78 protein-coding genes and 3 pseudogenes are annotated in these 84,837 nt (G+C 41.5%); 11 read left to right on the plus strand and 70 right to left on the minus strand.

What is annotated here, in order from left to right; genetic code table 11:
* Positions 1 to 5: 5 nt before the first annotated feature.
* The 24 genes and pseudogenes from ACTNES_RS02140 to ACTNES_RS02255 all read right to left on the minus strand — a co-directional run.
* A pseudogene (locus tag ACTNES_RS02140) lies at positions 6 to 95 on the minus strand (Maff2 family mobile element protein); the annotation flags it as partial.
* 206 nt (positions 96 to 301) lie between these two features.
* A complete protein-coding gene (locus ACTNES_RS02145) occupies positions 302 to 2,059 on the minus strand; it encodes a VirD4-like conjugal transfer protein, CD1115 family (RefSeq protein ID WP_441038432.1) in 1,758 nt (585 codons plus the stop codon).
* Positions 2,056 to 2,538 (minus strand): PcfB family protein, encoded by a 483-nt coding sequence (locus ACTNES_RS02150; protein ID WP_227147443.1) that lies wholly within the window; start codon positions 2,536 to 2,538, stop codon positions 2,056 to 2,058. Before ACTNES_RS02150 ends, ACTNES_RS02145 begins: the two co-directional genes overlap by 4 nt.
* A gap of 18 nt (positions 2,539 to 2,556) precedes the next feature.
* Positions 2,557 to 3,192 carry a DUF3846 domain-containing protein gene (locus ACTNES_RS02155; protein WP_441038433.1) on the minus strand — a complete coding sequence of 212 codons (636 nt, stop codon included), beginning with the start codon at positions 3,190 to 3,192 and terminating at the stop codon, positions 2,557 to 2,559.
* 10 nt (positions 3,193 to 3,202) lie between these two features.
* Complete coding sequence (locus ACTNES_RS02160; protein ID WP_195230505.1) at positions 3,203 to 3,709, minus strand: hypothetical protein; 507 nt, start codon at positions 3,707 to 3,709, stop codon at positions 3,203 to 3,205.
* Positions 3,710 to 3,722: 13 nt separating this feature from the next.
* Complete coding sequence (locus tag ACTNES_RS02165; RefSeq protein WP_441038434.1) at positions 3,723 to 4,631, minus strand: ParB/RepB/Spo0J family partition protein; 909 nt, start codon at positions 4,629 to 4,631, stop codon at positions 3,723 to 3,725.
* Complete coding sequence (locus ACTNES_RS02170; RefSeq protein ID WP_158574624.1) at positions 4,564 to 4,710, minus strand: hypothetical protein; 147 nt, start codon at positions 4,708 to 4,710, stop codon at positions 4,564 to 4,566. The genes ACTNES_RS02165 and ACTNES_RS02170 overlap by 68 nt, the downstream gene beginning before the upstream one ends.
* Positions 4,707 to 5,552 (minus strand): ATP-binding protein, encoded by an 846-nt coding sequence (locus ACTNES_RS02175; RefSeq protein WP_227147434.1) that lies wholly within the window; start codon positions 5,550 to 5,552, stop codon positions 4,707 to 4,709. The genes ACTNES_RS02170 and ACTNES_RS02175 overlap by 4 nt, the downstream gene beginning before the upstream one ends.
* Positions 5,549 to 6,223, minus strand: a complete 675-nt coding sequence (locus tag ACTNES_RS02180) for a helix-turn-helix domain-containing protein (RefSeq protein WP_227147431.1) — start codon at positions 6,221 to 6,223, stop codon at positions 5,549 to 5,551. The genes ACTNES_RS02175 and ACTNES_RS02180 overlap by 4 nt, the downstream gene beginning before the upstream one ends.
* Positions 6,204 to 6,371 carry a hypothetical protein gene (locus tag ACTNES_RS02185; RefSeq protein ID WP_227147426.1) on the minus strand — a complete coding sequence of 56 codons (168 nt, stop codon included), beginning with the start codon at positions 6,369 to 6,371 and terminating at the stop codon, positions 6,204 to 6,206. The genes ACTNES_RS02180 and ACTNES_RS02185 overlap by 20 nt, the downstream gene beginning before the upstream one ends.
* A complete protein-coding gene (locus ACTNES_RS02190) occupies positions 6,368 to 7,198 on the minus strand; it encodes a phage antirepressor KilAC domain-containing protein (protein WP_227147424.1) in 831 nt (276 codons plus the stop codon). Before ACTNES_RS02190 ends, ACTNES_RS02185 begins: the two co-directional genes overlap by 4 nt.
* 357 nt (positions 7,199 to 7,555) lie before the next feature.
* Positions 7,556 to 7,948 (minus strand): 30S ribosomal protein S9, encoded by a 393-nt coding sequence (rpsI, locus tag ACTNES_RS02195; RefSeq protein ID WP_008705974.1) that lies wholly within the window; start codon positions 7,946 to 7,948, stop codon positions 7,556 to 7,558.
* Between the two features lie 17 nt (positions 7,949 to 7,965).
* Positions 7,966 to 8,394, minus strand: a complete 429-nt coding sequence (gene rplM, locus ACTNES_RS02200; protein WP_291804602.1) for a 50S ribosomal protein L13 — start codon at positions 8,392 to 8,394, stop codon at positions 7,966 to 7,968.
* A gap of 490 nt (positions 8,395 to 8,884) precedes the next feature.
* Positions 8,885 to 9,625 carry a tRNA pseudouridine(38-40) synthase TruA gene (gene truA, locus ACTNES_RS02205; protein ID WP_291804600.1) on the minus strand — a complete coding sequence of 247 codons (741 nt, stop codon included), beginning with the start codon at positions 9,623 to 9,625 and terminating at the stop codon, positions 8,885 to 8,887.
* Positions 9,626 to 9,898: 273 nt separating this feature from the next.
* The gene (locus ACTNES_RS02210) at positions 9,899 to 10,702 is read right to left on the minus strand and encodes an energy-coupling factor transporter transmembrane component T family protein (RefSeq protein WP_291804598.1); all 804 of its coding nucleotides are present in this window, start codon (positions 10,700 to 10,702) and stop codon (positions 9,899 to 9,901) included.
* A 233-nt stretch (positions 10,703 to 10,935) separates the two neighbouring features.
* A pseudogene (locus ACTNES_RS02215) lies at positions 10,936 to 11,781 on the minus strand (energy-coupling factor transporter ATPase); the annotation flags it as partial.
* Complete coding sequence (locus ACTNES_RS02220; RefSeq protein ID WP_441038435.1) at positions 11,772 to 12,617, minus strand: energy-coupling factor transporter ATPase; 846 nt, start codon at positions 12,615 to 12,617, stop codon at positions 11,772 to 11,774. The gene ACTNES_RS02220 and the pseudogene ACTNES_RS02215, both read right to left, overlap by 10 nt.
* Before the next feature lie 27 nt (positions 12,618 to 12,644).
* A complete protein-coding gene (gene yihA, locus ACTNES_RS02225; protein ID WP_008705985.1) occupies positions 12,645 to 13,250 on the minus strand; it encodes a ribosome biogenesis GTP-binding protein YihA/YsxC in 606 nt (201 codons plus the stop codon).
* 63 nt (positions 13,251 to 13,313) lie between these two features.
* The gene (gene lon / locus ACTNES_RS02230; RefSeq protein WP_291804592.1) at positions 13,314 to 15,629 is read right to left on the minus strand and encodes an endopeptidase La; all 2,316 of its coding nucleotides are present in this window, start codon (positions 15,627 to 15,629) and stop codon (positions 13,314 to 13,316) included.
* A 20-nt stretch (positions 15,630 to 15,649) separates the two neighbouring features.
* Positions 15,650 to 16,966: an ATP-dependent Clp protease ATP-binding subunit ClpX gene (gene clpX, locus ACTNES_RS02235; protein ID WP_026649519.1), complete on the minus strand. Its 1,317-nt coding sequence runs from the start codon at positions 16,964 to 16,966 to the stop codon at positions 15,650 to 15,652.
* 75 nt (positions 16,967 to 17,041) lie between these two features.
* Entirely contained in the window at positions 17,042 to 17,623 is a 582-nt protein-coding gene (gene clpP / locus ACTNES_RS02240) for an ATP-dependent Clp endopeptidase proteolytic subunit ClpP (RefSeq protein WP_008705991.1), read from the minus strand.
* 95 nt (positions 17,624 to 17,718) lie between these two features.
* A complete protein-coding gene (gene tig, locus ACTNES_RS02245) occupies positions 17,719 to 19,005 on the minus strand; it encodes a trigger factor (RefSeq protein ID WP_291804574.1) in 1,287 nt (428 codons plus the stop codon).
* 252 nt (positions 19,006 to 19,257) lie between these two features.
* On the minus strand, positions 19,258 to 19,818 hold the full coding sequence (locus ACTNES_RS02250) for a DJ-1 family glyoxalase III (protein ID WP_441038436.1): 561 nt from the start codon (positions 19,816 to 19,818) through the stop codon (positions 19,258 to 19,260).
* A 169-nt stretch (positions 19,819 to 19,987) separates the two neighbouring features.
* A complete protein-coding gene (locus ACTNES_RS02255) occupies positions 19,988 to 21,499 on the minus strand; it encodes a M20 family metallopeptidase (RefSeq protein ID WP_291811137.1) in 1,512 nt (503 codons plus the stop codon).
* Positions 21,500 to 21,689: 190 nt separating this feature from the next.
* On the opposite strand from ACTNES_RS02255, the gene ACTNES_RS02260 reads away from it, so the two are divergent.
* Positions 21,690 to 22,145, plus strand: coding sequence for a CYTH domain-containing protein (locus ACTNES_RS02260; protein WP_279206742.1), 456 nt, complete (start codon positions 21,690 to 21,692; stop codon positions 22,143 to 22,145).
* Positions 22,146 to 22,343: 198 nt separating this feature from the next.
* Here ACTNES_RS02260 and ACTNES_RS02265 read toward each other — a convergent pair whose 3' ends face one another.
* The 7 genes and pseudogenes from ACTNES_RS02265 to ACTNES_RS02295 form a co-directional block, all read right to left on the minus strand.
* Positions 22,344 to 22,847, minus strand: a complete 504-nt coding sequence (locus ACTNES_RS02265; RefSeq protein WP_441038437.1) for a heme-binding protein — start codon at positions 22,845 to 22,847, stop codon at positions 22,344 to 22,346.
* 14 nt (positions 22,848 to 22,861) lie between these two features.
* Entirely contained in the window at positions 22,862 to 23,839 is a 978-nt protein-coding gene (locus ACTNES_RS02270) for an aldo/keto reductase family protein (RefSeq protein WP_279206739.1), read from the minus strand.
* Between the two features lie 119 nt (positions 23,840 to 23,958).
* Positions 23,959 to 24,966, minus strand: coding sequence for a LacI family DNA-binding transcriptional regulator (locus ACTNES_RS02275; RefSeq protein WP_279206738.1), 1,008 nt, complete (start codon positions 24,964 to 24,966; stop codon positions 23,959 to 23,961).
* 475 nt (positions 24,967 to 25,441) lie between these two features.
* Positions 25,442 to 26,236, minus strand: coding sequence for a pyrroline-5-carboxylate reductase (proC, locus tag ACTNES_RS02280; RefSeq protein WP_279206737.1), 795 nt, complete (start codon positions 26,234 to 26,236; stop codon positions 25,442 to 25,444).
* Between the two features lie 236 nt (positions 26,237 to 26,472).
* Complete coding sequence (locus ACTNES_RS02285) at positions 26,473 to 27,309, minus strand: YitT family protein (RefSeq protein ID WP_294649372.1); 837 nt, start codon at positions 27,307 to 27,309, stop codon at positions 26,473 to 26,475.
* Between the two features lie 145 nt (positions 27,310 to 27,454).
* Positions 27,455 to 28,030: a Na+/H+ antiporter NhaC family protein gene (locus ACTNES_RS02290; protein WP_441038438.1), complete on the minus strand. Its 576-nt coding sequence runs from the start codon at positions 28,028 to 28,030 to the stop codon at positions 27,455 to 27,457.
* A gap of 374 nt (positions 28,031 to 28,404) precedes the next feature.
* A pseudogene (locus tag ACTNES_RS02295) lies at positions 28,405 to 29,556 on the minus strand (MATE family efflux transporter); the annotation flags it as partial.
* 80 nt (positions 29,557 to 29,636) lie between these two features.
* On the opposite strand from ACTNES_RS02295, the gene ACTNES_RS02300 reads away from it, so the two are divergent.
* Positions 29,637 to 30,542 (plus strand): AraC family transcriptional regulator, encoded by a 906-nt coding sequence (locus ACTNES_RS02300; protein WP_291808961.1) that lies wholly within the window; start codon positions 29,637 to 29,639, stop codon positions 30,540 to 30,542.
* A gap of 289 nt (positions 30,543 to 30,831) precedes the next feature.
* Here ACTNES_RS02300 and ACTNES_RS02305 read toward each other — a convergent pair whose 3' ends face one another.
* Positions 30,832 to 33,993 (minus strand): glycoside hydrolase family 2 TIM barrel-domain containing protein, encoded by a 3,162-nt coding sequence (locus ACTNES_RS02305; protein ID WP_441038439.1) that lies wholly within the window; start codon positions 33,991 to 33,993, stop codon positions 30,832 to 30,834.
* A 206-nt stretch (positions 33,994 to 34,199) separates the two neighbouring features.
* Between ACTNES_RS02305 and ACTNES_RS02310 the strand changes: the two genes are divergently transcribed.
* On the plus strand, positions 34,200 to 35,075 hold the full coding sequence (locus tag ACTNES_RS02310; protein WP_441038440.1) for an AraC family transcriptional regulator: 876 nt from the start codon (positions 34,200 to 34,202) through the stop codon (positions 35,073 to 35,075).
* A gap of 239 nt (positions 35,076 to 35,314) precedes the next feature.
* Here the strand turns inward: ACTNES_RS02310 and ACTNES_RS02315 are convergent, their stop codons facing one another.
* The 17 genes from ACTNES_RS02315 to ACTNES_RS02395 form a co-directional block, all read right to left on the minus strand.
* Entirely contained in the window at positions 35,315 to 37,342 is a 2,028-nt protein-coding gene (locus ACTNES_RS02315; protein WP_300335381.1) for a beta-galactosidase, read from the minus strand.
* 132 nt (positions 37,343 to 37,474) lie between these two features.
* Positions 37,475 to 38,470, minus strand: coding sequence for a LacI family DNA-binding transcriptional regulator (locus ACTNES_RS02320; protein WP_300335379.1), 996 nt, complete (start codon positions 38,468 to 38,470; stop codon positions 37,475 to 37,477).
* A gap of 23 nt (positions 38,471 to 38,493) precedes the next feature.
* Complete coding sequence (locus ACTNES_RS02325; protein WP_330687408.1) at positions 38,494 to 39,303, minus strand: carbohydrate ABC transporter permease; 810 nt, start codon at positions 39,301 to 39,303, stop codon at positions 38,494 to 38,496.
* Entirely contained in the window at positions 39,296 to 40,186 is an 891-nt protein-coding gene (locus ACTNES_RS02330; RefSeq protein ID WP_216459197.1) for a carbohydrate ABC transporter permease, read from the minus strand. The genes ACTNES_RS02325 and ACTNES_RS02330 overlap by 8 nt, the downstream gene beginning before the upstream one ends.
* 126 nt (positions 40,187 to 40,312) lie before the next feature.
* Complete coding sequence (locus tag ACTNES_RS02335; RefSeq protein ID WP_441038441.1) at positions 40,313 to 41,674, minus strand: ABC transporter substrate-binding protein; 1,362 nt, start codon at positions 41,672 to 41,674, stop codon at positions 40,313 to 40,315.
* A gap of 199 nt (positions 41,675 to 41,873) precedes the next feature.
* Positions 41,874 to 42,815 carry an AraC family transcriptional regulator gene (locus ACTNES_RS02340; protein ID WP_291817024.1) on the minus strand — a complete coding sequence of 314 codons (942 nt, stop codon included), beginning with the start codon at positions 42,813 to 42,815 and terminating at the stop codon, positions 41,874 to 41,876.
* A gap of 150 nt (positions 42,816 to 42,965) precedes the next feature.
* Positions 42,966 to 44,333, minus strand: a complete 1,368-nt coding sequence (locus ACTNES_RS02345; protein WP_441038442.1) for an MFS transporter — start codon at positions 44,331 to 44,333, stop codon at positions 42,966 to 42,968.
* 281 nt (positions 44,334 to 44,614) lie between these two features.
* A complete protein-coding gene (locus tag ACTNES_RS02350; RefSeq protein WP_441038443.1) occupies positions 44,615 to 45,445 on the minus strand; it encodes a helix-turn-helix domain-containing protein in 831 nt (276 codons plus the stop codon).
* Positions 45,446 to 45,915: 470 nt separating this feature from the next.
* Positions 45,916 to 47,064 carry a DUF6034 family protein gene (locus tag ACTNES_RS02355; protein ID WP_441038444.1) on the minus strand — a complete coding sequence of 383 codons (1,149 nt, stop codon included), beginning with the start codon at positions 47,062 to 47,064 and terminating at the stop codon, positions 45,916 to 45,918.
* 43 nt (positions 47,065 to 47,107) lie between these two features.
* Positions 47,108 to 47,656 (minus strand): response regulator transcription factor, encoded by a 549-nt coding sequence (locus ACTNES_RS02360; protein WP_441038445.1) that lies wholly within the window; start codon positions 47,654 to 47,656, stop codon positions 47,108 to 47,110.
* A gap of 134 nt (positions 47,657 to 47,790) precedes the next feature.
* Positions 47,791 to 48,066 carry a DUF2442 domain-containing protein gene (locus ACTNES_RS02365; RefSeq protein WP_291808924.1) on the minus strand — a complete coding sequence of 92 codons (276 nt, stop codon included), beginning with the start codon at positions 48,064 to 48,066 and terminating at the stop codon, positions 47,791 to 47,793.
* Between the two features lie 17 nt (positions 48,067 to 48,083).
* Complete coding sequence (locus tag ACTNES_RS02370) at positions 48,084 to 48,344, minus strand: DUF4160 domain-containing protein (protein WP_291808923.1); 261 nt, start codon at positions 48,342 to 48,344, stop codon at positions 48,084 to 48,086.
* A gap of 88 nt (positions 48,345 to 48,432) precedes the next feature.
* A complete protein-coding gene (locus ACTNES_RS02375) occupies positions 48,433 to 49,566 on the minus strand; it encodes a DUF4179 domain-containing protein (RefSeq protein ID WP_441038446.1) in 1,134 nt (377 codons plus the stop codon).
* The gene (locus tag ACTNES_RS02380) at positions 49,550 to 50,116 is read right to left on the minus strand and encodes an RNA polymerase sigma factor (protein WP_441038447.1); all 567 of its coding nucleotides are present in this window, start codon (positions 50,114 to 50,116) and stop codon (positions 49,550 to 49,552) included. Before ACTNES_RS02380 ends, ACTNES_RS02375 begins: the two co-directional genes overlap by 17 nt.
* Before the next feature lie 457 nt (positions 50,117 to 50,573).
* Positions 50,574 to 51,632 carry a helix-turn-helix domain-containing protein gene (locus ACTNES_RS02385; protein ID WP_441038448.1) on the minus strand — a complete coding sequence of 353 codons (1,059 nt, stop codon included), beginning with the start codon at positions 51,630 to 51,632 and terminating at the stop codon, positions 50,574 to 50,576.
* 137 nt (positions 51,633 to 51,769) lie between these two features.
* Entirely contained in the window at positions 51,770 to 52,669 is a 900-nt protein-coding gene (locus tag ACTNES_RS02390) for a hypothetical protein (protein ID WP_441038449.1), read from the minus strand.
* On the minus strand, positions 52,669 to 52,854 hold the full coding sequence (locus tag ACTNES_RS02395) for a hypothetical protein (RefSeq protein ID WP_441038450.1): 186 nt from the start codon (positions 52,852 to 52,854) through the stop codon (positions 52,669 to 52,671). The genes ACTNES_RS02390 and ACTNES_RS02395 overlap by 1 nt, the downstream gene beginning before the upstream one ends.
* A 211-nt stretch (positions 52,855 to 53,065) precedes the next feature.
* On the opposite strand from ACTNES_RS02395, the gene ACTNES_RS02400 reads away from it, so the two are divergent.
* The gene (locus ACTNES_RS02400) at positions 53,066 to 53,239 is read left to right on the plus strand and encodes a hypothetical protein (RefSeq protein ID WP_062807378.1); all 174 of its coding nucleotides are present in this window, start codon (positions 53,066 to 53,068) and stop codon (positions 53,237 to 53,239) included.
* Positions 53,240 to 53,370: 131 nt separating this feature from the next.
* Here ACTNES_RS02400 and ACTNES_RS02405 read toward each other — a convergent pair whose 3' ends face one another.
* The 12 genes from ACTNES_RS02405 to ACTNES_RS02460 form a co-directional block, all read right to left on the minus strand.
* On the minus strand, positions 53,371 to 53,925 hold the full coding sequence (locus ACTNES_RS02405; RefSeq protein ID WP_441038451.1) for an alpha/beta hydrolase: 555 nt from the start codon (positions 53,923 to 53,925) through the stop codon (positions 53,371 to 53,373).
* An 80-nt stretch (positions 53,926 to 54,005) separates the two neighbouring features.
* Positions 54,006 to 56,126 carry a glycoside hydrolase family 3 C-terminal domain-containing protein gene (locus ACTNES_RS02410; protein ID WP_441038452.1) on the minus strand — a complete coding sequence of 707 codons (2,121 nt, stop codon included), beginning with the start codon at positions 56,124 to 56,126 and terminating at the stop codon, positions 54,006 to 54,008.
* A gap of 37 nt (positions 56,127 to 56,163) precedes the next feature.
* Positions 56,164 to 57,054: an alpha/beta hydrolase gene (locus tag ACTNES_RS02415; protein ID WP_119245243.1), complete on the minus strand. Its 891-nt coding sequence runs from the start codon at positions 57,052 to 57,054 to the stop codon at positions 56,164 to 56,166.
* A 2-nt stretch (positions 57,055 to 57,056) separates the two neighbouring features.
* The gene (locus tag ACTNES_RS02420) at positions 57,057 to 58,436 is read right to left on the minus strand and encodes a carboxylesterase/lipase family protein (protein ID WP_441038453.1); all 1,380 of its coding nucleotides are present in this window, start codon (positions 58,434 to 58,436) and stop codon (positions 57,057 to 57,059) included.
* A 4-nt stretch (positions 58,437 to 58,440) separates the two neighbouring features.
* Positions 58,441 to 59,973 (minus strand): alpha-L-arabinofuranosidase C-terminal domain-containing protein, encoded by a 1,533-nt coding sequence (locus tag ACTNES_RS02425; RefSeq protein WP_291816801.1) that lies wholly within the window; start codon positions 59,971 to 59,973, stop codon positions 58,441 to 58,443.
* A gap of 7 nt (positions 59,974 to 59,980) precedes the next feature.
* On the minus strand, positions 59,981 to 60,820 hold the full coding sequence (locus tag ACTNES_RS02430; protein ID WP_118330968.1) for a carbohydrate ABC transporter permease: 840 nt from the start codon (positions 60,818 to 60,820) through the stop codon (positions 59,981 to 59,983).
* Positions 60,821 to 60,822: 2 nt separating this feature from the next.
* On the minus strand, positions 60,823 to 61,695 hold the full coding sequence (locus ACTNES_RS02435; RefSeq protein WP_118330967.1) for a carbohydrate ABC transporter permease: 873 nt from the start codon (positions 61,693 to 61,695) through the stop codon (positions 60,823 to 60,825).
* Between the two features lie 70 nt (positions 61,696 to 61,765).
* Positions 61,766 to 63,082, minus strand: a complete 1,317-nt coding sequence (locus ACTNES_RS02440; RefSeq protein WP_300333423.1) for an extracellular solute-binding protein — start codon at positions 63,080 to 63,082, stop codon at positions 61,766 to 61,768.
* A gap of 124 nt (positions 63,083 to 63,206) precedes the next feature.
* Positions 63,207 to 64,724 carry a response regulator transcription factor gene (locus ACTNES_RS02445; protein ID WP_291816798.1) on the minus strand — a complete coding sequence of 506 codons (1,518 nt, stop codon included), beginning with the start codon at positions 64,722 to 64,724 and terminating at the stop codon, positions 63,207 to 63,209.
* A 1-nt stretch (position 64,725) separates the two neighbouring features.
* On the minus strand, positions 64,726 to 66,321 hold the full coding sequence (locus ACTNES_RS02450; protein WP_441038454.1) for a cache domain-containing sensor histidine kinase: 1,596 nt from the start codon (positions 66,319 to 66,321) through the stop codon (positions 64,726 to 64,728).
* A 393-nt stretch (positions 66,322 to 66,714) separates the two neighbouring features.
* Positions 66,715 to 68,073, minus strand: coding sequence for a M20 family metallopeptidase (locus ACTNES_RS02455; protein ID WP_291816794.1), 1,359 nt, complete (start codon positions 68,071 to 68,073; stop codon positions 66,715 to 66,717).
* Positions 68,074 to 68,177: 104 nt separating this feature from the next.
* Entirely contained in the window at positions 68,178 to 68,357 is a 180-nt protein-coding gene (locus tag ACTNES_RS02460) for a DUF6440 family protein (protein ID WP_291809957.1), read from the minus strand.
* Between the two features lie 306 nt (positions 68,358 to 68,663).
* On the opposite strand from ACTNES_RS02460, the gene ACTNES_RS02465 reads away from it, so the two are divergent.
* Both ACTNES_RS02465 and ACTNES_RS02470 read left to right on the plus strand, forming a co-directional pair.
* On the plus strand, positions 68,664 to 68,945 hold the full coding sequence (locus tag ACTNES_RS02465) for a hypothetical protein (RefSeq protein ID WP_291809960.1): 282 nt from the start codon (positions 68,664 to 68,666) through the stop codon (positions 68,943 to 68,945).
* On the plus strand, positions 68,932 to 69,123 hold the full coding sequence (locus ACTNES_RS02470) for a hypothetical protein (protein WP_291809962.1): 192 nt from the start codon (positions 68,932 to 68,934) through the stop codon (positions 69,121 to 69,123). Before ACTNES_RS02465 ends, ACTNES_RS02470 begins: the two co-directional genes overlap by 14 nt.
* Positions 69,124 to 69,196: 73 nt before the next feature.
* Here the strand turns inward: ACTNES_RS02470 and ACTNES_RS02475 are convergent, their stop codons facing one another.
* From ACTNES_RS02475 to ACTNES_RS02485, 3 genes are all read right to left on the minus strand, one after another.
* Complete coding sequence (locus tag ACTNES_RS02475) at positions 69,197 to 69,355, minus strand: helix-turn-helix domain-containing protein (protein ID WP_291816792.1); 159 nt, start codon at positions 69,353 to 69,355, stop codon at positions 69,197 to 69,199.
* A 95-nt stretch (positions 69,356 to 69,450) separates the two neighbouring features.
* Positions 69,451 to 70,140, minus strand: a complete 690-nt coding sequence (locus tag ACTNES_RS02480; RefSeq protein WP_441038455.1) for a TMEM165/GDT1 family protein — start codon at positions 70,138 to 70,140, stop codon at positions 69,451 to 69,453.
* A 16-nt stretch (positions 70,141 to 70,156) separates the two neighbouring features.
* Complete coding sequence (locus ACTNES_RS02485; protein WP_441038456.1) at positions 70,157 to 71,158, minus strand: calcium/sodium antiporter; 1,002 nt, start codon at positions 71,156 to 71,158, stop codon at positions 70,157 to 70,159.
* Between the two features lie 420 nt (positions 71,159 to 71,578).
* Between ACTNES_RS02485 and ACTNES_RS02490 the strand changes: the two genes are divergently transcribed.
* The 3 genes from ACTNES_RS02490 (at position 71,579) to ACTNES_RS02500 (ending at position 75,366) form a co-directional block, all read left to right on the plus strand.
* On the plus strand, positions 71,579 to 72,598 hold the full coding sequence (locus ACTNES_RS02490; protein ID WP_441038457.1) for an ABC transporter substrate-binding protein: 1,020 nt from the start codon (positions 71,579 to 71,581) through the stop codon (positions 72,596 to 72,598).
* A 417-nt stretch (positions 72,599 to 73,015) separates the two neighbouring features.
* Entirely contained in the window at positions 73,016 to 74,128 is a 1,113-nt protein-coding gene (locus ACTNES_RS02495) for an ABC transporter ATP-binding protein (protein WP_441038458.1), read from the plus strand.
* A gap of 149 nt (positions 74,129 to 74,277) precedes the next feature.
* A complete protein-coding gene (locus tag ACTNES_RS02500; protein WP_291805202.1) occupies positions 74,278 to 75,366 on the plus strand; it encodes a PucR family transcriptional regulator in 1,089 nt (362 codons plus the stop codon).
* Positions 75,367 to 75,555: 189 nt separating this feature from the next.
* Here ACTNES_RS02500 and ACTNES_RS02505 read toward each other — a convergent pair whose 3' ends face one another.
* From ACTNES_RS02505 to modA, 3 genes are read right to left on the minus strand one after another with little or no spacing between them, the layout of a single operon-like run.
* Positions 75,556 to 76,614, minus strand: coding sequence for a sulfate/molybdate ABC transporter ATP-binding protein (locus ACTNES_RS02505; RefSeq protein WP_291817697.1), 1,059 nt, complete (start codon positions 76,612 to 76,614; stop codon positions 75,556 to 75,558).
* Positions 76,614 to 77,309 carry a molybdate ABC transporter permease subunit gene (gene modB, locus ACTNES_RS02510; protein WP_441038459.1) on the minus strand — a complete coding sequence of 232 codons (696 nt, stop codon included), beginning with the start codon at positions 77,307 to 77,309 and terminating at the stop codon, positions 76,614 to 76,616. Before modB ends, ACTNES_RS02505 begins: the two co-directional genes overlap by 1 nt.
* Positions 77,310 to 77,311: 2 nt before the next feature.
* Entirely contained in the window at positions 77,312 to 78,211 is a 900-nt protein-coding gene (gene modA, locus ACTNES_RS02515; RefSeq protein WP_441038460.1) for a molybdate ABC transporter substrate-binding protein, read from the minus strand.
* 378 nt (positions 78,212 to 78,589) lie between these two features.
* Between modA and ACTNES_RS02520 the strand changes: the two genes are divergently transcribed.
* Together ACTNES_RS02520 and ACTNES_RS02525 are read left to right on the plus strand one after the other, a co-directional pair.
* The gene (locus tag ACTNES_RS02520) at positions 78,590 to 78,802 is read left to right on the plus strand and encodes a TOBE domain-containing protein (protein WP_008706085.1); all 213 of its coding nucleotides are present in this window, start codon (positions 78,590 to 78,592) and stop codon (positions 78,800 to 78,802) included.
* Complete coding sequence (locus tag ACTNES_RS02525; protein WP_291805227.1) at positions 78,795 to 79,733, plus strand: helix-turn-helix transcriptional regulator; 939 nt, start codon at positions 78,795 to 78,797, stop codon at positions 79,731 to 79,733. The genes ACTNES_RS02520 and ACTNES_RS02525 overlap by 8 nt, the downstream gene beginning before the upstream one ends.
* A 129-nt stretch (positions 79,734 to 79,862) precedes the next feature.
* Here the strand turns inward: ACTNES_RS02525 and ACTNES_RS02530 are convergent, their stop codons facing one another.
* The 3 genes from ACTNES_RS02530 to ACTNES_RS02540 form a co-directional block, all read right to left on the minus strand.
* Positions 79,863 to 80,765, minus strand: a complete 903-nt coding sequence (locus ACTNES_RS02530) for an undecaprenyl-diphosphate phosphatase (protein ID WP_291805230.1) — start codon at positions 80,763 to 80,765, stop codon at positions 79,863 to 79,865.
* Positions 80,766 to 81,105: 340 nt separating this feature from the next.
* Positions 81,106 to 84,321: a carbamoyl-phosphate synthase large subunit gene (carB, locus tag ACTNES_RS02535; protein WP_300334138.1), complete on the minus strand. Its 3,216-nt coding sequence runs from the start codon at positions 84,319 to 84,321 to the stop codon at positions 81,106 to 81,108.
* Positions 84,321 to 84,837: carbamoyl phosphate synthase small subunit (locus ACTNES_RS02540; RefSeq protein WP_441038461.1), on the minus strand; the 517-nt coding region annotated here is incomplete at its 5' end. The genes carB and ACTNES_RS02540, both read right to left, overlap by 1 nt.

Consider the following 84,837-nt stretch of genomic DNA (forward strand, 5'->3'; position numbering starts at 1 on the left):
CGTCAGATGTGTATAAGAGACAGGATACCGAGACCGGCACCCAGTGCGATGACGAGGGTCTGAAGAACGGTTACTGCGCTGTTGAAAAATGCCATAAATGTGTACCTCCTTGTACGCTGCGCCCTTGTGGGCTGATGAATAGTGATTTTCCATCTGCATGTGCACCTGCAAATGGGCAAACATATAGCCAGGTCTCCAATTTCAATCAGGAACCTGGCTATGTAAAGAGGCGGCAGCTCGCCGCCCCTTCTTATTCTGTTGTCAGCAGCGCGCCCATGACACCTTCGTCACTGGAACAGCCTTACTTCACACGATCTGCATCAACCACTTCATACTTATCACCGGGCTTGAGCTTCAGCCGATGGTCGAGAAACGCCTCGATGCTGAACGTGTTTTTCTTATCAGCACCGGCAGTGAGCTTGTAGTTCGGATGTTGGGTCAGATCGTATTTATCTGACTTAAACGGCCTGACACCGCGCAGCTGCAAAATGCACTTTCCGCCATCCAACACAGCCAGTTCATCCACCGAAGCCAGGTCATGCCCAACCTTCTGATAATTGGTGCCGTAGGATGGGCTGTTGCCTCTGGTATCGGAAGTGTTGTACAGATCAATCGTTTCTTTCCCCAGTGCCTGATTCAATTCTTTTAGCGTAGTCGGCTCTGAACCACCAAGAAAAATACGGGAATCCATATTGCCGATGATGGTATCGGCATTGTCCTTGTAGATTGCCTTCAACTGGCTCTGTGCCTGAAGTACCAGACATGCCGAGATTTCTCTTGATCGGATGGTGGCTACCAGCTTTTCCAGATTCGGAATCTGACCAATGTTCGCACACTCATCAATCAGGCAGCGCACATGCACCGGCAATCTGCCGCCGTAAACATCATCCGCTTTCTCGCACAGCAGGTTAAACAGCTGTGTATAGATCATCGAAATCAGGAAATTAAAAGTCGGGTCTGTATCGCTCATAATGAGGAACAGAGCCGTTTTCTTGTCTCCCACCGTATCCAGCGACAGCTCATCGTACATGGTGATATCGCGGACTTCCTCAATATCAAAGGGAGCCAGACGTGCACCGCAGCTCACAAGAATCGACTTTAAGGTCTTGCCCGCCGCCAGCTTGAACTTGGCATATTGACGGACAGCAAAGTGGTTCGGCTTCTTCTTTTTCAATGCTTCAAACATCTGATCCACTGGATTCTGAAAGGTTTCATCATCCTCGCGCACTTCCATCGCATTCAGGAATTCAATCAACGTTGCAAAGTTCTGCTCTTCCAGCGGTGCCTCATAGTGGATATAACCAATCAAAGCACAATACAGCAAGGTCTCTGCCTTCGTCCAGAATTCGTCACCGGCCTTGCCGTCTCCCTTGGTGTTGGCAATGAGCGTTGTGGTCAGCTTCAAAATATCCTTTTCGCTGTGAATATACGCGAAGGGATTATAATGCATCGACTTTCTGAAATTGATGGTGTTAAAGATCCGGATGCTGTATCCATTCTTCAAAAGGGCTTGTCCGCAGTCGATTACGATATCGCCTTTCGGGTCAGTGACCACGTAGGAACTGTGACATTGTAAAAGGTTGGGTTTAAGCCAAAACCTCGTCTTGCCGCTGCCGGAACCGCCGACCACCAGCACATTTTTGTTTCTGGCATTTGCCGGATTCTTCGGACGATTTCCCATCATCAGCCGCTCCGTCCGGGTCAGAATCACATTGTTTGCGAACACCGGATCTTCAAACGGCTCGATGTCTTTCTGCGTACCCCACCGGGCAGAGCCATACTCCATGCCATGACGATATTTCTTGGCATTTTTGCCTTTCAGATACACAGCAAGCCGCAGACCCGCTCCGCAGCACACACCAATCAGCAAATCCAGCGGATGCAGACTTGGCATCGGGTTGGAAAATGCTGCACCCAGGGCAGAAAGAAAGCCGAGGAGCTTTTCATACATGTCTGCGCCCTCGGCAATTCTCCACGCTTCTCCCAGATTGGTACATACAAGACCGGCAATGAAGTACGGCAGGTTCAGGATCAGCAGCTTTTTGGTCTTATTACTCATAGATCACGCTCCTGACTTTTGTGGCGAACCTTATCCGGCAGAATTGTAGCAACCAGCTCTTTGAGCTTGTTAAGCTGCTCCAGAACACTCGGTTTTTCCTTTGCTTTCAGCTTGCGGTTGGTGAATTCCTCAAAAGCGGAAGTCAGTGCATCCGCATCCTTCGCCTTAAAGAACACCGTGTACTTGGGTGGAATCACATTTTGGTCTTTCGTAATGGCATAATCCACACCGTATTTCCGCGCCACCTGCTCAAATCCTTTCAAATCCGTTTTCTCAATGGGGATACTGCTGACTCCCTGATTCTGACCGATCAGTTCTTTGATGCTCTGCTTTCCAACCGGCAACTGCGATGTTTTCTGAGCCACCTTCGCCTGATGGTGCCGTTTCCAGGCATTATAGCCATTCACGATGGTGCGAAAGGTCAGTTTCGTGGTGCTGATTGCCAGATTGACTGTACGATTTTCAACTTCTTCCTGCATGAATATCCGCCTCCTTCCTTACAAACTATCCAGGTCCGGTGCCAGTTTGCTCTTTTCCTGGGGCTTTGCAGCCTTTTCCTCCATCTTCTTCACCATGTCATCCGGAACCGGAATCGCCATGATGCTGCGCCCCATACGAACGAACATCTGGGGCTGATGGAACTGCTCCTCAAATTTCTGCATTTGCTCCGAAGTCAGAGAACTAAAGTCATCCTCTGTCAGCCCAACCACCAGAAAATCACCGGCATAAATGTCCTGCATATCCCCGTCTTCGGTGTAAATAGCACGGTTCAGCGGGAGGCCATTGATTTTGCCGGATTCATTCAGAATAATGGCCACTTCATCCTCAAATGGATAGGTTACTTCAATATCCCCGCCAACCATTGCCTGCAAATCTTCCAGCTCCGTGCCAACACTGATTTTCTTCGGATAGGCATTGGGCTGTACCAGCAACACATCCATTGTCCTGGTCTCTGCCAATTCATGTTCTCCCACGGTCTTGAAGTCCACACCGGTGAAATCGCTGGAATCCAGAACATAGTCCTGGTTATTCCACGCCTGCGTCACCATGCGTTCCGCGTCTTCCTGTGAGGCAGCTTCCACGGAAACCTTTCTCTGGAGAGTTTCTGTAATCTCCACATCAAATTTCTTCATAGGCACCTCCTTAGATCAGGCGCAATGCCGGAACCAACTCGCCGCCAATGGAAACCACCGTCAGGTTTTCGTTCACATAGTCGATGGTACGTTCCAGCGTAAACAGATTGATGCTGCATTCGTTGCCGTTCTGGTCGATTTCCGAAACTTCCGCAGCTCCCAGCAGATAGCGGGTTCTGTCAGTCTCGATCACATCGCTCTTATCATAATGGAGAAGCAGTTCCCCATCTGCCACCAGATCAGCCTCCATCTCATCGTAAACATCCTCAAAGATGTCTCGACTGCCGTCCTCGGTCAGAAGCTCGCCGCCAGCCCCCGGCAGGATCACCATCACAATGCGCTCCTTCGGGTGATCTTCACGGATTGCCTCCAGCATCACCCAGTTATGAAGCATCGCAATGGACTTCTCAAACATGGGATCATCCATCGGATTCGGCTGCGATGCACCATTCGGGCAGTTCTTGCAATCCATGCTGCACACTGCGTTGTTCTGATTCTTCTTAAAGTTCATCATCATAAAAGTCTCCTTTTTATCGTTCCATATCTCGTTGTTTACTTCGCTGCCATTTTTCCAGCAGCCGGATAATCGTGTCCTGCATCTGCTTCGGCGTATAGGATTTCGGGAAATACTTCCGAAGAACCTCGTTTTTTATCGTCACATGGTCAAGCTCATCCTTTTTGATTTCATTCATCACTTCACACATGGCATCCAAGGTACAGCCGCCCTCCTGCGAGAGCTTTTTCAGCCGCTGTGCCTGCGACAGAGATGGAGATGCCTGTGCATAGTCCATTGCTTCCAGAAATTCTTTCTGTTCAGACGGTTTCAGATAGGAAAGCTCTACCGCCGGATTGAAGGCGATTTTCTTCTCATCCACCATATCCAGAATTTCGGGAATCAGGTTGGTAAGGCGGATATAGCGTTTAACCGTATCCTTACTCATTCCAACAGCTTCGCCAATAACCTCCGTAGACAACTTCGGTGCAAATTGCTCCGAAGTCAAATCTTTTCTCTGACCTTGATGCTTCATCGCTTCCAACTTCATCTTGTAGGAAAATGCTCTCTCACTGGGAAGGATATTCTCCCGCTGCAAGTTGCTGTCCACCATAAAGATGATTGCCGCATCATCGTCCATTTCCTTGACGATGACCGGCACTGTCTCCAAACCTGCCAGCTGCGCTGCATGAAGCCTGCGGTGTCCTGAAAGAATTTCAAATCCGCCTTCCGGATCAGGCCGGACAATCAGCGGTGATACCACACCGATCTGCTTGATGCTCTCCACGGTCTGTTCCATCAGCTCATCGTCCAGCACCTTAAAGGGATGACCTTCAAAGGGATGCAGGTCAGAAAGCGGCATCTCCGTCCGTTGCTCCTTAGCCGCAGCGTCGGCAGCTGAGCCACTGCGGTTTTCTGTTGTAATACTGGTTTTTGCTTTTGCCATTCAGCTTCTTAACCTCCTTCCAGCGGTGATAGATGTCATTCTTGCCTGCGAAAAACGCCTTTTTTGCCTTGCACTTCATAGATCAAGTACCTCCTTAACGATCTGCTGTTTTTCTTTTCCAATACTTTTTCTGCGGTCTTCTCCGCTGATTCGCACCGGCGTACACATTTCCAGAATCCTGCTGTAAATCCGGGCATATGCCACATCCTGCGGATTGCGGATTTCAGCAATCTTCAGATTGGTTGTGATAATGACCGGAAGCCCGGACTTATACCGCTCATCAATAACAGCGTAGACCTGCTCCAGCGCATATTCGGTGCTGCGCTCAATTCCCAGATCATCCAGAATCAACAAAGAATAGTTGGAAAACGAAGCGATATACCGGTATCGCTCTTCCGAATACATGGCACCCATCTGGTTCAGGATCTTGGAGAAGTTCGTCATCAAAACCGGAATGCCCTGCTCCAGCAGCGCATTGGCAATACATGCCGCCACAAAGGACTTTCCGGTTCCGACATCTCCCCATAACAAAAGGCCAAGGTTTTCAGCCTTGACCTTTTTCCACTGCTCCACATAGCGTTTTGCCATCTGGATATCCTTGTTGTCTTCTGCAACGGCAAAATTCCATTCCAGAAGATGCTTTTCCTGAATCCCCGTTGCTTTCAGCTGTCTGATTTTACGCTGCCGCTCCACCCACTCATCCTGGCGTTTCTTTTCCGCCATTGCCTCTTGCTGGCATCTGCAAAGGCAGGGAACAATCTTGTCTCTACCCCAGAGCTTTACCCTGCACTGCACCGGCGTGTGGCAGTTCCGGCAATACAGCAGTCCGTCCTCGCCCTGGTATTCCCGCTCTCCGGGTTCTTTCGGCGTAAAGAGCGAATCCAACGCTGCATTCAAAACTTCAGGCACCATGTCGCTCATAGGCTGTCTCCTTCCTCAAATGTGTAGTCTGCCGGGTTATACTTCGGCTTTTCTCTCTTCGCCCAACTCCGGATTGTGGCAAGGTGATTTTTGTATCTCCTGCCGGTGGAGGCCATATACTCAGAGAGCCGCTCCACCCGCATCTGATAATCTCCTGGGAACTCCTGCCTGAGCTTGCCGTATTCCGTATCGGAGAGAAGAACATTTCCGTATGAGCCATACCGATGCTGGATTTCCTTCTTCTCTCTTTTATTGATTGTTTCAGTACTTGTTCTATTAGTACTTAATTGCGCGGGATTTTCCGTAACCGGTGTGTCCGTATCCGGATTTACCGTATACGGCTTTTCCGTACACGGTGATTCCGAACACGGCTTTTTCCTTGGCATCTCATAAATCACATACTCCGCTCTGCCCATCCGACCGTTGCTCTCACGCTGCTGGTTCCTTTCCAGATACCCAAGACGCTCCAGCTCCTTCAGAGCCGTAAGCACTCCATCTACGCCATCCGGCGTAATCGAAGATAACCCCCGTACCGAATAGTTCCATGTGTCTGGCAAACTGAGCAGCATGGAGAGAAGTCCTTTTCCTTTCAGGCTGAGACCCTGATCCCGCAGGTGGTAATTGCACATCGTTGTGTAATTGCTGTTTTTCTCAACCCTGAATACCGGCATGGTGCTCACCATCCTTTTTCGCAGGCTCCGCTTTCTTCTTCGGACATTTGCGCGGACGAGCTTCGCTGTCCTCCCGGCGATGGTATTTGCCGGTATCCTGCATCATGCGTTCAAACGCCTGAAGGCGTCCCTCTGTAAAAAGCGTCATTCGATCACACCCCATTTCTTAAACAACTTGAAGAGATGATTCTTTCCCTTGCAGGTCACTCTCGTCTGCTGCACCAGCTTTCCGCTTCTGCCGTAGCAATCCCGGACAATAAAATAGCCCCTTGCAGATTTGTCTGCAAAAGGCATCAGCCAGCCGCTTGGACTGCGGTACAGATAGCGATGATCCAGTAAGAGAGCCACTGCCGTCTTCTCCGGGATTCCGATTTCCTTACAGAAATTCCGGATGCAGGTACAATCCTCCGAGTTCACAAAGGTGTCGAAGTAGTCTGCCTTGGGCTGTGCCGCATCCAGCTGTTTGCGGATACCCTCAAGCTGCTCCCTCTCGGCTACAAGCTCCTGTGCCAGGGTGTAGATGACCTCCGGATGCTGAATCACCTGATCCAAAATGAAATCGCTCATATACACACCATGCTTGCGGATAGAAGGGAGAACTTCATCAAACACCCAGTGTTCAAATCGTTCTGCCGATGGCAGCTTGCTGTGAACGATCAGCCGGTAAACATCACCTTCTGTGATAAAGGCGATTTCAACGACCTGCTCTCCAGCATCCCCATACTGATTCACCTTCTGAACGACCCCCTCGCGTTTCGTTAGGGGGCCTCTGCAATGGCGTTTCACTGCGGCGTAGGGATTCACATACCCCAACGCTTTCGCCACGTCGCTTGCACAGAAGAAGGTCTTGCCTGCCTCCTGTAACAAACGGATCGAACCAAACTCCTGGTTCTCAAACACCTCCATCATCTGCCTCGACTGTCCGCCATGACTGCCCACATCGGTGTCATGGGTCTTCTGATTGAAATCCGTCATACCTGTTACCTCCTACTCAAATTTGTCTCGCCGGATTTCGGGCAAAAAAAATAGAGCCTCGACCCATTCTCGTTTTCAAAGAATGAGCCAAGGCTCTATGTAAATCAGTCAAGTATGTGTTCGTCCGTCGATGGCAAAATTGGACTTCATTTGCTCCTATTGTCCACCAGTAATTTAACCCATAAGAGGTCAAAATGGGCTTGTCCACCAGTAATTTGACCACTATAAACCCATAAATTTCCGTTCAAATTCCATCAAAACCGAACAGTCCAGGCAGAATTTTGGGTATAGAAAAAGCCCGGAAAATAGCGTATTTCCGGGCTTTTTGAAGCATTTTGATACAGTTTGAACAGCTGATTATCTCTTGCTGAACTGAGGAGCACGACGTGCTGCCTTGAGGCCGTACTTCTTACGTTCTTTCATACGTGGGTCACGTGTTAAGAATCCAGCAGCTTTCAGAACTGGTCTGTAGTCGTTGTCTGCCTGAAGAAGGGCTCTTGCAACGCCGTGTCTGATAGCACCAGCCTGTCCTGTGTATCCACCACCGTGAACGTTAACTAATACGTCGAATTTGCCTTCTGTTTCTGTTGCAGCTAAAGGCTGACGAACGATAACTTTCAGTGTATCTAATCCAAAATATTCATCGATATCTCTTTTATTGATTGTGATCTTACCGGTTCCAGGTACAAGATAAACTCTTGCGATTGATTTTTTTCTTCTTCCTGTTCCGTAGAATTTTGCGCTAGCCAATGTTTTCTACCTCCTAATTAAAATGTTAAAGCTTCTGGTTTCTGAGCTTCATGTTTGTGTTCCGGTCCTGCATATACGAAAAGTTTCTTGTACATGCTTCTTCCTAAAGGTCCTTTTGGAAGCATACCTTTAACTGCGAGCTCGATAACTCTCTCAGGTTTCTTTGCTAACATTTCTTTTAATGTGGTTTCTCTCATTCCACCTACATAATCGGAGTGATTGTAGTAGATTTTCTGGTCTAATTTCTTACCTGTAACTTTAATCTTGTCAGCGTTAACGATAATTACATAATCACCTGTGTCTACGTGTGGTGTAAACTGTGGTTTGTTCTTTCCTCTTAAAACGCTTGCTACTCCGGAAGCCAGACGGCCAAGAGTACATCCATCAGCGTCAACTACATACCATTTTCTTTCGATTTTATCTGGATTAGCCATATAAGTCTGCATGGTTTTACCTCCTGTTATTTATCAACGATAGTTTAATTAACCGCGGAATTTCCCGCGAATATAAGTTATTGGAAACGCCGGTGCTAAAAATGCGGAAATGTCCGAAACCGCTGATAAATACTTTCGCCTGGGCTATTTGGCTTAAGCATCTCGCACTACGTCACATTTGGTTATTATATTATAAGGGTTCTGTTCTGTCAATAGTTTTTGTGTCGTTTTTTCAACTTTTTTCGTTACTCCCCCGTTTTCATTTTCCATATCCATTGTTGTAAAAAAATTGCATGCAATATCTCAGTCACTCGGTCTGAAAAAATACAGCATGCAATAATTTTTATATTTTGTTTCAGTCAGGCAAGTCCTATGCTTCAATAAAAAAGCAATGAACAGAGACCTGCTTGTATCGGGAGGAGTGCAATCTTATCCTGATATACTGTCGGACAATTATTCGGTTATACGCAAGCAGCAAAGCGAATAATCATCTGCTTAACTATCAATCAAAAAATTCAATCCCCATCAATGTCAGTCCCTGTGCCGGAGCCGTCGGACCTGCCATTTCACGGTTGCAGGCTTCCAGGATTGTCTTTACTCTCTCCGGTGGATACTGGCCGTTTCCTACTTCGATCAGAGTTCCGGAAATGATGCGGACCATGTTGTAGAGAAATCCTGTTCCTGTTACGCGAATGGTTACGATATCTCCGTCACGCCATACGTCTATTCCCGTTACTGTACGGATAGTTGTTTTTACCTGCGCTTTTGCACCGCAGAATGAAGCAAAATCATGCTGTCCAATCAGGTATGAGGTTGCTACTTTCATCTTATCTACGTCCAGTTTATAGTGGTAGAAATATGTGTATAAGCGCTCTGTCGGAACCGGGAATTTGCGGTTCAGGATGCGGTATTCGTATGTTTTCTCACTGTCGCAGTAGCGTGGATGGAAATCCGGCTCTACTTCTTCGGAGAGTTGAATGCGGATATCTTCCGGAAGACGCTGGTTCAGTGCATAGGAGATCTTTTCTCCCGGGATGCGTGTGTTGGTGTCAAATACTGCCACGTTTCCCATAGCATGAACCCCTGCGTCTGTACGGCTTGCACCGATAGTTTCTATTTTCTCGCCGAGAAGCTCAGACAGTGTATCATTTAATACCCCCTGTACGGTAATTCCGTTTGGCTGCGTCTGCCAGCCGCAGTAGTTTGTGCCGTCATATGCAACTACAAGGCCAATTCTTTTCATCTGTTTTCCTCCATAAAATATTGAAAAACTTGTCTATAAAAACTCCATAAATAATGCAAGCGAAGCAGTTCAGCAGAATGTAAAAAAGAAAAGTATCTCTAGGCATGATAATGTGTAACAGCCAAAAGTACACCACGTAGTCACACTCTGCTGAACCGACCTACAGTATTTTATGAAATTGCTATACTAAAATAAACAATATGCTGTAACCCATTTACTCCGGATTACAGCATATAAAATATCATTATAAATCAGTAACTGTTCAGTCCCTTCTTAGATTCCCACGATTCTGAAAATAATGGCAATCGCCAGATAAGCAAACATCACCACATACGCAATATAATCTCTCGACTGATACTGCAGTGGTTTCATCTGGGTTCTGTTGTCGCCGCCGTGGTAACATCTTGCTTCCATTGCCATTGCCAGATCGTTGGCTCTTCGGAAAGCTGAGATGAACAGCGGTACCAAAAGCGGAATCATGTTCTTGGCTTTCTGGACCAGATTTCCGTTTTCAAAGTCTGCTCCACGGGCGATCTGTGCTTTCATGATCTTGTCGGTTTCTTCCAGCAGGATCGGGATGAATCTTAATGCGATGGACATCATCATGGCAATCTCATGGATCGGTACATGAAGCTTATTCAGTGGTCTGAGAAGTCGTTCCAGACCGTCTGTGAGCTGATTTGGTGTTGTTGTCAGCGTCATGATCGAGGAACCGATCACAAGATAAGTCAGGCGGATTGCCATTCTTCCTGCCAGTTTCAGGCCCTCTTCTGTGACATGCAGGATTCCCCACTGCCAGAGGACTTTTCCCGGAGTCAGCAGAATGTTGAATACTACTGTGATCATAAGCAACATTACAATTGCTTTCAGTCCCTTGAACATGAATTTCGGCGGGACTTTAGAGATAATGATCATACCTGCCAGAAATAAAGTTGCTACTGCATATCCTGGAAATGTATGGAATACAAATACGGAGATAATAAATACCATTGTACCCACCAGTTTTGCTCTTGGGTCCATTTTGTGGAGAATAGAGTCGGCAGGATAATACTGTCCTAATGTAATGTCTCGGATCATGCTTCCTCTCCTCCCTTATTCTCTTCTGGTGCAGCATACATTTTATCTGAAGCTTCATTTTCAGCATTTAAAACTTCATTTTCAGCTTCTGAATGAGCATCTTTCTTCTCATCCTCTGTCAGATCTGTTTCCATCTCACTGATCAAAGTCTCTGTTTCTACAGTTACTGTATCTGATGATTTCTCATTCAAATGCGTCTGTTTCTCAGAATGCTTCAATTTCTCTGGTGCTGTTTTTCTCAACACTTCCAGAATATTCTCTTTTGCTTCCTCCACCGTAGTCGCAGTCACATCCACATCAAGCCCCTTTTCCTTCAATGCATGCATGATATAAGTGATCTGCGGTGCTGCAAGTCCCATGGCTTCCAGCTCTCTATAATGGGCAAATACAGCCTTCGGAGCGTCATCATATGCAATCTCTCCGTCGTTGACTACGATCAGTCTCTCCGCATATTTCGCGATATCTTCCATACTGTGGGATACAAGGATAATGGTAATTCCTCTTACTTTATGAAGCTCTGCGATCTGGTCAAGGATGTCATCGCGTCCTTTCGGATCCAGACCCGCTGTCGGTTCATCAAGGATCAGGATCTTCGGGTTCATCGCCAGAACTCCGGCAATGGCAACTCGTTTCTTCTGTCCGCCGGAAAGCTCAAATGGAGATTTGCTGTAGTTCTCTTCCTTAAACCCTACATGCTCCAGGGCTTTCTTCGCTTCCACTTCTGCCTCTTCTCTGGATAATCCCTGATTCATCGGTCCGAAGCAGACGTCAGAGAGCACGTCATTCTCAAAAAGCTGATGCTCCGGATACTGGAACACCAGGCCTACCTCGCTTCTCAGAGCACGGCGGTCATATTTTTCTCCCCAGATATCCTCTCCGTTATAGGTAATGGTACCGGAAGTCGGTCGAATCAGTGCATTGAAATGCTGGATCAGAGTGGATTTTCCACTTCCTGTATGCCCGATGATTCCGATAAACTGTCCATCCGGAATCGTAAGATTTACGTCTTTCAACGCATGGATCTCATATGCAGTTCCCGGACTGTAGGTATAAGTTACGTTCTTTAATTCTATAGACATAAGGCATTCACCAGCTCCTCTGTAGTCAGTATTCCTTCCGGAATATCCACTCCGGCTTTATGAAGTTCATGTGCCAGAAGTGTTACCTGCGGCACATCCAGTCTGTATTCTTTCAGAGTTTCCACCTGGGAAAATATCTCCCTTGGTGTTCCCTGCATCACCACTTCTCCGCTGTCCATAACATAAACCTTGTCTGCACGGACAACCTCTTCCATATAATGTGTGATCAGAATGACTGTTACTCCCTCCTGTTTGTTAAGGTCACTGACTGCCTCGAGAACTTCCTTTCGTCCATTCGGGTCCAGCATGGCAGTTGGCTCATCCAGGATGATGCACTTCGGGCGCATTGCCATGACACCGGCAATGGCAACCCTCTGCTTCTGTCCGCCGGAAAGTTTATTCGGAGAATGATAACGGTAGGAGGCCATGCCTGTTTTCTTCAGGCTCTCATCTACACGTTCCCAGATTTTCTCTGTAGGTACGCCCATGTTCTCCGGTCCGAAACCTACGTCTTCTTCTACTACAGTTCCTATGATCTGATTGTCAGGATTCTGAAAAACCATGCCCGCTTTCTGGCGGACTTTCCATAGTTCCGGCTCTTTAGACGTGTCAATCCCATCTACCCATAATGTACCTTCTGTCGGAAGCAAAAGTGCATTCAAATGCTTGGCAAGAGTAGATTTTCCGGAACCATTATGTCCCAGAACAGCCACGAATTGTCCGGCTTCAATGTCCAGGTTTACATCATTGACGGCACGCTGCGTATCCTGCACGTTGCCGTCTTCATCATACTTGAGATAGTCAAATCCCAGCTTGAATGCCTTGATAATTCCCATAATATTTTTTGTCCTCGTATATTTTTCTCAGGCTTCTTCGGTAGCTGCCAGTCCGGTCAATTCGTCAATCAGAGCCCAGATTTCATCTCTTCCCTGCTTTGTCTCAGCGGAGAAAGGAATAATAATGCCATCTTTGCTCAGCTTCAGCCCTTCCTTGATTGCTTTGATATTCTTCTGAACCTGGCTTCGTTTGAGCTTGTCAAGCTTGGTCGCTATGATGATTGGCTCATAACCATTGTTCAGGATCCAATCATACATCATCTTATCATTTGCAGATGGATCATGACGGATGTCAATGAGAAGAAAAACTGCCTTAAGATTTTTGGATGTATGAAGATATCTCTCAATCATCTTGCCCCATTTTTCTTTCTCAGACTGTGAAACCTTTGCGTATCCATAGCCCGGGAGGTCTACCAGATACATGGCCTCATTAATATTATAAAAGTTAATGGTCTGTGTTTTTCCCGGCTGTGCACTTGTTCTGGCAAGAGATTTCCGGTTCATCAGCCCGTTGATCAGAGATGATTTTCCTACATTTGATTTTCCTGCAAATGCAACCTCCGGTCTGTTAGTATCCGGGAGTTTGCTGGTGATACCGCATACGATATCTAATGATACATTCTTAATAACCATTGATTTCCTCTCTTTTTTCACAACAAAGAGTCAATCCTGATCCAGACTGACTCTTTATTCTTTTTATGATACAAGTGCCTTATTCAGTACTTCTTTCATAGAACTTACAAATGTGATCGTAAGTCCGTCTGTGATTTCCTTATCTAATTCCTGAATATCCGGCTTATTCTCTGCCGGTACTAATACTTCTTTGATCTTTGCATATTTTGCTGCAAGAAGTTTCTCTTTTAAACCGCCGATCGGAAGAACTCTTCCTCTCAGTGTGATCTCACCGGTCATTGCAAGGTCTGCCCTTACCGGCTTCTTAATAATTGCGGAAAGGATTGCAGTTGCCATGGTAATACCTGCGGATGGTCCGTCTTTTGGTACTGCCCCTTCCGGAATATGCACATGAATATCGTTTTCCTGAAAAAATTCCGGCTCAACTTTATAGTCAGAGGCAATGGAACGAATGTAAGTAATACCTGCCTGTGCAGACTCTTTCATAACATCTCCCAACTGTCCGGTAAGCATCAGCTCACCTTTTCCGGGCATTACATTGACTTCAATCTGCAGTGTATCGCCGCCCACCTGTGTCCAGGCAAGCCCGCGGGAAATACCAATCTCATCTTTCTTATTTGCCATAAGATAGTTAAAATGCTCTTTTCCAAGAAAATCTGACAGATTCTTTGAAGTCACTGTAACTTTCTTTTTATCTTCTTCCATGATCAGACGTGCAGTTTTTCTGCATATCTGTCCGATGGTTCTCTCCAGGTTTCGAACTCCGGCTTCTTTTGTATAATTGTTGATGATCTTCTTAAGAGCCGCTGACTGGATTGTCAGTTTACCTTTCTCGATACCGTTCTCTTCCATCTGCTTCGGAATCAGATGTTCCTTTGCAATATGTTCCTTCTCATTCTCAGTATAACCTGCGATCTCGATCAGTTCCATACGGTCAAGAAGTGGTCTCGGAATGCCCTGAACATCGTTTGCAGTTGCAATAAACAGTACTTCTGAAAGATCCTGTGGAACCTCTATATAATGATCCATAAATCTACTGTTCTGTTCCGGATCAAGCACTTCAAGAAGTGCCGCAGAAGTATCTCCTTTATAATCACTGCTGGTCTTGTCAATCTCATCCAGAAGCATCAGAGGATTGCTCACTCCTGCCTGCTGCAATGCTGCAGTGATCCTTCCCGGCATTGCTCCTACATAAGTCTTTCTGTGGCCCCGGATCTCAGCCTCATCTCTCACACCGCCCAGACAGATACGTACATATTTCTTATGCATTGCTTCTGCAATCGATCGGGCAATGGAGGTTTTACCTGTTCCGGGAGGTCCTACCAGACAAAGGATCGGACTTTTTCCCTTATGTGTCAGTTTGCGGACGGAAAGGAACTCCATCACACGCTCCTTCACATCTTTCAGACCGTAATGACCTTCCTGAAGTACTTTCCATGCTTCTTTCAGATCATCAGAATCTGTGGATTTCTTCTCCCACGGAAGTGCCAGCATGGTCTCAATATAACCACGCAGTACTGCATTCTCGGATACATTGCTGTTGGTATTCTTAAATCTCTCGATTTCTTTGCTGATCTTCTCTTTTACCTCATCGCCGGCCTGAAGTTCCTGAAGTTTCTTCTTAAACTCCTCTGCGTCATCCGCAGTATTATCCTCACCCAGTTCCTCACGTATCAGTTTCAGCTGCTCTCTGAGAATATATTCTCTCTGATTATTATCAATTCTGGCCTTCACTTTTTTCTGGAGATCTCTGCCAATCTGCATGATCTCAATCTCATTTCCAAGGATTGCACCCAGAACTTCATAACGTTCCTCCAGTGTAAGTGCCTCCAGGATCTTCTGCTTATTCTGATAAGATAAAGGAATATTTACGGCAATCTGCTCAACCAGTTCCTCAACATTATCTATATTTAAAATCTGTGCTACCAGCTCTTTGCTGACTTTTCCATTTTCCATGCAGTATCTGTGGAATAATTCCTTAAGGCTTCTGTGCATGGCTTCCATCACTGGTTCCGGCATCTGCATTTCTTCTTCATCAACAGGTGTGATCTCACTTCTGATAAACGGAAACTCCTGCTCAAATTTCACAAGTGTGGCTCTTCCCGTTCCCTCTACAAGTACCCGCAAAAGGTTCTGCGGAAGTTTCACAACCTGTTTGATATAGGCAATGGTTCCTACATGATATACACCTGCCAGATCCGGTGATTCCACCTCAGGATCAATCTGAGTAACCAGAAAAATCTTCTGGTCATGAAGCATGGCAGCTTCAATCGCCTTGACAGAACGCTCCTTGCTCACATCAAAATGAACGATCATCCCGGGAAGGATGGTAGTCCCCCTGAGAGCGATCGCAGGCAGCACTATATTCTGATTTGTCATTTATTGTTCAGTCCCTTTCATCAGGCTGTTTCCGGTTTATCCTTCTTGTGTGTCCGGGACGTTCTTCTGCTTCCGGCTGTCTTCGCCTGTGCAGGAGCTTCTCCGCGGACGATCTCCGGCTCACCGGTGCCATCTACTACATCTTTGGTAATTGTACACTTGCGAATCGTGTCATCTGACGGAATCTTATACATCAGATCCATCAGTGAACCTTCCATGATCGCACGCAAACCTCTGGCTCCTGTCTTACGTTCCAGAGATTTCTTTGCGACCAGTTCAAGTGCATCATCTTCAAAATCAAGTTCAACACCATCCAGTTCAAATAATCTGTGATACTGTTTGGTAAGTGAGTTCTTCGGCTCTTTCAGAATACTGATCAGCGCATTCTCATCCAGCGCATCCAGAGTTACAACTACCGGCACACGACCGATAAACTCAGGAATCAGGCCGAATTTGATAAAGTCTTCTGGCATTACATCCTTCAGGATTTCACCCACATTTCTGTCTTCCTTAACAGAAACCTCTGCACCGAAACCGATGGACTTGGTATCCTGTCTGGACTCAATGATCTTCTCGATTCCGTCAAAAGCACCGCCGCAGATAAACAGAATATTTGTTGTATCAATCTGAAGAAACTCCTGATGAGGATGCTTGCGGCCGCCCTGAGGCGGAACACTTGCCACTGTACCTTCCAGAATCTTCAGAAGTGCCTGCTGCACACCTTCACCGGAAACATCGCGGGTTATGGATGGATTCTCAGATTTTCTTGTGATCTTATCAATCTCATCAATATAGATAATTCCGTACTGTGCACGTTCAATATCATAATCTGCTGCCTGAATGATCTTGAGAAGAATATTCTCAACATCCTCTCCTACATATCCGGCTTCTGTCAGTGTGGTAGCATCTGCAATAGCAAACGGTACATTCAGAAGTCTGGCAAGTGTCTGAGCCAGCAGAGTTTTACCTGAACCTGTAGGTCCAAGCATCAGAATATTACTCTTCTGAAGCTCTACATCAGAATTTTTTGACGCAAGAATTCTTTTATAGTGATTATAAACAGCAACGGAAAGAGCCTTTTTTGCTGCATCCTGACCAATTACATAATCATCCAGAACTGCATGGATCTCTTCCGGTTTTAACAGATTAATATCAGAATTCAAAACCTCGTCATCATAAGGATTTAATTCTTCCTCCATGATCTCTGAGCAGATGCCAATGCACTCGTCGCATATAAATACTTTACCATCCGGACCTGCGATCAGTTTTCTTACCTGATCTTCTGTCTTCTGGCAAAAGGAGCATCTTACTTTTCCTTCTCTCATTTTTTCTGCCATGAATTTATGTCTGTCCTTTCTCTATACTAACTAATAAGACTCCTGTGACGATTCACAGGAGTCTTATCTTTCGCATTATTTATGCATGACTACACCGTCAATCAGTCCATATGCCTTTGCTTCTTCAGCAGTCATATAGTTGTCCCGGTCTGTATCACGCTCAACAACTTCTATCGGCTGACCGGTATTTGCAGCCAATAACTCATTTAAAGTTCTCTTTGTCTGTGCGATATGATCTGCCACGATCTGGATCTCTGTTGCCTGTCCCTGCGCACCGCCGGATGGCTGATGGATCATGATAGTGGAATGCGGAAGAGCAAATCTCTTTCCTTTTGCACCGCCTGCCAGAAGAAAGGCACCCATGCTGGCAGCCATTCCAAGACAAATGGTAGAAACATCGCATTTAATATACTGCATGGTATCATAGATCGCCATGCCGGCTGTTACGGAACCGCCCGGGCTGTTGATATACAGCTGAATATCTTTACCGGGATCTTCTGCTTCCAGGAAAAGAAGCTGTGATACGATCAGTCCTGCACTCACATCATTTACTTCCTCACCAAGAAAAATGATTCTGTCCTTCAGAAGCCTTGAATAGATATCATAGCTTCTCTCTCCCCTGCTTGTCTGTTCAATGACATAAGGTACTAAACTCATATAAACGCCTCCATTTACGCGGCTGACTTTTTTCCGAAAGAGGTAGACATCTGAGCCTGTCTCTTTCCGGTTCTTAAAATTCGATTACTTTAAAATTAAACTTCCTTAGCAGCGTCAGCGATAACAGTAACTGCTTTCTGTACAGCCATGTCTTTCTTCATCTGCTCAAGTTCGCGCTCTCCAAGTAATTCTTTTAACTTGTCAGCTTCCATTTTGTATGCTTCAGCCATCTTGGAGATTTCTTCATTTACTTCTTCCTCTGTTGGCTGAATGTTCTCAACTTCTGCTACTTTCTCAAGAACCAGTCTTGTCTGGATTCTCTTTAATGCCTGTGGTTTCATGTCTTCCATCATCTTTTCAGCTGTCATGCCTGTGAACTGGAAGTACTGATCCATGGATAATCCCTGAGACTGCATTCTTCTGCTGAAGTCGTCAAGCATCTGACGGCACTGTGTCTGAAGCATAGCTTCCGGAATATCCATCTGTGCGTTTTCGATTGCTTTATCTACTGCTGCATCTTCTTTTGCACGTTTTGCTTCGTTTTCTTTTCTTTCTACGAGGTTTGTTTTAACGTGTTCTTTGTACTCTGCAAGTGTATCGAACTCAGAAACGTCTTTAGCAAAATCGTCATCCAGTTCTGGAAGTTCTTTTGCTTCGATCTTCTTAACTGCGCATTTGAAGATTGCTTCTTTGCCAGCAAGTTCTTTTGCCTGATATTCTTCTGGGAATGTAACTTTTACGTCTACATCATCGCCAACTTTAGCGCCAACAAGCTGATCTTCGAATCCTGGGATGAATGTGTTGGAACCAAGTGTCAGAGGATATTCTGTAGCCTGTCCGCCGTCGAAAGGTACTCCGTCAACAGATCCTTCGAAGTCGATTGTTACAACATCCTGTAACTGAGCTCCACGGTCTTCTACGTTGATTGTTCTGGAGTTCTTCTCCTGCTCTTTCTTAATCTCAGCGTCTACGTCTTCGTCTGTTACGTTGATCTCAGTCTTCGGTACTTCTACACCTTTGTAGTCACCTAATGTAACTTCTGGTTTAGTAGCTACCTCAGCTGTGAAGATGAGTGCTTTTCCCGGCTCAGCCTGTGTGATGTCGATTGTTGGCTGGGAAACGATCTCAAGTTCGCATTCTGCTAATGCTTTGCTGTAGTGTTCCGGGATCAGAGCGTTAACAGCATCTTCAAGGAATACTCCTTTTCCGTACATCTGCTCGATCATTTTTCTTGGAGCTTTTCCTTTACGGAATCCTGGGATGGAGATTCTTCCTTTAGCTTTCTGATATGCGTTCTGCATAGCTTTCTCTAAATCTTCAGCGGCAACTTCGATAGTAAGTTTAGCCATGTTTTTTTCCATTTTTTCCACCTGTAAACTCATGTTACAATGTTCCTCCTTAATTTTCAGGTTATATTTTGCGACTGGTTTTTCAGCTGCGTTATTTCATTCACAGTTTTTACCTATTTCTATATATTCAAGTCTAAGCTCCGCTCCCACTGTTTCCTTTTTTAGTAGAAGCGGGAGACCTCTCTATAACTTAATTATATATTTACAGTCATTGTAGCAGTATAGCACAAAAAATATAAAAGTGCTAGTGTTTTTTCGCATAAAAATAAGGGTTTTGGGGTGTTTTTAGCAGGAATACACTACTGATTCTGCGATTTCTTTTGCTTTTTCGTCATTTTCGAGCTGAGCGATCAGGGAAAGTGCGAAGTCTACGGCTGTTCCGAGGCCTCGGCTGGTGGTTATGTTTCCGTCAACCACTACGCTGTCTTCGCTGGTCTGAGCGCCGTCTTTGGCGATGACTTCCATGAAGGATGGGTAGGATGTGGCTTTTCTGCCTTTGAGGAATCCGAGTCCGGAGAATACGCTTGGTGCTGCGCAGATAGCGGCGATTTTTTTGCCTTTGTTGTTGAAGTCTGTCAGGAGGACGGTGAGAGGTTTGTAGGCTGCGAGGTATTTGGTTCCTGGCATTCCTCCCGGGAGGACAAGCATGTCGGCATCGGTGAAGTCAGTTTCAGCGAATGTGGTGTCGGTGAGCATGGTGATGCCGTGAGATGTCTGAATCTGGGTGGTTTCTTTGATGGATACGGTTTTGATGTCGATTCCGGCGCGGCGGAGAAGGTCTACTACGGTTAAGCCTTCGATGTCTTCGAAACCGTCGGCGAGGAAGATGTATACTTTTTTACTCATTTTTAGTGCCTCCTGATTGGTTTATTTTTGTAAGATTTTTATCTTGTTTTTCTGAAATGGATTATAGCATTTTTTCTGGATAGTTACAATGTTTGTTTGAGTTGCGTAGGGACGCGCGAAGCCCTCTGTCTCCTGGGGTTCACACTGGGAACTGGCAAAATGTTACTTTTTACCATATCTCTGGTTTCAAGTCTTTCGGCAATGGATTGGGATATGTTTCTCCGTCTAGTGTTTCTGTCAGTTCTTTTCTGGCTTCATCTGCCAGTTCTGGATTTTGCAGGAAATCCAGAGCGGTGAGGGCCATGATTTTGGCAGCGTAGAGCATTCCTTTATGTGCGATGGAGGATTTGCCCTGGGCTACTGCCTGCCAGGAGTGGAGGGTGGTTCCTGCTGCAAATGTGGGGATGTTGAGGTGGACGGTTGGGACGATCCAGCTTACATCTCCTACATCGGTGGAGTATTTGAGATCGCTGTACAGGTTTTGGTAGGCGATTGGTTCGAAGATTGGGGTTTTCATTACTTTCGGTGCTTGGGGACCAAAGTAGTCTCTGGCGATGGTCGGGAGTTGTTTTTTATCCTGGTCTGAGAGAGCCTGCTGGAATTTCTGAGCGTAGGCATATTCCTGCTCTGTATATGGAATCGGGCCGAGTTTTTCCAGGTATACGTTCATGTGGTCTGCAAGGATTTTGCTGGAGATCAGGTTGGAGTAGGCGGCTACCTGACGGATTTCTACGGTGGTTTCAGTCATTAGAGCGGCGCCTTTAGCTATGTTGCAGACGCGGTTGTAGAGTTCTTTTACCTGGGTGATCTTTGGAGCACGGATAGCGTAGAGGACCTGGGCTCTGGACTGGACTACATTTGGAGCGTCTCCACCTGTGTCGGTGATGGCATAGTGGATCCTGGCTTCGTCTATCATGTGCTCGCGCATGTAGTTTACGCCTACGTCCATTAATTCTACTGCGTCCAGTGCGGAGCGACCCAGTTCAGGGCACATGGATGCGTGAGCCGGAGTCCCGTGAAATGTGAAAAATACTCTGAAGTTTGCTTTGGTGCTTCCGTAGCATGCGCGTCGCCCTTGTTCCGGGTGCCAGCAGAGGGCAAGGTCGCAGTCATTGAAATAGCCATCACGTACAAGGAACGCTTTACCGCCTGCGTTTTCTTCGGCTGGGCAGCCATAGTAGCGGATTGTGCCTTTCAGGTTATGCTCTTTCATGAAGTCTTTTAATGCTATTACGGAGGCAAGGGTACCTGTTCCGATAAGCTGGTGACCGCAGCCGTGACCGCAATTATTCACATACTCTGAGCCTTGTTTTTGTTCCCTTTCTGATTTATTTTCGCATTTTAAATTTTGTGTCGGTTCTGCTGGAATTCGCTCTGTTGCATCTGCTTTTTGTGAAAGACCTGGCAATGCATCAAATTCTCCAAGAAAGCCTATAACTGGCTTTCCAGAACCGTATTCTGCGATAAATGCAGTTTCCTCTCCTGCAAGATTGGCTTTGATAGAAAAATCCTCTTCCTTTAATGATTGTTGGAGTAATTCAGAGGATTTATATTCCTGAAATCTCGGCTCTGCAAACTCCCAGATTTTATTGCTGATTTTGGCATAGTATTCTTTTTTACTGTCAATTTTTTCTGATATTTCTTTTATGTATTCATCCATATATTTTTCTTCCTGTTCCATGCTATTTTCTGCTTTCTTCTATGTTACCTGTAATATTTTTTTACCTATTTTACATCAAACAGATATTCACATTCTGTTCTGCTACCTGATTTAAATAAAATATGCGTTTTCATTATTTTTTATCTATGCTATTATCATTATAGCACAAACTAAAGGATTGACACATTTTAACTCAATGGAGGAAATTTAAATGGAAATCGAACGTAAATTTTTAATATCTAAAGAAAATCTGCCTGCAGATCTTGACTCTTATCCACACCACAAACTGGAACAGGGTTATTTATCCACCGCACCTGTAGTCCGTATCCGCAAAGAGGATGATAACTACTATCTCACCTATAAATCTAAAGGTCTTATGACTCGCGAAGAATATAATCTTCCACTTACAAAGGAATCTTATGAACATATGCGTCCAAAAGCCGATGGAATCCTTATTTCCAAAACCCGCTATCTTATTCCGGAAAAAGATGGACTTACCATAGAATTAGATGTATTTGATGCACCATATAAAGGACTTTATCTTGCAGAAGTGGAATTTTCTTCTGAAGACCAGGCACTCAGTTATAATCCACCTGCATGGTTCGGAGAAGATGTTACAAACTCCGGGAAATATCATAACAGCCGCTTAAGTCAGGGAAATTTGTAATTTTTCATAAACAATTCCATCCCCCATACTCTCAGATAATTAAGCCCAGATATAAAAACGGGAGGCCGTGTTCGAAACAGTCCACAGTCTCCCATTATTAGTCAAACAGATAAAAGCATTCACTTCGCTACTTTTCTATTCAGGTCAATCGAATATTCGCAATTGGAGTAAAAAATTTATCTGATCCGGTTAATACTATTATTTTCCCAAATATTCAGAAAGAACTCTCACAATAAATTTATGATCATCCATATGATGCAAATTAGAAACAGTAAGTACTGCCACCATCTCTCCTGTCTTTAAACGAATAGGGAATCCTCCGCCTACAAAAATAAATTTATCTTTTGCAAGTCCATGCACTTCCACAGTTTCTCCGGAAATAGCTTCCAATGCGCCTAATGATGATCTTTCAAAATAAGAAACGGTATTAAATTTCCGTTCCATCCAGTTCTGATTAATATGATTTGTACCATCTGTCAGATGCTGATATATAATCGTACCGTTCAATCTTCTGATTGCTACTGCAAGCTGCATGTTTTCTGCATGTTTTCTGCATGTTTTCTGCATGTTTTCTGCATATATTTTATCCGTAATAAAACGACCCAGATCCAGCGCATCTTTATTGGAAAAATGATCGAAACGCAGTTCTTTTTCCTGCTCTTCTGTCATCTTTTTTATTTCTTCATAATTAACTTCGCTCATCTTTCTGCCCCTTCTTATCCTACATGGCGCTCAAATCTATGGAACCCAAGAATCTCCTCAATTCTGTCCATCGCATCCTGCGGGATAACAAGACCGCTGGCTTTTAAATTATTTTCCAGCTGAGATGGCTTACTTGCTCCTGCAATAACACAGCTGATTTCCGGATGCTGCAGAATCCATGCCATTGCAAGGATTGCCAGGTTTGTTCCCAGATCATCTGCTACTTTTGTAAGTTCATCAACAATAGCCAGATTTTTGTCAGTCAGCAAGTCATTGATCTGTCTGTCGGCCTGGTGTGTTGCACGGGAACCTTCCGGATATGGCTGTCCTTTCTTATATTTACCTGTCAGAAGTCCCTGTGACAGCGGGGAAAATGATGTGATGCCGATTCCATATTTTCTGCATGTTCCCATAATCTCATGTTCGATATATCTGTCTACCATATTATACTGTGGCTGAATTACTGAAATCGGATAAAGTCCAAGTTTATCAATAATCTTCTGCGCTTCTTCTATTCTTGCGCTTCCCCATTCTTCACTGACACCATAATACAACACTTTTCCCTGAGCAACCAGATCACTCATTGCCCGAAGAGTTTCCTCCAGATCTGTATTTTCATCATAGCGGTGGCAATAATACAGATCCAGATAATCCAGATTCATATTCTTTAAAGACTGCTCACAGTTCTCCATGATATGTTTTCTGGAAAGCCCCCTGTCATTTACACCATCTCCTGTTGGAAAATATACTTTACTTGAAATTACGAGCTCTTTTCGTGGATAATCTTTCAGAACTTCTCCAAAAAATCTTTCTGCTGCGCCACCGGAATAAGCATCTGCACAGTCAAAAAAGTTAACTCCTTTTTCATAAGCAAGTTTCACCGTTTCCTTTGCAACATCTTCCTGTGCACTGCCTTTCAGATCTGTCATCCAGCTTCCCAGTGCAATCTCACTGATCTTAAGTCCTGATTTTCCTACGTTACGATAATTCATTGTTGTATCCTCCTTTAGGTAAATTTAGTTAAACGTTTTCATATTATTATAAAAATGCGTTTTCATTACTACGATGCAAAGAATGCACCATAACTTTTCACGCATTTTTATCAACATTTTTATACAGTACTTCTTTCCATAATCTCATAAGGAAGTACAATATCCGTCAAAGGTTCTTTCTGTTCAATGTGCCGGATCAGCATAAGTGCTGCCTGTTTTCCCATCTCATAAGCATCCTGTCTGACTGTAGTAATCTCCGGATTCAGATACTTTGAAATATAAATATCATCAAACCCCATAATCTTTATATCTTCCGGAATTTTCTTTCCCAGTTTCTGACAGATACTGACTGCTCCGATAGCCATAAGATCATTTCCACAGACAATGCAGTCTATTTCAGGATTTCTCTGAAGCAACGTCATTGCTCCAATCTGTCCTGTCTCCACTGAAAATGTTCCGGGATAATGAAGCTTTTTGTCAAAATCAATTCCGACTTCTTTCAGCCCATCTATAAATCCATCATATCTTTCTCTGCTGGGTGACATGGAAATATCTGCAGTAATATATGCAATCTTCTTACAGCCTTTATCTGTGACATATTTTGCCACTTCCTTCATCGCAGCATAATTATCAATCAAAACACTTCCCATATTTCGGTTCTTTTCTATTTTTCTGTCGATAAATACAACAGGAACCGATATATCTGAAAGCAGTTTCTTACTTGTTACCGGATCGGAGCTGACATATATAATCCCCTCTACCATCTTGGATTTCAGCGCATCCAGAAACTTCTCTTCCTGTATATAGTTATTATCTGTACTTCCAAACAATACTGTATACCCATGGGCAAAAGCCTCGTCCTGCGCACCTTTCGCCATTTCAGGAAAAGCATTTCCAATATCCGGTATCACAAGTCCCAGTGTTTTTGTATTTGATTCCTTCAGCCCCTTTGCCATACTGTTCTGAACATATCCCAAATGATCAATTACTTCAAAAACCTTCTGTCTGGTCGCCTCTGAAATATGTTCATCTTTTCCATTAATAATCTTGGAAACCGTAGCAATCGACACATCTGCCTGCCTGGCAACATCTTTAATCGTTACCCTGTGTTGATTTTTCTGAATCATTTATCTCACCTTTAAGTAAACGTTTACCTATATTGTAGCAGGTATATTTCTTTTGTCAATAACTTCTTTTGTTTTATACATATTCTAAGCAATTGAATATTTGTAATCCGCTTCGCTACCTGCTTATTGCCTTTTGCAATTGAAACAAAAAACTCACTTGATTTATTTAATTTTAATATCTGTTACACTATAAGTCAAATGGACATGCAAGCATGTCCGCTTGGCTCGTTGCTCGCGGGAATAAAACAGCCCCGAAATATTGTTCTGTTGATATGCATTTGCAGGAATCGTAGTAACTCTTAGGTTCTGGAAATTCGCGTTATAAAAAATCCGCCCACTGTCTGAGCCGCATAGCGGCGAGTTTGGGCGGATTTTTTATGGTTTTAGCGGATTTTCAGGGCCTTAGAGTTCCTAGATTCCGAAACCGCATATCAACAGAACAATATTTCGGAGCGTCCCTTTTATACAAACAAAATTACATTTTTTTACCTTTTTCAGCCGCCCCATTCAGAGCCTCGAAAACAGCGCTTCTGAATCCATTCTGTTCAAGGATTCGTACCCCCTCAATGGTAGTTCCTGCCGGGGAGCATACCATGTCTTTTAATTCGCCTGGATGCATTCCTGTTTCCAGTACCATTTTCGCACTTCCGAGTACTGACTGTGCAGCGAACTGATAAGCCTGTCTTCTTGGCATTCCCTGGGCTACTGCTGCGTCTGCCATTGCTTCTACGAACATGAACACATAAGCCGGGGAGCAGCCACTTACGGCTCCTACGGCATCCATCAGACGTTCCGGAACTACTTCTGTACGGCCGAAGCTGTTTGTGATCTCGCAGATCTGATCCAGTTCTTCTGCTGATACTTTTTCATTAGCGCACACACCTGTCATACCTTCACCAACCTGAGCAGGAGTGTTTGGCATCATTCTTACTACTTTCAGAGGTTGTCCACATTTCTCTTCTAACCACGCAAGAGTTTTCCCCGGTGCAATGCCTACGACTGTGTGTTCCGGTGTCAGTTCGTCTTTTACTTCGTTCAGTACTTCTTCATAAAACTGTGGCTTCACTGCCAGGAAAACTAGTTTTGTGTTTTTTACTACTTCGCGGTTATCCAGAGTTGTCACTACTCCAAGTTTTTCTTTGCTTCGTTTGCTTCCTTCTTCTGTAAGATTAGAAACAATAATCTCGTCTTTCTTATAGAGTCCTTTTTTCAACATCCCACTGATCATTGCTGAACCCATATTTCCACATCCGATAAATCCGATTTTCATAGTCCTGCTCCTCTCGTATAGTCTGACTTATTTATAATAGTAGTTATTTTATAGCTGCTTTTTCGCATATTATAGTACAGTCCTTTAGTAAAGTAAAGCGTCCCTTCATGGCATTTTTTATCAAAATCAATTAACCTAGCCCCTTCCATTTACAGCTACTAGAATAGTATTCATAATAAAAACCCTTTCTGTTGTTGCAGGTGGAAGCCCACTACTTTTAGGTTGTTGGTAGTTAGCTATCTTAAAATCTCTTCAATAGTTGAAACCGTACTGAATGTTCCTTTGTTCTGGGAAATGATTGTTTTCATTCTCTGCAGTTCAAAATAATTCACATAACAGATCAGTGTTTTGTTTTCCCCGGCGATCACTCCGGAAGATTTTAATATTGTACAGGTCTTATTCAGTTCTTCTTTTATCTGACGGATAATTGCATCTGGATCTTTTGTAATGATCGTAACCTGTTTGATCGCATCGAAATGATCCGTAAAATGATCAATGATCGCAGTAGCAATGACATATACCAGAAAACTCAGCATAGCAGAATCGCGGTTAATAAGAATAAATACTGCAATATATACAATGACATTGAACCCGATCAGAATATAGGAAATACTATAATCTTTTCCAGTCTTGTTAAATATTTTATTTACAATGATATTGGCAAAAATTTCAGAACCATCTATACAACCGCCATTTCGCAAAATCAGTGAAAGCCCGATTCCAAGAATCGCACCGCCAAAAGCCACCGCAAGAAAATGTTCCGTATTCAGTTCAAACGGAATTTTTTCAAAATAAGCAAGACCAATCGTATAGACAACAAATCCAATGAATACTCTGACAAAGAACTTTTTTCCCAGAAAGAAGATTCCGGCGATCAGAAACGGAAGGAAAACAAGAAGAACACATAATGAAAGATTATAGCCGGTAAGTTTGCTGATAATAATGGCAATTCCTGCCGTTCCGTAGTCAATGGCATCATTCGGAAGCAGAATGCAGGCGACAGAAAAACTCGCTAAAATTGCGCCAAGAACGATTGCCATATACGAGATAATTATCTGGATTTTCTTATTCAATACGTCTTTCCCTCCTCCATACTATAAAAACTGAAAAAAGGCACTTTGCATAATTGCAAAACGCCTTCGTTTCCAAATTCAATGGCTGTATTTTAACACGTTACTTCAACAGTGTCAAGAATACACTATCCTGGTTCTTCCCTACTTATTTTTTTCCTTTGTAATAAAGGTTTCTTTTATTCTGGCGGGTTAGAAAATGCCACACCGGAAGCAAATACAGATAAATCGCCGCGCACACACTCATTGTCGGTGCACCGACAAATGCCAGCGGTACCGCCGATGCAATTGACCAGGGGATCAGCGGTGCAACTACAACTGCTGAGTTTTCTAATGAAAGCGCAAATTCTTTTTTATCCGGGTTGTTTTCTCCGCAGAGCTGATTGGTGAGCATAATGGATAATGTCTGGTTACAGGATACCGCTGCTGTCACAACAGAAGTCAGCAGGGTTGTTCCAAATGGCGTGATTTTGCTGTTTAATCTTCCAACTAAATCTTTAATTCCATGGAGGAAATCTGTTCCCTTGAAAATGCCGGAATAGCAGGAGGAAATGCCTACGATCGCGATGACTTTCATATTGGAAAGGATTCCGCCTCCGCTCATCAGTCGGCTAATCTGCATGTCATCTGGCTGAAAACCTGAAATGCACAACGCGGGAAGTCCGGAAATTGGATATTTCTGTATCAGAACTGCAACAAATATTCCAAGTAATAATAATTCCATAATTCGCCTCCGTGAGTATTATACAGCAGACATCTTTCTTTTTCTATCATATTTCTTTTTTACACTGATTTATTTTGACATCAAAAAAACAGAAGTTATGTACAGTTTTACCCAGTACAATAGCTTCTGTTTTTTAATATTTTTCTTTTTAAATTTTTTCAGGCAGTTATCTTTACAGATACTCCCGACATTTTTGATGTTTTCATCATCTTATAATAAACCGGGATCAGCAGTGAGCAGGCTCCGATCCATGCCATTGGGCTGGCGATGCACACGGATGTGTAGCCAATCATTCCGGAAAGTCCTACAGTTGCGGCGATTCGCATTACCAGTTCGATCATACATGCCGCAAACGGTGCCCTTCCATTCTGCATACTCTGGATGGAAGTACGATATACTGCCAGCAAGCCAAGTATGAAGTAGCATGGAGCCACAACAGTCAGGTACATGTCTGAGTAGTAATAGATTTCCTTTGTCGGATCTGAAAGGAACATTCTTACGATCGGGTGTCTGAGTAAAAGGATCCCAATGCACATGATCAGATTGAATGTTTCTGTCTGGATCAGGCAGGCACGTACACCCTGACGGATACGATCTCTTCTTCCGGCTCCGAAGTTCTGGGCTACATAATTGGAAATTGCTGTCATCATCGCATTATTTACCAGTACAGAAAGCTGGTCTGCTTTAGATGCTGCGGTGTATCCTGCAACTGCTGCAGTCCCAAGTGAGTTTACGACTGTCTGCATGGCAAGCTGGCCGATACACATAACTGACATCTGGAATCCCATTGGAAATCCTGTCTTTAAATGCAGAATTGCCGCATCTTTTAAGTCTGTGAAATCTTCTCTGCGCAGATGCAGGATTGGGAAGTTCTTTAATCCTACCACCAGACTCAATACTGCTGAAAGGAACTGTGACAGGATGGTTGCCCATGCAGCACCTGCTACGCCCATATGTAACGGCACGATAAACAGGACATCAAGAAAAATATTCAGTACAGATGAAAATACAAGGAAATACAATGGTGTCTTGCTGTCGCCCAGTGCACGGAGCATATTGGAGATCATGTTATAGAAAACAGTAGCACCTGTACCAAGTAAAACTACAAACATATAGTCATATGCTTCACCGGAAATATCAGATGGGATTTGCATCCAACGCAGGATCTGGTGAGCAAGCAGACAGCAGATCAGTGTCAGAACTACTGTAAATGCAATACTCAGCAATGTTGAAACCGCAACACTCTTGCGCATTCCTTTTTCATCTTTTGCCCCGCATTTCTGTCCAAGACAGATACCGAACCCTCCTGTGAATCCATTGATAAAGCAGAATACAAAATAGATGATAATACTGGTAGAACCTACCGCTGCCAGGGAAGTTGCCCCCAGTGTTTTACCTACGATCACGGAATCCGCCAGTGTGTAGAATAGCTGAAACAGGTTTCCCAGAATTACAGGGATTGCGAATTTCAGCAGTGACCAGAACGGATTTCCTGTGGTCAGATCCATTTCTTTTGATCTTGCCATGTTTACTCCTCCTTGCGCGTTAATGTGTCTAACGCTATAATAAATTTATTACTTTTAAATCAGAATCGGAGAATTGTAAAATGGCTATGCGTAAAATTCTGGTGGATGACACCAACCGAGAACTTTGTGAACATGGAACTGCCGGCTTTCCCATGACCGTAAATCATGATGACCTCTGGGCTTTTGAGGGGAAAAGTGTTCCTATTCACTGGCATAACGACCTGGAGATCAGCGTTCCCAGAGAAGGGGCAGCGATTTATCAGGTTTACCAGAAAAGCTATACTGTCAGACCTGGGGAAGCTCTTGTACTGAACCGAAATGTACCGCACAGCTGCCATTCGCCCAATAACAGTCATGCGCGATACAGCACTTTCCTGGCACGTCCGGATTTCATATATGGCGAATTCGGAAGTGATGTGGAACGCAACTGTTTTCGGCCTTTTCTGCAGAATTCTGCGGTTCCCTGTATTCTGCTGAATGAAGAAAACGAATGTACTAAAAGCGTGTTACAGAAACTCAATGAAGTTGAGGAAATCTTTGATCAGAAGTCCTATTGTTATGAACTGAAGATCAAAGGTCTTCTCTGTGAAGTGTACAGTCTGATTCTTTGTGAGCATCAGAAAGAATTCACAAAATTCATTCCGTCTAACCAACTTGAACTGGAACGATTGGAGCAAATGTTGAATTATCTTAATACACATTTTGAGTCTGTAGTTTCTCTGCAGGAACTGGCTGATCAGGTTCATCTGTCCAGAGAGGTCTGCTGCCGTCTGTTTAAGAAAATGACTGGCAAGACAGTTACCGGATATCTGGAAGAATACCGTGTCAACCAGAGTCTGTCACTGGTACAGAGCAGTCAGTACTCTATGATCCAGATCGCAGACATGACAGGTTTCAGTAATGCAAGCCGATTTGCTCACGCATTCCGCAAGCAGTTCGGCTGCAATCCTGGTGAATACAATTCTCTTAAGCGGCAGAATGTCTGATAAATACTTCTATTTCTGCTGCATGGCTAATTATATTCGAAACCTGTCTGAAAGACGATTCTTGTATTGATTTACATGATACAGATATTGACTTTTTCAAATCTAATAAATCTATATTTCTTAATCCGCGCAATCAAACGCGATAAAATCATCCGCTTCGATACTTGCTCATAACCAAATAGCTTCGAAGTCTTCAGTTAAAATACCGCACATCAATCGTCAGGTTTTCCACTTAGCTTTTGATGTGCGGTATAAAAGTCAGTATATATTCCAGTCTTATCTGATAGATTTATTTTTTCTGAAAAACCAATTTCATATCAAACTCAAAGTTCTCCTGATCCAGGCGGTATTTCTTTGAGAGTTCCGGGCCGCAGCTGTTAGAGCCGATACCGTTCTGTGCATAGTCCAGGCATAATACTGTGCTGCCGCAGTTCTCAAGTTCATAGCTGTGTGCTTTGTTTGTGAGTTCTTCCTGTGTATAGACAGATGCATTGAATGAGAATGTCAGGTCACTGACTGCGTAGATGCTCTGATCTTTGTTGGAAAGTTTTACATAATCACAGTCTGTATGGCTTCCGTTTTCCTGTGGACGAAGATAGTCTTCATGCATTTCCTCAACTGCTGTCTGGAATACTCCATGGTATCCTGCCCGTCTTTTATCAACGTAACTCTCTGCAGGTCCGATTCCGGAATAGGTAACGTCTGTGAACTCTTTGTCCAGGAACAGGCGAAGCCCAAATCTTGGAAGCATTGGGAATTCCAGGTCTCTTTCTACCTGCATTTTTACTGACACTGCTCCGTCAGGAGTGATCTGCCAATCTGCTTTTACTTCAAGGATTTTCTGGACGGTAGGTGCCATCAGGCCAATCACACTGTGAATCAGGACTGTTCCCTCTGCCAATTCATAAGTCGTTTTGTATGCTCTTGCATAGCTCTGGTCGTAGTGTGCATTCATCCATTCCAGTTTAATCTTTCGGTCATTGTCTGTCGGTGCCCGCCAGATGTTTAATTCCATTGGCTGTGTGAAAAGCTGCTTATTTCCTGCATACATTTTCTCAAACAGGCCGGTCAGTTTATTGAATACATATACATAGCCCTGCTTCTTGCCAGTGATTTTCAGATATTTGTCTGTATCCTCGATTTCTGTAGTGCTTCTGTCTATAGATTCATTTTCTGTGGCGTTTCTGCCTGTTTCACTATCTCCGTCAGCACCGCCAGCATTTTCAGAATCATCATTACTCTGCATCTTACCTGCAAACAAGTTTGCAACAGTCTGATTTCTTCCATCTTTGTTTGTCAACAGGATTTCATCAAATCCCAGATCCTGGTCTTTTTCCTGAAGTGCTGTTTCATCTTTCAGATGGTAGTTGATTTTAAGGTAGCATTTTCCGGCATCTGGTGTCTGGGCTGGAATAATCACTTTTCCCTCTTCTCCGGCAGGTATACTCTCTTTCAGCTGTATTTCTCCTATCTGTACATTCTTTCCGTCGCAGCTTACTTCATAGGTCAGATACAGATAATCTTGTAAGTCTATGTAATTCATATAGTTGTGAAGTACAGTTTTTCCTGATCCCTGATCATAGGATACGACTCTTGCAGGACGATATACATTCTTGTACTCTTTCAGTCCGGTATGCGGTGTTCTGTCCGGGTATACCAGACCATCCATACAGAAGTTGCCGTCATGGATTTCTTCTCCATGATCACCGCCGTAGAAGTAGATTGGCTTTCCGTTTTCTGCATCTCCTTTGTAAATGGCGTGATCGCACCACTCCCATACAAATCCACCACAGAGAGAATCATATTTCTGAATATATTTAAAATAGTCCTCTAAATCTCCAGGACCATTTCCCATAGCGTGGCAGTATTCTACCAGTAACAGAGGTTTGTCCGGAGTTTTTTCCATATAGTCTTCGATTTCTTCAAATGCAGGATACATTCTGCCTACAATATCAATATTGGAATAATCATACTCTCTGTCTGTGCTCTTATAAAAGGCGCTCTCATAAGTAGTCAGACGAGTCGGGTCATAATCCTTTGTCCACTTCAGTGCTTCTTCAAAGGTGCATCCGTATCCGCATTCATTTCCCATTGACCAGATCACGATAGATGGACGGTTCTTCTCTCTGCATACGCAAAGTTTTGTACGATCCAGAGTGGCCGGAATGAAATCCGGATTGTTGGAAATTCGTTTGTTCCAGTGCTCCACTACATTGTCCCATTCTGAATTCTGCAGATACTGTGTCTGTGTTCCATGACTCTCATTGTCTGCTTCTGCAATCACAAAGAATCCATATTCATCACATAACTGATAGAAATACGGAGAGTTCGGATAATGGCTGCTGCGGACTGCATTAAAGTTATGCTGTTTCATCATTGTCAGGTCTTTATTTATCTTGTCAATGTTGATCACTGAACCTGTTACCGGGTCAGAGTCATGTCTGTTTACACCATTGAATTTAATCTTTGTGCCGTTTACATAGATTACACTTCCATTGCGGTGAATCTCACGGATACCGACGCGGTCAGTGATTACTTCCTGCTCTGATACAAATACGATTTCATACAGATATGGTTTTTCAGGTGTCCAAAGCTGCGGATCACTGAGGACAAATTCTGCTTTGTAATTATATCCGTCACTGCATTCTGCAGGAGTGAATTTCTCTGTGTCTACCAGATTTCCAGACATATCGCGAAGCAGGATCTCTGTGTCATCTGCGATGCATTTTTCTCCCATAAAGGATGCCTGGATTTCAATTTTGGCGCTGTTTTCCTGTGGTTCTGTTTTGATGAAATAATCATACAGAACGTATTCTGGTCTTTTCAGAATATATACGTCACGGAAGATTCCTGTCATTCTGAACTTGTCCTGGTCTTCCAGATAAGTTCCATCACACCATTTCAGAACCAACACTGCCAGTTTGTTTGTTCCCTCACGCATATAGGCAGTTACATCAAACTCGCTTGTCGCATGGGATACCTGGCTGTAACCCACAAAGAAGCCGTTCATCCACACATAGAAGCAGGAATCTACACCCTCGAAATTCAGAAATGCTTCCGGTGCATCTGCATCTTTATGATATTGGAATTCGTAAACATACGCTCCGCATGGATTCTCCTGCGGTACATATGGCGGGTCCAGTGGAATTGGATAACGGACATTGGTATACTGATGACTGTCATAGCCGAAATTCTGCCAGATACCTGGTACCGGAATCCGGTCAAAATTGTCTGTGTCAGCTCCATCTTCATAGAATTTATTCTGCAGGTCGTAAATGCTCTTGTAGAATTTGAATTTCCATACGTCATTCAGAAGTTGCATTCTGTCTGATTTTTCTCTGTCATGGACCAGCGGTCCCATCTCTTTTGATGCCGGCATATAATATGCACGATATGGCATAGTGTTCTCATGTAACACGTTCAGGTTTTCGTAATATTTTGGTACAATCATGTGGCTTCCTCCCAATACTTTTTCTCATTATATTCTGCGTGAAATCCCTTATATTTTCACGCCCGGATCAAAGTTTTCCATTCACCCCGTGAATACTGTTATTATAGTATTTGGGAGCCGGAAAACATATAAACTCTATTCGACAAAACATGCACAAAATGATATAATTTTAAATATCAGATTCGAATTTTACAGGAGGTTTTCCTATGTACACAAACTCCGCATACTGGCATCAGTCCCGTGTTGATTTTAAAGATAAAAAGCATTCTCTATTTGTCGGAAGCTGCGGTACTTACCGTCTCTATACAGTAAAAAAACTTCCCACTCACCGTCCCCGCGGGCGTGTAGATTATCAGCTTTTATACATTGCTTCCGGTAAAGCTCACTTCTATTTTAATGGAAAAGAGCAGGTCGTATCTGCCGGAAACATGGTACTGTACCGTCCGAAAGAAGAACAGCGCTACTATTATTATGGAGCGGAGCATCCGGAAGTGTACTGGGTTCATTTCACAGGAAATAATGTAAAGAATATCCTGCGTAAATACGGGATTGCAGATGATGTGCATGTAATCTGCTCTGGTATTTCTATGGAATATAAACAACTATATCAAAACATGATTCAGGAACTGCAGCTTAAGCAGGAAGACTATGAAGAATTACTGGTCAATTATCTGCGTCAGCTTTTTATTCTGATTCACCGCCAGTTTCTTACCAAACCGAGAAAAAAGAATCCAATGATCATGGATGACATGGCTCAGGCTGTGGAATATTTTCGGACACATTATAATAAACCTGTGAGTATTGAAGATTATGCTGCTTCCCACAATATCAGCGTCAGCTGGTTTATCCAGAATTTCAAGCAATATACAAATACTACGCCGGCTCAGTATGTCCAGCTTTTGCGAACCACCAATGCCAAATCTCTGCTGGAAACAACTAATTATAATATTTCAGAGATTTCCAATCTGGTAGGATATGAGAATCCTCTTTATTTCAGTCGTTTTTTCAAAAAACAGTTTGGAGTTTCTCCCTCACAGTTTCGTAAGCAGCTGTTGATCAATGAAGAAATTCATTCTAAATAGAATTTCATGTCTGTCATTTGGTTATGAACAGACAGTGAAACGAATATTTCTCCATTTGACTATATTAGTACTTCTAATGATCTTTTTAACCGAAAAGGTGACCGTCTGAAAATCCATTCAGCTGTCACCTTTTTTCATTTATTTATATAACATTTTGTTAGCTGCAATTGTCAAGCGGATAAAATCATCCGCTTCACTACGTGGCTCTACACCAAATAACTGCTCCGCAGTTTATTTAGTTAAACTATTTTTATCTTTGCAACCGCAAGTCCATAAACTTTCAGTCGTTCTTCTCCGCTGCCGTAAACCCATTCTATCTCTCCCTCCGGCAATGGAAGCTCAACTGCATCTGTTCCGAAGTTCTGATAAATATAATATTTTGCATCGTCATTTTCTCTTACTGTAATTTCCAGTGTATCCGGGATTTCGCCTTTTATTCCACAGGAAATACCACTGTCAGCAACTACTTTTCCAATAAAATCATCATAGAAATCTCTGTCAGCATCAGCAGCTACATACCATGCTTTTCCTTTTCCGTACTCATTGACTGTCAGGCAGGAACAGCCTTTGTAGAAGTCCTCTCCATAAGTCATCAGCGAACGCGCACCGCGAAGTTCCACCAGATCGCACAGATATTTACAGGTATAGGTTCTGTTCAGTCCAAGTTCATTATTGTGTACAGGAACCAGTCTGTTTTCTTCCCAGTCATAAAGAGCATCAAGCTCTGTACTTCTGATTCCCAGGACATCCATCAGTCCGTGAGGAGTCCCCTCCAGATAACATCTGTCTGTATCATCCACAATTCCTGACCAGTAACTTGTGATCAGATAACCGCCATTTTCCACAAAAGCACGGACTTTCTCTGTAAATCCTTCTTTAAACATATATACCATAGGCAGTGCCAGTATCTTATATTTGTCCAGATTACAGGTCATATCTATCAGATCTACATTCAGTCCCTGTCTGCGGAAACCTCTGTAAAATTTTCTCAGCGCTTCCATATAGTGAAGTCCTTTGTTTCTCGGTCCCTGACTGTCTTCCATTGCCCACTGGCTGTCCCAGTCATAGATGATCGCTGCTTTACTGTTTACGATCGTTCCGGCCAGTTCTTTTATCTTTTTCAGGGCTTCTCCGGTTTCAGAAACCTCTTTAAATACTCTTGTATCTTTTCCGCCATAATGATCGATCACTGCTCCATGGAACTTCTCAGAAGCTCCACGGCTCTGACGGATCTGGAAATAAAGCGCCCCCTCACTTCCATGTGCGATTGCTTCCATAGACTGTGCAAAGAGAACTCCCGGCTTCTTCAGTTTACTTACACCCTGCCAGTTAGTAGCTGCCGGGCAGGATTCCATCTGGATAAATGGTTTTCCCTTCAGAGACCGCATCAGATCATGATACAATCCATTATCATCAGCTGTGTCGATCGCATCTTCTTTATGCCATGTAGGGTAAGTATCCCAGGAAACGACATCAATTTCTTTTGCAATCTTAAAATAGTCCAGCCCTTTATAATGATACATGAGATTTGCTGTTGTAGGAAGATTGCTTCCACCATCCCTCACTGCCTGAATTTCATGATGGAGGAAATCCGCAGTCTGATGGGTAACAAATCGTTTCCAGTCCAGATTTAATGCATGAAGCTGAGTTTCTCCGATCCTTGACGGACTCTCAATCTGATCAAAGCTGTTATAGTTATGGCTCCAGAATGTAGTGCACCACTGATCATTCAGATTTTCGATCGTCTGGTATTTTTCTTTCAGCCATTTGCGGAATGCATCCTGGCAGAGCGGGCAATGGCACTCTCCGCCGTATTCATTAGAAATATGCCATAAAATTACGCCCGGATGTACGGCCACTTCTTCTGCCAGCTTTTTGTTTATGATATGTACTTTTTCTCTGTATACAGGAGATGTATAACAGTGATTATGTCTGAACCCGAAGAGATTTCTGTGTCGTGTTTCATCTACACGGAGAACCTCAGGATATTTATCTGCCATCCATTTCGGTCTCGCACCTGACGGAGTTGCCAGAATTGTGTAAATTCCTCTTTTATAAAGCTTATCAATAATCTCCTGCAGCCATCCAAAGTTAAAAACTCCCTCTTCCGGTTCCAGTGTTGCCCAGGAAAAAATCCCAAGGCTTACCACATTGCATCCTGATTCTGAAAGCATTTCTATATCTTTTTCAAGAATATCAGGTCTCTTTAACCACTGTTCCGGATTATAGTCGCCGCCATGAAGCAGCATGTCTGTTTTAAACTCCATAAAAACCTCCTTAACATAAATATACTTATATGGAAAAACGATGTCAGATCATGAACACCTCTTGGGATCTGACATCGTTTTTTCTATCCGGCAAATAAGCCTTTTTTTACATCCGGTTTATATTTTTACCGGCTAATTTGTAGAAGCCTTCATTTGCAGTTCATAGCCTAATATAGATTTCGGCAGTCTCTTATTTTCTGTAAGATATACATACAAAATCCTGCTTGCCTCTTTTCCAAGCTCATCCACATCAAAGTGAACACAGCTGACAGGTGGATACCATTCATCCAGCAGATTACTGTTATGAAGAGAAGCCACTTTTATTCTTTCAGGAACCGGAATTCCCTTTTTGCGCAGAATTCTTAAGATCACCAAACAGATATTGTCATCCATACACAGAATACAGTTTACATCAGATGCCAGCACCTTCTCTATCGCCATTTCCGCTATATTCTCGAATTCTGTATCATAAAAAACATATCTGCGGTCAAGCAACATGTAACTTTCCATGTAGGCTTTCAATATTCCCTGAAATCTCTTTCTGTTAATGTAATGTTCCTGTTTCGCACACATAACTGCCATTTTGTCCAGACCTTTCTGAAGCAGTACATTCGTAATATCACAGCATGCAGCTTCATTATCTGTATCCACCTGAAGTACAGATGGATCATCATAAGGCCCGATTACTACAAATGGAACACCGGCCTGCTTCAGATAAACAATCTCGTCGTTGTTTTCCACCATACGTGTAAGGATCACGCCATCCATGACATGTTCTTCCACCGCATGTGTCAGATTGGAAATATCTGTTGGTGTCACCTTGATCAGATTTACCTGGTAGCCACGGATGGAAAAATAATCATATACACTCAGCAAAATGTTTAAAAAATATGGCATAGAGGCAAAGTTTTCTTCTCCGGGTAACACCACAGATATCATCTTCGTAACAATGTCTGTATAACGTTTTTCCCTTGTGTTAGGAATTAGCTGCTTTTCTGAAAGATAGCTGTTGATTTTCTCTCTTGTAGATTCTGAGATCCGCCCTTTGCCGGACAAAGCTCTCGAAACTGTCGAAACTGATACACCTACATCCTTGGCCACCTGGCTGATATTTACTTTATTATCCATGTATGTGCATCCTCTCGTCTGTCTTATTTTACTGATCCTGTAATACCTTCTACGAAGTTCTTCTGCAGTAAGAAGAATACGATCGCTGTCGGAATTGTCGTGATAAGAACTGACAGCATAACCATACCGTAGTCAGTCACATATCCTGATGTCAGGTTGGAGATCAGCATAGGCATTGTCTGAGTTGTATTATCAGACATGATTACCTTCGCCCATAAGTAGTTATTCCATGCATTCATAAATGTAACCACACCAGCTGCCGCAAAAATGGATTTCATGGATGGGATATACATGCGGAAGAAAATTCCAAATTCGCTAAGACCGTCAATACGTGCAGCTTCGATAATGTCTACCGGAAATGCTTTGGCATTAGTTCTGAACATCATGATCAGAAGCGGTGTTGCCAGAGACGGAAGCATAAAGCCTACTGCTGTATTTAAGAGTCCCAGACGGGAATACATTCTGAATAACGGTACCATCAGTGCAACAAACGGAATCATCATGGACATCAATACGATGGCATACATTTTCTCTTTTGCCTTGTCACGGTAAATCTCAAAAGCATAACCTGCCAGAGAGCTTACAATCAGGGAGAAAGCAGTTACAAGAATCGTATATTTACAGGAATTGAGGAAGTTTCCCCACAATGGCTGCTGACTGATCAGATTTCTGTAGTTCTCCATCAGGTAAGAACCGAAAGTAAGCTTACCTGCGATAACATCCACGCTCTTGTTTGTTGCTGCAATGATCATCCATAATAACGGGAATACAGAAATTACTGTACAGATTCCGAGGAAAATATACATAAGAGTCATTTTTACTTTATTATTCACGATCATCACCTACTTTCATCTGTACAAGTGCCAGGATTGCCACCATGATCAGGATAATAAATGACATTGCTGAAGTGTATCCGAAATTCGGTACGCCCTTGAATGACATATTATAAATATAATGAGACATGGTAATGGAAGCATTTCCAGGACCGCCGTGTGTCAGGTTCATAGATTCATCGAATAACTGCAATGTACCATTTGTGGACATGATGGCAGTCATCAGGATTGTAGGTTTCAGTAAAGGTACTGTGATCTTAAAGAAAGTCTGGATTGCAGAAGCGCCGTCAATCTTGGCTGCTTCATAAACAGAATATTCAATATTCTGAAGTCCTGCCAGATAGAATACCATATTATATCCTGTCCATCTCCATACCAGCGCAATAATGATAACGATCTTTGCACTTAATGGGTTTGCCAGGAAATTATATGCGCTGTCAAGAATTCCAAGTTTTACAGCAATGGTGTTAATAAATCCGTCTGTTGCAAATAAAGAACGGAAAATGATCGCATAGGCAACCAGAGAAGTTGCACATGGGAGGAAAATCGCTGTTCTGAAGAACCCTCTTGCTTTGATCTTTGGATTATTCAGAATAGATGCCAGAGCCAATGCCAGGATCAGCATGACCGGAACCTGAATGATCAGATAGAAAAAGCAGTTCTTCAGAGACTGAATAAATACATCATCTTTGAAACATCTTATGTAGTTTGTAAGTCCGGTAAATGTCATATTTGTACCGGTTCCTGTTTTGAAAGAAGTGATCAGGGCACTGATCATCGGATAGATACTGAATCCACAGATCAGTATGATCGCAGGAACCAGGAATAACCATCCGGTTGCATTCTGTTTCTGTCTCATACTGAGACCTTTCTTTTTATTCATAGATTTACACCAGCTTTCATTACGATATTCTTTCACACTTATATGATCAGAAAAATTGTTATGGGAAAGATGATATGGAAAGAGATGCTCATGCACTTTTTATACAGGAGCATCTCTCTGTCTGAATTACTGTCCCATATTAAATTCTACTGTATCCTGTGCTGTCTTCAGTTCAGAATCAATGTCTGATCCGCCGGATACATTTGCCACTGCTGTAGCAAGTGCCTGATTTGCCTCAGTGTAATATACGCCCAGATCTACAGTTGGTGTCTTGGAAGCAAAGTCGGAAATCTGTTTGTAAATTGCCTGTCCGCCGAAGAATTCCTGCGGCTCACTGTAAACTTCACTCTCACTTGCCGGGAGCCATGTAGCAAGTGCTCCGGAGCTTGGAAGAATGGTGTCATACAGTTCTACACTTCCTGCAAATGTTTTTGCAAGGAAATCTTCTGCAAGTTCTGTATTCTTGCAGTTTGTAGTGATTGCCCATGTGGAGCCACCCTGGTTTGAATAGTTGGTAGCGGTTTCTGCATCCGGAATTGCCGGCATATCTGTCAGTCCCCAGTTTCCGGACTGGTCTTCTGCTGTCTGGATAGATGCAAGAATCCAGCATCCATTGATAACACCTGCTGTTTTTCCACTAGTAAAGGTTGCTACATATTCATCCCAGCTGTTTACAACTGCAAGGACATGAGCTTCGACCATTTCCTGATAAATCTCAATGCACTGTTTAATATGTTCGTTTCCGGCAATATCAGGAGTACCGTCGTCCTTCCATGTTCCAAATCCTGCTGACTGCATCATCTGATAGATCAGGTCTGAGCTTCCTGCCTGAACAGAAAGTAAGGAGTAACCTGTTTTTTCATAAACATCAGATCCGATTTCAATAAATTTGTTCCAGTCGATATCCGTCAGATCATCCAGTGTATAACCTGCCTGGTCAAGAATATCTGTTCTGTAACATGCAACCTCAGCACCATTATCAAATGGAACACCATAATTCTTTCCATCAATTGTTGATGCTGCCAGTTTACTCTCGGCAAACTGTGAAAGATCAATTCCTGAATCTGTAATATCCTGATACAGATCCGGATAAGTAGTTACATATTTCTGGAATGCGAAATCCTGCATCAGACAGATATCAGGAAGCTGAGAATAATTTCCTGAGCCAACAATTGTTCCCAGCTGAGTCTGCATGTCATCCCATGGAGTTTCTACAATATTAAGCTTGAAATCCGGATGATCTTTCTGATAGATCTTCTCTGCCTCTTTCATTGCGTAAATATTAAATGACTGGTCCCATGCCCATACAGTTAGAGTCTGGTCATCACCATCTGAAGATGTCTTCTCCGCACTGTCTGATTTCTCTGTATCAGAAGAACTGTCTGATTTTGATGATTTTGTATCCGTTCCTGCTCCACATCCAGCTAAAAGACTGCTGCCTACGATAGTCGCCATAAAAAGAGCAATCATTTTTGTTCGCTTCTTCACTCTCATTCCTCCTATATTTTGCGCATTATTTTTTGGTTATTATGTACAATTTTCTCTGTTAAACCGATTCAACTTGTATAAATTATACCTAATTTCTTGTTCAAAAAGTTATTGTTTTCGCTACAATAAGTAAATATTTCATTCTCTTGTGCAAATCTATTTTCAGTTTTTGCTCACATCTTTTGCTTTTTTCTCCGATTTACTGTTTATATGTATTTTCTTCTATGCTTTTATGCATATTTTTTATCCACTGTCCGGGTGTCTGGTTTTTTACTTTTCTGAAATTTGTTATAAATGTAGACATATTATTGAATCCTACTTTTTGTGCCGCTTCACTGATATTAAATTTTTTATTTTTTAACAGCTTACAGGCTTCCTGTATCCGGATATAATTTACATACTGAACGGGAGTCATATTATATTTTTCGGAAAATAACCTTCTAAGATAGCTTTCACTGATGAATGTTGCTTCCGCAATATCAGATATCTTGATGTCTTCCGCAAAATGTTCCTCTACAAATGAAAGTGCAAGCTGTAGCTTTCCGGACTTATCATCATTTACATATTCCATTGTGTCCTGGCGCTTCTCATTTACAAATTCATCCGAGTTAATTTTCACAATTTCCATAAGCACCGTAAATAGAAGTCCTTTTACACAATTTCTGTACCCATAATCCTGTATTCTGATCTGATCCATAAGGCAGTCAAGTTCACGCACAAGCAGCGGTACTTCTTCCTTCTGCCTTTTGATCGGGCCGCTTTCAATCCGGTTTCGGAAACGCTGAGCATCTCTTTTTCTGAATTTTGCACTTAATAAAAATTCCATGGTATCAACATAAATGAATTCCCAGAAGCTTTTCTCTCCCTCCGCATTAATAATATTATGAGGAAAATTTGCAGGAATAATGATCACTGAATTCTCTGTATAAAATCTTCTGTCATTATTAAATACTATCGTTCCTCTGCCCCTTCTGCAAATTCCAATCTCCAGTAAATTATGAAAATGATTTGGCAGAACGGTTCTTCTCACCTCATCCAGACCATATGTTTTGATTCCTGCACTTCCCAGCACTGCCAGCAGATCCTCTCCGTCCGGGATCTGGCAATATTTAAATTTGGCTTCTCTTCTCCTGTTTGACATTTGCTCACCCCATATATTACTTTCTTATAACAATATTTTCCGGCATTGTTATAGTACAAAATTCCCATTTATCTCTATTTAATAATTCCCCTCTGTTTTTATCAAAACGGAGGGGAATTATCTTTTTAGTCTTTATATAATTTTTATTTATTATCCGTTTAATCTTCTTCCGGATACCAGCTCTTTGTTTGCTTTCTCTACATTCATTCTTGACATGATAAATGTGATAATGATGCAGATAGCAAACGGTACCCAGAGATACATAATATGAAGCATGCTAATACAGGAAGCTGGCTGTGTTGTCAGATTCTGATCAAATTTACTGAATGCCAGAAGCCATCCTGTGATAGCTGTTCCAAGTCCGCCTCCAAGCTTGATGCCAAGAGATGTGCAGGAATACATCGTTCCATCTACACGTTTGCCTTTTGTAAGGTATGTATATTCAGAACAATTGGCAATTACCGCATTCATGTCTCCCTGCCATGGTCCCATACCAAAAGCTGCAACTGCTGTAAACGCCAGCATAAGCGGAACACTGTGCATATATGCGGCAACGATTACAAGTCCTCTTCCAATAGTTCCGATCGCATAGCCGGTAACATTTAACTTATATAATCCCTGCCATTTTGCCACCAGTGATGGTGTGATCAGAAGAGCAATGATCAGTGGAATGTTGATCGCCCATGAGAATACAGGGAATAAGTCTTCATTTAACAGAACATACATCATATAGTAAATACCCATATTCAGCATAGCTGAGTAAATCTGCTGAAGAATATAAGTAACACAGATCATAATGTAATATTTATTTGCAAACAGCAGTTTTGCTGCTTCAACAAGAGAGTATTTCTCATCTGCGGAATTATCCACACCGTCATTTAATTCTTCTTCCGGAAGTTCTTTAACAGATAATGCGGAAATTGTATTAACGACCAGACCGATGATCGCGTAAATGATGGCTACAGTTCTCCATCCTGCTGCTCCGCCACCCATGATCTCTACAAATTTAATTGTAACAGACTGGATCAGAAGACTGGTAGAGAATGCAAAGATGAAACGGTAAGATCCCATTTCCACACGTTCTTTGCTGTTCTTTGTGATCAGTGCTGTCAGCGCTGAATATGCGATGTTGTTTGCTGTATAGAAAACTGCGTTCAGTAAGGAATATGCAATAAAGAACCATGCATACTGTGCTGTTTTTCCAAGACTTTCCGGGATTGCAAAGATACCGATCAGGGTTACCGCGCATCCGATATAGCCGTAAAGCATCCATGGTTTTGCTTTTCCCATTCTTGTGTGAGTCTTATCAATCATGGAACCAAAGAAGATATCTGTTACACCGTCAAATAACTTTGACAATGCAATCAGGGTTCCGACGATACCTGCATTCAATCCAACCGTGTTGGTCAGATACAGCATGACAAAGGAGGATAAGAACGCGTACACAACATTACCTGCCACATCACCCGAGCCATATCCGACTTTGTTATACCATTTTAAGTACTTTTTTTCTTCCATTTTCTACTTCCTCTCATAGTTTATACCGATTTCTCCGTTCAGGCGGTTTTCGCCTTTGTTCGGTGATTATTATAAAATAAAAGAAATCGAAACTATATAAACCGAATGAGACAAAATATGCACAAAATTAAAGAGTTTTTAACTTACTCTTTACGCAAAATCTGCGCAACAATAAATATATACAATTTTGCATCATGAATATTGTGCACATTGCCTATATTTCTCTGATATGGGGCAATCGGATATTTTATCCCCTGTGTTTTACTTTTATATTTCACATATTACTTATTACTATTCTGAGACTGAACTCTATATTGTTCCCTGTAAAGATTCCTGTACTCTCTCGGAGTTACTTTATATCTTTCAAGAAAAACCCTGTTAAAGGTTCTCTGACTTTCAAATCCTGCATCCAGACAAATATCTGTAATGCTTTTATCCGTACATTCCAGATGCACACAGACATAGTTTAATCTTTGCTCATTCAAATACTGCTTAAAATTACGGTGAAAAGTTCCCGAAAATACTCTGGACAGTGCGTATTTGCTGATTCCCAGATCTCTGGCTATTGTTTCCAGAGAAATCTCTTCCTTATAATGTTTGGCAATGTAAGATACCGTCTGATAAATGATATCATTGCTCTCCACATTCTTTTTCTCTGTCAAAGTAAAACAGGGGATACTTCTAGCCAGTAAAATCTGTACATACGCCTGTTCAACGACTGCATTTCTCTTTTTCTGTTTCTTGTTTTCCCTCAGACAGTGGATCGCATTTACAATGTCCGGCGATACTTCTTCCTTCTTTATCACTGGATTCACCGGACAAAAGTTCTGCATTGTAGCAGCAAACTGTTCTCCAAGGGACGGCTGCGCCCAAAGATAGCATGCCTTATTCACTCCGCCTGAAAAGACCTGGTAATGATGAATCACATCTGGAAATATAACTGCAAAATCCCCTGTCTCCATATGAAATAATTCCTGACCCATTCCCAGTTCCAGCGTACCTTCTGTCACATAAATAAACTCAATTGAATTGTGCAGATGAGGAGAAGCATGTCCGGATGCCATTAACCTCAAATGCAGATTTTCCTTTTTTTCTTCATATACCGGAAACATACTATTTAATCTCCTGCAAGTTTTGTCTACTTTTTCCTTTCATTTGGCAGGTAATCTTCTCTTTCCTATACTATAATGTGCCTGTAAGATAAAGAAAAGGAGGAAAACCAAATGAAAAAATTTGTATCCTACATTCATTACGTTATGAACTTTTACGCTAACTACTTTAAAATCTGCCGTTATATGTAAAAGACATTTCTGCCATCACAGAAATGTCCATTACGGAAACCTGATTTCAGTGGTTTCCCTTATTATACTTTTGACCTGTTTGGGTTGTACATGAACAGGATTTTTGAAAATATAAACAAAATTATAGCAAAACCAGAAAATATTCTATATTCTAATCATTCTATGGAATTGCTATAAGCAACTAACTGATAAAGTGTACGCCACATTGTCCCATTATAAGGCAATGTGGCGATATTTTTTATCTCATGCCATAAGGAGATGTCATTTCTTATTTATTCATTTTATTCGCACTCTCCAACACCACCAGGAAATGTACCTGATGATGGTCCATTCTGTACTCTTTGTACGACACTGCCATCTCGTGCATCAATTGTGAGAAGTGGTACCCCGATGCGATCCATAGTAACGCTGTCTATAACCATTTCATTACTGCCATCCGCGTAACCCGGTTCCTGGGAATTCCAGTTTCCGTAGAAATCCCATACCGGTATCAGGCTTCCCTCTGTACTGCTGCTGCCCTTCCGCACACGCATATATCCAAGCTGAACTTTTGTTATCGTCATCTCAACTGTCTGTGCATCAATGGATGGATAACGGGTAAAACTTATGGTAATATGACCTCCTGCTTCTGTAGCACGGAAAGCGTTATCTATCAGATTTACAAGAAGACTTTCCATTAATTCATCATCCATTTTCAGGAAAAAATCTTCGTACTCTGTCTGTAATTGTATCTGTCTCTGCGCTGCTGGTTCTGCCTCCAGCTGAACTACATGTTCTAGCAGTTCTCCTATCGTGTGTAACTCCATTTTTATTGAATCATTCTGATGGAGTCCCAGCATCTGGAGCATTTTTCCGGAAAGTTTTTCAAGTCTTTTTCCCTCGCGGCTTATATGTTCCAGGGAGCGGTCTTTTTGTTCATCGTTTAATTTTACATGACGCAGGGTGTCTGAATATCCGATAATAGAAGTAAGTGGTGTTTTCATCTCATGGGCAAGTGCTCCCATGAGCATTTCCTGTTTTCCGGCTACTTCCTGCAATCTTTCCATTTGCTGTACGGTTCGTCTCATCATCAAATAAATAAACAAGCCTGCAATGCAAAATACTGCCAGATAGATTCCCAGAAACCAGACCGCCGTCTGTCTCAGTTCCGTAAACATAGAGGTAACATCACGAACCGAAAGTATTTCGTAACCCTCTGGGTTTGTAAGCAACCCCTGCTGTAAAAATAAGTATTTGTGATTCAGTTTCTGGATTTTGTATTCATAGGGATCAGTTTTGTTGCTTAGATCAAGGTTATCTATGCTGACAATATTATAATTTGTGCGGTTTACTACGGCTTCCTTACTTTCGGAATTAATGAGTATCATTTCCTCACCGCAGCATCTCAGAAACTGGAATTCCAGATAGGATTTTTTTCCTGTTTCAGACATCTGCTCATATTTGCTGCTGTCCGTTTCCACAACTTCATAGCAGTTAATCCTCCAGTCGATAGCCCAGTTTTGGAATTGTTTTTATTTCATTATATAGTTCCAGTTTCTTGCGGAGCTGACCGATGTGCACGTCTACAGTTCTGCTCTCTCCCAGATATTCTTCACCCCAGACGCGCTTTAATAATTCTTCTCTTCCAAGTGCGATGTTTTTGCTTTGTAAGAGCAGGATAAAGAGGTCATATTCCAGTGGTTTCAAATTTACGGGGATTCCATCTTTCAGAATCTGATGGCTCTGGAGGTCTGCCTGAATGTTTTTGATCGTGAGAATTCTCTTTGCACGACCGGTTCTTTCGAGAATTTTTTCAATTCGTACAAGAAGTTCCAGCATTTCGAATGGTTTTACCATGTAGTCTTCTGCGCCGAGTTTCAGGCCTTTTACCTTGGATGCTACGTCATCTTTTGCAGTGAGATAAATTACCGGGAGATTCTTTGCGCGGAAATCTTCCATCAAAGCAAAGCCGTCTTTGCCGGGAAGCATAATATCGACGACTGCAAGGTCTGCATCTTCGATTACCAGGATTTTGTTTTTCATTTGGAGGTTACCTCGAATAATTACTATAAGCCACTACATTCATGTTTTAAGTGAATGCGAATGATTTTGTCCGCTCATACCATGAATATAATGGCTTAACTTTGTTTCATTTTTTTATATAAACAGTATAAGGATTATGCTATTTTTTCTTCAACATTTTCCAAACTGTACAGCATATCCGGATCAATATCCAGACATTTACTGCAATCCCTGTCCCCGGATACATCCCATGCCAGAGTATCATTTAAAATAGTGCATGCATTCATAAAAAAATCTATATTTTTTAATGGAGCGAATGCTTTTTTATCTAACAATGGCTTCGCATCGTAACATACTATTTTTCCATCTTCAAAATATACATATACTGTATAATCTTCATATGGAATTACCTGAACAATATCATATAACATACTAGATGCCTCCTCAATTATACTAATGGGTTAATTCTATTAAGTGGAAGACCATCTTTAGAAAGCTCCCAGTTCTGCATCAATTCGTCCTGATGAATTACACACCATGCAAGAATCAGTTTCAGTTGTCTGGAGGGTAATGCTCCTTTTATTACTCTTGCTTTGTCTATATCAATCACTGCTTTATTCCCATTATACTCAGCATGAAAATATGGTGGATTATGGTCTTCATAATACATTGTAATTCGTATTCCGTAAAATAATGAAATTTCCGGCATTTCGCATTCCTCCTTTATATAAACCATTATACCAATTACACATGATTTTGAACATCATATATTTTTTATTTTGTAACTATCTGCATTCCTATCTTATCTGTAGTGTAAATCTATCTCCTATTGGTACTCCGGCGTCTGTGGGGTTTTCACCATCGTCATATACGTAGCCTGCAAATTCTTCGTAGACATCATCTGAGGAATCTTTATCAGTTTTTTCTTCGAATACCTGATGGGCTGTATCATTTTTTACTTCATATAATTGTAATGTGATTGATTTTGCTTCCGGGGAGATTTCTTTGTAGCCGGTGAATTCAGGGTCTATGGTTTGTTGGAATACAGTTTCCTCACCATTTCTTCCGGTTTCCTGATAGCAGATTTTGTTTCCCTGATCGTCTGTTCCGATCAGATAATAGTCACTGTCAATATACACTGTTCCATGATATGTTCCGTAAATTGTACTTTCGAATGGATTCCATCTGAATTCTGTGAGATTCAGAATGTTGGAATCAAATTTAATGTTCTGATCCAGGTTCAAATCTACAGTGTTTTTTTCCAGTTCTTCTTTTGATGTTGCAAGTTTGAATGTATAAGGTTCTGTATTGGCCTGTATTTTCTGAATGTTTTCCCAGGTTTCAGCATCAGCCATTGCGATTGGCCATACTTTAAACTCTATGTTTACAGTTCCCTCAGTGTTGACTTCTTCTCCGATTGTAAAATCTTCCACTGTTATTGGATTTTCTGAGAAAGCATTAACTGTTCTTTGGCCTAAGCCCTGCTGAATTTCCTGACCGTTAATGCATACTTCTGTATATAAAAGTTTGTCTTCCACCGCATCCTTCATATCTGCGTCTAAATCTTCGCTGTCGGAATACGCAATCCATAAATTTTTGCTGTCCATCACAATCTCATTTAATGTTATGGTGATTCCATCTCTTGAAATGCTTTTTCCTACAACATTTGTATAAGAATCGGTATCACCGTTCTTAATTCCCAATGCCTGTCCGATCCATGAAGTTACTCTCTGTAATGCTGCTTTTACATCTTCCTGATATCTTAATGTGCATCCCACCATAATAAGCAATATGATCCCGGCGACTGCTGTTTTCCAACTCCTTTGTATATGGAAAAAACGATGCTGTTTTTTCCATGGTCTGGAAGCTTCGTAAATATATTTATCATCCAGATCACCAATCAGTTCTAATGTCTTAAATCCTTTTTCCATATAAATGTTTCACCCTTTCCCCTAGTTTCTTTCTGCTTCGATAGAGACTGGATTTGATTCTGCTTTCCGAAATTCCATGCCGGGCTGAAATTTCACTGATGCTGTCCATATACCAGTAGCGTCGTATAAAAATGTCACAATCACCTTTTTTCAGGGATTCTAGAAATTTTTCAAGGATTTCCAGAATCTCTTTTCTCTGGATTTCATCATTCAAAGAATATGCTGTTACATCCTCTATCTCTTCCAGTTCTTTGCATAATTCTAATATGTGCTCTGTTGACCGTTTTGCAGCTTTTTTCCTGCGAAAACAGTCAATTGCCAGGTTTCGGGTTATTTTTCCAAGAAAAGCAGACAGAATTGCCGGTTTTCTGGGTGGTATGGAGTTCCATGTGGCTAGCCATGTATCATTGACACATTCATCGGAGTCTTCTTTATCATACAGAACATTCCAAGCAATACTAAAACAGTACCTGCTATATTTTTCTTCAGTCGCCTGTATGGCTTTTTCTGATCTGTCAAAATACAGATTGATAATTACTGTATCTTCCACTTTTTTCACCTCACGTTTCTTTTATTTTGCCTTCATAAAATAAGACGGATTTTAGATGATAAAGTTGCAGTTTTAATAAAAATAATTTCCTTTTTTCAGAGTAAACAATACACTGTCGAAAAGTCAACCTGTCTTTTCATAATTTCGACTGGGGAAATGAAGTATATTCTGGTAAAATGAGTATATAAAGGAGGACAAACGTAAATCCTTACAAATGATAAAAGACAAAAGAACAGCCGAAGACATTTTCAAGGCACGAATGAGGACTATACTTAACGAATACGGGAGTACCTAACCGATTTATCTGAAAGACAAGAATGCAGATAAAGTATTCCGGAAATTAAAGCAGAAGCAGAATAACGGTGAAGCTTTTACGGAAGATGATTACGCAGCTCCTTCCCTGACACCATTGATGTCCGGAAAAATGATCCGCAAGGATATATAATGGTATCGTAATTTAAGACACTCCAAAGTTACTATCCTTCTCTGCTAATAATTTTTTCCAGGGTTCATACTCTCTCATATAATCAAAGTCTTCCTCGTTTCTGAAACCTTCCAGCAATTCTTTTTTCATTTCTTCAGTATATGGATTTTTGACTTCCCTGAATTTCATGTGTTTGTATAATCTGGATTTTTGAAAATCACATATGGTATCCATGTTTTCCAGCAATTGTTTTGCCAGCTGAAAAGTGCCTTTCACATTTTTCTCGGCAGTTACAATATTCAGCATTGCTGCACATTCATTATAACTTCCCATTTCAAAAATATTGGCTAATGTACACACTTTTTCTGCCAGAAATCTTGCATATTCAAGGTCATTTTCTTCAAGAGCTTCTGTTATCATTATTCCAAAAGCCAGATTTAAGGTGGTATACTCTGAAAAAATTACATTTTCCAACTTTTCATATGCCTCTTCGGTATTTCCTTGTTTCATATATAATCGTCCCAAGTATAGTCTTTTTGCAGGATCATAGTCAGAAAAATAGTTCAGATATTTCTCAGCTATTGCATAATCTTTTTTTCTTAAATAAAAACCAAACAAAGAATCGGCAGCATGGTGCTGGATTTTTTCATCTTCGTCATTCAGTGCCATTTCGTACCAGGAATTAATTTGCTTATCATACTTATCGGGATTTTCACACACCCCAATAATCCTTCGTGAATCCAGCATCACCGCCATCTGCCAGATTAGCATATTACAGTTTGGATATTTGTTTATGATATTTACTGCCCATTGATAGGTTTTTTCATAACCTTCTTCGGAAAACATTTTCTCCATTTTCTGAATAAGTTTTGTAATTTCAATGTCTGTCAGATTCTGGTGAAAAGACAACAGAGTATCAAGGGAAATATTCAATAATCTCGCAATAGGAGCCAGTAATTCAATGTCAGGATTAGAGTTCCCATTTTCCCATTTATTCACTGCCGGAGTAGTTACTCCCAGCCTGTTTGCTATTTCTTCCTGAGTGTAACCTAATTCTTTTCTATATTTTTTTATCACACTTCCAATATTCATCCTAATTCTCTCCTGATTGAAATTCCAAAAGCTTTTGTAATTAAATCGTATCAGGATTGGCAGCAAAGTACAATTGAATTGTTGTTAAATATTTTTCATATTTTTTAACTGCTAAGAAAAATCATTTTCAAATTCTCTCAAAACAGATCCAGCATACTGTCCAGATAGATTTTTTCTCTGACATGTATCTGGTATTCCGGTCTGGTCATGTAATAGAGCAAAAATTCCAGTATCAGAGCACTTCCGAGTCCTCTTCCTTCTATTTTAAAATTTGAAAATCTCGTTGGCAGATAGATATCCCGGATATCATTGATTCCAATAAATCCCGGATTCTCCATAGCTTTTGAAAAAAGATAGCCCCTCTCTCCTTCTGGTGCCTTGCAATAATGCTCCGGGCAGTTTTCACCCAGATTCTTGCGGCTGACCGTTTCATAGCAGACTTTTCTGTCCCTGCAGCCGAACCAGCAGCATTCATTGCAGAGAAATTCTACCTTGTCCTTCTCAGCCTGAGACAATGTATTCAACTTATCAAAAGCCTTATTTAGCCGGAAATCCGGCACAACATAACGGAAGTCTTTTCTCCGGATTTCTTCTTCAAACTGTGTAAAATCCGTCAGAACCTTGGTAGTGGAGGAAACAAAATAGAGTCCCGGATACTGCTCCTTAAGATATTTCAAAAGCAGCTCTGAATAAATGATCACGCCGTTTCGCGGTTCTCTGTTTCTCTCAAACAACCGGCACAGTGCATTGCATTTTCTGTCTGAAAGGTGCTCCTGGCGAAGCAGGGAATTGCTGAAAGTCAGTCGGGCAGAAATCCCATATTCCCGCATCAGTTCAAGAACCTCCTCCGGATTATTCTCTCCGAAACCAGCCCTGCCTCCACCCCAGATACAGTCTGCCGGAGCACCATATATGGAGCCTATTTCACACCAGTCGTAAAAATATTCCCTGTGTTCCCGGAATAAAGGCAGGAACATCCGGTACAGCTCATAAAACTCAAACAGCCCGGGCAGGTGAAAATATGCCTTCTCCCTCATTAATTTTCCAGCACATCCTCTATAGTTTCCGAAGCATCTTCAAGGGCATCCAGGGCTTCGATCAGTTCATCTGCTTTTCCTGTGTGTGTCTCCTCTTCTTCATACTCATCGATCAGTGCTGTCAGCTGATCTTTTATTTCTTCCAGACCTTCATAGATTTCCTTTAATTTTTCTTCCTTTTCCATTACGGATGAAAGCTTTAGACTTTAGACATTGCTAATAACCTCCCATATGCATTTTCTTTAGGAAAAATTATAACACTGCCCTCTTTTTATGTCCATATGATCCTGGAGTGTGTTTGAAAAATGCTCTAAGAGACTTGTGATACTTGTTTTCTCTGTGGTATTCTATAGGCATGATTATTGCGTTACGCAAAATGTAAAATGGAGGATTTTTATGTTAATTTGTGATTATATTGTAGAATCTATTGACGGTGACTATGCACATCTTCGCAGAACGGATCTGCCTGAAGAAGAACTGAAGCTCGTAGCACGGGCGCTTCTGCCCTTTGACATTACAGAAGGATGCAGATTACATTATGAAATGATGCAGTATAGTATCATTGACTGATTGGGCAGTCTCCGACTCACAGCAAAATAATTTGCATCATTGATTATCACATGAAGCAAAAAGAAGTGTCAAGAAATAGTTTCTTGACACTTCTTCACCCATATCTACTCAATATGATTATATGCTTTTTCTTATTTCCGCTCCAAAAATCCCTTGGTTTTCCCCATAACATCCTGGAGAATTTTCAGGTTTTCCAGTGTATCTGTTGTTTCCAGTGAATGGTTTGCATTTTCATAAGTATACATTGGCACCTGCTGTTTTTGAGAAAAAGCCTGTACTTCAGAAACAATACTCCATGGATCTGAAGTTCCGATAAAGGCAATGGCTTCTCTGTGAGCAAAATTGTAGGTGTATTTCAATGGTGTGTATAGTATCTGCCGGCATCTGATGCTGTGTTTCTCTGCATATGCGGATGCTATGATCGTGCCTACGCTTTTTGCGACAAATAATATTTCATCATATTTGTCAAAGTCAATGGCAGAAAGACTTTTCTCTGCCTGTTCATAAAGGCTTTCGAATGCCTGCTGCATTTTTTCTTCATTTCCCCGGATGTTTCCGCCATCATAAGTATAGCTTAATGCAATTGTTTCTTCATAGCCACATTCCTGCACCATCTTTCGTGAATAATATAAAAGCGGCTTGTCACAATGATACCCGATACCCGGGAAAAATACTGCCAGTTTCATTTTGCTCTCCTTTGTCATTTTGCCAACCCAGTACTTTTTCATTATTATAATGCAGCTTTTCACTTTATAGATAAAGAATTTTATATCTGGCAAAGAATTTCTTTACATTTTATTCCTGTAAGTACTTCACTACGAGCATCCGGCTGTGAAAATCCTGCATACAATTTAAAGTTTTTCCCGGTAATTTTTCGATTTCCGTTTTCATCAACACTGGTAAATGCCCTTTTATCAACAAAAATCTCAGTTTTTCCACTGACATTACCATTCAAATGAATTCTTTTAAATGCTGCCAATGTCGGATTCAATACCGCGTATTCTGTGTCCAGGTCTTTAATATATACCTGTAATACGTCATCAGTTTCTGTATTTTTCTGATTTTCAGTCTCTATAAAAAGTTTTACCCCTTTAAACTCTTTTTCCTGACCGTATACTTTTTCTGCTGTCACAGAATTTACCACGCATTTTCCATAGGTAAGGCCGTATCCAAATGGATAAAGCGGCTCTCCGGTATAATAACGGTAAGTTCTGTTTTTCATTGAATAATCTTCAAAATCCGGAATATCTGAGGTATCTTTATAAAATGTTACAGGCAGTTTTCCAGAAGGTGATTTCTCTCCAAAAATAACATCGGAAACAGCTTTTCCACCTCTGGCACCCGGATACCATGCCTGAATAATTGCTGCTGCTTTTTCTTCTGCAACGCTTAAATTCATAGCACTTCCCGTCATATTGACCAGAATCACCGGCTTTTTGCATTCCAGTATTTGATCCATTAATTTTTTCTGCGGTTCAGGAAATTCCAGATCTTTTTTATCGCCGGAAGCATCTGAATTTCCGGTATCTCCTTCTTCTCCTTCCAGAGTTTCATCCAGTCCCACAACCAGGAGCACCACATCTGAATATTCTGCAACAGCCTGTGCCTCTGCCAGCCGGTCTGGCTGTCCCGGTGCAGCGAGATGTTCAATCGTATCCTTCCACAAATGGCAACCTTCTGAATACAGCACTCTGATCTGATCTCCGGCTGCCTGCTTCATACCTTCCAGTACAGTTACATATTCTGAAGATGTTCCATGATAATTTCCAATAAGAGAATTTCTGCTGTTTGCATTCGGTCCTATGATACCGATCGTATGGATTTCTTCTTTTTTCAGAGGAAGGATTCCATCATTTTTCAGCAATACCATACTCTCAGTAGCCGCCTGTTCTGCAAGTTCCAGATGTTCTTTGCTTTCCACTTCCAGATAAGAGATTTTATCATATTCTGTTTCATTAAACATTCCAAGTAAAAATCTTGTAGTAAACAGACGAACACAGGATTCTGTGATATATTTTTCGTCAATAATTCCTTCTCTGTAAGCATTCAGAATCTTTTCATATGTACATCCACAGTTCAGGTCGCATCCTGCTTCAAGAGCTTTTTTCACGGATTCTTCCGGTCTGTCTGTCACCTTATGATTTTCGTGGAAATCACGGATTGCCCAGCAATCTGATACATAATGTCCCTGAAATTTCCATTTTCCACGCAGATAATGATTCATCAATTCCTCGCTGGCACAACATGGTTCCCCATTGGTACGATTATAGGCTCCCATAACCGCTTCCACTTTTCCCTCTTTTACACAGGCTTCAAAAGCAGGAAGATATGTTTCTTCCATATCCTTTTTTGATGCCTCTGCATTAAAGAAATGTCTCTTTGCCTCCGGTCCGGAATGAACAGCAAAATGTTTTGCACAGGCTGCTGTTTTCATATATTCTCCATCACTCTGGAGTCCCTGAATAAAAGGTACCGCCAGACGTGATGTAAGATATGGATCTTCTCCATAAGTTTCATGACCTCTTCCCCATCTTGGATCACGGAAAATATTTACATTCGGTGCCCAGAAAGTAAGTCCTTTATAAATATCCCTGTCTCCATATTTCTGGTTTTCATTATATTTTGCACGTCCCTCTGTTGCAATCACAGAACCAATTTCTTTCATCATTTCTGTATCAAAGGCTGCAGCTAAACCAATTGCCTGTGGAAAAACCGTTGCTGTACCGGCTCTCGCCACACCGTGCAATGCTTCATTCCACCAGTTATATGCCGGTATTCCAAGTCTTGGTATTGCTTCTGCATCAAATTTTAACTGTGAAGCCTTTTCTTCCACAGTCATCTTCGCTACCAGTGCACGCGCTCTCTGCTGTGCTTCTTCTCTGTTCATATTTAAGTCTCCTATATCTGCTTATTCCTTATCATGTTTATCTGCCCGCTATATTTTTCTCAAAAAATTCTATTACTTTGTCATAGTATATCTGCCCCTGAAAAAATCCATGTCCCTGCCCTGGCACCATAACAAATTCAGCCTTATTGCCTGCCTCCTCCAGCCTTCTCTTGTATTCAAAAGACTGCCTATAGGATACCACTTTATCCTGATCTCCATGAAATAACAGAAGCGGTGGAAGCATTTTTTTGTCTGCATAGGAAACAGGACTCATTACTTTTAAACTCTGTCTTTGTTTTTCTGTCAGTGAACCAGCTGTTTCTCTTCGTAAAATTAGTTCTGGTTTTTCCAAAGATGAAAAATCCGGCAGTATATTTACAAGAAAGCCAGGAATGTTATTTTGTTCTTTCAGCATTTCTGTCAGATCAGATGGACAATAAAATGATACAATTCCCTGCACAGGCATCATTTTTTTATTATTATAGTTGCTTCCAACCATACACGCAATATGAGCACCTGCTGATTCTCCCCAAAGACCTATCTTTTGTGGGTCAATATGATAAATGTCGGCAGTTTTTCGCAGATACTCAATTGCCATCTGGCAGTCTTCCAGACATGCCGGTAAAGCTGCATACCTGGCCAGACGATATTCCAGACATGCAATAAAATATCCCTTTTCTGCAAGTTCTGCCAGTGTTATTTCCGGTCGATAAGATGCAGTAAGAAATTCATCATCCCACGCACCTCCGTGAATCCATATAATAACCGGCATGTTTTCACATCCGTCTTTATAAAAACATTCCATATACTGTCTCGGATGTTCCTGTCCATAATAAACTGCCGGAAGATAATGCAGATTTTTCTGATAAAAATCTACTCTTGGTATCTGGCAGAGAAATTCATATATATTTTCTTTTTTGCTTTCCATTTCTATTCATGTGCCTTTTTCTCTTTTTCTATATAGAAACGCACCTGCTGATCTGCTGATTTTTTCTGCGCTTTCGTTTTTTCGTAAAAAGACATCAGGTTCGAATCCTGTATATCAAAAGGTATCCAGTCTTCCATTGGAATTCCTGTACAGTCCGTTCCGTTTGGATTTCCGCACTTTATAAAATTAGACCAATAATTACACATCTGTCTGGAAAGATCATAATGTTTTCCTGTAAACGGTCTCCAACATTTTGCAAGAGTCTCGAAAAAGAACCACAAATCAGAGGAGTGAAAGGCTCCCGGATGATCTTCTCCCGGAATATCACCGCCAAATTTATAGACATAATGCGGACTCTGATACTGATTCTCTTCCAGTAATTCACAGAAAGCTCTTGTTCCAACTTCCACTGCATTGATTCCATCCACAATAAACTCATTTTCCGTCCATCCGGTCATAATCGGGATGTCAGGGAATTTTCCTGATGTTATATTCCGGAAGTAATGATTCTTTTGAAAAATACCATCATTTACCGTTCCCCATAATTTTCCAAACTCATCATTTTTGTCTCTGATATAAGAAGCCGGAAGTTTCCTCGCTTCTTCAAGCGTAGACACTCCCAAAAGATTCAGGAACTGTTTTCCCCATTCCATGGCTTCTTCCTGAGAAACCGGAAATCCCATCTTAAATGGCAGCCCAAACATACCGCTTTCTATAATTGCACCCTGTATATACCCTTTATTTTCCATACAGTTCATCTGTGTAAGAACACTTCCACCTCCAGCCGACTGTCCACCAATCGTAATACGTTCGGGATTACCTCCAAAAGCCTGGATGTTTTCTTTTGTCCATTTGATTGCAAGTTGTTGGTCCAGATTTCCAACATTCATATCTCCTTTTCCATCCAACATATCCGGATGTGTCAGAAAGCCAAATACATTCAACCTGTAATTTATAGTAACGACTACAATCCCTCTTCGTGCCAGACGTTCTCCATCAAATTCCATTTCTGCCGTATTTCCCCACTGAAGTGCTCCTCCATGTATCCAGATAAATACCGGCAGTCTGTCATCTGGTGTACGCGCAGGAGTCCAGACGTTTAAGTAAAGAGAATCCTCACTCATCGGAATCTCGCTGTCTACATTCCACTCTTTTGTATAAATGTTTTCCTTATCCAATCCTGGAATGCTCTGCATACAGATTGGTGAAAATTCAATACACTCTCTGACTCCATTCCAGTCTTCACACGGTCTGGGAGCACGCCAGCGATTTTCCCCTGTTGGTGACTGTGCATAAGGAATTCCTTTAAAGGATATAATTCTGGGATCTGCTGCTGCAGATCCCCTCACATAACCATTCCCTATTTTAGCTGTTTTTATCATTAATTTATTTCTCCAATTCAACTACAATTACTGTTATGGAATGTGGATTCAGATGAATATTCTGACCATTCAATATTCCTTCTGCCTCTTTTACGGATACATTTTCCGGATTCTCTCTGGTGTTGTAAGCCTCAAAATCATCATGATAAATCTGATAGCATTTTCCTGTATTCCACTGCACTTTGCTACCCAATACTGACAGTTCTACCTCATAACCATCTTCACTGTTTTTATTAATAAGAGAAATACTCATTCTGGAATGATTATCATTTATCGCAGCAACACAGTCAATATAATTGGTTTTTACAATTCTCTGTGCACTCTTCGCATCCAGTGCAAATTTAGCTTCTGCTTTTCTGTTTGAATAATCAATGACTTCCGGAAGGCTGTATGTTTCTCCCTCCATATGTGTCTCGACATACCCATCACACTGTCTGAATACTTTGGAAAATAATTCAAACACATAGTACTGGGCTCTTTTAAGAACTCCCTCTGCATCTGTCGCAATGGCTCCACATACATTGACAAATGGAGAATAGCTTGCAATTTCTACAACATCACTACTTCGAATAAATGAGTGTAAAATACCTGCTGTCAAAATAGTGTTTTTCAATGTGTAGTTACAGTCATTCTTATCTTTTTCAAAGTTCCATGCGTGTGTATTCCATTCATCCCAGGCAACCTTAATATCTGTAAGCGCATCATTCGTTCCTGCAACAATAGAAGCCTTTGCCACATTCGTCAATTTTGTCAGGTAATCAGGAATATACATGCACTGGTTATAATCTTCTTCTTTGAAAATATCATATCCAATGGAATAATGATGAATTGCGATATGACTGATCAATGGTTTCAGCACTCTGGCAACCTCATAATTCCAGTCGCTTCCCAGATCATATCCGCATGCGACCAGTTCAATAGATGGATCCATCCATTTCATCGCTTTCGCAAAATCCAGAGCTTTTTTTGCATATTCTTCTGCACTGCACGCTCCAAACTGCCAGTCACCATACATCTCATTTCCAAGTCCCCAGTATTTTACATGGAAAGGTTCCTCATATCCCAATTCTCTTCTCATGTTCGCATACTTTGTATCGCCTGTTCCGTTACAAAATTCCACCCAATGCATAGCTTCTTCAGCCGTTCCACTTCCCATGTTCACACAAAGGTAAGGTTCTGCGCCTGTCTTCTCACACAGTTTTATAAATTCTACAGTACCCATGCGATTGTCATCTTCCGCCAGCCATGCATAGTCAAATACTTTTGGTCTTTTTTCCTTTGGTCCGATTCCATCTTCCCAATGATAATTAGAAACAAAATTTCCTCCAGGATATCTTAGCATCGGAACCTGAACTTCTTTTAATACTTCCAGCACATCTTTTCGAAATCCATCTGCATCTGCAAATCTGCTTTCCGGATCATATACGCTTCCATAAATCACATCTGCAGAATGTTCCATAAAATGTCCAAAAATATTTTTGCTGATCTTATTTCTGGTATGATCTGCATATACTGTCAATTTTACATTCTTACTCATCTCTTTATCATCCTTTCACGGCACCGGCAACAAGACTCTGCTGTACCTGCTCGCTTAACAGCAAATACATAATAACCGTAGGAATCGTAGCTATCATAAGACCAGCGCCAATTTCCCCCCACTTAGTTGTATAAGCTCCTACCATGGACATAATTCCAACAGTCAGTGTTTTATATTGAGATTTATTAATAAATGTAACTGCAAACATCAACTCATTCCATGAAGAAATAAAAGTAAAGATGCTTACTGTCGCGATTGCCGGACGAATCAGTGGAAAAATAATTTTAAAAAACATCTGATAAATTCCACATCCATCAATCGCAGCCGCTTCCTCCATTTCTCTTGGTAAAGATTCCATAAAACTTATAAACAGATAAATTGCCATCGGAAGTCCAAATGCAATATACGGAATAATCAATGATACATATGAATTCAGCATATGTGCCTTACTTAAAATAATAAACAGAGGAAGCATTGCCGCATGAATCGGCACCATCATTCCCATAAGAACAAGCTTTAATGTCAGTTCACGGCCTTTCCAGATCATTCTTGAAATTGCATAAGATGACATTGCTGCTATGATAACTGTCAGTATAATTGTAACAACTGTGACCAGAACACTGTTGAAGAAATACTGCATAATGTTGGCCTGAAAGAAAGCAGTTACATAATTCCCAAATCTCCAGTGCTGCGGAAGACCTGCAATATTTCCACCAAAAATCTCACTGTTATCTTTCAGCGAAAATTCAAACAGCCAGAATAACGGATAAATCTGAATAAGCGCAAAAATCATTAACAGTATATGTGTGATTATAGTTTTTCCGTTTTTTATCTTTTTTTTAGTCATAATTACGCCTTCTCCTTATCTCTGAACAATAACCGAAGTACACCTGTTAAAATCAGACACTCTATAATTACAAATATCGCAATGGCACTTCCGTATCCATATTTAAAGGAGTCAAATATTGTTTTATACATATAAATTGTCGGCACCTCTGTAGAGAAGAATGGACCACCGCCTGTAAGAACATAGATCAGATCAAAAATCTTAAGTGCCCCGATCAGAGAAAAAGTAGCACATACCTGTAATACCGGTTTCAATAATGGAATGGTAATCTTAAATGCAATCTGAGTCTTGCTTGCACCATCAATTCTTGCAGCCTCATTGATATCCGGAGATATTGATTTAATTCCGGCATACATAATCAGCATATGATATCCTATGTACTGCCATAAGTTTGGAATAAATGCGGAAACCAATGCAGTACTTTCCTGACCGATCCAGTCCTGTCCCTGTATTCCGATCATAGAAAGAAGAGAATTTAAGAGACCATAATCACCATTGTAAATTTTCTGCCATAACTGTCCAATTACCACACTTGAAATAATAACCGGAATAAAAAATGTTGTACGGTAAAATTTTTCACCTTTTTTTACATTTGCAACAACAATGGCAAGCAGTAAAGAAAATGGAAGCTGTATACACAGAGAGCAACAGGCATATAACAATGAATTTTTTACAGAATTTAAAAATCGCTCATCAGAAATCAGGTCTTTATAGTTTCTCAGTCCTACAAAAATACTTTTTCCGATACCATCCCAATTCAGTAAGCTGTAATATACAGACATTCCGATTGGAACAATAACCAAAACACCAATCAAAAGCATTGTAGGAAGCATAAATAACGCAATAGCTTTTTTATTTGATAATATTTTCTGCATTTTCCGCTCCTTAACATATCAAGTCTTAAAGAAAAAGGACTACAAATAAATATAGTCCTTTTATAAACATTTATTTGGAATAAAATTCTGACGGGCTGAGTTTTGACATACTCTCACAGAATTCTTCCGGTGTAATTTTCATTGCCATTAACTGAGCAAGCAAATCTTTATAGGTTTCGGAATCTTCTGCTGAAAGAATATTATCCCACCATGAAATGTAAGAAGTTCCTGTTTCCATCAGAGCTGCTGATTCTGTATCCAGTGGAGTTAATTCTGAAGTATCAACATCAGAAGTATCCCAACATGGAAGACCTGCTCCCTGTTCATATCCTACCTGACCGATTTTATGGCTCAGGTATTCCAGGTATTCCACAGCTTCCTTTGGATGCTCACAGTCTGAATTGATATAATATCCATCAGAACTTCCACCTGAAAATTCTGTAATGCTTCCCGCACCACCTTCAATTACAGGAAATGCCACACATTTTACTTTACCGTTGGTTGCAGCTGTGTCGGCCTGAATAGACGGATGTGTCCAGTTTGCCTGATAAAGCATTGCTCCCTGTCCTGCTGCAAATCCCTCTACCATCTCATCATAACTCATGCTCATCATACTGTCATTGAAAGCTCCTGCTTCTACCAGTTCCTGAAGTTTTTCTGCAGCTTCGACAAATGGCTTTGTATTAAACTTAGACGGATCAGCAAAAGCTTCTTCCAGACCTGCATTCCCAGCTGTTCTTGCAGAAATGATATCGTACAGATACATACCTGGCCATCTGTCTTTTTCACCCAGAATAATCGGTGTATAACCTGCATCTTTTAATTTTGCAACTGCATCCAACAATTCATCCCAGTTTGTCGGAATCTCTGCTCCTGCTTTTTCAAACATTTCTGTATTACAGTATAAATTTGCAAGGAATGTTACAGTCGGCAGTGTATAGAGTTTTCCATCAAAAGTGCATCCATCCAACATTCCCGGAAGTACACTGTTTAAAGTATCTTCACTTACATAATCATCAATTGGCATCAGATATCCCGCATCAATATAAGGTTTTACAAAACTTCCGCCGCTGAACATATAGGAAATATCCGGTGCTTCTCCTGCTGCAAATGCTGTCTTGATTTTTGTTTTGTACTGTTCACCGGTAACTCCATCCTGCTCGATCGTAACATTGGGATGTAATTCATGGTATTCTTCCACAGAATCCTCAATAATTTTTTTAACCGGGTCAGTGTCTGCTACTGACTGATGCCAGATTGTAAGTGTGATCTGCTCTTCTTTATCCTTTGCCATTGCAGGTGCTGTTGACGAAACAGCTAAACCGGCAGCAAGTAAAAGAGCTCCTGTTTTTTTCAATGTCCTTTTCATTTTCAATGTCCTTTTCATTTTCCGATCTCCTTTTGATTTGTTTTTGTGATACTGTAAGTATAAAGAAAAAAGACAGGAAAATACATTCATAAAACCTTTATAAATGTTTCATTTTCTTGTCCTTTTTACTGATTGAATTTCATTATTTTGTTTTTTCACTGATACACTTTCGATATTCCGTAACAGAAAGTCCCATCATTTTTTTAAACCAGATGCTCAGATAATGAGGATCCTGGATTCCGATCATGGTTCCAATATCATAATCTTTCATATTTGTGGTATGAATCATTTCCAACAGTTTCAAAAGCCTGATATCTGATAAAAGTTCCACATATTTTTTTCCGGTAAAGTTTCTAATCAGTTTGCTTAAATAACAGCTGCTCAGAGAAAATTTCTCAGCTAGAAAATTCAGGCTTGCTTCTTTCCCCATATGATGAATCATATATTTTAGTATTTCTTCAATCACTTCACTGTTATTGTCTCCAGAGTTAATTTTCCTTCTGATTACCAATTCAGTTATAATATTTCCAACGCAATATTTTATCTGTTCTTTTGTATAAACCCATGCAATCTCCTTCAAAAACATAAGATTATTCTGACTAAATTCCAGATCAATACAGAGTTTTTGAAATCTTGTCTGAAGTCTTAAGTTCACTTCCACTAAGTCAGTTTCCTCATTATCCAGAATCATTTGCCCCAACCTTTGAGCTTCTTCGATATTCCCCCTCCGAACAGCATTTTCTATCTGTTTCCACGCTCTTAAATCTTCTGTATTTTTTTTGTTTTCCCCCATGCGTTTATCCTGTATAAACTTCAGCGCATCCAGATATGCCATATGTATTTCTCTCCACCCTGAAAACTTTCCGGAAATTCCCACAAACAGGCGGCATTTATATTTCGTTTTTATAAGAGAATTCAGAATATCCAGACATTCTGCAAAGGGAATTCCTTCACATTCAGAAATGATCACAATCCGATTCCATAAATCCTTTAATACAATAATTCCTTCATCACTCTGGAAAAAAGTTTTTGCTTCTTCCATAATCTGCATGATCACTTCCGGCTCATAAAATCCTTCTTCTACCACAATCAGTCCCAGTTGTATCTCTCTGGAAGGTTTTTCTTCTATATTTATGCCATACTCCAGAAGTCTTTCTTTCATCTCTTCTATATTCTGGTTCTGACTCAGAATATGATTCAGGTAAATATCTCTTAAAGCCACTTTGTTTTTTTGTATCTCATACAGAAACCGGCTTTGTTTTTCTTTTTGTCCACGAGCTTTAAGAATCTGCTCAGTCGCACGCTCCAGAGCATTATTTAATTCCTCTTCCTGAATCGGTTTCAGCAGATAATCAAATACACCCGCTTTAATACCTCTTCTGGCATATTCAAAATCATCATATCCCGTAACCAGTATTATTTTTATCTCAGGAAAAAGTTTTACACATTCCTCACTGAATAACAGTCCATCCGCTTCCGGCATACAAATATCACTGATTACAATATCCGGACGTATTTCCCTCAGTTCCTGCAATGCAGCCGCACCATTGGCATATTCCCCTGCCACTTCAAGATTCAGCCTTTTTGTATCCATTTTCATACGAATCAATTTTCTTATCAGCATTTCGTCATCAATAACAATTACCTTCAACTTTTTCATTTCACTTTTCTCCCAACACATTACAGTTTATATAAATATGAATTTCTGACATCGCTTCATTATGAATTTCATATGAAAATGCATCTTCATATATTACCTTCAGCCTCTGAACAGTTCCTCTCAAACCCAGACTGCGCTTTTCATCCGGGACTTTTCCCTCTTCCATCTCCTTGATAATATTATCCGGTATTCCCTGTCCATTGTCTATAACAGAAATATGTATCTTATCATTCTCTCTTTGGACATTTACCTGGATATATCCATATTTTTCCTGTATTCGTATTCCATGCTGAAATGAATTTTCAACCAAAGGTTGAATTGTTAATTTAGGAATTTTAAAATTTCTGCAAGTTTCATCTAATCTTACATCAAACTTAAAGCTGTCTCCAAATCGAATTTTTAATATATCTGCATAGTCTTTTACAATTTGAATTTCCTCATTTACAGTGAGAAATTCTCTTCCGCCACTGACAGATTTCCTGTAAAACTGTCCCAGGCATCTTATCAGTTTTGCACTTTTTTCCTTTTCATCCATCAAAATTAATGCTTCCAGAGCTTCCAATGTATTGTATAAAAAATGCGGCTTCATAAGTTCCTGCATTTCATTCATTTCCACAATACGGATTCTTTTTTGTTTTTCAATTGTATCCTGAAACAGTCGTTTTATCTCATCTGTCATTTTGTTATAACCATGGAACAATTGTCTGAATTCAGCTAAGTATGCCTTTTCCTCTATTTTTTCAAGTTCGCCCTGTTCAATGCTTTTCATTTTTTCCAGTAATGCCTGTACAGGTACTGTTAAAAAACGAGCTAATGTCAAAGAGATACAGATAATAAAGAATCCCAGTCCCATAATAAGAATAATATTAAACCGAAAAACACTGCTGAATCCATCGGTTTTTATCATCGGGGAATAACGAATGATCTTCCATCCTTTTTCTTTATTGACAATTCCAGCAGTATAATAATTTTTTCCATTAATTCTTTGCCGATGAATAACTTCACTTTCCGATTTTTCCAATTCCCGGACTATTTCTGAGTTTTGCATGAATTCATGAAAGTTACCCACTGAACAGATTATTTCGTTATCTTCATTTAAAATAATGATCTTTTCATCATCAGAAGTACTACTTTTGGAAATTAAAGATCTTAGCTTTTTATTATCAATCCGAACACCAATAATACCAAGTATACGGAATTTATTCAAATCCTTAAAAGCTCTCACCAGCACAGAATAGTTCTGTCCATTTTGTTCTTTTGTCAACAGTTTTGCTTTTCCATTTAGTTTTTTTATCCAATCATATTCTGTAGAATTTTTTTCAATGGAAAAATCTGCACTTTTTCCCACGGTCAACTGCTGTTCATTCTGGTCAGTCAGCCAGACCATATCTATGCTCTCTGAAAATTGAGTAATAGAATAAATCTGACTAATCAAAAGCTGTTGTCTTTCAAAATCAGACACTATATTTCCCGTCTTCATTTGCTCCTGTACAACACGGTCAGCCAGAATTAATTTAGAATAATTATTTGCATTTTCAAAAACTGTTGTCAATGAAGAATCAATCGAATGCAACATGGCAATATTTTCCTTGCCCATAACTTCGTTTTCATATTTCTGAGAATTATGAATATAAATGATCAGATATATAAATATGCTGAGAAAAATAATACTGCCTAATGTCAGAGAAATTTTAAGACTGAGTTTTAAATCACGCTTTCTATTCATAAAATCATCTCCATTATACTGATAAAATTTTTATAGATTACCCTGTTCTTAATACTATTCTGTTTAAGAGTATAGTTTTCTATATCATACACAAAAACAAATAAAGGAGTTATGAAATCAAAGCATCGCTCATATACCAGACTTTATTAATTTTACTTTAAATAAAATACTTTGTAAAGAATTTTAGAAAAATATCTTTTATGTTTCAAAAGAGAAGCCGGATTACTCCAGCTCCTCTAAAATTATTGTACTTATTTTTATATATTAGATTGCCAGAAGATTCTTAATTGCTTCCATATAGACCAGAACTGCCTCTTCCATGCCGGATACGAGGATAAATTCATCTGCACTGTGGATACGATAATCGATTCCCGGCTTCTCAGGTCCAAATGCAATGATATTCTTAAGAGACTTTGCATAAGTGCCGCCGCCGATCACCATCGGCTTGTTCTCTGTATCGCCTGTTACATCTGTGTAAGCTTTGTATAAAGCATTTACCAGTGGTGATTCTCTTGGGAAAAATAAGGCATCACCAATTCCCAGAATCTCTATACGTCCATTCTCATCCTCAAGTCTGCCCTCACACATCCTGCGGACTTCATCTGATTTCAGTGTTACAGGTACTCTGATATCAATTGTACAGGAGATCACATCATTCTCTGTTTTGATCATACCATTGCAAAGAGTAAGTTCACCATACTCATCTGCAAATTTCAGTCCAATGCCTTCACCATCGCAGGATGTACCGATATGTGTATTATAGAATTCCACAAAATCGTCCTTAAATCCTGCTTTCGCGAGACATTCAAAAGTAGCACCTATTGCATTGACACCAAGAGTCGGAGTGCTGGCATGTGCCGGAACTCCCTTTGCATAGATACTGATCTGTCCCTTTTCCTCTGTTACCTTATATTCCTGAAGCTTTGTCTCTGCAAGTACAGCTTCCAGTCTCTCCTTCAGTCCTTCTTCGGCAGGAACAACTATTGTGGAGGAATCACATACTGCGTTAAAGACAAAACCTCCATCTGCAGAGATGATTTTCGTGTTCTTGGAATAGGCCATCATCTGCAAAAGCCCCTTTTCGCCATGGATACACGGGAAGTTGGCATCTGGTGTGAAACCGCAGGATAATTCTTCTGCTACCTCATTATAATGTTCCATACATTTGGAGCCTGTTTCCTCGTTACATCCCATGATGAGACGGACTCTTTTGTTCAATTTCACCCCAAAATCGCGGAGAAGTTTCATAGCATAAAGTGCCTCCAGAACAGGGCCTTTGTCATCGGTTGTTCCACGGCCATAAACATAGTCACCCTCTCGTGTCAGCTTAAATGGATCATAGGTCCAGTCTCCTCCTACCGGTACAATGTCGAGATGTCCGGCAATACCTACGATTTCTTCGCCCTCGCCCATCTCTGCATAACCACAGTAGTTGTCCAGATTTACTGTCTTGAAACCGAGTTCTTCTGCAATTTTAAGTCCCTCTTCAAGCGCTTTCGCAGGTCCCTCGCCAAATGGCATTCCCTCTGCCGGGGTGCCAAGCTGAGAGTCAATAGCTACCAGTCTGCCAAGGTTTGTAAGCATTTCATCTGTTAATCCATGAATTTGTTCTTTCATATCCATTGTATTTGTATCCTCCAATCAGATAATATCTTTCTCTTTATTTATATTTCTCTTTTTATATGTCGAAATTCCAAAACCCAGAATTGTTCGAATTTCCCGTAACATCAGTCCTCAACCAAAGTAACAACAGGCTTTCCGTCTTTATCCGGTAATGGTGTCAGTCCACCTGCATATCCACTGAAATGGAATACATAATTCACACCTGTTTCTCTGTCAACCCAGATTTCTGTTCCTGTCATTGCACCCTGAGAATAAACTTTTTTGAATCTTTCGTTTTTGGCCATTTTATTTTCCTCCAGTATTAATGTCAGGCGAAGCAAATTACTGCCTGCTGTGCATAATCCAAATACCATTGCTTATTACTTTTCGCAATTGAAACCGAGAACTTACTTGATTCGGTTAAGTTTTGCTTTTTTATTATAGCACACATCTTTATGTAATTGTCAGAATTTCTTACTATAATATAAAAATACTATTACATTTTCAACAATATATACAAATATATTGACGCCAAGTACTTTATCACTATAAAATATAGAAATACACACATCCAAAAACACATTAACAGAGTAAGATTCACAGGCTAACGTATGAAAAATAAATTACAACACACATTAAAAGTCAGTATTTTACTGATCATGGCAATCCTGATCTTTGCATCGCCCCCTGTTCTTTCCAGAGCTGCCGAAGCAACGCCAGAAACACAGAAAGAATCCCTGAAGGAAACTCATACATTAAAGAAAGTCCGGGTTGGATATCTGAATTATCCTGGTTATCAGGAAGGCGAAGGCGATGAACCAAAATCAGGCTACGGTTATGAATATCTCCAGCAGATTGCCTATTATGCAGGATGGGAATATGAGAAAGATTAAAGAAATGATCCTGAAATTCAATGGCCTGCGTGGAGAATTCCAGATAAATTATGCCTGCGGATATGCATACTCCGAAGATTATCCCGGACTTACCCTCTTAGATCTGCTGAATGAAGCAGACCAGAAAATGTATGACGATAAAATCCGTACAAAGAAAGATCAGAAAAATATTCATTAGAAAATAAAAAGCTCTGTCAGATCGGCTGAGCTTTTTTGCAGGATTCTTTCTTGCTGAGAATTTCTACTTATTTTCAGTTTATAGATGGCTTTGACTGGTTCTTTCTATATTCTGATGGTGTCTGTCCCATCTGTTTTTTAAAAAAGCGATTAAATGCAGACAAGCTTGTAAAACCCGCTGCACATGCCACATCTATCACTTTTTCATCCCCGTTAATAATTACAATTTTCATATAGTTATCCTCCTGAATTTTAAGTTTCATATTTCTTCGTACAATAATACTGATGAAACATAACAGACTTGCTTTCTATAGCTTTCCTCATCGATTTATTTAATTTTCTTCTTCTCTTTTCTTATAAAAAGGCAGACACATAAAACAGAAAAAACAACAGTTACAGATATAAGTATCGGCCATACCTGGATTGGACAGACGCCTGCGCTGATAAGCTTAAGTCCCTGATAGAATGTGTATACACCGAATACAGAGAATATCACAAATGCAAGTGTATTAAGCAGTCCATCCGGAGTCTTGCTCTTTAAAAGATAGCCGACTAACATTCCAAGGATATCCGCAGCAAAAAGTCCCAGGGAACATCCGATCCACACAACAAGTGCTGACTCTATACCTTCATTAGCGCCAAATGTAATAGCAGTAAGCTGCGTCTTGTCTCCAAGTTCTGCCAGGAAAAATGTACAGAAAACTGCGAGTGGAGCGAATTTAATTTTTGATTTACCGCCCTCTTCCGCTTCATCGTCATCATCACCGGCAATCGTTGATGCAGCAAAGTAAAGAAATGCCAGTGCTGCTGCTGTCTTAATGAGCCAGTCAGGAATGAATTCGCTGACAAATCCGCCTGCCAAAACAGCCAGTCCGTTAAGTACAAGGATTGCTGCAGCAGTTCCAAATATAATATCTTTTAACTTGTACTTAGAAGTAAGAGCGATAAGCATGAACTGAGTTTTGTCTCCCATTTCTGCTATGAATTCAGTAAAAAATATCTTTAAAAATAATAACATTTGTCTGATATCTCCTTTATCTTATTATAATGTAAACCGCATATGCCGCATAAAGCGCAACCATAGCAAATCCCTCTATTTTTCCGATTTTCTTCTTGGTTCCTGCAAAGATCCATACACACACTGTAAATACAATAAGTACACACAGATCAATGATATTCTCAGTAATTATGCTGATCGGACTGATCGCTGATGCAATACCAAGTACCATAAGTATGTTAAATACATTTGAACCAATCGCATTGCCAAGTGCCATATCGACTTCGTTCTTTCTGGCTGCAACTATTGAAGTCACAAGTTCCGGAAGTGATGTTCCTATTGAAACAATTGTAAGTCCAATAAGTGTCTGACTCATTCCAAGATCACTTGCTATTCTTGAAGCAGCATCTACAGTCACATCTCCACCGATTGCAATCGCAATTGCACCACCAATAATGAATAAAATACTGAGCGGCACTGAAATCAGCTTGATATCTTCATCTGAACCACCTTCAATCTCAACCTTCTTGCCTTCCTTACTTGCCTTTAATGCAATCTTGATCATGTAGAAAATATATCCTGCAAACACACCAAGAAATATCACACCATCAAGATGTCCAAGTGTCATACCTGCTTTATCACCAAATCCGGCAATTCCAAAAAGTAATAAAAGACCTGCACAGATAAGGGAAAACGGGATATCTCTCTTTATTGTTTCTTTTGCAACATCTACTGTAGCAATCATTGCACACACGCCGATAACAACCATCAGGTTGAATATATTGGAACCGACTACATTACTTACTGCAAGTTCATTATTGCCGGTAAGTGAAGCCGATACACTGACCGCTGTCTCCGGAAGTGATGTTCCCATTGCAACGATGGTAAGTCCGATAATAATAGATGGAACATGCAGTCTCTTTGCCACGCTTGAGCTTCCCTCTACAAAAAAGTCTGCGCCCTTAATAAGCAGTACAAAACCTATTACAAGAAATACAAGCACAAGAGCAAATGGGGCATTGTTAATGAATTTTTCCATTTTTTCCTCCTTTTTATTCTCCACAACAGCACTGTCAACCGAAATATCTGCTATTACGAGTATACCCAGCAGATAAAAAAAGACTCATGTATATCAATTACCAGCCAATGCATCATACACCAGCTGTTAATCGATATACATGAGTCTCATTATTTAAGATTTGCCAGATTATACTCTCTAATATAATCAGAATGTTGACAAATCACACTTTCGCGCTAACTACTCCCTCATGGAATATTAAGTTACTTGACAAATCTTATCAAATGTATTCAGGCTTGTCAACAACATTCGATACTTTTTTATACTAAAAAACGCCAAATCTCTATATCGTTTTCTTTCTGATCATACAATAATAAATACGAACGCTGCCCATACTTTCTGCATATTCTAACAGCAGAAGTCTTCAAAAGGAGTATCTGCATGAAAAATAAAAAATGGATTGCACTGGCAGCTTCGGTTATACTTGCCGTGACTGCAGTGCCGGTAACAGCATTTGCGAAGAAAAAAGACAGCACAGACGATAAGATGCTTACAAAAATCACTTTGAACGAAGTAGCACATTCTATTTTCTATGCTCCGCAGTATGTGGCAATTGAAAAAGGATATTTTAAAGATGAGGGGCTTGATCTGACGCTTATAACTGGATTTGGGGCAGATAAAACTATGACTGCAGTCATATCCGGCGAGGCGGATATCGGATTTATGGGAGCAGAAGCATCTATCTATGCCTATCAGGAGGGAGCTACTGATCCTGTTGTAAACTTTGCACAGCTTACCCAACGGGCCGGAAATTTCCTTGTGGCAAGAGAAGAAATGCCGGATTTTAAATGGGAAGATCTGAAAGGCAGGAAAGTTTTGGGCGGACGCAAAGGTGGCATGCCGGAAATGGTATTTGAATATATTCTGAAGCAGAATGGCCTTGACCCTCAGAAAGATCTGTCTATTGACCAGAGCATTGACTTCGGCGCTACTGCGGCTGCTTTTACAGGAGATGATTCGGCAGATTTCACTGTAGAATTTGAGCCGTCTGCTACTGCTCTTGAAAAGCAGGGCGCTGGGTATGTCGTGGCATCCCTTGGTGTTGACTCCGGCTATGTGCCTTATACCTCCTACAGTGCCAAAACCAGCTATATGGAAAAAAATCCTGATATCATGCAGAAATTCACCAATGCTCTGCAGAAAGGTATGGACTACGTTCAGAGCCATACTCCAGATGAGATTGCAGAAGTAATCGAGCCACAGTTCCCTGAAACAGATCTGGATACCATCACAGCCATTGTAAAGCGCTATTATGATCAGGACACCTGGAAAGAAAATCTGGTGTTCGGGCAGGATGGTTTTGAACTGCTACAGGATATCCTGGAAGGCGCAGGTGAACTGAAAGAACGTACGCCATATGCAGAACTGGTCAACACAGAATTTGCGCAAAATGCTTCCTGATGATTTGCTTTTTCTGATTCCCCTGTAATTTTAGCCCGATATTCGTGTCCTCTCATCCGTTCCTTCATATTGTCAGAGATTTTTGACTTGATTCAGTCAAACCATAATCTTGTATATACTTTGAGTAACAGATAGTAAAAAGGACCATATTTACCAGAACTGCTATAGTTTCAATTTTGAAAAACGCAGACAAAATTTCGTCATTTTGTCCTGCGTTTTTCTCATGCCTTTTGACAGTTTGACGGAATCCCCGTATACACATTCCGGCTTTTCGTCAGAATGACAAGAAACGAAAAAAATCTTTGTACGATTCTTCCCTAGCCATCCCCCCTCCTTTTCGCTATACTGTCTACAGATGAAAAAACGAGTAATCAATCAGCAAAAACAATATGAAATAATTTTGGAGGAATAATAATCATGGCAAGCTTATCATTACAGCACATTAACAAAACTTACCCAAATGGTTTCCAGGCAGTTAAAGATTTCAATCTGGAGATCGAAGATAAAGAATTCATCATTTTCGTAGGACCTTCAGGATGTGGTAAATCTACTACACTTCGTATGGTTGCCGGTCTGGAAGAAATTTCCAGCGGTACATTAAAGATTGGTGACAAAGTTATGAACGATGTAGAGCCTAAAGACCGTGATATCGCAATGGTATTCCAGAACTACGCTCTGTATCCTCATATGACAGTATATGATAACATGGCATTCGGACTTAAACTTCGTAAAGTTCCGAAAGACCAGATTGACAAAGCAGTTCGTGAAGCTGCAAGAATCCTTGACCTTGAGAAACTTCTTGATCGTAAACCGAAGGCTCTTTCCGGTGGTCAGAGACAGCGTGTTGCTATGGGACGTGCTATCGTACGTAATCCTAAGGTATTCCTTATGGATGAGCCTCTTTCCAACTTGGATGCTAAACTTCGTGTACAGATGCGTATCGAGATTTCCAAGATCCACCAGAGACTGGGTGCTACAATCATCTATGTAACACATGACCAGACAGAGGCTATGACTCTTGGTACCAGAATCGTTGTTATGAAAGACGGTATTGTTCAGCAGGTAGATACACCTCAGAACCTGTATCAGAAACCAGGCAACTTATTCGTTGCAGGATTCATGGGATCTCCGCAGATGAACTTCCTTGACGCTGTTATCTCCGAAAAAGGCGGCAACCTTATCGCTAAAGTTGGCGAGCATGAACTGGTTATCCCAGCTGCTAAAGCAAAAGCTCTTAAAGATGGCGGCTATGTAGGTAAAACAGTTGTTCTCGGTATCCGTCCGGAAGATATCCATGATTCTCAGATGTTCATCGAAGCTTCTCCAAGCGCACCGATGACATCCGTAGTTAAAGTTTACGAGCTTCTCGGAGCTGAAGTATTCTTATACTTCGATGTAAACGGAAGTCAGGTTACAGCACGAGTTGATCCTCGTACAACAGCTAAGACCGGTGATCCGATCAAATTCGCATTTGATATGGAAAAATCTCATTTCTTTGATAAAGAAACAGAACTTACAATCTGCAACTAATTTTAGGAATCTTTTAATAAACCCGGGGAGTTTTCCCCGGGTTTTTATGTTATAATATAGAATTGAATTGGTTGCCTGATTACCTCAATCAGACAATTTACGAGGATTGCTATAAGCTGACTCATACCCCAAAAGAAAGGACTGACCTAATGAAAATACAACAGATTTTACAGAAATGCCTGACAGACTGGAAAAATATCAGCCAGCTTGATTTCTGTCTGCTGGATTCTGATAACCATATCTTTCTCTCTACCTGTGATAAAAAACTTCCTGCAGAATCAAAACTGGAAGAATTTCGCCAAAGCAGTGCACTGTGTGTTTCCAATACAAGCTTCTGCCTGTATAAGATCATGGAGAATCATTCTGTCTCCTACATTCTGATCGTATGGGGAAAAGCAGAAAGTACTGCCACTATCGGAGAACTGGCCGTATGCCAGGTACAGAGTCTCCTGGCTGCCTATGCAGAAAAAAGTGACAAGAATACCTTTATGCAGAATCTTCTCCTTGGCAGTTATTCTGATGTAGATGCCTTTAACCGCGCCAAGAAACTGCACATTACAACTTCTGTTCAGCGTGCCGTATTTCTTGTAGAAACCAAACAGACCAAGGATGAAAACGCCCTCGCTACGATCCGGAATATTTTCTCCGCCCGTACCAGAGATTTCATCACAGCTATTGATGATACAGGGATTATCATCATCAGAGAATTACAGTCTACAGAAACTTATGAAGATCTGGAATCAATTGCATATATGCTTGTAGATATGTTAAATACAGAAGCAATGACTTCTGCATGGGTTGCCTACAGTAATCTGGCGGAGGATATTTCCCGGCTTCCAGACGCATACAAGGAAGCACATACAGCCCTTGAAGTAGGCAAAATTTTCTACGCAGATAAAAATGTATTCGGATATAACCAGCTTGGAATCGGCAGACTGATCTACCAGCTTCCTGTTTCCATATGTGAAATGTTTATCGACGAGATCTTCAAAGAGGAAACTCTGGATTCTATTGACGAAGAAACCCTGATCACCATCCGTACCTTCTTTGAAAATAACCTGAATCTCTCCGAAACCTCCAGACAGCTTTATGTACACAGAAATACTCTGGTGTACCGTTTCGAAAAACTCCAGAGAAAATTCGGACTGGATATCCGCGCGTTTGAAGATGCACTGACATTTAAACTGGCGATGATGGTTGTGGACTACATAAAATATTCTAAGAATCATCCGTCATAGATTTCTCAGACAATTTGATAACATCCATCTGCGTGATCAAACCGGCAGACTCTTACAGCTACGTGGCTACGCGATTCTACACCGAATAACTGCTCCGCAGGGACTTACTTGATTCGGTTAAAAAAGCGTTATATCTTCACCAGAAATCTCTGTTGAAAATACAACGCTTTTTATTATTTCTTATATATTCTATTTCGCTTCTTTCAGCAGCATCAGATGCTCTTCCGGAAAATGAATATATTTCGGAACTTTTGCATGCGGATCTTCCTCAAAATTTCCTTTGGGACACATCCACCAGACCGGCTGACAGTCTCCGCGTTTCTTGTTCTTCAGTAAATACTGATGTTCAAAGGTTGTTTCAATATATTCCACAACTTCCACTTCCATACAGTTCTCTCCGCCTTCAGCTGCACCTTTCATCCAGTGACCGCGGATTCCCACGTGGGTAACATCATCCGGCACCTCATCTTTTGTCTGTAGCATCAGATTCCAGTCCACTGCATAAACACTGTGCTCTCCCATCTTCTGTACAGTTGAGAAATTTTTACACCCAGTCAGTCTGGCTGCCTGCAGAATACCAGGGCGCTCAAAGAGTTTCTTTGTTTCTCCCGTAGTAAGTGCCTGACCGCTGTCCAGGATCGTCAGATGTCCGCAGAACTTGTAAGCCTCATCACGGCTGTGAGTTACCAGGATCATATCACCTGTATACTCTTTCAGGAAGTTCTGCATATCACGCTGCATGATGTCTTTCAAATATCCATCCAGTGCGGAAAACGGCTCATCCAGAAGAATGACTTCCGGTTCTCCGATCATCATTCGTGCCAGTGCAACTCGCTGCTGCTGGCCTCCGGAAAGCTGTCCCGGATAACGCTTCTCCAGCCCGTTAAGCTGATAGCGTTCTATGTAATCTGCCACTTTTGCCTTAAGCTGTTTTTTATCCCCTCTGTATCCGCATGCAATATTTTTCTCTACAGTCATGGTAGGAAAAAGTGCATAGTTCTGAAAAAGGTAGCCGACCTTCCTCTCCTGCGGTTTCAGATTGATCTTCTTTTCTGAATCGAAAAGAACTTTATCATTTACAACAATTCTTCCTGAGTCCGGTGTCTGGATTCCTGCAATACAGCGCAGAGTCATACTTTTTCCGCTTCCGGATGCTCCAAGGATCCCCATTGGAGAACCATCACTCTCCAGCTTTACTTTCAGAGTGAAGCCATGAAGTTTCTTCTCAATATCCACACTGACCGCCATTACATCCACCTGCCCATCTTCATTCCCTTACCGGAAACAATATTGATCGCCGCAACGATCACAAATGAAATGATCAAGATCACAACTGCCCAGAAACCGGCCATGCCATAATTTCCTGCCGCAGTCTCCGAAGCAATGGCAACGGAAACGGTTCTGGTCTTGCCAAGAATGTTTCCTGCGAGCATGGATGTAGCACCGTATTCTCCGATTGCTCTGGCAAAGGCAAGGACTGTACCGGATGCGATTCCGGGTCCTGCTGTCGGCATGACAACTGTCCAGAAGATTCTTCTGTCACTCATGCCAAGTGTCTTGCCTGCTGCGATCAGATTCACATCCACCTGTTCAAATGCAGCGCGTGCATTTCGATACATCAGTGGAAACGCAATTACAGATGCTGCGATCACGCAGCCCTTCCAGGTCTGTACGATCTTAATATCAAAATTATCCAGCAGAAATGCCCCGAACGGACGTCTCAGACTGAACAGCAGAAGCAGAATGAAACCGGCCACTGTCGGGGGAAGTACCAGAGGCATGGTCAGGATACCATCCAGTATGCCTCTGGAAACAGGTTTCATCTTCATTACCAGTCTCGCAAAGAATATCCCCAGAAAGAACGCGATCACAGTAGCCGCGAAACCTGTTTTCAGTGAAATCCATAAAGGACTCCAGTTTATTTCTGCCAGAAATTCACTCATTCTTATTTAGCTTCCTCTGTTGTCTCTGTCTCAGCATTTGTTTCTGTGTCATCTGCTTCTTCTGTTGTTTCTGCATCTTTATCATCTGTTTCGGAAATATCATCTGCTTTGTATGCTGTAAAGCCATATTTCTCAAACACTTTCGTAGCGTCATCAGATTTGATGTACTCAAGGAATGCTTCTGCAGCTGCTGCATCATCCTCAGATGCCTCTTTGTCTTCAATAAGGCTTACCGGATAGAGAACAGGTGTCTTCAGTGCATCTGCCGGAGCTTCTGCGATAACGTCTACTTTATCTGCAACGGAAGCCGCATCTGTAGCATAAACGATACCGATCTCATTACTTCCTTCACTTACTGCCGCAAGGACTTCAGATACGTTCTTACCTTCGTTGATCTCCATCTTATTTACTTCATCTGTAATTCCAAGATTGTCGAAAATTTCTCTGGAGTACTGTCCAACAGGAACGCTGTCACCTGCAAGTGCAATGTTAGCTGCATCTGTGATGTTCTCGAATCCTGTAACTTTTGTTTCTCCATCCTTAGGTTTGATCAGAACGACTTTGTTCTCAAGGATATCTTCTACAGTATCTTTCTTAGCCAGATCTTCGTCTACCAGAGCGTCCATCTGCTTGTCAGCTGCTGAAAAGAAGATATCACAGCGTGCGCCTTCTTCGATCTGTGTCTGTAATGTACCTGAGCTGTCTGCATTGTAGAAGATTTCAACATCAGGATATGTCTCATTGAAATCTTTCTGGATTTCCTCCATTGCATTGCTTAAGCTCGCTGCGATGAATGTATTGACTTCACCTTTTAAGTCTGTATCTGCTGCGAAAACTCCTGTGCTGAACATTCCTGCACTCAGTACTCCTGCCATCATTGCTGCAATTAATTTCTTTCTCATGCTTTTACCGCCTTTTATTCAGTTTTGTTTTGTTTTATTCAGTTTCGTTTCCTTTTGTATCTATTGTACAAAACTTTTGTATTCTTGTCAATTTTATTTGTATATGTTATCATGTAAATGATAGCAGGTCGAAAGCCTTATTTTTACCGGCAAAAACAACTTTCCGGCCTTTGATCGGGTATCAGATAAATCGTTACTGTTCACTCCGTTCTCAGTAACGCAGCCAAAATTCATTCCAGATTGCCTGTGGCAATGGAATTTTGGCTTGTATGTCTCGGGATTTTGGCATATCCATGCCAAAACACCTCGCGGGATAGTGGAGTGTGAACAGTAACGATAAATCTATAGAAAAAAATAATAAACAGTGAGGTAATTATCATGAAATTAAGTGCACGCAATCAATTAAAAGGGAAAGTAGTAAGTATCAATAACGGAGCTGTAAACTCCATCGTTTCTATTGATATCGGCGGCGGAAACATTATCACAGCAACCATCTCCTGTGCAGCAGTTGAAGAATTAAACCTGAAAGTAGGTTCTGATGCTTATGCAGTGATCAAGGCTACTAATGTCATGGTAGGTATTGATGAATAAACTTTACACAGCTCAGGAGGTCGCAGACCGTCTGAAGATCAAAAAGACGACGGTCTATGAACTTATCAAGCGCGGTGAGCTGGAATCTTCCAAAATCGGAAAACAGCTCAGGGTCAGCGAAGAGCAGTTGACACAGTATCTTAGCAGAAGCAGTTCCGGCAATTCCGGAAGCGGACAGGATATTCCATACACTTCTGCTAATTTTGAACCTGAGAGCTCTCTGCTGAAGAGAGATTATCTGCTTCATTCCAACGGTATCATTCTAGGCGGCCAGACTTCTGCTGCCCTGGAGCTTCTTCTCGGCAAAATGTCCGCTCACCCTGATGGGCTTCCTGTCCTGCAGTCTCATATGAATGACTATAACGTACTTTATTCCCTGTATTTCGAGAAGGCACATATCGCTGCTACCAGTCTGGATATAGATGATATCCGTCACCTGGTTCCCGGAATCCCGCTGATACTTCTTTCTTTATATAAATACTCTGTCGGCTTCTATGTACAGGCCGGAAATCCTGAAAAGATTTCTTCTGTGGAGGACCTGACGGATCCGAAAGTTGTTTTTATGAATCGTGAAAAGGGAAGTGCCCGCAGGGTTTATCTGGACCGTCTGTTGAAAGAACGGGGAATCTCTTCTGAAAAAATCAGCGGATACAGAAATGAAGCTGTCTCTGATATGTCATCTGCATCTGCTGTTTTTGAGCACAGAGCAAATGTTGCTTTTGGAGAAGAAATGATCGCACGTTATTTTCCGGGACTTGATTTCGTCCCTGTGACTGATATGCAGATGTATCTGGCAATTCCTGCGGAATCTGTGAAAAAGCCGGGGTTCTCTGCTCTTGTGGAAATTGTACAGTCTGAAGATTTCAAAACTGAGATTCATCATCTGACAGGTTATGATACCTCTTATACCGGCGAAATGATCTGTATATAAGAAACGTGTAACATAATAAAAAGCCCTGCTGTCCGGGATATACGCTTATGACGTACATGCCGCTTATACAGCAAGGCTTTTCTTATGCATTATTTACGAGGAATGCTATAAAAAATTCTTTTTATAACATTAACCAAGAAGTGTTTTTCCGATAAAGTATCCAAGCACCAGAATACCAAGTGCGATTCTGTACCATCCGAATGCCTTGAAGTCATGTTTCTTTATGTATCCCATCAGGAATTTGATCGCAATAATGGAAACTACAAATGCCACTACCATTCCCACGATCAGGATCATCACCTCTGTTCCTGTAAAGGAAAAACCAAATTTCAGTATCTTCAGCAGACTGGCTCCGAACATAACCGGGATTCCAAGGAAGAACGTAAATTCTGCTGCTACTGTACGGGAGGTTCCTGCAAGGATACCACCGATAATGGTGGAACCTGAACGGGATGTACCCGGAACTACGGAGAGTACCTGGAACAGACCGATAATGAATGCAGTCTTAAATGACAGATTTTCCAGATTTGTACAGGTTGGTCTCCTTCTCTTGTTATAGTTCTCAATAACAATGAAGAGGATACCATATACGATCAGTGCAATGGCAACTACTACATAGTTATTAAATTTCTCTTCAATGACATCATTAAATGGAAGCGCGATAACAATCGTCGGTATACAGGCTACTATAATTTTAAACCAGAGCACCCATTTCTCTTTATCACAGAACTTCTCCACAAAAGTAAGAATTCCTCTGGATACTGCACCATGCCTGTTAAGCACTGCCTGCTGTTTCTTTGAAATTGGTCTGATATAAAACGGCCACAATTTGTTCCAGTAGAGAACTACAACCGCGAGGATCGCACCAAGCTGGATCACTACGAAAAACAGATTCTTAAACTCCTCTGTCACATTCAGTTTCAGAAACTCATCCACCAGGATCATATGCCCGGTACTGCTGATCGGGAGCCATTCTGTGATTCCCTCCACAATACCAAGGAAAATGACCTTTAACAGTTCAATAAAATCCATAATTTTTCCTTTCTTAAAGCATTCATTTATTTTCTTTTATCTGCTTATATGATTATATTACACACCATGATGCCGGCACAACTGTAATTTTCAATTTTCGTACTATAGTAATCCTCATATAAAATCCTGCTTGCAGGATTCTCCACCTGCGGCGGGTCGCTTCAGCGACATAATTTCTCTCCGTCGCAGTGCGATCCTGCCTGGAGGGCTTTTTTATGTTACAGGAACATTACGGAGTAATTTCCTATAACATAAAATATGACAGCAGCTGCCATCTTCCACAAAGAAAACGCAACTGCTGTCTTTTCATTTTATATTATATCATTTATCTGCTTTAAAATTATCTTCTTGCAATCGTAGCAATATCAATAAGAGATAAATTATTCAGGTCTGTGTTCTCAAGGCTGGTTGCCAGTGCTTCTGCTGTATCCAGAGAAGTAAGGACATTGACACCTGTCTCGATGGCATTACGTCTGATGATGAAACCATCTTTCTGATGTTCTATACCCTGTGGTGGAGTATCAATGACAACGTCGATCTTATGACCAAGGATAAGGTCCATAAGGTTCGGTGCAGGCTGCTCCAGCTTATTTGTACGGATAACTTTGATTCCGTTTTCTTTGAGGACTTTTGCAGTTCCCAGTGTAGCATAGATTCTGTATCCAAGTGCTTCGAATCTTCTTGCGATAGGGATGATATCCTGTTTGTCTTCGTCTTTAACAGTGATGATCATGTTTTTGTGTTTCGGAAGACGGATACCTGCTCCGATAAATGCTTTGTAAAGCGCTTCATTAAATGTCTCAGCAATACCAAGGCACTCACCTGTTGACTTCATTTCCGGTCCAAGGCTGATATCAGCGCCGCGGATCTTCTCAAATGAGAATACAGGCATCTTGATCGCATAGTGTTTTGCTTCCGGCTGAAGTCCCGGTTCATAGCCCATGTCTTTCAGCTTGTATCCAAGGATTACCTTAGTTGCAAGAGGAACGATCGGAATTCCTGTTACCTTGCTGATATACGGTACAGTACGGCTGGAACGAGGATTAACCTCGATTACATATACATCATCTCCAAGAACAATGAACTGGATGTTGATCATACCGATAACATGCAGTGCTCTTGCAAGACGTCTGGTGTATTCTGCAATTGTCTCTTTTGCTTTTTCGCTGATGGTCTTAGCCGGGTATACGGAGATACTGTCACCGGAGTGGATTCCGGCACGCTCGATATGTTCCATGATACCAGGGATCAGGATATCCTCGCCATCGCATACAGCATCGACTTCGATTTCCTTACCCATCAGATATTTATCAACAAGGATCGGGTGCTCCTGTGCAATCTGGTTGATCACACCGATATACTCTTCTACGTCCTCATCGCTTACAGCGATTCTCATGCCCTGACCGCCAAGTACATAGGAAGGACGAACCAGAACAGGATAACCCAGCTCATTTGCTGCTTTCTTAGCTTCCTCAGCAGTAAATACTGTCTGTCCCTTTGGTCTCGGGATTTCGCATTTTTCAAGAATCTCGTCGAAAAGTTCTCTGTCTTCTGCTGCATCTACGTTCTCAGCAGATGTTCCGAGGATCTTAACGCCCATCTTTGTCAGTGCTTCTGTTAATTTGATAGCTGTCTGGCCACCGAACTGTACAACTGCTCCGTCCGGTTTCTCGATATTTACTACATTCTCAACATCTTCCGGTGTCAGAGGCTCGAAATACAGCTTATCTGCAATATCAAAGTCTGTACTTACTGTTTCCGGATTGTTGTTGATGATGATGGTCTCATAGCCTTCTTTTGCAAATGCCCATGTACAGTGTACGGAACAGAAATCGAACTCAATACCCTGACCGATACGGATAGGACCGGAACCAAGTACCAGGATTTTCTTTTTATCCGGTGTTGCTACTGCTTCATTCTCTGTACCTTCATCGCCGTATACAGAATAGTAATATGGTGTTGCTGCCGCAAACTCTGCAGCACAGGTATCAACCATCTTATATGCCGCTTTGATCTGATATTCTTCACGAAGAGCTTTGATCTCTTCTTCTGTCTTGCCCGTCAGACGTGCAACGATGTAGTCCGGGAATTCCATGCGTTTTGCTTCAAGGAGAAGCTCTTTTGTGAGCTTTCTGGTCTTAAGAGCATTTTCCATACCTACAAGGATTGCAATCTTATCGATGAACCAGATATCAATCTGTGTGATGTCGTGAAGCATGGACTGCGGCATACCACGGCGGATGGCTTCTGCAATCTTCCAGATTCTGCGGTCATCTACGATTTCCAGCTCTGCAAGAAGTTCCTCGTCTGTCAGCTGTGTAAAGTCGTAGGACATCAGACTGTCTACGTGCTGTTCAAGAGAACGGATGGCTTTCATCAGGGCACCTTCGAAGTTATGGCAGATACTCATAACCTCACCTGTTGCCTTCATCTGAGTAGTAAGGGTTCTCTTTGCAGTAATAAATTTATCGAATGGAAGTCTCGGGATCTTAACTACGCAGTAGTCAAGCATTGGCTCGAAACTTGCATATGTTTTTCCTGTGATCGCGTTCGGGATCTCATCCAGTGTGTAGCCCAGAGCAATCTTTGCAGCAACTTTTGCGATCGGGTAACCGGTTGCCTTACTTGCAAGTGCAGAGGAACGGCTTACACGTGGGTTAACCTCGATCACGCAGTATTCAAAGCTGTCCGGTTTCAGAGCGTACTGAACGTTACATCCGCCTGTGATTCCAAGCTCTGTGATGATGTTCAGGGCTGAGGTACGGAGCATCTGATATTCTTTGTCTCCAAGTGTCTGGGACGGAGCAACTACGATGGAGTCACCTGTATGGACACCAACCGGGTCAATGTTCTCCATGTTGCAGACTGTGATGCAGTTTCCTGCACTGTCACGCATTACTTCGTATTCAATCTCTTTCCATCCTGCGATGCAGCGCTCTACCAGTACTTCACCTACACGTGAAAGACGAAGACCATTCTCCAGGATTTCGCGAAGTTCATATTCATTATGAGCGATACCGCCGCCGCTTCCACCGAGTGTGTAAGCAGGACGGAGAACTACCGGATAACCAATAGTGTTTGTAAATGCAAGACCATCTTCTACTGTTGTAACAACCTTGGATGCTGCGATCGGCTCACCAATCTTCTCCATGGTATCTTTAAATTCCTGACGGTCCTCCGCTTTCTTGATTGTCTGGGCAGTTGTACCGATCAGTCTTATATTGTGTTCTTTGAGGAAACCTTTCTCATCCAGCTCCATGGCAAGGTTTAATCCCGCCTGGCCGCCCAGTGTAGGAAGGACGCTGTCCGGTTTCTCTTTCAGGATAAGCTGTTCTACTACTTCTACTGTCAGAGGCTCGATATAAACTCTGTCAGCGATATCTTTATCTGTCATGATGGTTGCAGGGTTGGAGTTAAGAAGAACAACCTCAATGCCTTCTTCTTTAAGGGAACGGCATGCCTGTGTTCCTGCGTAGTCAAACTCTGCTGCCTGGCCGATGATAATCGGGCCGGAACCAATTACAAGTACTTTTTTAATGTCTTTATTTCTTGGCATTATTTATTTCCTCCCATCATATCCATAAATCTGTCAAACAGGTAGCTGGAATCCTGCGGTCCCGGGCATGCTTCCGGATGGAACTGTACAGTAAAGATGTTCTTTCCTTCGTATGCCATACCTTCGTTTGTTCCGTCGTTTACATTGATAAATGCAGGTTTTGCAATATTCTTCTCCTCAAGTCCCTTGGCATCTACTACATATCCATGGTTCTGGGAAGAGATATAAACGCGTCCTGTCGCAAGGTCTTTGACCGGATGGTTTCCGCCTCTGTGTCCGTATTTCATCTTATGGGTATCTCCGCCTGTTGCAAGTGCCATCAGCTGATGTCCAAGACAGATTGCAAAGATCGGAACATCGGAATCATATAATTTCTTGATTTCTTTAATAATAGAAGTACATTCCTTCGGATCTCCAGGACCGTTACTTAACATAATGCCGTCCGGATTTGCTGCAAGAATCTCTTCTGCCGGTGTCAGTGCCGGATAAATGGTGACTTCGCATCCTCTCTTATTC

Source organism: Blautia sp. HCP3S3_D9 (genome assembly GCF_052063845.1).
In the GTDB taxonomy this organism is placed as follows: Bacteria; Bacillota; Clostridia; order Lachnospirales; family Lachnospiraceae; genus Blautia_A.

Bases quoted from the DNA above. Each gene is read 5' to 3' on its own strand.
- ACTNES_RS02190 (WP_227147424.1), bottom strand. From the start codon at position 7,198: ATGACGGATTTCAATCAGAAGACCCATGACACCGATGTGGGCAGTCAT.
- ACTNES_RS02485 (WP_441038456.1), bottom strand. From the start codon at position 71,158: ATGGAAAAATTCATTAACAATGCCCCATTTGCTCTTGTGCTTGTATTT.
- ACTNES_RS02250 (WP_441038436.1), bottom strand. From the start codon at position 19,818: ATGAGTAAAAAAGTATACATCTTCCTCGCCGACGGTTTCGAAGACATC.
- ACTNES_RS02175 (WP_227147434.1), bottom strand. From the start codon at position 5,552: ATGAGCGACATGGTGCCTGAAGTTTTGAATGCAGCGTTGGATTCGCTC.
- ACTNES_RS02145 (WP_441038432.1), bottom strand. From the start codon at position 2,059: ATGAGTAATAAGACCAAAAAGCTGCTGATCCTGAACCTGCCGTACTTC.
- ACTNES_RS02500 (WP_291805202.1), top strand. From the start codon at position 74,278: ATGAAAATACAACAGATTTTACAGAAATGCCTGACAGACTGGAAAAAT.
- ACTNES_RS02490 (WP_441038457.1), top strand. From the start codon at position 71,579: ATGAAAAATAAAAAATGGATTGCACTGGCAGCTTCGGTTATACTTGCC.
- ACTNES_RS02255 (WP_291811137.1), bottom strand. From the start codon at position 21,499: ATGGAACAGGAAGAAAAATATATGGATGAATACATAAAAGAAATATCA.
- ACTNES_RS02345 (WP_441038442.1), bottom strand. From the start codon at position 44,333: ATGGAAGAAAAAAAGTACTTAAAATGGTATAACAAAGTCGGATATGGC.
- ACTNES_RS02375 (WP_441038446.1), bottom strand. From the start codon at position 49,566: ATGGAAAAAGGATTTAAGACATTAGAACTGATTGGTGATCTGGATGAT.
- rplM (WP_291804602.1), bottom strand. From the start codon at position 8,394: ATGCAGACTTATATGGCTAATCCAGATAAAATCGAAAGAAAATGGTAT.
- ACTNES_RS02220 (WP_441038435.1), bottom strand. From the start codon at position 12,617: ATGGGAATTATCAAGGCATTCAAGCTGGGATTTGACTATCTCAAGTAT.
- ACTNES_RS02495 (WP_441038458.1), top strand. From the start codon at position 73,016: ATGGCAAGCTTATCATTACAGCACATTAACAAAACTTACCCAAATGGT.
- ACTNES_RS02160 (WP_195230505.1), bottom strand. From the start codon at position 3,709: ATGATGATGAACTTTAAGAAGAATCAGAACAACGCAGTGTGCAGCATG.
- ACTNES_RS02370 (WP_291808923.1), bottom strand. From the start codon at position 48,344: ATGCCGGAAATTTCATTATTTTACGGAATACGAATTACAATGTATTAT.
- ACTNES_RS02440 (WP_300333423.1), bottom strand. From the start codon at position 63,082: ATGAAAAGGACATTGAAAATGAAAAGGACATTGAAAAAAACAGGAGCT.
- ACTNES_RS02405 (WP_441038451.1), bottom strand. From the start codon at position 53,925: ATGAAACTGGCAGTATTTTTCCCGGGTATCGGGTATCATTGTGACAAG.
- proC (WP_279206737.1), bottom strand. From the start codon at position 26,236: ATGAAAATCGGATTTATCGGATGTGGAAATATGGGTTCAGCAATGATC.
- modB (WP_441038459.1), bottom strand. From the start codon at position 77,309: ATGAGTGAATTTCTGGCAGAAATAAACTGGAGTCCTTTATGGATTTCA.
- ACTNES_RS02290 (WP_441038438.1), bottom strand. From the start codon at position 28,030: ATGGAATTATTATTACTTGGAATATTTGTTGCAGTTCTGATACAGAAA.
- ACTNES_RS02330 (WP_216459197.1), bottom strand. From the start codon at position 40,186: ATGAATAAAAAGAAAGGTCTCAGTATGAGACAGAAACAGAATGCAACC.
- ACTNES_RS02265 (WP_441038437.1), bottom strand. From the start codon at position 22,847: ATGAGCGAAGTTAATTATGAAGAAATAAAAAAGATGACAGAAGAGCAG.
- ACTNES_RS02360 (WP_441038445.1), bottom strand. From the start codon at position 47,656: ATGAAAAACAAAATCCTGGTAATCGAAGATGCAGACCTTGCAGTCGTC.
- ACTNES_RS02415 (WP_119245243.1), bottom strand. From the start codon at position 57,054: ATGGAAAGCAAAAAAGAAAATATATATGAATTTCTCTGCCAGATACCA.
- ACTNES_RS02530 (WP_291805230.1), bottom strand. From the start codon at position 80,765: ATGGATTTTATTGAACTGTTAAAGGTCATTTTCCTTGGTATTGTGGAG.
- carB (WP_300334138.1), bottom strand. From the start codon at position 84,321: ATGCCAAGAAATAAAGACATTAAAAAAGTACTTGTAATTGGTTCCGGC.
- ACTNES_RS02480 (WP_441038455.1), bottom strand. From the start codon at position 70,140: ATGTTATTATTTTTAAAGATATTTTTTACTGAATTCATAGCAGAAATG.
- ACTNES_RS02305 (WP_441038439.1), bottom strand. From the start codon at position 33,993: ATGATTGTACCAAAATATTACGAAAACCTGAACGTGTTACATGAGAAC.
- ACTNES_RS02320 (WP_300335379.1), bottom strand. From the start codon at position 38,470: ATGGATAATAAAGTAAATATCAGCCAGGTGGCCAAGGATGTAGGTGTA.
- ACTNES_RS02150 (WP_227147443.1), bottom strand. From the start codon at position 2,538: ATGCAGGAAGAAGTTGAAAATCGTACAGTCAATCTGGCAATCAGCACC.
- ACTNES_RS02410 (WP_441038452.1), bottom strand. From the start codon at position 56,126: ATGAACAGAGAAGAAGCACAGCAGAGAGCGCGTGCACTGGTAGCGAAG.
- ACTNES_RS02210 (WP_291804598.1), bottom strand. From the start codon at position 10,702: ATGATCCGAGACATTACATTAGGACAGTATTATCCTGCCGACTCTATT.
- ACTNES_RS02475 (WP_291816792.1), bottom strand. From the start codon at position 69,355: ATGAAAATTGTAATTATTAACGGGGATGAAAAAGTGATAGATGTGGCA.
- clpP (WP_008705991.1), bottom strand. From the start codon at position 17,623: ATGAGTTTAGTACCTTATGTCATTGAACAGACAAGCAGGGGAGAGAGA.
- ACTNES_RS02420 (WP_441038453.1), bottom strand. From the start codon at position 58,436: ATGATAAAAACAGCTAAAATAGGGAATGGTTATGTGAGGGGATCTGCA.
- ACTNES_RS02260 (WP_279206742.1), top strand. From the start codon at position 21,690: ATGGAAATCGAACGTAAATTTTTAATATCTAAAGAAAATCTGCCTGCA.
- ACTNES_RS02385 (WP_441038448.1), bottom strand. From the start codon at position 51,632: ATGAATATTGGAAGTGTGATAAAAAAATATAGAAAAGAATTAGGTTAC.
- ACTNES_RS02435 (WP_118330967.1), bottom strand. From the start codon at position 61,695: ATGCAGAAAATATTATCAAATAAAAAAGCTATTGCGTTATTTATGCTT.
- yihA (WP_008705985.1), bottom strand. From the start codon at position 13,250: ATGGTTATTAAGAATGTATCATTAGATATCGTATGCGGTATCACCAGC.
- ACTNES_RS02340 (WP_291817024.1), bottom strand. From the start codon at position 42,815: ATGTCAAACAGGAGAAGAGAAGCCAAATTTAAATATTGCCAGATCCCG.
- ACTNES_RS02395 (WP_441038450.1), bottom strand. From the start codon at position 52,854: ATGGAAAAGGAAGAAAAATTAAAGGAAATCTATGAAGGTCTGGAAGAA.
- ACTNES_RS02365 (WP_291808924.1), bottom strand. From the start codon at position 48,066: ATGTTATATGATATTGTTCAGGTAATTCCATATGAAGATTATACAGTA.
- ACTNES_RS02300 (WP_291808961.1), top strand. From the start codon at position 29,637: ATGGCTATGCGTAAAATTCTGGTGGATGACACCAACCGAGAACTTTGT.
- ACTNES_RS02315 (WP_300335381.1), bottom strand. From the start codon at position 37,342: ATGGAGTTTAAAACAGACATGCTGCTTCATGGCGGCGACTATAATCCG.
- ACTNES_RS02465 (WP_291809960.1), top strand. From the start codon at position 68,664: ATGAAAAATAAATTACAACACACATTAAAAGTCAGTATTTTACTGATC.
- clpX (WP_026649519.1), bottom strand. From the start codon at position 16,966: ATGGCAGAAAAAATGAGAGAAGGAAAAGTAAGATGCTCCTTTTGCCAG.
- ACTNES_RS02165 (WP_441038434.1), bottom strand. From the start codon at position 4,631: ATGGCAAAAGCAAAAACCAGTATTACAACAGAAAACCGCAGTGGCTCA.
- ACTNES_RS02350 (WP_441038443.1), bottom strand. From the start codon at position 45,445: ATGTTTCCGGTATATGAAGAAAAAAAGGAAAATCTGCATTTGAGGTTA.
- ACTNES_RS02450 (WP_441038454.1), bottom strand. From the start codon at position 66,321: ATGGGCAAGGAAAATATTGCCATGTTGCATTCGATTGATTCTTCATTG.
- ACTNES_RS02155 (WP_441038433.1), bottom strand. From the start codon at position 3,192: ATGAAGAAATTTGATGTGGAGATTACAGAAACTCTCCAGAGAAAGGTT.
- ACTNES_RS02400 (WP_062807378.1), top strand. From the start codon at position 53,066: ATGTTAATTTGTGATTATATTGTAGAATCTATTGACGGTGACTATGCA.
- ACTNES_RS02430 (WP_118330968.1), bottom strand. From the start codon at position 60,820: ATGACTAAAAAAAAGATAAAAAACGGAAAAACTATAATCACACATATA.
- ACTNES_RS02185 (WP_227147426.1), bottom strand. From the start codon at position 6,371: ATGACGCTTTTTACAGAGGGACGCCTTCAGGCGTTTGAACGCATGATG.
- ACTNES_RS02520 (WP_008706085.1), top strand. From the start codon at position 78,590: ATGAAATTAAGTGCACGCAATCAATTAAAAGGGAAAGTAGTAAGTATC.
- ACTNES_RS02525 (WP_291805227.1), top strand. From the start codon at position 78,795: ATGAATAAACTTTACACAGCTCAGGAGGTCGCAGACCGTCTGAAGATC.
- ACTNES_RS02355 (WP_441038444.1), bottom strand. From the start codon at position 47,064: ATGTCTGAAACAGGAAAAAAATCCTATCTGGAATTCCAGTTTCTGAGA.
- ACTNES_RS02270 (WP_279206739.1), bottom strand. From the start codon at position 23,839: ATGAATTATCGTAACGTAGGAAAATCAGGACTTAAGATCAGTGAGATT.
- lon (WP_291804592.1), bottom strand. From the start codon at position 15,629: ATGACAAATCAGAATATAGTGCTGCCTGCGATCGCTCTCAGGGGGACT.
- ACTNES_RS02445 (WP_291816798.1), bottom strand. From the start codon at position 64,724: ATGAAAAAGTTGAAGGTAATTGTTATTGATGACGAAATGCTGATAAGA.
- ACTNES_RS02455 (WP_291816794.1), bottom strand. From the start codon at position 68,073: ATGGATATGAAAGAACAAATTCATGGATTAACAGATGAAATGCTTACA.
- ACTNES_RS02275 (WP_279206738.1), bottom strand. From the start codon at position 24,966: ATGATTCAGAAAAATCAACACAGGGTAACGATTAAAGATGTTGCCAGG.
- ACTNES_RS02390 (WP_441038449.1), bottom strand. From the start codon at position 52,669: ATGAGGGAGAAGGCATATTTTCACCTGCCCGGGCTGTTTGAGTTTTAT.
- ACTNES_RS02180 (WP_227147431.1), bottom strand. From the start codon at position 6,223: ATGCCGGTATTCAGGGTTGAGAAAAACAGCAATTACACAACGATGTGC.
- ACTNES_RS02425 (WP_291816801.1), bottom strand. From the start codon at position 59,973: ATGAGTAAGAATGTAAAATTGACAGTATATGCAGATCATACCAGAAAT.
- ACTNES_RS02505 (WP_291817697.1), bottom strand. From the start codon at position 76,614: ATGGCGGTCAGTGTGGATATTGAGAAGAAACTTCATGGCTTCACTCTG.
- ACTNES_RS02470 (WP_291809962.1), top strand. From the start codon at position 68,932: ATGAGAAAGATTAAAGAAATGATCCTGAAATTCAATGGCCTGCGTGGA.
- modA (WP_441038460.1), bottom strand. From the start codon at position 78,211: ATGAGAAAGAAATTAATTGCAGCAATGATGGCAGGAGTACTGAGTGCA.
- truA (WP_291804600.1), bottom strand. From the start codon at position 9,625: ATGAAAAGAATTGGCCTTGTAGTTGCATATGACGGCACAAACTACTGC.
- ACTNES_RS02170 (WP_158574624.1), bottom strand. From the start codon at position 4,710: ATGAAGTGCAAGGCAAAAAAGGCGTTTTTCGCAGGCAAGAATGACATC.
- ACTNES_RS02460 (WP_291809957.1), bottom strand. From the start codon at position 68,357: ATGGCCAAAAACGAAAGATTCAAAAAAGTTTATTCTCAGGGTGCAATG.
- tig (WP_291804574.1), bottom strand. From the start codon at position 19,005: ATGAGTTTACAGGTGGAAAAAATGGAAAAAAACATGGCTAAACTTACT.
- ACTNES_RS02310 (WP_441038440.1), top strand. From the start codon at position 34,200: ATGTACACAAACTCCGCATACTGGCATCAGTCCCGTGTTGATTTTAAA.